This window comes from Brucella sp. NBRC 14130 (assembly GCF_040371715.1).
Lineage (GTDB): Bacteria > Pseudomonadota > Alphaproteobacteria > Rhizobiales > Rhizobiaceae > Brucella > Brucella intermedia.
Map to the genome: position 1 here is coordinate 563,813 of NZ_BAABTE010000001.1, position 115,343 is coordinate 679,155.

A 115,343-nucleotide genomic window follows, 5' to 3' on the forward strand; every position below is an offset into this window, starting at 1 on the left:
TGGCTGCATCCGCACGATCACCACAAGCCTCGATGCCTTGCGCGAGGAAGGCGTCATCATCGATATCGACGCGGAAGCCGCCGCACGGCTGATCAACGCGGCAAGCAGCAGCGCGGCGCAGTGGATCGCCAATTCCGACGATCCCGAAGCCACGTCAAAGCGCGCGGTGAAGGCGTTCCGGACATTCCTGGAAGGTCTGTTGAAGCGGGAAGGTTGAGCTAGCCCGAGACGATCGAGGTGAAATCAGCCATGCCCGCGAAACGGGCGGCACGGACCTTGCCATATTTGCTCTTGTCGACGACAAGATGTTTCTCGACGGCGCGTTGCATGGCCATCTGCTTGATCGGCACTTCGTGGAAGTGCGAGCACGTGACCCCGTGCTGTTCATCGACCCCGCCGGCGGACAGAAAAGCCTTGTTGATGTTGACGCGCTTCAGCACATCGATCCCCTCATCGCCCGAAAACGATGCCGCCTCCGGGTGGTAAAGCCCGCCCAGAACGATGAGGCGCACATCGCCGCGCTGCGACAGGATTTCGGCGATGTTGAGCGCATAGCAGACGACGGTGATGTGCTGGTTCTGCGGAATGCGGTGAGCAAGATGCGGCATCGTCGTGCCGCAATCGATGAAAACCGTATCATAGGGTTCGATCAAAGCAGCGGCTGCGGCGCAAGCCTGCGCTTTCGCGCCGGCATGGCTGTCCTTTTCAAAATCGAAGACATAATCGCCGTTGGCACCGTCTTGTGTGGGGATAATGTAACCACCCAAACAATTGAGCGCTGCGCCGTCGCTGCCTATATCGCGGCGGATCGTCATTTCCGAAACGCCGAGGCGCGCTGCCGCATCGCGCAGACGAAGCACGCCGACTTCATCGACCAATGCCGCCAGTTCAGCGATGCGCTCTTCTTTTCGGCTGATTCTGCTCACACTGTCCCCAATTCTTGCAGTCTGCTCATCCGTTTATACGTCCCTCACATTTCACGCAATTACGATCCTTCGATCTTGACAGGCCGAACATAAATGTGAAACGATCCAAACATAATGATCGGATTATAACATTATAATTCGCATTGTCGGGAGGATATGACAACAGGGTTTTGCGCGCGCCGGACAGAATTCGGTTCGCAGCGTCAAACAGGCGGGAAAACAGATTGATTTTCGCCCGGCCGGGAAGCCGGGCATGGAGGAGAACGCCGGTGCACCCACCGTTCCGGGTGCACCGGCGCAGCAACAGTTGAGCCTGTCGGAGCCACCGAGGCAGACGGCCAAGGAATTCCCAGGGAGGAAAAACCGGTGAAAAAATTTCTAGCATCCGTGGCGATTGCCATGTCCGTTGCCGTTCCGCACGCTTTCGCGGAAGGCGTCGTTGATACGTCGAAGATCAACAAGGAACTCATCACCACGGCCAATGACAAGAAGTACACCATCGCGACGGTCGTGAAGGTGGACGGCATTGCATGGTTCGACCGCATGCGCGATGGCGTGGACCAGTTCAAGGCCGATACCGGCAATGACGTCTGGATGGTCGGCCCGAGCCAGGCGGACGCCGCGGCACAGGTGCAGATTGTCGAAAACCTGATCGCGCAGGGCGTTGACGCTATTGCCATCGTGCCGTTCTCGGTCGAAGCAGTGGAGCCGGTTCTGAAGAAGGCGCGCGAGCGCGGCATCGTGGTCATCAGCCATGAAGCATCCAACATCCAGAACGTCGACTACGACATCGAAGCCTTCGACAACAAGGCCTATGGCGCCAACCTCATGAAGGAACTGGGCAAGTCGATGGGCGGCAAGGGCAAGTATGTCACGACCGTAGGCAGCCTGACCTCCAAGTCGCAGATGGAATGGATCGACGGTGCCGTCGAATACCAGAAGGCGAATTTCCCGGAAATGGCAGAGGCAACCGGCCGCCTCGAAACCTATGACGACGCCAACACCGACTATAACAAGCTCAAGGAAGCGATGACCGCCTATCCGGACATCAAGGGCATTCTCGGCGCGCCGATGCCGACCTCTGCCGGAGCCGGACGCCTGATCGCCGAAGGCGGTCTCAAGGGCAAGGTCTTCTTCGCAGGCACGGGCCTCGTTTCGGTGGCTGGCGAATATCTGAAGAATGACGACATTCAGTACATCCAGTTCTGGGACCCTGCCGTTGCAGGCTATGCCATGAACATGCTGGCCGTCGCAGCGCTTGAAAAGAAGAACGACCAGATCAAGGCCGGTCTCAATCTGGGTCTGCCGGGCTATGAAAGCCTGCTGGCGCCGGATGCCGCCAAGCCGAACCTGCTCTATGGCGCAGGCTGGGTCGGTGTGACCAAGGAAAACATGGATAAGTACGACTTCTGATATCCATGGATGTTTAGAGCGCATCCCGAAAAGTGTGAAACGGTTTTCGGAATAGATGCGCGTCTAAACAAACATATGGAGCGCCGATCTGATTCAATCATATCGAAACGCGCTTGACGGGAGGAGCTTCATGCCCCTCCCACCCTGCCAATCGCATTCCAGCCTTGCACGAGGCCCCTCATGAGTGAAAACCTGATCGAACTGCGCCATATCGGGAAACGTTTCGGTGGCGTCAGGGCGCTGGACGACGTTTCCTTTGCCATCAAGCCCGGCGAAATCCACTGTCTGGCAGGCGAGAACGGCTCCGGCAAATCTACCATCATCAAGGTCATGTCGGGCGTCTACACGCCGGAAGACGGCGAGATACTGATCGACGGCAAACCTGTCGGCAAGCTCGATCCCGTCAAGTCGGTTCATCATGGCATCCAGGTGATCTATCAGGATTTCTCGCTGTTCGGGAACCTGACCGTTGCCGAAAATCTGGCCATCAATACTTTTCTGATCGAAGGCCGCAAGGGCGTCGACTGGAAGCGGGTGCGCGAACTGGCGCAGAAGGCACTGGACCGGCTTGGCGTCAGCATCGACCTCGATGCGGATGTGGACAGCCTGCCCACTTCCGGCAAGCAGATCGTGGCGATTGCGCGCGCCGTCATGGCCGACGCCCGGCTCATCATCATGGACGAACCGACAACCGCACTGACGCGGCATGAGGTGGACGCGCTGTTCAGGATCGTGCGCGATATTCAGACGCAGGGCATCGCGGTGCTCTTCGTCAGCCACAAGATGCGCGAGATGCTGGAAATAAGCGAAAGGCTGACCGTCTTCCGCAACGGCAGGAAAGTTGCCGAAGGCCCGATTTCCGATTTCGACGAGCCGTCGATCACACGCGCCATGACCGGCCAGGAACTCACATCGGACCATTATCACTGGACCCCGCGTGAAGGCGCTTCGGCCAATCCGACGCTGGAAATCGCCAATCTCTCCGTTCCCGGTTCCGTGGACAATGCCAGCCTCACCCTCCATGCAGGCGAGATCGTCGGCATATCCGGGCTGATCGGTTCGGGCCGCACGGAGCTCGCGCTGGCTCTCTTCGGCATGAAGCCGGATTTCACCGGCACCGTGCGTATCGACGGCAGGCAGGTCCACCCGAAAACCGTGCAGGAAGGGATCGCCTGCGGCGTCGCCTATGTGCCGGAAGACCGCCTGACGGAAGGCCTGTTCCTGACGCAATCGATCGAGCGCAACATCATCGTGACCTCGATCGAGAAATTCGTGCGCGGCCTTTTCATAGACCGCGCGAAGGCGGACACCACGACCCGCGACATGTTTTCGGCAATGCACATCGTGGCCCCCGGCCCGCATACGCCAGTCAACCACCTGTCGGGCGGCAATGCGCAGCGCGTGGTGCTGGCGCGCTGGCTTTTGACCGGCGCCAAGGTGCTGATCCTCAATGGGCCGACCGTGGGTGTCGATGTCGGCTCCAAGGCGCAGATCCACAACATCATCCGCAAGCTCGCGCGCGATGAAGGGCTCGCCGTCCTGATGATTTCCGATGACGTGCCCGAGTTGGTGCAGAACTGCAATCGTGTGCTGGTGATGCATCGCGGGCGTTTCGTCGATGAGCTTTCCGGTGAAACCATGACCGAAGATGCCGTCAACGACCGGCTCAAGACGCTGAATTGAGGAGCCGGCAAATGAAATTCTTCCGCAGTACCGAATTCATCATTGCCTGCGTCCTGTTCGCGGCGATGGTCATTATCGGCCTCATCAATCCGGCATTCTGGTCGCTGGACAATATCTTCGGCCTCCTGCGTTCCAATGTCGTGATCGGCATCATGGCGCTCGGTGTGTTGCTTGTGATGATTTCCGGCGGCATCGATGTTTCCTTCACCGCCTTTGCCATCGCGGCCATGTATCTGACAGTCCGCGCCATGGTCTATCTCGGCTATGACGGCGTGTTCATTCCCTTCGTCGCGGCAACGCTGATCGGCCTGCTGCTCGGCGCTTTCAACGGCCTGATCATCCATCGCTTCAAGATGATCCCGCTGATCGTCACGCTCGGCACAGGCTCCATCGTGCGCGGACTGGTGCTGGGCCTTGTCGGCACCAGCATCGTCAACATCAACAAGATGCCGAAGGAACTGATCGCATTCGGCAAGACCGATGTGATCTCGCTGACATCGGCCTCCGGCACGGCTTTCGGCCTGACCGCGATGTTCCTCGTCTATCTGGCGCTGGCGCTGCTGATCCACCTGATCCTCAACTATACGATGATCGGGCGCAGCGTCTATGCCTATGGCGGATCGCCGGAAGCGGCAAAGCGCGTCGGCTTCAATACCCGCCGCACCATCTTCTTCGTCTATTGCGTGGCCGGGGCGCTCGCAGGCTTCGCGGGCCTTCTGCATTCCTCGATGATCTGGCTTGCCAATCCGCGTGATTTCGTCGGGCTTGAGCTGGACGTGATCGCAGCCGTGGTTCTGGGCGGCGCGTCGATCTTCGGCGGACGCGGCACCGTTCTCGGCACGCTGATGGGTGTCTTCATGCTCGTCATGGTCAAGAACTCGCTCATCATCATGAAGGTCGACACCACATTGCAGCGCGTCGTGGTGGGTCTCATCATCATCGTTGCCACCGCCATCACCGCATGGCGTGACCGCAAAAGCATCGCCTGAGGAGACAAGCGACATGAAACAGTCTTCCGACATGCGCCGCATCCTTGGCGGAGACAGCAATATCATCCAGCTCATCGTCATCACCGTGCTGGTCTTTGCGTTGATGACCTGGATGAATCCGGACAAGTTCCTGCGCTATTACAACTTTGAATCCATCAGCTACATCATGCCGGAGCTGGGCATCCTCTCCGTCGCCATGATGATTGCCATGCTGACGGGCGGCATCGATCTTTCGGTGGTCGGCATCGCCAATCTGGCGGGCATCGTGGCCGGGGTTTATTTTCACTCCTCCATGGTGCAGGCGGCACAGGCCTCCGGCTCGGGGATGCTGTTCTACACCATCATCGGCATATTGCTCGCACTGCTGGTCGGGCTTGTGTCGGGGCTGGTCAACGGCCTCCTCATAGCCAGGCTGCGCATCACGCCGATCCTCGCCACGCTCGGCACCGGACAGGTGCTGATGGGGCTTGCCCTGGTTCTGACCGGCGGGCCTGCCATCGTCGGCTTCCCCGATGCGTGGAACTGGGTCGGTAACGGCAATCTGTTCGGCATCGCCACGCCTTTCCTTCTGTTCATCGCGGTGTGCATCGTCGTGGCAATTCTCCTGACGCGCACGACGCTCGGCATCAATCTCATGCTGATCGGCACCAATCCCCGGGCTGCCGTCTTTGCCGGCATCCGCAAGGAGCGCATGATCCTTTACTCCTACATGCTCACCGGCGTTCTGGCTTCCATAGCCGGGATCATCCTCTCGGGCCGCACCAACGCCGCCAAGTCGGACTATGGCGCGTCCTACCTGCTGCAAGCCGTGCTGATCGCCGTTCTCGGGGGCACCAATCCGGCAGGCGGCAAGGGGCGGGTGCTGGGCATCGCCATCGCGCTCGTGGCGCTGATGCTGCTTTCCTCCGGCTTCCAGATGATGCGGTTCTCCAACCATCTCATCGATTTCATCTGGGGCGCTTTCCTCATTCTCGTCATCGCGATCAACGCATCGCGCAATCAGGGCAGGTGATCCCTATGCAAAATATCGGGCCGGACATCGAATTTCATCTTCGCCGCCAGGATTTTGTCGAGCAGCCGCATGTGATCGCCAACACCTATGGCCTCAGCGTCACCGCCTTTCGCTATCCAAGCGGCATAGAGGCCCTGCTGGTCGAGAACGAGCGCGGCAACATCATCGTGCTGCCCTTCATGGGCCAGATGATCTGGGGGGCTGAATTCGACGGCGTGGACCTCACCATGGGCAACAGCTTCTCCATGCCGCGCCCGGCAACCACCATCGTGGAAACCTATGGCTGCTTTGCGTTCCACAGCGGCATCCTGCGCAATGGCTGTCCTTCGCCTCAGGACAATCATCTTCTGCATGGCGAAATGGCCTGCGCAAAGATGGACAAGGCGGGCCTTCTCTTTGGTCATGACGCGCGCGGCGTCTTTGTCGAGATCACCGGCGAATACGAATATGTAATGGGCTTCGGCGCGCATTATCTGGCACGGCCAAGCGTGCGGCTTCATGCCGATGAAACGCTGTTCGACATCACCATGGACGTGGAGAACCTTTCATCCGCTCCTATGGAGCTGATGTATATGTGCCACGTCAATTTCGCCTATGCGGAAGGCGCGCGGATCGTGCAGCCGGTGCCCTATACGCCGGATCACGTGCAGGTGCGCACCGCCGTTCCCGGCCACGTTACGCCCAACGACGATTACCTGTCGCTGATCGACGAACTGGCCTCCGACCCGGCCGCGATGGAAGTGCTGGATGAACCGGAGCGCTACGATCCCGAGCAGGTCTTCTATATTCGCGGCTTGCCGAAAGATGCCGATGGCAACACACATCTGATGATGCAGCTTCCCGAGGGCGACGGATTTGGCATTTCCTACCCGACCGAAATCTTCCCAAAAACCGTGCGCTGGATTCTCGTGAACGGAGACGCGCAGGTTGCAGCCTTTGCCCTGCCCTCGACCTGCGAGCCGGAAGGCTATCTGGCCGAAAAAGCCAAGAACAATGTGCAGGTGCTGGCACCGGGTAAGCGCGCCGTCTTTCCCGTGCGCGTCGGCTATCTCGATACGACAGCCGCCGAACAGTTTGAAGCCACGATCAAGGCACTCTGAAATTTCAAAGGAACGTCTCATGACCAGAAAGATCGGAGTGGTCGGCTCCAACATGGTGGACCTCATCACCTATGTGAACCGTATGCCCGGCCCCGGCGAAACGCTGGAAGCCCCGACATTTGAAATCGGCTGCGGCGGCAAGGGCGCCAATCAGGCCGTCGCCGCCGCGCGCCTTGGCGCGGATGTGATGATGGTCACGCGGGTGGGCGACGATATTTTCGCCGACAGCACCATCCGCAACCTGAATGAGTTCGGCGTCGATACGCGCCATGTGCGCAAGGTCCCCGGCAAATCGAGCGGCGTAGCCCCAATCTTCGTCGAACCCTCGGGTGAAAACTCGATCCTCATCGTCAAGGGCGCCAATGCCGATCTTCTGCCCGCCGAAGTCGACAAGGCTGCCAACGATCTGAAAGCTTGCGGCCTTATTCTCATGCAGATGGAAGTTCCGGTCGAGACCGTCTATCACACCATCGCCTTTGCTGCAGAAAATGGCATTGAAACCATCCTGAACCCGGCCCCTGCCGCCGCCGATCTCGATCCCGAATTGATCCGGCAGGTGACCTTTCTCGTGCCGAACGAGAGCGAGTTGGCAATCCTCTCCGGCCTGCCGACCGGGACGGACGATGAAATCGTCAGCGCAGCGCGTTCGCTCATCGCGCGTGGCATCCGCACCGTCATCGTTACGCTCGGCGGACGCGGAGCGCGGATGATTACGGCAAGCGAAATCGTCAATATTCCGCCAGTCAAGGTCACGCCGAAGGACACGACTGGCGCAGGCGATGCCTTTATCGGCTCCTTCGCCCGGTTTTACGCCGGGACCGGCGATGTGGAGGCCTCGCTTCGCAAGGCCGCCCTGTATGCGGCCCATTCCATCACCCGGTCCGGCACGCAGAAAGCCTATGCCAGCCAGGAAGAATTCGAAACGTTCTGCCGCGATCACGCCCCCTCGACCGAACGCGCCTGATCGTAACTGAACCCATGAACGGACAATGAAATGACCGAAGCCCTCCCCCGCAATAACGGGACACCGCTCAAGCCGGACTGGTTTGAGGACGTGTCCGTCAATCGCAGCGCCTCCGAGCGCCGCGCCGCCACCATCAGCGCCCGCCGTTCGGTGAAGAAGGAATATCAGGCGGCGTGGCTCATCCGCGCCATCCAGTGCATCGACCTGACGACGCTCGCCGGCGACGATACGGCGGGCCGCGTGCGCAGGCTCTGCGCCAAGGCGCGCCGTCCGGTACGCGAGGATATTCTGGAAGCGCTGGGCCTCGCGGATGCAGGCATCACCACCGGGGCGGTCTGCGTTTATCCGACCATGGTTCCGCACGCCGTGAAAGCGCTTGAAGGTTCCGGCATTCCGGTCGCCTCGGTGGCGACGGGCTTTCCTGCCGGTCTGACCCCCTTGCCGCTGCGCCTTGCCGAAATCACCTATGCGGTGGAACAGGGCGCGCATGAAATCGACATCGTGATTACCCGCGAGCACGTGCTGACGCAGAACTGGTCAGCCCTTTACGACGAGATTGCCGCCATGCGGGAAGCCTGCGGCGATGCGCATATGAAGGCGATCCTCGCCACCGGCGATCTCAACACGCTCACAAATGTCTATCGCGCCTCGATGGTGGCGATGCAGGCGGGTTCGGATTTCATCAAGACCTCGACCGGCAAGGAAGATGTCAACGCCACCTTGCCGGTGAGCCTGACCATGGTGCGGGCGCTGCGCGATTATGGCGCGCTTTCCGGCCAGAGCGTCGGCTTCAAGCCTGCGGGCGGCCTCAAGAGCGCCAAGGATGCGCTCGCCTGGCTCACCCTGATGAAGGAAGAACTCGGCAATCGCTGGCTGGAACCCGATCTGTTCCGCATCGGCGCATCATCGATGCTTGGAGATATCGAACGGCAATTGGAGCACTTCGTGACCGGGCGCTACTCCGCCGCCAACCGTCACGCTGCTGCATAAAGTTTATCGCATTTCTGCGACGCCAAAAGCTCCATTTGGCTGCAAATGCTTAGAGGATTTTCAGAATGCGACCCATCAAGGACATTCTCAAGACCATGGAATACGGACCTTCACCCGAAGCAAACGGCGATGTAAACCTGTGGCTGGAACAGCATGGCCGTTCTTTCGGCCACTATATCAACGGAGCCTTTGTCAAGCCGGAAGGCCGCAAGGCGATCGCCGTCGCCAATCCGGCCAATGGCGACAAGCTCGCAGAAATCACCTGCGGCAACGCGGATGATGTCGATCAGGCGGTAAAGGCCGCCCGCGCCGCTTTCGGCAAATGGTCCAAGCTGTCGGGCTACGAGCGTGCGAAATATCTCTATGCCATCGCGCGCCATATCCAGAAGCGCGAGCGCTTTCTGGCCGTGCTGGAAACCATGGACAATGGCAAGCCGATCCGCGAAACCCGCGATATCGACATTCCGCTCGCCGCCCGCCATTTCTACCATCATGCGGGCTGGACCGAGATGGTGGAGGATGAGTTCAAGGGCTTTTCGCCGGTCGGCGTCTGCGGTCAGGTCATTCCGTGGAATTTCCCGCTTCTCATGCTTGCCTGGAAGATCGCACCCGCTTTGGCCGCCGGTAACACGGTGGTTCTGAAACCTGCCGATCTGACGCCGCTTTCGGCCATTGCCTTTGCTGAGATCTGCCACGAAGTAGGCTTGCCCGCAGGTGTCGTCAACATCGTGCAGGGCGACGGCACCACCGGCGCTGCCATCTGCGGCCACGACGGGGTGGACAAGGTTGCCTTCACCGGCTCGACGCAGGTTGGCCGTGTCATTCGCGAGCAGATCGCAGGTTCGGGCAAAAAACTGTCGCTGGAACTGGGCGGCAAGTCGCCCTTCATCGTTTTTGAAGATGCCGATCTCGATGCCGCGGTCGAGGGCGTCGTTGATGCCATCTGGTTCAATCAGGGCGAAGTGTGCTGCGCCGGATCACGGCTGCTGGTGCAGGAAGGCATTGCCGATCGTTTCTATGCCAAGCTGAAAAAGCGTCTGGAAACGTTGCGGGTCGGCGATCCGCTCGACAAATCGACCGATGTCGGGGCCATCGTCTCGCCCGGTCAGGTGAAGCGTATTTCCGATCTTATCCAGAAGGGCATCGAGGAAGGCGGCGAATTGTGGCAGACGCCGAACCCGCTGCCAGCCAAGGGCAATTACATCGCCCCCGGTTTCTTCACCGAAGTCGATCAGGCCTCGACCGTGTGTCAGGTGGAAATCTTCGGACCGATTGCGGCAGCGACGACCTTCCGCACTCCGGACGAAGCCGTGTCGCTCGCCAACAATACGCGCTACGGGCTGGCCGCCTCGATCTGGTCTGAAAACATCAATGTCGCACTCGATCTTGCGGCGCGGGTAAAGGCCGGTGTCGTCTGGATCAACTGCACCAACATGCTGGATGCCGGAGCCGGTTTCGGCGGCTACCGCGAAAGCGGGTTCGGTCGCGAAGGCGCACGCGAGGGCATGTACGAATATCTTGTCTCCGATTGGGAAAAGGCGCTCTCCCCGGCCAAGGTTGCGGAAGCCTTCGTGCCATCGGCCTCGCCTGCCAGTAACGACAAGGCCGCTATCGACGGTATTAATCGCACGATGAAGAACTATATCGGCGGCAAGCAGGCGCGCCCGGATGGCGGCTACAGCTATTCGGTCATCGGCAAGGGTGGCGCGGTCATAGGTCAGGCCGGGATCGGCAATCGCAAGGACATTCGCAACGCGGTGGAAGCGGCGACAAAGGCCGGAAGCTGGGGCGCAGCAACAGCCCATAACCGGGCGCAGGTGCTCTATTATCTCGGCGAAAACCTTGATGCGCGCCGTGCGGATTTCGTGGCGCGACTGATGGAAAGCACCGGCGTCAACGAGAAAAAGGCGGAAGAGGAATTTGAAACCGCGCTGCGCCGCATCTTCTATTATGCCGCGCAGGCCGACAAGTTCGACGGGGCGGTGCACTCCACCAAGTCGCGCCATGTAACGCTGGCGATGAACGAACCGTGGGGCGTGATGGGCATCGTCTGCCCGGACGAAGCGCCGCTTCTGTCGCTCGTTTCCCTCGTGCTGCCCGCCATCGCCATGGGCAACCGGACCGTCGTCGTGCCTTCCAGCCGCCAGCCGCTGATCGCAGGCGACTTCTATCAGGTGCTCGACACGTCAGATATGCCGGGCGGCGTGGTCAATATCGTCACCGGAGAACGCGACCTTCTGACGAAGACGCTGGCCGAACACGACGATGTTGCGGCTGTCTGGTACTTCGGCTCCCGCGAGGGCAGCGCCATGGTCGAAAAGGCTTCAGCCGGAAACCTCAAGGCCACTTGGGTCATCAACGGTCGCCTGCCCAACTGGCTTAACAAGGCCGAAGGACAGGGTCGTGATTATCTGCGCCGGGCTGTGCAGGTGAAAAATATCTGGGTGCCTTACGGGGCATAGGCCAAGAATAAAAGGCCCGCTTCGGCGGGCCTTTTGCTGGGCATTTACTGCGGCACCCACAAAATGGCGTCGGGATTGATCCCGAGAAGCAACGCCTGCGCGACCGCACGCGCCTTCAACTCTTCGCTTGGCTCCGGCTCGCGCGACAGCACCCAGAAGTAACTGCGCGTAGAGCCGACAATGATCGACCACTGATAGCCGCCTTCATCGATATCCACGATGTTGTAGCCGCCGTAGAACGGCCCGAAGAAGGAAACTTTCAACGCGCCTTCGTCGGAAGACCGAACAAAGCGCGCGGTTCCGGTGGCCTGTGTCCAGCGACCCTTCCACGGATCGAAGCCGCGATTGACCACTTTCACCGTTTGATCGGGATTCAACGAATATTCCGCGGTCGTGCGCGTCAGACCACGCTCGAAACGGTTTTCAAGTCGTCCCACTTCGTACCACTTGCCAAGATAGCGCGTGAGATCGAAGGGTTTAACCGGGACTATTCCCTGTGGAATTTGCGGCGAGCTTGCCCGGGTCAGCGCGTATCCCACGGCCAATCCCGTCAGGCCCAGGGCGAGTTTTCCAAATCTCATCGTCTTCCCTTCCTTTTTCGCATGAAGAGAAAAACCGATGCGGGGACGATTGGTTCCCCACAGGAGGCAGGACGCCCTTTCGCAACGTCATCCAACTGTCACGCAATCCGAATAGAAGCTCCCAAGTCATTTGGATTGCGGGAAAATGTTACAGTCCTCTAATATAAAAGCGGATATTGCCGTTCGGGCTGAGGGGCTGAATCTTGCCTACGGCCCGACCACGATATTGAAAAATATCGATCTTTCACTGCCGCGAGGACAGACGCTCGCGCTGCTCGGGCCGTCCGGTTGCGGCAAGACCACGCTGCTTCGCCTCGTCGCCGGACTGCTCGCCCCCACGAAGGGATCGATCACGATCAACGGCATCACTGTCGCGGATGCCCGGAAGGGCACTTTCGTCCCGCCTGAAAAGCGGCATCTCGGCATGGTATTTCAGGATTATGCGCTGTGGCCGCATATGACCGTTTTCGGCAATGTGTCCTTTCCGCTCGAAATGCGCGGGCTTGGCCGCGCGGAGCGGGAAAAGCGCGTTGCCTCCGCACTCGACCGCGTCGGTCTGGCCGGATTTGGAGAGCGTGCGATCAGCGATATGTCGGGCGGCCAGCAGCAGCGCGTCGCCATTGCCCGCGCCATCGTTGCCGAACCGGGACTGGTATTGTTCGACGAGCCGCTTTCCAACCTCGACCGGGAACTGCGCGAAAACATGGTCACCGAGATCGGGCAGCTTGTCGCCAATCTGGGCCTGACCGCGATCTACGTCACCCACGACCAGAGCGAAGCCTTTTCGCTGGCCGATCAGGTGGCTGTCATGCGCGCCGGTGTGATCGAGCAGCTGGCTTCGCCTGAAGCGCTTGTCGCTGAGCCGACTACACCCGCGGTCGCCGATTTCCTGCGGCTCGGCTGTGTCGTGCCGGTCGAACAGCGCGACAATGCCTACAAGATCGCGCGCACTGAAATCCACATCGCCCAAGGTTCCGCCGCCGGACAGGCAACCCATGTGCTGTTGCCGTCGCGCTCCGTGCGCAGCGTTCCCGTCCATGAAGCCGCAATTCCCGCAACCGTGCTGCGCTCGCAGTTTCGCGGCGACGGCCACCTGACCACGGTGCGCATCGGTTCGCAACAGGACGGTCACGAACTGACTTATCTCGACCATATCCGCCTTTCTCCCGGCGTTCCGGTCGGCATTTCGGTCGATGCCAGCCAGCTGCGCTGGTTTTCGAAATAGGACCATTCCATCAGGCAACATCTCAGGAGAGACAGATGAAAAAATCCATTCTCGGCGCAGGGCTGGCGCTTGTCACCGCCTTGCTGGCCAGCACGGCGGCCCATGCAGACATCACCGTCTATTCGGCTGGTCCCGGCAGCCTGATCGAAAAGCTTGCGGCAGGCTTCACCGCCAAGACCGGCGCGAAGGTCAACGTCTTTCAGGCGACCACCGGCAAGGTCATGGCGCGCATCGAAGCGGAAGCCGCCAATCCGGTTGTCGACGTTCTGATTTCGGCGTCCTGGGACACGGCAACCGACTTCGCCAAGCGCGACTGGCTGGTGGCCTATACCAGCCCGAATGCGGAGAAAGTGCCGGACTTCCTCAAGAATGAAACCGCTGTCGCGGAAGGCGTCTCCGCCCTCGGTATCGCGTGGAACCCGGCGAGCAAGACGCCGAAGCCTGCCGAATGGGCCGATCTCGCCAAGCCCGAATACAAGGATCTGGTCAACCTGCCGGACCCGGCGCAGTCGGGCGCGACTTTCGAGCTCGTTGCCGCCCTTCAGGCCCAGCAGGGCTGGGACCTGTTCAAGAACCTGCATGAAAACGGCGCGGCTGTGGCCGGTGCCAATGCAGAGGCTCTGAACCCCGTCCTTCAGGGCGCCAAGGCCGCCGTGTTCGGTGCCGTCGACTATATCTCGCTTGCCGGCAAGGCGAAGGGCGAATCCATCGACGTCATTTTCCCGGCATCCGGCACAGTGATCGCGCCGCGCCCCGCCATGATCCTCAAATGGTCGAAGAACCAGGATGAGGCCAAGCAGTTCGTCGACTACATGCTTTCCGACGAAGGCCAGAAAATGGTTGCTGACACCTATCTGATGCCTTCGCGCACCGATGTTCCGGCCAACCGCCCGCTGATCGGCGACCTCAAAATCCTGCCGATCGACGCCAAGGAAGTCTACGGCAAGCGCGACGAGACGTTGAAGGAATTCGGCGCCGCCTTCGCAGCCAGCAACTGATATTTGAGGGGCAGACAGACATGAAGACAGGCAGTGCGGCGGCTCGCAATCCGCTCGGTTTCGTTGCGGTTGCCGGGCTCGCTTTCATCGTCGCGGTGCCGTTTGTCTTCATCGTTCTTCAGGCTGTCTTTCCGCAATTGGGGAGAGGCTCGCTGGCCGAGCCTTTCCTGCATCTCCCGGCCCTGTTTGAAGACCCGAAGCTTTTGCGCATGAGCGGCAACACAGTGCTGCTGGGGCTTTCGGTAGTCGTGCTTTCCGCGTTCATCGCCGTTCCGCTCGCCGTTTTCCGCGCGCTCTACAAGGTGCCTTTTGCCGTCCTGTGGGACGTGCTGATGCTCGTGCCTTTCATGATCCCGCCCTATATCGCCACGCTTGGCTGGATCATGACGCTGCAACCGCGCGGCTATCTCGAGCAACTCACCGGTTTCAATCTGGCGCCCTTTCTGTTTTCGGTCGCAGGCATGAGCTTCGTCATGGCGCTGAACACGTTTCCGCTTGTCTATTTTGCGGTATCGCGCACGATCGAAGCGGTCGGCGCACGTTATTCCGATGTCGGTCGCGTGTTCGGCGCCTCGCCGTGGCGCTCCTTCTTCCGCATCACCCTGCCACTGGCGACACCGGGCCTTGCGGCAAGCCTTTTGCTCGTTTTCGCCGCGGCCATCGAGGAATATGGCACCCCGGCAGCCCTTGGACGCCGTTCCGGCTTTGAAGTGCTGGTGACGGAGATCGATCTTCGCATTTCCGACTGGCCCATCGACCTTGCGGGTGCTGCCGTCTTTTCGCTGGCGCTCGTCTGCCTGTCGCTGGCGGCTTTTCTGGTCCAGCGCTGGATATTGACCCGCCGGTCCTATGTGACGACCGGCGGCAAGCCGCAGGCAAAGGACAAGCGTCCACTCGGAGCACTCACCATTCCCGTGGTCGCTCTCTTCGCCCTCGTTGCCTTTGCTGCAACGGGCGTTCCCCTGCTGGCCATTCTGGCGACGGCTCTTTCCAAAACCGTGTCCGGCGGGCTGGTGCCGTCGAACCTCGGCTTCGACAATTTCGCCGCCATTGCCGAAAACAGCGCGGGCGGCATGCGCGCGCTCGTCAACAGCCTGTCGCTCGGCGTCGCAAGCGCCCTCCTGACCGGGCTTCTCGGCGCGGTTGCAGCCTATGCCGTCGTGAAGATGCGTTTTCGCGGGCGCTTCTGGCTCGACATACTGACTGTCCTGCCCAATGCCTTGCCCGGCGTCGTCGTCGCGGTCGGTCTCATTCTGGCCTGGAACCAGCCCGCCCTGCCCGTCTCGCCCTACAACACACCGCTGATCCTGCTGCTTGCCTATTGCTGCATTCTTCTGCCGCAGCCGATCCGCTATGCATCCGCTGCCTTCCACCAGATCGGCGACAATCTGGAAGCTGCGGCGCGTGTGTGCGGTGCAAACAGCTTCACGGCTTTCCGGCGCATCATGCTGCCGCTGATCGCGCCAAGCCTCATAACGGCCATGCTGCTCGTCTTTGCCGTTGCCACGCGAGAACTGGTTGCGTCGATACTGGTCGCTCCGGTCGGCATGCAGACAATCTCGATCTTCATCTGGCGTCAGTTCGAGCAGGGCTCTGTCGGCCTCGGCATGGCCATGGCATTCATCGCCATCCTTATCACCACACTTCTGCCGCTTGTCCTGATGGGCTTGTTGAAGCGCTCCGGCCTCGTTAGAATCTGACCTTCCTTCCCTACGGGACATGCTGCAACAGCAGGGTCGAAATTCCAGCGCCTCGAAAAGCCGGGAGAACCATTTTGACGAAACAAGCCGTTGTCTTGAAAAGAGAAGACTGGGCGAGGCGCGACGATGCGTGGTCCGGCCGCGTCGAAGGCAAGAGATTTGGTACCGATGCGTCGATCATATTCTTCTCGACCGATGTTGTCGGGCATGGTCCCAAACTGCACCGGCACCCTTATGACGAGATTTTCATCGTTCGTCAGGGAAATGCGCTGTTCATGGTCGGCGACGAAAAGATGGAGGTATCAGAAGGCCAGGTTGTATTCGGTCCGGCAAACATACCGCACAAATTCGTCAATCTCGGCCCCGGACGTCTGGAAACAACGGATATTCACGTGAGCCAGCATTTCGAACAGGAAGACCTGGAGTGAAATGAGGGACAACGCCTCACAGCATTTTCGGTAGAATTGGCTTGCCATAGCCGCAAAAGATGATAATTTTAGTCATGTTAACGCGTGATATGTTGGCACATATCCACGAAACACTTCCGGCAGACGAGCCGGAATTTCAACGAAACGCTGCGCACACGGATCGGAACGTTTTGGGCTTCTGGCATTCGATGATCTGGCAAGCCGAAGGCATCCGGGTGGTTGCGCCGGTTCAATGGCGCGTGCTGGATGGGCTGGTGAGCGTCTATTGGGAGGCTGAAAGTCAGACGGGAGCCAACGGCTATTTCCTGTCGCCCGATCCCCGCATCATGATTTTCTTCCAGGATGTTTCGTCCAACATTCGCATATCGAACGACAGCGGTGTCTTTACCCAGCATCACCGCTCCCAGCACCATCGCCCGATGACGCGGGCGATCTACATCCCCGCAGGCGTCCCGATGTGGACGAATACCGTTTCGCTCCACCGCTTTTCACATCTGAACCTGCATTTCCACAAGGACCGGCTGCTCAAGTATCTGAGCCCGACGCTTGGTGCATCCATGGCGATGGCCGCCATGCGCAGCCCGGTGGAAATTCAGGACCTCGGCGCCATAGAAACGCTTGCCCGCCTGATCGTCGACGAGACAGCCAATCCGACGAAACACGGGCTTTATGCTGAAAACCTCATTGGCAGCATTCTGACCGGCCTTCTCGATATACCAGGCGAAGACAACAGGCAGGGTTATGGACGCCTCACCATGGCGCAGATGAACAAGCTCAATGCACGTTTCGACAGTTGCAGCGACCGCCGGTTGAGTGTTGCCGAAATGGCCGCAGCGGTGGGCCTGTCGGAAAGCTGGTTCGCCAATGTCTTCAAGCAGACGACCGGCAAGACACCATTGCAATGGCAGATGGCGAAGCGCATCGATCGGGCGCAGCAATTGCTGTCGGAAAGCGACATGACTGTCGCCGGCATCGCGGCCCAGCTCGGTTTTACCGATCAGGCCCATCTGACCAAGGCTTTCCGGCAGGTCGTTGGTGAAACGCCTGCCGCCTGGCGGCGTTTCCAATCGAAACGGTAGCTGTTCCCGGTTGAGGCTCCGCTGCCTTTACTGGTGGAGCCGCTCACTCACCACGTACGGCGCAGCGTCGCGGTGATCTCCCGGCCCGGATTGTAGAAATCCGCTCCGAAGCCGCCATAGGCGACATATTTCTTGTCGAACAGGTTGCTGACATTGACCTGCAACGCCGAGTTATCGAGAAACTCATAGGTAAACGCGGCGTCGAACACCACATTACCGCTCGTGCCCGACGTATTGTCCGGCGTAAAGTAATAGGCGCCGATATAGCGGCCGCCGACGCCGAACGTCATGTCGCCGCGCCGACCACTGCCCTCAACCTTGTAGTTCGCCCAAAGTGAGGCCAGGTGTTTGGAAACAAACTGCGGACGGTTGCCCTCGTTGCCGCCGGTGCCGTTCTCGACGATCTCCGGGTCCATATAGGAATAGGCCGCGATCAGGCTGAGATTATTGGTCAGTTCCGCCTTGGCCTCCAGATCGATGCCGCGCACGCGGACCTCACCAATGGTCGATGGCTGGAGCGTGATTGGATCGTTGACCGAGATATTGTTCTTGGTCAGGTCGTAAACCGAGGCCGTAAACAGTGCGGGAAATGCGGTCGGCTGATACTTCACGCCGACTTCGATCTGCTCGCCGCGTTCAGGATCGACGCCGATGGCCGGAGGTGCGACCGATTCAGCATAGCTTGTATAGACCGCCAATTCGTCCGTTACCCGGTAGGTAAGGCCGAAACGGCTGGTAAATTCGCTCAGATCGCCATCCGTCGATGTATTGCTGAGACGGTTGGTCTCCGACAGGTCGAGCCAGTCATTGCGCAGGCCCACGCTGGCGATCAGCTTTTCTGCGAATGTCAAATCCTCCTGGAAATAGATTGCCTTGGTCTTCTGCCGGGTCGAAGTATTGCCGATGAGCGGTAGATCGACCGGGGCACCGGTAAAGACCGGGTTGGTCCAGTCTATGCCGGGTGCTGGACCCCAGAGTGTCTTGTTGGTCGCCGAATAGTTATTGTACTCGATGCCCGCCATCGTCCGGCTTTCAAACCGGTCGAAGCTCGTCTCATATTTGAGATTCACATCGCCCACGAAATTCTCGGTTGAGGATTCGTTCCCGAAGAAATCACGCCGGGCAATCGTTGAGCCATCGGTCGGCGTCGCAGAAATATAGGCATAGCCGAAATCGGTATCCTGATTGCTGTAACGTCCGTTTGCGCCCAACGTCAGGCCATTGCCGAAGTCATGATCGAACATGGCGCTGACGGTATTCCGGTCGGTGCCGCGATAGTTGAAGTCAGGCTCTCCAAAAAAGCGGCTTCTGCTGAAATTGGTGCCGACCGGATGGCCCCCGCTTCCGGGCACGCCATTACGGTGAAGATGATCGAAAATCACCGTCAGATTGGTCGCATCGCTCGGACGCCAGGTCAGACCGCCCATGATGAACTTTTCATCATCGCGCGAATAATCATATTCGGCATCGGCATCCTTGAACTTGCCGGTAAGGCGATAGGAAAGCCCTTCATCGCCGGTCAAATTATCGCCGAAATCGAAGCCGACCTCCTTATGATTGAAGGACCCGCCCGTAACATAGGCTTCGCCGAAGCGCTCCGTTTTCGGCCGCTTGGTCACATAGTTGACCATGCCGCCGGGATCGGAAACACCGAAGGCCGTGGAACTGGCGCCTTTCAGCACTTCGATACGTTCGAATGCATAGGGCTCCTCCCGCACACCGCCAAAGGGGCGGCCAAGCGTAAGCCCGTCGCGATAGGTGTTAGCGTCGAAGCCGCGTATCTGGAAGAAGTCGAACCGATCATCCGATCCGTAGAAATTGGTGGACACGCCTGCCGTATATTGCAGAACCTGCTCGACAGTCTGGGCGTTACGTTCCTGCATTTCCTTGGCAGTGATCACCGATACGGAAGCTGCCGTGTCCATGATATCCGCCGCCATCTTGCCGCCGCCGGTTGTGCGCGTTGCGACGATTGATTTGGAATCGTCGTCGCTTCCGCCGGAGCCATTGACCGTGATGGTCTTGAGCACCGTGGTCGTTTCCGCCTTTGCCGCCTGCTGCGCCGAAGCCAGCCCCGGCATGGATACGACCAGCGCCATACACCCCAGAAGAATCGCCCTGCGGTAGCGGACGCGGGTGATCTTCTTCGTCTCAGCAGTCATTTCAGTGTCCATGGTCAGGTCCGATATGCAGTTTGCGGCGATCGCCTTCGGCGACGGTTTTCAAATCGTGGGGATGTTGGCCAGCCTTGCGATCCCAGCCTTTCAAAGACCGGGCGCGCCCGGTCATCGAGACTGTCGGTAAACTGAAGTTGTCCCCGGATCGCCACTAACTTGATAAGCATTGTCCAGTATTGTAGAAAACTGCTTTTTTGTAGGAAGTCACGGTTAATTCGCAACAGCCTTATCGAGGCGCATGCTTCGGCCTTGACGTGATGGTCTTAACTTGACAGTGAAAGGCCACTTTACATGCAAGGAGAATGCGCCGGATGACGTGGTCCATTCGCTCTCTATTTTTCGCTGCCCTGGCCTCATTTGCGATCACTGCGCCGCAAAGCGCACAGGCCAGCGCAAAAGCGACTTATCCGATTGTTATCAAACATGCCTTTGGCACGACGACAATCGAGAAAAAGCCGGAGCGGATCGTGACTGTCGCGTGGGCAAATCATGAGGTTCCTCTTGCGCTCGGCGTGGTGCCGGTCGGTTTTGCGCGCGCCAATTTCGGTGATGACGACAATGACGGACTGTTGCCCTGGGTGGCGGCAAAGTTGAAGGAACTTAGCGCGGATACACCGGTTCTCTTCGACGAAGGCGACGGGATCGATTTCGAGGCCGTGGCGGAAACGCGGCCCGATGTCATCCTTGCATCCTATTCCGGCCTCAGCCAGTCGGACTACGATACGCTCAGCCAGATCGCTCCGGTTGTCGCCTATCCGGAAGCGCCATGGTCCACCGACTGGCGCGACATGATCCGCCTCAACAGCGCTGGCATGGGCATGGCGGAAGAAGGCGAAGCGCTGATCGCAAGGATCGAAGCGGAAATTGCCGATACAGTCAGCCAGTATCCGCGCCTCAAGGGCAAGTCGGCCATGTTCGTCACCCATCTCGACACGACGGACCTGAGCACGGTCAATTTCTACACTACCAACGATACGCGTGTCAGATTCTTCAACGACCTCGGCCTGACTTCGCCCAAAAGCGTGGTCGACGCCTCCAAACCGGGTCAGTTCTCCGGCTCCATCAGCGCCGAGCGTGTCGACATGTTCGATGACGTCGACATCGTCGTGACCTATGGCAGCCACGAATTGCTGGACGCGATGAAGCGCAATCCGCTTCTCGCCAGAATGCCGGTCGTGGAAAACAACGCGGTGGTGATGCTGGGCAGAAACCCGCTTGGAACAGCGGCCAATCCCACACCGCTTTCCATCTCCTGGGTTCTGAAGGACTATGTCGCCCTTCTCGCCGGTGCGATTGATAAAGCAAAATGACCGTCGCCCGCATCCGGCGTTCAAGTCAGCCAACCACCATATATCGGTCCAATAGAGCGAGGACCGGCTGGCTCGGCGCGGTCGTCTTTCTTCTCGTGATCCTTTGCGTTCTATCCGTGTCGCTCGGCACGCGCGAAGTACCGTGGTCAGACATTGTTGCCGCGTTGCGGGGTCATATGGACACCGTCGGACAGGCCGCTGTCGCCATGCGCATTCCGCGCACCCTGCTGGCGCTTCTCGCGGGTGCCGCGCTCGGGCTGGCAGGCGCAATCATGCAGGGCATCACCCGTAATCCGCTGGCGGACCCCGGTATTCTGGGCGTCAATATGGGCGCGTCGCTCGCCGTCGTGATCGGCGTCGCCTGGTTCAACATCGTCTCGGCATCTGCCTATATCTGGGCTGCCATATTCGGCGCCGGTTGCGCCTCCGTCTTCGTCTATGCGGTTGGATCGCTTGGGCGCGGCGGCGCGACACCGCTCAAGCTCGCGCTGGCCGGCGCAGCCACGTCGGTCGCTTTTTCCTCGCTGGTCATCGCCGTGGTTCTGCCGCGCAACGATATCGCTGGCGGCATCCGCGCCTGGCAAATCGGCGGCGTCGGCGGAGCAACCTTCGACCGGCTTTCATATGTGCTTCCCTTTCTCGCTGTCGGCTTCATCGTCAGCCTTCTATCGGCACGCAAGCTGAACTCGCTGGCACTTGGCGATGAACTAGCCGCCGGGCTGGGTGAAAATGTCGTCCTTGCACGCGCCATTGCGGCGCTCGGCGCAATCCTCCTCTGCGGCGCGACGACCGCCATCTGCGGTCCCATCGGATTCGTGGGGCTGGTCGTACCGCATCTCTGTCGCTTGCTGGTCGGGGTCGATCACCGCTGGCTGTTGCCATTCTCGGCCCTCAGTGGAGCATGTCTCCTGCTCGCCGCCGATATTGTCGGGCGGCTGATTGCCCGCCCTGCCGAACTCGATGTCGGGATCGTCACCGCGCTCATCGGTGCGCCATTCTTCATCTGGATCGTCAGGCGCCAACGGGTTCGCGAGCTGTGAGCATGCTGCATTCCACCGCCGATCTCATCGCCAGAAACCGCCGCAGCCGGAGCCGCAAGCGCAATCTGGTCATCGGCCTTCTGCTCGTCATTCTCCTGGCCTTGTTCCTCCTGACTTTGATGCTTGGGCAATCCTTCACGCCGCCGAAGGATATTGTCCGCGTGCTGCTGGGCGAAGACGTTCCGGGCGCAAGCTTCACGGTTGGCAAGCTGCGCCTGCCGCGCGCCGTCCTTTCCGTGCTGGCGGGGTTGAGTTTCGGGCTCGGCGGCGTCGCATTCCAGCTCATGCTGCGCAATTCGCTCGCGAGTCCTGACATTATCGGCATAAGCTCAGGTGCGAGCGCTGCCGCCGTCTTTGCGATCGTCGTGCTTTCCATGAGTGGCCCGGTGGTTTCCGTCTTCGCCGTTGCCGCCGGGCTTGCCGTGGCGCTTGCGGTTTACGGACTTTCCTTCAGGAACGGGGTTGCCGGAACCCGGCTTATCCTTGTCGGCATCGGTGTTGCGGCGATGATCGAAAGCTTCATCGCCTACATTCTTTCAACCGCGCCCGCCTGGAGCCTGCAGGAAGCCATGCGCTGGCTGACCGGCAGCGTCAACGGTGCACGGCTGGACCAGATGTTGCCGCTTCTGGTCGGGCTGGTTGTCTTCGGCGGATTGCTTTTAAGCCGGTTGCGCGATCTCGAAGCCTTGCGTCTGGGCGACGACAGCGCCGCCGCGCTGGGAACCCATGTCGGGCGAACCCGGATCGCCATCATCATCGGCGCTGTTGGCCTGATAGCCTTTGCCACCGCTGTCGCGGGGCCTATCGCTTTCGTCGCCTTTCTGTCCGGCCCGATTGCATCGCGCATCATCGGCAACAACGGTTCACTCCTTGTCCCGTCGGCGCTGATCGGGGCTATACTTGTGCTCGCTGGCGATTATTGCGGGCAGTTCCTGCTGCCGGGGCGCTTTCCGGTCGGCGTCGTCACCGGAGCCCTGGGCGCTCCCTATCTCATCTACCTCATCATTCGCGCCAACCGCAGCGGGGCTTCCCTATGAGCGATCACACGCTCATCGTTCAGGAGTTGACCACCGGCTATGGCGACCGGCTGGTGTTGGATGGTCTCGACCTGGAGATACCATCCGACAAGGTGACGGCAATCGTTGGGGCAAACGCCTGCGGAAAATCCACGCTTTTGCGGACGATGTCCCGGCTTCTGGCCCCTCGGCGCGGGCAGGTGCTGCTGGACGGCAGGTCGATCCACACACTTCCCTCCCGTCGGCTTGCGCAGACGCTCGGTCTTCTGCCGCAATCGCCCATAGCACCGGAAGGCATACTGGTTGCCGATCTAGTAAGCCGGGGCCGAAACCCTTATCACGGCGTTTTCTCGCAATGGACACGCGCAGATGACGAAGCAATTGCGGCAGCACTTGAGGCAACCCGGACAACGGAACTGGCCGACAGACCAGTGGATGAACTTTCAGGCGGTCAGCGCCAGCGCGTTTGGATCGCCATGGCGCTGGCCCAGCAGACCGATATTCTGCTGCTCGACGAGCCCACGACCTTTCTGGACATCAGCCATCAGGTCGAAGTCCTGGATCTCCTCACCGACCTTAACCGGGAGCGCGGAACCACCATCGTGATGGTTCTGCACGATCTAAATCTTGCCGCGCGCTATGCGGATTTTCTTGTCGCAATGGCCGACGGGCGGCTGCATGTAAGCGGCGCGCCCGACACAGTGCTGACGGAACAGAATATCCGCGAGGTCTTTCATCTGGAGAGCCGCATCATGACCGACCCGACTTCCGGTCGCCCGATCATGCTGCCATTGGGACGGCATCGTCTCAACGAAAAGCGCCTTGAAAGCAGGCTGGAACCTTTCGAGGGCTGAAAGCGCGCGCTGCAAGGCTGTCATATTTCCCCATTCAACGGCCGCGATCCAGTGATCGCGGCTTCGGCGTTTCCGGGGCATGTTCCTTTGCGACACCCTTTTTTATCTATAAAATTTTGACTTGGCGTGGTTCATACTTACGTTTAATCTATAGTCTATAGATTCTTTCCATTTTTATAGATAAAAGGGAAAAGCATGCTTCACGTAGTTCCATCCGGCCCGGAAGATGAAGAGAAGACAGAACCCAACTCTGATGCATGGACGCTCGCAAGCGCGCGTCTGCTCTATGATCTTCCGTTCAACGACCTCCTTTTCGAGGCACAGAGTGTTCATCGTGCGAACTTCGACCCGAACCGGGTCCAGCTCAGCAAATTGCTCAATATCAAGACGGGCGGCTGCCCCGAAGATTGTGGCTATTGCAGCCAGTCGGCGCATCATGCCTCCGGTCTGAAAGCCTCCAAACTGGTCAGCCTTGATACGGTGCTTGAAGAAGCGCGAAAAGCAAAAGCTAGCGGTGCGACGCGCTATTGCATGGGGGCTGCCTGGCGCATGCCGAAGCCGCGTGACGAACCCGCCATCGTGGAAATGGTGGGGCAGGTGAAGGCGCTCGGGCTGGAAACCTGCATGACGCTCGGCATGCTAACTCCCGGTCAGGCGCAGACCTTCGCAGAAGCGGGCCTCGATTATTACAACCACAATATCGATACGTCGGAACGGTTTTATCCCCAGGTCATCACGACGCACAGTTTCGATGACCGGCTGCAAACGCTAACCTATGTGCGCGAGGCTGGCATCAAGGTTTGCTGCGGCGGCATTCTCGGCCTGGGAGAAACCGAGGACGACCGGGTCGACATGCTGGTGACGCTCGCAAACCTGCCCACGCCGCCGGAAAGCGTGCCGATCAACATGCTGATCCCCATGCCCGGTTCTCGGCTGGAGAAAGCCTCGCCTGTAGATCCCATCGCCTTTGTCCGTATCATCGCGCTTGCCCGTCTGATGATGCCGCAATCGTATGTGCGACTGACAGCCGGACGCAATTCGATGAGCGATGAGATGCAGGCGCTCTGCTTTTTCGCGGGCGCAAATTCGATCTTTATCGGCGACACACTCTTGACCGGCGCCAATCCGGGCGAAGACCGCGACACGAGCCTCATGGGGCGACTTGGCCTGACCACGGACGCACTGAGCGAGCATGTATGAACACCGATCCATTGGTACGCTATACCGCGAAGTTGAAGAACCTTGAGCGGCGTGGCCATCTGCGCTCGCTTTCAGATCATCGCGGCGCGGATTTTACCTCCAACGATTATCTGGGACTTGCCGCCTCGCCGTCGATCCGAAGGGCATTGATAGCGGAACTGAAAGAGGGGCTCGCCAGCGGGGCTGGCGGCTCAAGGCTACTGCGTGGCAATCACCCGGAACACGAGTTTCTGGAAGCTGAAGCCGCTGCCTTTTTTCGTGCGCCGTCGATGCTCTATTTCAGCAACGGATATGCGGCAAATTTTGCTGTTCTCTCAACCCTACCGCAACGCGGCGACATGATTGCCTACGACGCCCTGATCCATGCGAGCGCGCATGAAGGCATGAGGGCGGGAAAAGCCGACATCATTTCCATCCCGCATAATAATGCGGAGGCATTCGAAACGGCGATCCGCACGTGGCGCGAAAAAGGCGGAAGTGGCACCCCTTGGATTGTGGTGGAGAGCCTCTATTCGATGGATGGCGACTGCGCGCCTCTATCCGACCTCATGGAAATTGCCAACCGTCACGAGGCTTTTCTCTTCATCGATGAAGCTCACGCGACAGGCGTTCACGGACGGGGCGGACGCGTTTTGCGGAGGGGCTGGAAAGCAGACCGAATGTGATTGTGCTTCACACCTGCGGCAAGGCCATGGGAAGCATGGGCGGGCTAGTCGCAGCAGATCCAATCCTGCGCGATTTTCTCGTTAACCGTGCAAGACCGTTTATCTATTCGACCGCGCCCTCCCCCTTGCAGGTATCAGCAACACGGCTGGCGCTGAAAACAATGGTAGCAGATGAACAGCGGCGGCAGGAATTGCACCGGCTTATCGCTTTCGCCAATGTGCGTTTCGCCGATCTTTTCGGCAGTCCCGGCAGCGGAACGCAGATATTACCGCTCATCATCGGCGACGCCGACCGCACCTTGCGCATTGCATACCGGATGCAGGCCAAAGGTTTCGACATACGCGCCATCCGCCCACCCACGGTGCCGGTCGGCACAGCGCGCCTGCGCATCGCCATCACACTCAATGTCGATGAACCCACGATAACGCGCATGTTCGAGCGCCTTGCCGAAATCATTGCAGAGGAAATGTTATGAAACAGACTTTCGTCGTTACCGGCACCGATACGGGCATCGGCAAGACGGTCATTTCCGCGGCCCTCACGGATGCGCTCAATGCCTGTTACTGGAAGCCGGTTCAGTCCGGACTGGACCAGGCGACCGACAGCGAAACTGTAGCAAGACTCGCAGGTATTTCGCAGCGGCGGATCATTCCGGAAACCTGGCTGCTTAAAACACCGGCTTCGCCACATCTTGCGGCACGGATCGACGGGATTGATATCAATACGGAAACGCTGGAAGTACCGACAGTCGATGCTCCACTGGTGATCGAAGGTGCTGGAGGATTGCATGTGCCCCTGACGCGCCGCACAACATTTATCGATGTTTTTGCGCGCTGGCAGAAGCCGGTCATCCTCTGTTCGAGAACCGGCCTCGGCACCATCAATCATACATTGCTTTCGCTCGAGGCCTTGGACCGGCGCAATATACCCGTGCTTGGCATCGCCTTTATCGGTGACCGACAACCCGACACCGAAGAAATTATCCTTGAGCTTAGCGGCACGCGCAGACTGGCCGCTTGCCACACCTTGCAAAGCTCGATCCGGACACGCTTCGTCTCGCCTTTCGCGCACATTTCGACATGAACGTTTTTAACGAGGCCTCCAAATGACCGGGCATCCGTTCCCCGTCTGGCATCCATTTACGCAACACGCCACAGAACCGGCTTTCCGCAAGATCATCAAAACCGACGGCGCCTATCTGCTTGATGAAACCGGCCGTTCCGTGCTGGACGCCATATCGTCATGGTGGGTGATTACCCACGGGCACCGACATCCGAAAATCATGGCGGCGATCCGGCATGCATCGGAACAGTTCGACCAGATCATCTTTGCCGAGTTCACCCATGAACCGGCAGAAAGGCTGGCGAAAGAACTGGTCAAGCTCGCACCGCCTAACCTTGCGCATGTGTTCTATTCCGACAGTGGTTCCACTGCGGTCGAGGTGGCGATCAAGATGGCGCTTGGCAATTATTATAACAGAAACGAGCCGCGCTCGCGCATCGTGGTGATGGAGTATAGCTATCACGGCGATACGATCGGCACCATGTCCACCGGCGCGCGCGGGGTGTTCAACGCGGCTTATGAGCCCCTCCTGTTCCAGGTCGATACCATCCCGTTTCCATCGGGCCGAGAACAGGAAACACTCGATGCGCTGGAGCGATACTGTAGCAACGGCGATGTTGCTGCCCTGTTGATAGAGCCGCTGGTGCTGGGGGCGGGAGGAATGAAAATCTATCCCGCGCATCTCCTGTCCGAGTTCCGGCGGATCACCCGCCGCTATGGAACGTTGCTGATCGCCGATGAAGTGATGACCGGATGGGGGCGCACCGGGACCCTTTTCGCATGCGAACAGGCGTCCATCACACCGGATATCCTGTGTCTTTCCAAAGGCATTACCGGAGGCGCGCTTCCGCTGGCAGCGACGCTCAGCACGTCTGAAATCTTCGACGCGCATTTTTCGACGGATCGAAGCCGCACCTTCTTTCATTCGAGTTCGTACACGGCCAATCCGATAGCCTGCGCCGCCGCATGCGCCAATATCGAAATCTGGCAGACTGAACCGGTCGCGGGGCGTATCGAGACACTGGCGGGGTGGCACTCGGAAAGGCTTGCTCGCTTCCGCGACGATCCCCGTTTCATCAATCTGCGCCAGCAGGGCACGATTGCCGCCCTCGACCTCGCCGTCGAGCAGACCGGCTACCTTTCCGATGCGGGACCAAAAATCAAAGCCTTCTTCCGAGAACGGGGTGTGCTTCTGCGTCCGCTCGGCAATGTGATATATCTGATGCCTCCTTATTGCATAACACCCGCCGATCTGGATATCGCCTACGATGCGATTGACGCCGTAGCTGATATGATTGCGACCGCGGCGCGATGAATATTTCGAGCCGAATGGCTGGCTTCGGTCATTATGTGCCCGATCGCCGGGTAGAAAACTTCGTACTGGAGCGGCGGCTTAGGCTGGAACCCGGCTGGATCGAACGGCGCACCGGCATTCGGGAGCGACGGTGGGCCGCACCGGATGAAACCCTGACGGACATGGCAATGATGGCCGGTAAAATGGCGCTCGATGACGCCGGTCTGGCGCGCAGCGAGGTCGGGCTTGTCATTCTGGCCACATCCACGCCCGACCAACTTCTACCGCCTTCAGCACCCCTTCTCGCGCACAAGCTTGGTCTCGATTGCGGCGGGATCGATCTGGCAGGTGCCTGTTCGGGTTTCCTGTATGCGCTCGTGCTGGCCGACGGTTTTGTAAAAAATACCCGTAAGCCAGTTCTGGTGGTTGCCGCAAATATATTGAGCCGCCGTATCAATATGGAGGAACGAAACACGGCAATCCTCTTTGCCGATGCCGCAGGAGCGGTCCTACTCGCGCCGTCCGGCAACCCGCATGAAGGGCTGCGTGGATCTGCACTTATGTCCGATGGTGGAAATTACGGCCTGATCTCCGTTCCAGCCGGAGAAAACAAGATGACCATGCGTGACGGAAAAGCCGTCTTCACGCAAGCCGTTCGCCTGATGACGCATTGTGCCAGGGATGCGCTGGAACAAGCGCATCTCGGACCCGCCGATGTGGACAGATTCTTTCCTCATCAAGCCAATACGCGGATCACTGATGCCGTCTGCGAGCAACTCCATCTGCCTGTTTCCATCGCCGTCAGAACGATTGGCGTGTTCGGCAACTCGTCGGCGGCGACGATCCCACTTTCCTTATCGCTTGCATCGGAAGCGCGACCTTTCGAGCCCGGTGAACGATTGCTCCTGTCTGCAGCCGGTTCGGGAATGCTGGCTGGCGCTGCGGTCTGGAAAATCGACGACGGCTGAAATCCGTATCATGCTTCGACCAACCCGCCTTTCGGATTCAATCAGATAGCCATCATTGGAGTGTCCTCGTCGAATATTTCCGAAAGACTTCGCAGCGAAGCGCCCTTCGAACGTTTGCGCATCTCCAGCAGATTGTGCAGCCCTTTCGCAATCCGCTCGCATAGCCAAGGTCGTTAAGAAGCGAACTAAGCTGCATACCGGCGATCTTGCCCTCACGGTTGAGAGCGAACAGCCGAGCGCCAGTCTCTGCGATTGCCGCCGAGCGCGTGAAGAAGCATCTTTTTCTCCTAGTACCGTCTTCACAGTTCGCCTGTCTTCTGCATCCGGCCTGATCGCCCTCATGCGATCGGGATTGACTTTCCACCATCATCGCCAGAATTAGTTTAGCAACCGGTTGATGGAAGGGCAGCCTCGCACATTCGTGTGACAGGTTCAGCATAAACAGAACTGTCTGGGGACCAATCTAACGCGTTGGAGCCAAGCGGATCTTCCGCGCGGTCGCCTGCAGCAGCGTGAAAGCCTCGAAACGTCTGTCGTGCCATCTGGCGCGCTCGGCGTCCGGCCTGTTCATCGCACCGAGTTCCGACATGGCATGCATGGCGGCGGCGAGATCAGGATAAGCCCCTGATGCCACAGCCCCCAGCATGGCCGAACCGAGCAGGACCGGTTCCGGCGACGTAGACGCGGCGATGACGAGGCCTGTCGTATCGGCAAGCACCTGTCGCACCAGATGCGAACGCGCTGCTCCACCTGAAACCACGATAGTATCGGTTTCAATACCCTTTGCCTTCTGGGCCTCGACGATCTGTCGCGCACCATAGCCGAGGCCGCAAAGACCCGCGAGATATAGCGCTGTCAGACTGTCGAGCCCGGCATCAAGATCAAGCCCGGCGATGATCGCGCGCGCATCGGGGTCGGCGAAAGGTGCACGATTGCCGAGGAATTCCGGCACGACATGAATATCACCAATGATCGCAGCCGCCTTTTCAGCGCCGCCTCTTGCTTCGACTTCTTCTGCAAGGCTGTCGGCAAGCCCCTTGCCCTGGGCTGCCGCCTGTTTTTCGGCTTCCACGGCAAATGGATGCATATGGATCAGGTGATCGATAGCGGCGCCCGCTGCCGACTGGCCCCCCTCATTGAGCCACAGGCCCGGCACCATGGCCGAATAATAGGGACCCCAGACACCATCCACGAAAACCGGCTGTTCGGTGGTGGTCATGGTACAGGCCGATGTGCCGAATACATAGGCCATACGCGACAATATCCGGCCTTCCGAACCGCGCGCGCCGACTGTGCCGATACCGCCCGCATGGGCGTCGATAAGACCGGCGGCAATCGCGGTGCCCGGCACAAGACCAAGTTCAGCCGCTGCCTGTTCGCTCAGGCCGCCGAGCTTTTCGCCACCCGCACGAACGTCGGTACCGATGCGGACGAAATTTTCATCGGCCAGTTCACCAAGACCAACCTCGCGGAAATAGCTTTCATCCCAACGCTTCTCGTGGCTGAGATAGGTCCATTTACAGGTCACGGTGCAGGCCGAACGAGCCAGACTGCCGCATGATTTCCATGTCAGAAAATCGGTCAGATCGAAGAACTGCCAGGCGGCGGCAAAGGTTTCCGGCTTGTTTTCCTTCAGCCACAACAGTTTTGGCGTTTCCATCTCAGGTGAAATGGTGCCGCCGACATAATCGAGAACTCTGGCCCTGGTCGCATTGATCCGCTCGGCCTGACCGACTGCGCGGTGATCCATCCATACGATGATGTCACGTGCAGGATCGTCGGACGGCCCCACGGCAAGCGGTTTGCCGCCCTCGCCCAGCACGACCAGCGAGCATGTCGCATCGTAGCCGATACCGGCAATGTCAGCCGGATCGACACCCGCAAGCTTTACCGCTTCGCGCACACTTTCGCACACCGCCTGCCAGATATCGGCACTCGATTGCTCGACGATGCTGCCCGCCTCGCGCCAGATAGTGATATCCCGTTTGGCCGAAGCAAGCATGGTACCGCTGGCGTCGAAAAGGCCGGCGCGGGCGCTGCCCGTGCCGACATCGACGCCGAGATAATAGCTGGTCATGGTCGCTCCCATTTACAGATCGAGGCTCTGCGGAAGAATGACCAGATCGCGAATGGTGATGTTGCGCGGGCGGGTCAGCATGAACATCACCGATTCCGCGACTTCTTTCGGTTCCATCAAACTGCCATTGGCCAGCGCTTCATCGAGCTTGGCCTTCGGCCAATCGCTGATGAGGGCGGTGACGACCGGCCCCGGAAGAACGCCGCCAACGCGGATACCATGCGGGGCGACCTGACGACGAACCGTATGCACGAAAGCCTGAACGGCGTGCTTGGAGGCGGTATAGATCGGCTCCCATATCACGGGCACGACACCGGCGACCGAACTCGTAACGATGATATCGCCAGTCTTGCGTTCCATCATGTGCGGCAGAACCGCATGAATGGTGCGGAAGGCGGCGTTGATGTTGAGGTTCAGCATGCGGTCCCATGCATCCGGGTCGCCCTCCCAAAGAGGACCGCCAATATAGGCGCCGGCATTGGCGTGGAACACGTCGAGCTGGCCCGCCTGTTCGAGTATCTGCGGCATCATGGTGGCGACCGACGCCGGATTGAGCAGATCGATGACCAGCGGCCTAGCCTTGTCGCCGAGTTCGGCGCATTTTTCCTTCAGCGCCTTCTCGTCACGATCGACGAGAAAAACCGTCATGCCCGCTTCGATCATATGCTTTGCGCATTCGAAGCCGATTCCAGAGGCAGCACCGGTAACGGCGCCGACTTTTCCATTGAGATCCTGAGCCATTTTTTCAGTCCTTAGAGGTTTAGGCGCGACCGTGCGACTGGCGCGAGCGGCGGGCAAGGGAGTCGACGATCACAGCAATGGCGAGCACTGCACCCGTGATCATGTAGCGAAGCGAAGACGACAGATCGAGCAGCGTCAAACCGCTGGCGATCGACTGGATGACGATAATGCCAAGCAATGCTGACCACGCGCTGCCGCGTCCGCCGAAGAGGCTGGTGCCGCCGATGACCGCTGCCGCGATGGCGTTGAGGTTGACGTCACCCGTACCGGCCTGCTGGCTGGAGGAGGCAAGGCGCGACGCTGCGAGAATGCCACCTGCGGCGGCGAGAACCGAACAGGTCATGAAGGCCGACATGTAGATGAATTTCACATTGATGCCAGCGCGACGGGCAGCTTCACGATTGCCGCCGACTGCCTGCATGGCGCGGCCCCATTTGGTGCGGGTGAGTGCGTAGTTCATTGCGATCACCAGCGCCACGAACAGGCCGAACATCCATGGCACGCCGCGCGACTGGTTGAGATAGAATACTGCGCCACCGACAATGGCCGTGATGACAATGGCCTTGAGCGCAATCCCGGCCGACGAGGGTGCCGACAGACCGGCTTCGCGGCGGCGCTGCGCGGAACGGAACCCGGTGAAAAAGATTGCAAGCCCCGCAATCAGCACCAGCGCATAGGAAAGTGGGCGCGGCATCACCAGAAGCTGGCCGAAGCTCACGAGCCAGGAGCCGTAAGGCAGATTGATCGAACCGGTATTGCCCAGGAGATAAAGCTGCAGGCCCAGCGCTGCCAGCAGGCCAGCCAGCGTGGAAACGAAGCTTGGCATGCTGAAGCGATTATAGAGGAATGCATAAAGCAGGCCGATCAGCGCGCCGGTGCAGAGCGCTGCCAGCATTGCGATCCCGACCGGCCAGCCATGATTGACCCAGAGCACGCCGACAATTGCCGAAGCAAGACCGCTGACCGAGCCGACTGAAAGGTCGATTTCGCCCAGCATCAGGATGCAGACGATACCGAGCGAAATCACGCCGATGGTCGAGCAGTCGAACAGCAGGTTGACGAGATTGTTGCTCGACAGGAAAACCGGGTTCAATGTCTGGAAGACGGTCCAGATGATGACGAGGCCGACGATGACCGGCAGTGATCCAAGATCGCCCGAGCGAACACGGTCGAAGAAATTGCGCAGCGCGCCTGAAACGCCTTCGTCATGGCGCACGCGTGTATCCTGCCGGTCGAGAGGGGTATTTCCGGTAGCCTGGTTCATTATGCTTCTCCCCGGTCGAGGGCCTGACCGGCTTCATGCTGCGCCTGACGCCGTTCGGCACGGCGGGAAACGGAATTGCTGCTCGCTCCGGTAATGGCGGCGACCAGTTCCTCATTCGAGGAATCCGGGTAGAAAACGCCATTGTTCCGGCCAAGCCGCAGCACGACGATGCGGTCAGCAACCGCGCGCACGTCTTCCATGTTATGGCTGATCATCAAAACCCCGAGGCCGCGGTCACGGACGCGTTCAATCAGATCGAGCACCTCAGCGGTCTGCGCAACACCAAGTGCTGCCGTCGGTTCATCGAGCATGATGAGCTTCGGATCGAGCAGCAGCGAACGCGAGATCGCAACCGTCTGGCGCTGGCCACCAGAGAGCGAGGCCACCGGTTCGCGCACGCTTGGAATACGCGCGGAAAGCTCGTTCAGAAGCTTCCATGCCTTGATTTCCATCGACACCTCATCGAGGCGATAGGGGCTCATTTCGCGGCCAAGGAAGATATTGGCGACGACGTCAAGGTTCTCGCACAGCGCCAGGTCCTGAAAGACCGTCGCAATGCCGAGATCGAGCGCAACGCCCGGCGAGGAAAGCACAACCTTCTCGCCATTGAATTCGATTGTGCCGGACGTGGGCTGATGCACACCCGCCAGCGTCTTGATAAGCGTGGACTTCCCCGCGCCGTTGTCGCCGACAAGAGCGACAACCTCGCCCGGAAAGACTTCCAGATCGATATCGGTCAGCGCTGAAACGGCGCCGAAATTCTTGGATATACCGCTGAGACGCAGCACAGGCTGCCGCGACGACGCGGTTGGCTTGTTTTCCTGGGACATAGTTCGCTTTCCCCGGCATATCATGCGATATGCCATTATCCATGAAATCGCCCGACCGGGATACCGGCCGGGCGTATCGTTGCCTACTTCGTGATGCCGAGCTTCTTGCAGCCTTCGGCATAGCGGTCGACGCACAGGGTTTCAGCCGAAACGATGTTCTTGTCGATGATCTCAGCCTTGAGATTGTCAGCCGTCACGACCACCGGAACGAAAAGCTTCGACGGCGTGTTGTAGAGCGTGGCCTCTGCCTTCGGGGTTTCGTCATTCAGAAGCTGGCCCGCGACGCGTGCGGCTTCCGCAGCAACAATTTCCGACGGCTTGTTGATCGTATTGTACTGATCGCCCGAAATGATGAGCTGAAGCGCTGCAATCGTCGCATCATTGCCGGTGACTGGAGGAAGCGGATCGATACCAGCTGCCTTCATGGCTGCAATCGCGCCGCCAGCGGTGCCATCATTGGCAGCCACCACGCCGACGATCTGGTCGTTGAAACGGGTGATCTGGCCGCTGGCCCACTGCTGTGCCTTGCTCGGTGCCCATTCAGGCGTATCGTATTCGGCAAGCGTCTTGTAGCCGCTGTCCTTCAGACCGGCATGAATACCATTCTTGATGAGACCGGCAGCGGCATCGGTTGGCGAACCGTTGATCTGCAGAACGCCGCCCTTGTCGCCCGGTACACCCTTGTCCTTCAGGTGCTTGACCAACGATTCCGCAATCGACTTGCCGATGGCTTCATTGTCGAACGACACGTAAAAATCGGAGGTCGCATCCGGGATCGGACGGTCATAGGCGATGACCTTGATACCTTGGGATTGGGCCAGCTTGACCAGCGAGGCTGCCGCCGCCGTGTCAACCGCATCAAGCACGATCACCTTCGCGCCCTGCGAAATGACCGAGTTGAACTGCTGCTGCTGCTTGCTCGCATCGCCATCGGCATTGAGATAAAGCACCTTGCAGCTTTCGCAGATCTTCTTCATCTCGGCGGCAAAGCCCGGATAATCACGCTCCTCATAACGTGTGGAAGCCTGATCCGGCATCAAGAAGCCGACCACTGCGTCCTTCACTTCTGCCTGAGCACCGCTCGCAAAAGAGGACAGCATCACCGCAGCAAAAGCTGCCTTACCAAACATATTTTTCATGTCTCACTCCCATTGGGTTTTCAATTTTGTATTTTACACAATCTTGCAGACAAACTTTATATCGCTACTCCACCCCATATGTTCTCCCTATAGCGACCTCCAGTTCCCTGGAGTTCCGGCATTTTGGCGCCGCATTGCTTTGCGGCGCACCAATCAAATCGAGCAATGCTGACGGGGCTTGTGACGCATGATGGGAAGCCGTTCCTGGCTTCGGCATGTGTGCACCGCTCCTCTCGGCATACAATCATGTTGCACCATCGATAGTGCAACATAACCATCGCTCAACATCCTGCATCTGGTCAAGAGGAAAATGACAGAGGAATAGATTGGATTACGCCTTCCCCTACTTGCAGCAAACGCTATCGCACCGCTAAGATCGGGACCCGACCCAGACGCAAAGCAGGCCTGATGAGCATCTCCCGGAAAGTAACCATTTACGATATATCGGAGCGCGCTGGTGTATCCGCGTCGACCGTTGCTTCGGTTATGAATGGTTCATGGGAAAATCGAAGAATTACCAAAGCAACAGCCGACAGAATTCGAGTAATAGCGAGCGAACTCGGTTATACCACCAACCTTCAGGCACGCGGGTTGCGCATATCCAATTCCGGCATGATCGGCATGATCTTGCCTATGCTGGACAACCGATACTTCAGCTCCATGGCCGCATCGTTTGAGACGGTGGCGCGCTCACGGAATCTTATCCCCGTTGTAGCCAGCACATTACGCGACCCGCAGCAGGAACGCAGCACCGTGGAAACATTGATTGCCCACAATGTCGACGCCTTGTTGATCGCGGGCGCAACCGATCCGGACAGTGTCGCCGAACTCTGCGAAAAGGCTCATCTGAAACATATAAACGTGGATCTTCCCGGAAAGCATGGCGCATCCGTAATCAGTGACAACTATAACGGTGCCCGCGTACTGACGCATCAGATTGCCAGCCGCAGGTCTCATCGAACGGAAAACAGCTTCTACTTCATCGGTGGCGTGGATAGTGACCACAACACCCGCGCACGTGTGCGCGGGTATAAAGATGAACTGGCTGCGCTGAACTTCCCCGTTCACTCCGACGCCATAATCACGAATGGTTATGGTCCCGATGCCGCCGCGAGAACCATCCGCGATATTTATAAAAAATTGAATGGATTGCCAGAGGCACTGTTCGTCAACTCGACGAGCCCTTTTGAGGGCGTCGTCAGTTTTCTCAAGACGCTGCCGGTTGACGAGGTCCGGGAGTGCTCCATCGGATGTTTCGACTGGGACCCCTTCATCGAAGTTCTCCACTTCCCGGTTGTGATGGTCCGGCAAAATGTTCAGGCAATGATCGAACGCGCCTTTGAACTTCTGGACGAGTCCGTTCAAACGAACAACCCACCCGAAATGATACCGACAGAGCTCATTATTCCGCGTGGTCTTTGAACCTCATTCCGTGGATAGGAGAAACATGCCATCCACGCGATCACCGATTGTTTTGTTTTTTCAGATAGATAAGCTGAGCTGTCAGTCCTGTGATGAGGATGATCAAAAGACTGCCCTGCGCGCCCAGCAACAACGGGGATTTGAGATCGGTCACAAATGGATGACCATCTGGTACGCGCCGCAATACCTCGCTTACCGCCGGCACCATTAGCAGGAAGGCAGTCAAGTTTAGAAAGACTGTTTCCAGATAGCGGGTCGCACGACCGAAGACTGAACTGTAACCGATTGCATAGCCGGCAATCAGCAGAACCATCGTCGCAGCACCGATAACATAGCTGACCTGCTGGCGTGCAACGAGAAATGTTGTGCCAGCACCTATAAGCATCGAGACAAAATAAAGGCCGCCGGATTTTGACCGGGGCAAAATGCGCCCGTAGCGGACGAACATGTAGATGGCCAGGGGAATGGCAGGCAAACTGCCGATCGTGTGCACCCAGCCGAGCGGGGAAATTCCAAACATAACCAAAGCTCCTGTAAAGATAACAACCTACTAGTAGATAGGTTTGAGGGTAAAACCCGTTCATTGATGAGGACGGTCGATTAACCATTCCAGCAATACTGATTGCATCCATCCACATTCACCACTGTCATCCTTCCCAAAATTCGCTCGGCGTTCCGACAACTGGCCGACGAGAAGCACCGTCGTGACAGCCACATTCCAGAAACAGGCACGCAACATTTCGATATTCATTCCAGGCATTGCCTGCGCCCGGCATGTTTCGAAATATCAATGCGATGATGGCTGCAAGGCGGATAACGGGGTCGCCGCATTCACCTCCCTGCCAATTGATAGCCTGACTACCGAGCATGATCAGGCTTTGATCGAAATCACTGTGCCGCAGCCAGTCTGCGAAGCATTGGTTCAACTATAAGCGAAAACATCTTCGGATCGCTGTGGGCTCTCGCTGACAACATCCCTCCGTGAACGGTAGCAGCAAAGGCTTTTGCCTCGATGTCAGGGGAGTCGATCAAGCGAATGCGGCCCTGTCTTGCGCCGCGTGTGAGGACTGATGTCAACCATCTCGATAACGATCTGAAATAGTTTTGAATCTCAGAAGCAAGTTCCTGTGGCAATACAGGAATTTCGCTTGCCAGAAGCGCCCCTACACAGAATGGCGCACTCCCGTCTGTGATACACGCACTCCAGTATTGAGTATAAGCCTGCAGTTGCTCCAGCGGATCATCGACTTTGCTCTCGAGATTGGCAAAACCTGCTTCTGTATCTTCACGATGCCGCACGATTAGTGCCTTTACCAGATCGACCTTGCTCGGGAAGTGATGATGGATACTGGCCTTGCGAATGCCTACGACGCTGGCGATATCCGCGTAGCTGAATCCATTATACCCACCCGACATGATCAAGGTTTTGGCGCAAGCGAGAATATCATCGGAAGTAGTGGACAAATTGCTCATACTCAGTACCTACCTTCCAGTAGGTTGAATGTCAAGATAGATCAAAGTGAAGAGATTTGTCACACGGTCGAATTTTACCTCATGCAGAACCCGATCCCGTCGACACAGTTCATATGTTGCAACAGTCCGGGGCAAACGGCACGAAATGGATCGGCTCTGGACTTCGCAAACAGGTTAGTGCCGGATGTCTTGACCGCGGTCGAGTTTCTGGCTCTGACGTATCGCTGCAATTTCCTGGGCCCGGGCGGTCGAAACTGTTTGCTGCAAAATCTTCAACTTGTCCTGAAGCCCCTCGAAGACGGAATGTTGTGCCGGAGGCACGCGACTGATGGTTTCACTGTCGCCGCGCAGGATTGCGTTGCGCCCGAATCTAAGATCAAGGGCGCGGCTGACGCTTGTAAACTCCTGACGAATATGCGGCTCGAGCGAACCGACGAGGACGTCAAGCCGCGCGGTCTTCTTTTGCATCGCAGTTGTGATGCGACGGAGTTCTTCGCCGGCTTCTTCTGACAACCCGGGAATTGCGGTTGCCATCTGCTGACGCTCTGCGGCGATTGCTGTTGTTGCAGCCTTCAGGGCTGAGGCCCAGCCCGATCCCAGCGAGCGGACACTTGCCTGCACATCCGGCACGGCTTCCAATGCTGTCTTTCGCTCGCGGCCAACGGCCAGAAGCCTGTCCCTCAGTCGACCAGAGCCGCGCAGGGCACCATAGGCCGCAGGATCATTGGCAATGGCTGCCGCAATCCGATCACCGGCAATGCCTTTCCGGATCAGTGTCTCGATCGTTTCAACAGCATTGGCAGGTTCACGCCAGATCCGCATTGCTGTTTCAGCAAGCAGCGAGCGGTTGTGAACATGGAGAGCGGCTTTTGAAGCTCTTTCGCGCGCCTCAACCTCGACCGGGGCCGTAAACTCTGTCACGGCGGCAAGCATCGGCGGTATGCAGCGGGCTTCCCGGTCCTGACCGATATTGCCAGTCGGCCGGGTCCGGGACGAACTCCGGGTATTTCGATCCACGGACATCCGGGCTGTCGGATTCTGCATGGGGAATCTTCCGGATTGCCTCTCATGATAAGAAACCTTGCGTTCCCGATCGATTGCCAAACCGAGCGCCGCACCTGCCCGCTCCCAGAGATTTGCCACCTGCTGGCGCTTTTGCGCCAGCCACGCCATCTGGCGTCTTGCTCCTGTCCCTGTGCCAGCGGCAATCCCGGTAAGTAGTTCAATGCCACGCCTGCGGGCAAAGTCCTGGACATGTGCCTGGTAGCCAGCCTCGCCAGCAAAATCCAGCGTCGTGGTTTTGGCGCCCGAGCGCCCGAGGCGTTTGGACAGTTGCCGGAACAATTCCGATGTATGGCTTTCCCCTTCAATGCTTTTGCGGCGGACATCTGTGGCTTCATGCAGCTTCGCCGTCCAGACATTGCGTTCGACCGTGCGCTCCTCAAAGCGCCTTTCACCGCCTTTCGCATCAGGAACTGCAATTTTTACCTTCACGGTCTCCACGCCATCCTTGCGAAGCGTGACCATATCACCTCTGGAAGCTCCCGCAGCCGACAGGACTGCCGGCAAACCGACACCCCGGAAGCGATGGATCTTCCCGCCCTCAACCTTCAGATCAGCATAGGGCGTATCATTCGTACCCTCATCCCCAGGCCGGAATGTTGTCACCCCGGTTTCGACCAGTTCGCCGGTAATACCCTTCGCATGGTCAACAGGGGCCTTGTCCTCCCGTTCGGGCCTGAAGTCCTCGCGTGCAGCATAAAGATCAGCCCTGTGACGATGACGGGTCATGGACACATAGGTCAGGTGCCTGTCCATCATGCCGCTGGCAAGCACAAGGGTCCGGTCGACAGTCGCGCCCTGCGACTTGTGGATGGTCACGGCATAGCCGTGATCGATGTTGCGATAACTGTCCTCACTGAGAACAATCTCGCCGCCGCTGTCGAGCCGGACAGAAAGAAGGGGCGCGCGGAGCGCGTTGCCGGTGGAGACCACCGTGCCGAACATGCCGTTCCTGACATATTGCGGACTGTTTCCTCTTGCACGCGGTTCGAGGAAACGGGCGTTCTCGAGAAAGATAATCCGGTCGCCTGCCGCAAACTCCCGCATGCCACGCTCTGTCCGGAAGCGGCGCGCGCCATCGAGCGCTCCCTCTTCCCTCATCACCTTGCGCAAGGCTTCATTCAGCCTGTGGACATCCCTGTTGGTGTGCGCCAGCACCAGCAACGCATCACCCCGCAACTGGCCACCACCATTTGATGCTGCAATCCCCGTCCCGGGCCACACGCCTCGTCCCGGCTGTGATGGCGTGATCAGTTTCCGCCGTGCATCCGTCCAGTCCCTGACCAGACGCCCGATCAGTGCATCCCGGGTTTCCGCCTCGACCAGATGCCCGCGTCTGGCGTAAATCTCCAGCCCCGCCGCGGTGTCGCCGCGAGCAAAGAGTTTTGAGGCATCGCGTGCCCATTCATCCTGTTGCCGGCGCACACCGGCAAGTTCGGCGGAACCGATCCGCTCCGATATTGCCCGGAAAGCCGCACCGGCCCCGATCGGCTGAAGCTGCATGGCATCGCCGACCAGAACAACCTTTGCGCCAGCCTTTTCTACGGCATCCAGCACACGTGCCATTTGCAACGAGGAGACCATGCCTGCCTCGTCAATGACGAGGATGTCACCGCGCATCAGCTGATCGCGCCCGTTATTCCAGGCATGCTCCCACGCAGCAAGCGTTCGTGATCTGATAGCGGAACTCTCCTCCAGCCCCTCGGCAGCCTTGCCGGAAAGTGCCGCGCCCAGGACGCGATGATGTCCGCTCTCCCAGGCAAGGCGCGCAGCTGCAAGCAATGTCGACTTGCCCGTACCGGCAAGACCGACGACAGCAGCGATACCGCTGTCCCCCGCTACATGCTGAATGGCTTCAATCTGCCCGGGATCCAGCCTGAACGGCTTCAGTGGATTGTCCGCTTCGACGAAACGCACTGCGGCTGCGCGCCCAGCGTCCGAAATCCCGAAACCCTTCCTCCCAGACAGGATATCGGCTGAACGCATCATGTCATGTTCGGTGCGCAGGATCTTTCGGGTGGTGAAGATGGCCGGTTCCGTTGCCTCGCCATTCACACGACCCTTGATCGGGCCGGCCTGCTGTGGTTTCAGGAGCACCAGTTCAGGAGAGGCCATCAGTCGTGCACGGATATTGGCAAAGTCTGCCGGATCATCGACGTAGCGGTGGATGACCCTTGCGATATCCATCGCGTCAAAGGTGGAGCGCTCATTGCCAAGCTGTCTGAGGAGAGGCTCTGGATCGGCAAGCAGCCGGGCGGTCATTTTGCGCCGGCGCGCCAGATCGGCAGGTGCAAAATACATCTCGACGCCCTTGCGCATCATCGCCGACTTTCCGGGTCCCAGATGCCTCTGGGCAATCCCGTCAAGTCCCTGTTCGGCATGGGAACGACCGTCAAGGCGGATGTCACGGCCAGCAAGTGCCAGATACCGGCTGGCCGTTTGTGCCCAGGCGATCTTCCACGCCTTCATTGTCTCCCTGTTGCCCGCCCAGACTGTGTAGACGATCCTGCCCTTCGGCTGGTCCCCTGCCGCCACACGCAGTGGCTTTCCGTCATCGCCGGGGACAGGCATGACCTTGAGGCCGAACCCTTGCGCTGTCAGGGGCCTGAGCGTTGTCAGAACATGTACATGCGGATTACCGTCCCTGTCGTGATAAACCCAGTCGGCGATCATGCCCCTTGCGGTCAGCTGGTCTCTCACGAACTCACGGACCAGGGCCATGTTTTCCTTAAGCGTCAGTTCCTCCGGCAGAGCAATAATCAGTTCACGGGCAAACTGTGCGTTCACACGCGTCTCAAATGCGTCAACCGCATTCCACAGTGTCTCGCTTGCCGCAGCCACCGTTTTCCCCTCGATAGCGGTCTGCAGCCACGCTGGAATATCTTCCGGCAACGCCAGTTCTTCATGGACCAAATCATCGTCGCCGCCGCGATAGTTAAACAAGGTTCCGGTCTGTTCGTCTCTCATCCGAGTGCGATGGCGATAGGCGGCAGCCGAGATGATGTTGCGTCCCGCTCCCCTGCCGATCATCTGTGCTCGCATGAACATGATTGCCACAATGTTCTCCTGGCCGTCAGTCAATACGTGTGAAAGCCCATGATTACCCGGGCAGCTGACTCGGCACTTCTCCGTCCCCCTTCACGAGTTGCACCGTTTCACCCAGGGGGCTTGAATATGAAAACATATTAAACTATCTTTTTTAAATCAGTCAAATTTACAATCTCTACCGCTTCGAACAGAGAGATCCACAAATGCGCATTGATTTTCCTGACAGAATGATAGACGCGAAATTGAAGAATGTCGCATGAACATAAAAAACTATGAACATTAAAACTAGCTCACCGTATGAAACGGCCCGCACGACGACTGGCCAGGTGATCCCGTTGTCCAGACGGAAAGGATGTTTGAACGAACGGCGCGTCTCCTTGCAAGACCCACAAGAGCAACGCCTTACAGCAAGGCTTTTTATCCTCTGAAGAGCCAGAATGGCGACACTGGAGCAACGGCATATGTCCAGCAAGACAATTGATCGGAATACAGAAGCGCGGAGCAAACGCCTGCTGGGGGCAATTGTCGTGCGGGCCGGCTTGTCGATGGTCGACCGGGCATTCCTGTTAGGAGGACTGCTGGAACTGGCCAAACTTTCACCCAGAACACCCGAATACTGCCGTTTGCGCAAAATTGGCGAAATTGCCTTCAGGTCTGAGGTGCCAGAAGAAAATCCAGGCTCAAACCAGGGAGACCGCATTTGATGGTTAGAGCAATACCGCTCGCGGGTCTGCTTTTCGCTCTGGTGCCAGTCGTTCTTTCTGGCTTTACCTTTTATGTCGCGCATTGGTTTTGGACCGAACTGGCCGCAGGCTTGTCAGGAAAGCCCCAGTACTGGTTTATGCGTGCTGCGCCTGCACTCGTGCTTCTATCGGGGCCACTTGGGGCACTGCTGACGGTTTGCTTGCTTCCGCTGCACCGGCGCCGACCGGTCGCCATGGTCAGCCTGTTTTGCTTTCTGCTTATTGTGGGTTTCTACGCGCTGCGCGAGATCACCCGCATCTCCCCTTTCGTAGAAAGCGGAGTCCTGCAATGGGATCAGGCTCTATCATTCCTCGATATGGTTACCCTGGTTAGCGTCTCAATTGGTTTTGTTGTTTCAGCGGTATCCGTGCGCATCTCAAGCGTTGTGCCCGAAACGGTGAAGCGCGCACGTCGCGGAATCTTTGGAGATGCAGACTGGTTACCGATGTCGGCGGCGGCACGGCTCTTTCCTGCAGACGGCGAAATCGTTGTTGGCGAGCGCTATCGTGTCGACAAGGAACTCATCCATGAACTGCCTTTCGATCCAGTCGATCCGTCTACCTGGGGGCGCGGCGGACAAGCTCCACTCCTGACTTACAATCAGAATTTCGATTCAACCCATATGCTGTTTTTTGCGGGATCAGGTGGATTTAAAACGACAAGTAATGTCGTGCCTACAGCACTTGTCTATAGTGGTCCGATCGTTTGCCTGGATCCGTCATCCGAGGTTGCATCGATGGTAATCGAACATCGCCGCAAAAGGCTCGGGCGAGACGTCGTGGTGCTCGACCCCGCCAACCCGGTTAACGGTTTCAATGTTCTTGACGGGATCGAAACGTCGATAAAAAAAGAAGAAGACATCGTCAGCATCGCACATATGCTGCTGTCGGAAAGCGCTCGCCTTGAAAGTTCAACGGGGTCTTTTTTCCAGAGTCAGGCACACAATTTGCTAACAGGACTCCTGGCGCATGTAATGCTATCGCCAGAATTTTCCGGGCGGCGCAATCTGCACAGCCTGCGTCAAATTGTTTCCGAACCGGAGACGTCGGTTCTTGCGATGCTGCGTGACGTTCAGGAAAATTCCGTCTCGACATTTATTCGCGAGACGCTCGGCGTTTTCGTCAACATGACTGAGCAGACATTTTCAGGCGTTTACTCTACGGCATCGAAGGACACCCAGTGGCTATCCCTCGCAAATTACGCATCCCTTGTCTGCGCAAACAGCTTTAAACCAGCACAAATAGCCCAGGGCGAAAAAGACGTATTTCTCAATATCCCTGCATCAATCCTTCGCTCCTACCCGGCAATCGGGCGAGTAATCATCGGCTCGTTAATCAATGCAATGATCGAGGCGGATGGCGCATTCCGGCGACGGGTTTTGTTCATGCTCGATGAGGTCGATCTGCTTGGCTATATGCGCATACTGGAAGAGGCACGTGATCGCGGGCGCAAATACGGAATCAGCTTGATGCTGATGTACCAGTCCGTTGGCCAACTGGAACGCCATTTTGGCAAAGATGGTGCAGTTTCATGGATCGATGGATGCGCATTCGCAAGCTACGCTGCGATCAAGGCGCTCGATACCGCGCGTAATGTGTCGGCGCAATGCGGGGAGATGACGGTAGAAGTGAAGAACAGTTCACGCAACACAGGATGGGATAAGAGCCATCTTTCCCGAAAATCTGAAAGCATCAATTTCCAGCGTCGACCGCTTATAATGCCGCATGAGGTTACCCAGTCGATGCGCAAGGATGAACAGATCATTATAGTACAGGGGCATCGCCCCATCCGCTGCGGTCGCGCCATTTATTTTCGACGCAAGGAAATGGACAAAGCCGCCGCAGTCAACCGGTTCGTTAAGTCCAGAAAATGAGAAATAAAAAAAGTATTCGCGAAGCTGCCGTTAGCCCCCGGCTTTTTACCGTCTATGTAAAAGACGCTTTCGCCGCATAGCAGTGCGTCAAAGCCTTTCCAACAGAACAAGGGGCGTCAGCTTTGTGAATTCAAGACCGGTTGATTTGAAGGGATGGGGCGCCGTCTCCAGCAGAAGAGAAGAAGGGGCACGAACCCGGGTGGAATTCGCGTCTAACGTAATTGCGGAGGTTTCACGCTTTAACGCAAGGATGTATCTGACCTCGGCCAGACCTGAAACCGCCACCGCACACTTTCGAGCATCAAACCCGGCGAGCCTGGTGATCATGGTGGTTCGGCCCATCCACTCGCCGCTGCTGCCGACTTTATCCAGCGAACTACAGAACCGATTTTCAATCGGCGAAGGTAAAGCCCTTCCCGCGAATTGCATGCAAAGGGAGCACGATCCCGACTTTTTTGGCCCGCCGTCTCAGGCGACTCACAATGGTATCCAGGTGAGCATAGTTGAACTCATAAATATCTTCTCCGAGCGCGACGACCAGATCATGCCGCTCAACTATTGCGCCGCGCTCAACCAGCAAACGGCTCAAAATCCGTTGTTCGGACGTCGTGAGCCGCAGACGGTGCCCCCGGCCATCGGTAATGACCCAGCCGCTTTCCACCAGTGCCCATTCCGGAGATGGACACCGCGAAACAGTTACGGGCCTTTCCAGACGATTATAGACCGCCATTACAGTAGCAGCGAGTTCCCGAACATCCACCGGTTTGACGAGATAGGCATCGGCGCCAGATTCGAGACCAGTAATACGATCATCAATAGAACCGCGAGCTGTCACCATAATAATTCCGACTGATTGCGATGTTCTCAAATGCGCGGCCGCGGATAGCCCGTTTTCCCCCTTCAGTCCGACGTCAAGAATAACAATGTCTGACGGCTTGGCAGCATATGCTCGATAAAGAGCTGCAGCGGATTCGAACCCATGAGTGTTCAAGCCCAGACTGGCTAAACCAAAGACCATTTCCTCGCGGAAGTCGTCATCATCATCGACCACATATACGAGAGGGATACTGGCGGCGGCGTCTTTTCCAAGTCTCTCGTCGAAATTGGGGCGATTTCGTAAGATATCTGACATTGTCAATCTCAAGTATTCATGACGTTACCGGTATCGGCTAATTTCCGGCATACAGGTCCGCACGGGCAAGCAGAAGAGCGGCTAATTTTGCTCGCTGATCCCGAATTCTTCCGGCCACCCCTCTTATAGCAATGACGCCTTCGGTACATTATCCAGACGTCTCACTTTTATAGCCCGGTGGTCTCATTCGGTTTGTTTTTTCAACGCCACTTCCAAATCTCAACAAATGTGCTCGAAGGTCCGGAACAAGCGGCTCAGACAACCGCTCGCGCCGCGCTTCACCAGGCATCAAACCAAAACGTGTACGGAAACTACGCGAGAAATGGCTAGTGCTCGAAAATCCGTGTTCAAATGCGATTTTGGCAATCGATCGCGGAATCATGTCTGTTTGCGTGATCTCAAGAAAAGCTGCGTCGAGTCGGCGGTCTCTGATCACGCCCGCAATGCCACCGTCTTCCGCAAACGCACGATAGAGATGCGCACGTGAGACATTGAAACGACGAATAATCAAGTCCAGGCTAAGTTCTGGATTATTGAGATTCCGATCAACAAAATCCAGAACCCGCTGACGTAAGGCAATGCTTAAGGGGCGAAGTTCTTCAATCCCGGTTGCGCGCAAACCTTGCAAGGCGGCGGCCAGAATCGTAACCAACGATTCCTGCACTGCGACAATTTCGTCATTCGATAGATGTTCGCTCAGGCCATTCAACCCCTCGAGGTAAGCAGTGATCAACTGCGTCATCGGAAGATGTGCTTGCAGTACTACACCATGCAGATTTGCATGCCCCGTCGCCTTCGCCAGAATTCCGCGCGGTATAAGAGTAGACAGAGTGCCGCCCGCGGTCACGTCGCTCTGAAGAACTTGTGTTAGATCAAGGATACAGATATCTCCCGATCGTGCCGTCAGGCTGTTGTTCGCGGCATCGCCCAGGATTTCCCCTCCCTTTACAACCGCAACGAGGAATTGATCCAGACCACTCCATGCTATTATACGTCGGTCGCGATTATATCGCTGAGAGTTAAATGTAACGGAAGCCAGAGTAAACCCGGCTATCTCGCGAGATCTTATGGCACCCTCCAGTCGACCACTTTTGCTTCCAGGAATCGGTGTCGTTTCATAAAAGGGTCGGGAAGCCTCCCGCCAGAAATCATTCCTCAGGCGTTCCTCGACGAAATCAGTTGAAATAATAACGTCCTGACCGGATTTAGCCTCACAGCCATTTTTCTTCATCGACATTTGCCGCCCTGTCCTTCGATCCAACTGCGAGTCGAGGTATTTACCTGCGAGAAGTTATAACACGCGTTTTGTTCTGCATAATGCCTCGTCCCCAAACTCAATCCTGGATCGCCTCAGGCACAGGTCTCGTGCCGATTGAGGCCGCCGATTGCTTTTTTTTGTACTATCCCCACGGTTCAAAATGGTCCGAAAAAGAACCAATTCACCATTCTGTTTGTTTAATAGCACTGGAGACAGTCAGTGCCGGTTTATATCAGTAATAGCTAACAGTGCTTGCATTAATATTAATTTTCATCAATTTACAAAACAGTCTATTGATAGGATATCAGTATATCAATTAGTGTGTTCTTCTAATGGAATGAATAGCCGGGAGCCTGTTGCTCAGAAATTTCCCCGTATCCGGAGGTTGATGATGTCTAGATGGACAATAGCTGCAATGGTTTTGGCTGGTGGGACGTTCATACCGCCCGTCGTCTTCGAAGCTGGGGCACAAACGACAGTAGAGTGCCGATCCAGAGACTATAAATATGATGAATGCTATGCTGGCCCCCTGTCCAGGCCACAGCTCATTCATCAGACATCGAGTGCCTCTTGCATATTAAACCGCACATGGGGATACAACCCGAAAAGCCGCTATATATGGGTGGCTCAAGGGTGTTCGGGTGTGTTTGCGGATGTGGGTGGCTATCATCACGGTCGTGGCGACGGGTTTGATCCAGGAGCACGCCAGTACGATCACCGAGGCCATGATGTTGGCGGGGTAGTAGCGGGCGCGGTACTGGGAGCGATTGTTGAAGGAATGTTGACGGATCATCCGAAGAAGCACCATCACACGACGAGCAACCACCGTGATACGGACGACTATAATGGCTGTCACGGCATTGGATGTAATGTTGACCGACCGAATAACTCCGGTGAGATCGATACGACGCCCCAGTTCGACAGAAACGGGGAACCAAACTACGATACCCACGGCAACTACATCGGCTGCCATGGAGTTGGCTGCTTGGTGATAGTCAAGATTAGTAAAAACCGTGCAGCCCGCCCTCCTTCAAATATTACAAGACCCACGACGAATGTTCATATTCGTGGATAGACTTCATGTCACTATCACTTCTTAATATTTCCAGAACCTGACACTCCGGCATGAAAAACATTCGAATGCGTTGAATCAATTTATACCTTTATCACGTTCCAATGGGAGAATTGAATGACAGGCCTGAAACCCAGACATTTACTGCTTGCGTTTCTACCCTTGGCGGTTGCCGGATGCGTTACCGCAGATGATGTATACCGGGACAACTGTACCTCCTTCGGTTTCAGGCCCGGCACTGATGCATTCGCAAACTGTATGATGGAACAGAGCGCACGCCACGATGAGGATGAACAACGCGCACAAGATCGCATTTATGCTCAAGAACAGCGCGACCGTGAGCGCAAAAGGGAGCGTCGCCGCCGCGAGGAACAACAGATCGATACCAGGCCTCAGTTCGATAAGGACGGCAATCCAAACTTTGATACACAAGGGAATTACGTTGGTTGCCATGGAGCCGGATGTGGGGTCGACAATCCCGATAATCCGGCTGATAGTAACAACTAAAAATCTGAACGGTATCAAAAATCTGAACGGTATCGCCGCTTATGTCTAAAAGCTGTTTGACCCGGGCAAAGGTCAAGATCGGGCCGCCGCTGCGTCAGATTCTATCGCCTTTGACATTGGGCGTATCCGTAGCATGGCTGGCTATAGTGGCGTGCCTTGGCTGGTGGATTTCCCACCTTGCAGTATCAGCTGAGACCAGGAGATTGGCTGCAAGCGCCGAGTATGAGGCACAGACAACGGCGCGCGTTGTTGATCGGCTGTTCACGGAGATGAACAGCGTCGCCAACATGGTTGCTAAGCAGAACCGGGTAATCGAACTTGCGTCTCGCTATCGGGTTGATCCCCCGGGCTTCTCGGAACTAACGCGTGAAGAGCGGGCAGCTATACTTACAAGTGATCCCCTCGTTCGTCTGGTCGGCGATTTCATGACCCGGCTATCGGACGACCTTCACTATGCCCGTATTTATATGAACAATTTGTCACACGATACCGTAACATCCAGTCAGTGGGCTGATCGCTTTAACATAGTGGGACAGATTTATACCGGCCGGGCATATCTAATTGATGCATTGCGCGATGGTAGCGGGCAACTGTTTGGTATCGCTCGCTTGAACCAGATGCCATCGTATTTTGTTACCAGTCGGATTGAGGGCACTGACGACGAGGCGCTGGGGTCGGTTACGGTGCGGTTTGACGCACCGGTAATGGCACGCTACCTGACAGGTCAACACGTCGCATTGATCGTGAATCGCCAGGGACGAGTAACGACGGCATCTTCTGCGACATTCATGCTACGCAACGTTGCGGCGGTTTTGCCGCCCGAAACCCTGCAGCCTTCAAACAGCGACGAGAGTCCAGGAGAGGCGATGGCCGTGCAGCAAATTGCGGACGTGGAAGGGGGCGACCAGTGGTTGATCGACGGCCACTCCTATCTGATACGGCATCAGCCGCTGGGTAACGCGCAGTACCAGTTACTTACCTTGGCGCCGCTCGATTATTTGGGCGCTCTACAACGGCAATATCTTGTCGCCGCCGGGGGCGTTGCAGCCTTGGGCCTTGCGCTGATTGTACTTGCTGGTCGTTTGGTTGACCAACGTACCGAACGCCGTCAGCGAGCAGAGCAGGATCGCATTCTGGCCATCTCGCAGGCAGCCGAGCGCGAGTTGACCATCAAAGTACAGGAGAGAACGGCAGAACTAGCGGAGAGTAATGCGTCACTTGAAGCCGAGGTGGAGCGCCGCCGGCTGCTTGAGATAAAGCTCCAGCAGTCTCTCGACTCGGTTAACGATGCTCTTGCACAGCAACGGGACTTTGTAGCCGTGGTGTCCCACGAGTTCCGGGGCCCGCTGGCAGTGATTGCAGCTGCTGCTGACAACCTGCTCATTTCATTGGCTGATGGCACAGACAGCATAAAGTTACGCGTCAGCAAAATAAGCCGCACTGTTAAACGTATGGCGTTGCTAATCGAAAACGTGCTGGCTGGCGACCGGATAGATGCGGGACAATCACAATCCGGGCAAGCGGATGTATTTGATCTCAACGAGATTATACACACGGCACGGATGGGATTTGATGAGGCTGCCGCTGATCGCATTACTTTCGTGAATGGTGGCAGAACGCCGGTTAAATGTGACCGCGCCCTTATAGAGATTGTTCTACACAACCTGATACAAAATGCGCTGAAGTACTCTCCTGTGAATTCTCCAGTAAATATCCAATTGTCGACTGATCACAATATGGCTCTTATTACGGTTACTGACCAAGGCAAAGGCATCACTCCAGATGAGCGTGAACTGATATTTATGAAATACTTTAGATCGCCTGGCCATACTACAACAGGGTTTGGCCTGGGACTTTACATATCACGCGAGATTGCCCGACAGAATGGGGGCGATATCACACTGATGGCCAGCGATACCACGGGATCAACTTTTTGCTTCTCGCTTCCCATTGAGGCAGAATTTGGGGCAAGTACCGTATCCAAAGCGGAATAACGACCGTTGTTGGACCGATCATCCGAACCTCATTTATCGGAACTGCCACGCCGCCGCTCCGGATGCACGTTCAAGACCCGGAATTGCCCGGCTCCGGAACCGGCCATGACGCGGATGCTCATATCAGAACAAGAAATGGCGCCGCAATGACAGGAAGTGACAGTTTGTGCCAGTTTCTGCAATTGCCTTATGAGTACATGCTGTTAGACATACCGATTACAAATATCCCATGGGCGATGGTGATTTTGCATTGAGCAATACAAGTATTCTCTATCTTGTTCAAGATACGGGCGCGGCAATTTCGAAAATTTTAAGAACAGTATCCGGGTTTGGAAATGGTTTATTTATAGATTTCCAGAAATCGACGGCCATCAACGCCGGATATTATTATGTCGGCGCAAATTGCCTGCGTCAGGAAGCAAATTAGATGTGGAAGGGGACATCGTTGAAACCAGGGCGACAAAAAAGCGGAAATAATGATCAGCAAGAAGCGACCTGGCTTCGTGGAGGTCGTGTCGGCAAGTATAAGGGAATCGCTGGTGGCATAGCGCCTACTGAAACAGGATTTATTCAGTCACTTACCGGCGTTTCGGTGCTGTCCGCCGCAGCATTTGCATCAATGTTCGGCTGGTCATCGCCATCATTGGCAGGTGACTGCGTTTCATCGGGTACTGATACCTGGAGCTGCTCTGGCACTGCCTCGAGCACTGGTGGTGATGCTCCGGTGAGTATTTCTTCCCCTACGCAGGTAACAGTTATCACACAGCCAGGTTTCGGTGTATCAACTGCTGGAGAAGCTATCAGGGTCGACGCAATCGGCGGGATAACCCTGACTGATGGAAATGCTTCATCCATCACGTCCTCTGGTGGGCAGGGCATTTTAGCAATCAACGATGGAACCGGCTCGGTTGCCATCACCTCGAATGGCCGCATAACCGGAACAGAGGGCATTTACGTCACCAATTACGGTACCGGCTCAACTACAGTCATATCATCAGGCACGGTGACGGGGACATCCGGTGACGCTATCTACGCAAGCAACGACGTTAACGCGACAGATTTGATTGTCAGTCAGACTGGCGGGACGATCACTGGTGCGGACAACGGAATTCACACGACCCATGGAGGAACCGGGGCGACAGTAATCGGTGCAGCCGGTGAAGTGAACGGAGCACGTGACAATGGTATTTGGGCGCTAAACTCGGCCAGCGCAACGGATATTACCATTACACAGGATGCGGATAGCACCATAACCGGTTATACGCATGGCATTCGCGCCGACAACTGGGGCACCGGCGCTGTGACGATCACGACAGCCGGAATTGTAAACCAGACCCAGACCGGCGCGACCAATAACGACACCTACGGTGTTTACGCCTACAATGATGTTTCAGCGACGGATATTAGTCTTATCCAGACGGGGGGATCGGTCTCCGGCAACTGGTTTGGCATGTACGCCAATAATCAGGGTACCGGAACAACGACGATCGTCAGTTCCGGAGACGTCACGGCAACCGTACGCGCCGGCCTCTATGCTTTTAACGCCAGCACAGCGAAGGACATGGTCGTCCAGCAGACGTCCGGATCGGTCAAAGGTGGTACCTATGGTGTTTTCGCAGACAATGCGGGAACGGGTTCAACCACAGTTACGTTGTCCGGCGACGTGACCGCTTCCGGTGACTACGGGGTCTATGCACGGAACGGCAGCAGCGCCACCGATCTGACTGTAAAACAGACGGTGGGTTCTATTGCTGGCAACACTGCTGTTCTGGCTCGGAACCAGGGCACGGGTGCGACGTTGGTTAGCGCCGTTGGTACAGTGACCGGTGGTTCGGGCGCGGGCATTCAAACGATAGCGGCAAACGGCTCGACCATCGATATTGCGGCTTCAGCAACACTCAAAGCAACCTCGGGGATTGCCATTCGCGATGGCGGTGTTGCGGGTAATCCGACCGCGTCGGACTCAGTCGGCGGCAATGTCACCGTCAACAGCGCTGGCACTGTAACCGGCGATGCGATCCTGGGCCTCGGCGATGATACCTTTAATCTGACCGGCGGGACCTATACCGGAACTATTTACGGCGATGACAGGGACGACGCCCAGAGCGATGACGGCGTTGCCAATCATGAGGGCAATGACACTTTCAACTGGACGGACGGCAAGCTGGCTGGTGGTTTCTACGGTCAGGACGGCTCCGATACGGCAACGGTAAGTGCATCGGCCTACGATGGCTCGCAGGTCCTTGATGGCGGCGATGACACCTCTGTTGCCGATGGCATGATTGATACGCTGAAACTCAAAGGTGTTACGGCGACCAGCAATGGTGGCAAGATCATCAATTGGGAAGTCGTCACACTCGATCAAGCCAATCTGTCGATTGGTGGCGGTGCATGGCACGTCGGCGAGCCGGATGAGGGAACAACCGGCGTTAGTCTCACGAACGGATCGACGCTCGATGGCATGGCATCCCTCGACTTCAACGGTAATATGACGATCGATCCCACATCGACGTTCGTTGGAACTGGCGACGGTAGCGGCGTTTATTCGTTCAGCGGGGACGTGACCAATGCCGGAACCATCACGACGGTCGATGATGCTGTCGGCGATGTCGTGATCATCGGCGGAAATTATAACGGCAATGGCGGACAAATGCTGTTCGATGTTGTCCTTGGCGACGACAGTTCAAAGACCGATATGGTTGTCATTAATGGCGACACATCCGGCAAAACAAATGTTGGCGTCAACAATGTCGGCGGAGCAGGTGCGCAAACCAATGAAGGTATCCGTATCATTGAGGTGAATGGAGCTTCCAACGGTTCGTTCACACTTATCAGCGATTACCTTGTGGATGGAAAGCCTGCGACCGTTGCAGGCGCTTACGCCTATCAGCTTTACCAGGGCGGTACTTCAACACCGTCTGACGGAGACTGGTATCTACGTTCACAGCTCAAGCCGACTGAACCTGAAACGCCGCTGTATCAAGCCGGCGTTTCCTCCTACGAGGCTTATCCGCAGGCAATGCTCGGTCTCAATGGCGTACCGACCCTGCAGCAGCGTGTTGGCAATCGTTTCTGGGCGGGTAATGGCAATAAGGTTGTCGCGGAAGGGGCTGATCCGATCGGCACACCTTATGCCGCTCTGGAAGAAGCTGGCGTTGCGATTGAAGGCAACGGGGTCTGGGGCCGTATCGAAGGCGCACATAACAGCATCGAACCGCGTTTCTCGACCTCGGCTACCGATTACGACCAGAATGTCTTCAAACTCCAGGCCGGTATTGATGGACTGCTGACTGAAACCGAAAACGGCAAGCTCATTGGTGGAGTAACAATCCATTACGCCCATGGCAAAACCGACATAAACTCCGTTTACGGCGATGGCGAGATCCGTACGGACGGTTACGGTTTTGGCGGTACACTGACGTGGTATGGCGAAAACGGCTTCTATCTCGACGGTCAGGGACAGGTGACGTGGTACACGAGCGATCTGAATTCCCTTCTTGCCAACACAAACCTGACGGATGGCAATGACGGCTTCGGCTATACCCTCTCGCTGGAAGGTGGCAAGCGGATTGCCATTGACCCGGCATGGTCCCTCACCCCACAAGCACAGCTGGTCTATTCGAACGTCGATTTTGACGCATTTACCGATGTTTTCGGTTCACGTGTCAGCATTGATCGCGGCGAGAGCCTGCAGGGCCGTCTCGGCCTTACACTTGATCATGAAAACTCATGGCAAAATGACAAGGGCTTGCTTGACCGGACCCACGTCTACGGCATCGCCAATCTCTACTATGAGTTCCTTGAAGGAACTAAGGTCGATGTTCAGGGAGTGAGCTTTGCCAGCCGCAATGACCGCGTTTGGGGCGGTCTTGGGATTGGCGGTACCTATAACTGGGATGATGACAAGTATTCGATCTATGGCGAGGGCCTTGTCAACACCAGTCTCAACAACTTCGGCGACAGCTATTCTGTCAAGGGAACAGTCGGCTTTCGTATGAAATGGTAAAATAGTCAGCGGTCGCTGATGTTGACGCCCGAACGTATCCAACATCAGCAATCGTGGACCGCTGTCAGTCCGCCCTCTTTTAACTGACAGCGGTCTCCCGATTTATTCAAGACAACGTAGCCGGAAACAGCCCCCCGGGTTGCCTGTAGATAAAAATTGAAGGAGTCGCGTTAATGGTTAATCATTCCATCAAAGGTAAAACCGTTCTTATAGCTGGCGGCGCGAAAAATCTTGGCGGACTCATCGCGCGGGATCTCGCCAAACACGGCGCCAGGGCAATTGCGATTCACTACAACAGCGCGACGAGTAAGGCCGATGCCGACGCTACGGTAGCCGCAGTGAAGGCATTGGGTGCACAAGCAGTCGCCTTTCAGGCAAACCTCGTCACAGCAGGTGCAACGGAGAAATTGTTTGCCGACACTATTGCGGCAATTGGCAAGCCGGATATCGCTATTAATACTGTCGGCAAGGTTTTGAAGAAGCCAATGGCCGAGATTTCGGAAGCCGAATACGACGAAATGTCTGCGGTGAACGCCAAAGCCGCTTTTTTCTTCATCAAGGAAGCCGGCACACAAATCAATGACAATGGCAAGATCTGTACGCTCGTTACCTCCTTGCTCGGCGCCTACACGCCCTTCTACTCCAGCTATGCCGGCACAAAAGCTCCGGTCGAACATTTCACGCGGGCAGCTTCAAAGGAATTCGGAGAACGCGGCATTTCAGTGACCGCTATCGGACCTGGCCCGATGGATACGCCGTTTTTCTACCCTGCTGAAGGCGAGGACGCGGTTGCCTATCACAAGACAGCTGCTGCATTGTCGAATTTCTCGAAAACAGGACTAACAGATATTGAGGACATAGTTCCCTGGGTACGCCTTCTGGTCTCTGAAGGCTAGTGGATGACCGGTCAGACCATTCTGGTCAATGGGGGCTACACGACCAAGTAGTTGTGGCAACGGACATTGGTACCATCTGGGCCGAAGGATGTATGACAACAAAAGGTTGGGACAGGAACATGAAACGATTAACCACAGCAGGTTTCCTTATCCTCACAATAATGCATTCGTCGGCAGCATACGCCGACCTGAAATCGGCAGACCGCAGATTGAATGATCTCTATAGCCAGGTAGTCAACTCTCTGCCTCCCTCAAATCAAATGCAGCTCAAGGCGAGCCAGCGCAACTGGATCAAGTATCGCGACGCTGAGTGCCGATACCAGCAAGTAAACTATGCGATCATGGTTTCAGAAGCAGATTGCAAGGAAGTTCTAACACGTCAAAGGGCTGACCTCCTTAACCAACAGCTAGGCTGGCTGAAACAAATGGCCGACGAGGCTGACACCGATTCCTCGACAGAATGCAGGCAGGAGATCGGTGCGAAGGCTGCAAACGTTCTTGTTAATCAATGCAAGGAGATCTCACCTGCAACACACCCGCCGTGTAATGCAAGCAATTCGTGCGACATGATCAGGGATGAAATCAAGCGTGGTTGCAGCATGGTCGGTGACAAGAAGCCACCTTACTGCCAGTAGAAAAGGCCTTTCAATCCGTCTGCGAGAGCTCTTCCGCTCCCGGCGTATTGGGAAAGCGGAAGCTTTCCCTGCTCTTCAGCAAAGGGCAAAGTTTTAGATAGTACTTCACAAATAACTGATCCAGTTAAGCTGGCAGATCAACTGATGATGCGTAACAATGCATGGTGCTTGACCATATGTTCCTTATTCGGCGCCAATACCACCTGATTGCATTCTAAGAAGGCCACATTAAATGATCAATTCCTCGTTGGAATGGTCCGTTCCATTATTGATCCTTTTTTGCGGTACTGGTCTGATTGTTGCGGGCCGGTTTGGCGTTCAGACCACCCGTTGGGGTGTCGGACTTTGCCTGCTTGGAACCGGCTATGGCTTCATGCTTATCCGTACCGAAACATTCTCGGCAATTAAACCGATATGGGAAGACGCGCTGATCCTGACTGGCGTCCTCATTTGCTGTCGAGCACTTACAAAACGCTTCAAACCTGGTGACGTTCAAGCTCTGGATTGGCTCGTTGCAGGCTTGTTCCTCTGCACAGCCGCTCTATCACTGATACTTTACCAAAGCGTACGGCTGGAGACTTTATCGATACTTGCAGGCACAGCATCACTGATAATAATTTCTCTTTGGCGCGTAAAGTCTCTGAAGAAGACGGCTTCTGACAAGATATTTATAGCAGCATTTATTATCATTGCTTCTTCAATTATATTCCAATGTATATTCTACTTATCGTCGAACGATATTGAAGGCCCCGCTGGCTCGTGGAGCAACTCATTCCCAGGGGTCATGGTTCAGTATACAGGTCTTTTTGGCGGCGTCTTGACGACCTTTGCGATTGTCATCGCAGCTGGCGTGGATGCAATTCATCATTATCGTGAATTGGCTCACACCGACCCTCTGACCCAGGTGCGTAACCGAAGAGGTATGCAGGCATTTATAAGTTCGGTTCACCTTGACCAAGGAGCGCGCGAACCAGTGACAATTGTCCTGGCGGATATTGATCACTTCAAGATGGTGAATGATCGATTTGGCCATCACGCCGGCGATCTGATTATAGCTGATTTCGCCCAGCTGTTACAAAAATGGGCAGGGCGTGGAAGCTGCGTGGCCCGTTTGGGTGGTGAAGAATTTGCAGTTTTGTTACCTGGAACCTCCATGCACATTGGAGTCACGCTAATTGAGGCATTGCGGCTGGAGTTCGCATCACGAAAATGGCCCCATATTTCTGCGCATCTCCATCTGACCGCAAGTTTTGGCTTAACAACGCTGGAACACGGTGAACCGTTCAACTCTGCAATCGCGCGTGCAGATACGAATCTTTATAAAGCCAAGCAGCGGGGAAGAGACCGTCTTGTACAGGATAAAGCAGCATAATTATTGGTGTCGGTCGCGTACTCCTGTTTCACCCGTTTTGGGACGGAAAAAACATTATGTTTCCGACGATAGCGGCATGGCGCCACCTGATAGAAACTGTAATCAGCTCCTCCAGAGCTGATTACTAGAGTCGCACCGGCCAGAGATTCCGCGTATATGCCCAACGGCTCCCTGACGGTTGCCAGGGAGCTCTGGTTCACACGATTATTGGCAGTACAGATGAACGCCCGGCGACTTGCTACTGGATAAACAAACCCACGCCCGGTGCGATCGGCAGACCGAGCTCCATCCAGAGGATAAGGAACAACAACCACGAGACAAGAAAACCGAGTGCGACCGGGATTGTCATCGACGCAAGTGTTCCGATACCCGCATCCTTTTGATACCGCTGCAAGAATGCGAGACAGACCGCGAAATAGGGGCTCATCGGCGTCACGATATTGGTGGAGGAGTCAGCGATACGGAAAGCTGCCTGGATCAGTGCCGGTTCGAAACCAACCAGCATCATCATCGGCACGAAAATTGGTGCCATCAAAGACCATTGTGCAGACCCCGACGTGATAAACAGGTTCATGACGGTAGCCAGTACGACAAACGATACCAGAAGCGGAATACCGCCAAATCCGCTGGCATCAAGCATGTGAGAACCGCCTACGGCGATCCACTCCCCCAGGTTTGTCCACTTGAACCAGGCAAGGAACTGCGAAATGGCAAAGAACAGAACCAATGTCGGTGCAAGCTCCTTCACTGCTTCTGCCATGAAGTTTATGCCATCTTGCGAAGTTTTGATTTTGCCGACAGTCCGGCCATAGATCCAGCCGAGGAAGAGGAAGAATATGGCAAAAATCGCCACTGCGCTTTCCAGGAATGGTGAAGGTACCAGCCCGCCGTTTTCATTGCGAAGCGGAGATCCGGCAGGCACTACGGCTGCGACTATAATGGCTATGAGTGCCAGCGTTGCCCAACCAACGCGCTTCAACCCTTTCAGCTCCAGTTCACTGACAGGATGAACATCGAGCACCACACTACCACGATATGTACCAGCCATAGGTTCAACAATTCGCTCGATGATGAATGCGCCAACAATTGAAAGTATGATCGCTGAGGACGCAATGAAATAGTAGTTGTCGATAGGCGATACGTATGCGTTTGCATCGACAGTGTGTGCAGCACTTGTTGTAATGCCTGAAAGTATAACGTCTGCTGGCGTGATCAGCAGGCTCGCATCATAGCCAGCTCCGACAGCTACATATCCTGTCACTGCACCCACCAGAGGATTCCGGCCCATTGCCTGGAAAATCATCGCTGAAAGCGGGATGAGGATAATATAGGCCGCATCAGACGCAACGTGGCTGCACATGCCAACCAGAAAAATGACGAATGTAGTCAGATAGCGGGGGGCTTTCATCACGCTGACCTGCATCAGTGCAGCAATAAGACCTGTCTTGTCCGCAACTCCGATGGCAAGCATAATAACGAGCACCACACCGAGTGGTGGAAACATCACAAAATTCTTGGCCACGGTGGTCAGAGCAAATACCAGTCCTTCGCCAGACACGAGGCTTTTGACGGTGACGCTTGCGCCGGTTTTCGGATTTACTCCTGATACGCCGTAGATTGCCAGAACCCATGATAAAAGCGCGACGACAACACAAAGAGATGCGAAAAGGATGACGGGATGCGGCAGTTTATTGCCCGCCCGTTCGAGCGCATTGAAAAAACGTTGCATATTAATTCTTCCCTTCCAGGCCCTGTACTGTCCGATCCGCACCTTGTAATGCGGTTCCTCCCGACGGCGCAGGGTCGGCATCATGATGAATAGCTTCAAGCAGAGGGGTTAAACCGCGACCTGAAGCCGGCTTTTCAAGGATTTGTTTTGAGGCGCTGTTCAGCAATTGCGACGAACATGCCCGCTGCCACCGGCAATATCTCGTCGCGATAGTTGTAATGCGGATGGTGGAGGTAGGCGCTATCTTCACCATTACCGACAAAGAAGAAGCAACCGGGAATCTTTTCCAGATAGAATGCAAAATCTTCCGCACCCATCGTGGGCAATTGATACATGAAACCGGCGTTTTCAGCGCCGAAGCTCTCGACAGCAACCTTTATTGTAAAGTCCGTTTCATCGCTGTCATTGACAACAGGCGGAATCCGCATTGTCTGTTCCAGTCTGAAGCTTGCACCATAGGCCTCGCATGTCTGCGCAACGACCCGGCGAAGTTCCCTGTCGATTGTCGCTGCAGCCTCAGGCGAGCCATCGCGCGTGTTGATCATCATTGTTGCCTGGCCTGGAATGACGTTGTGACTGTTGCCGCCATGGAATTGGGTAACCGTGACGACACCTGAGTCCAGCGGTGACAAGCGTCGAGCAATGACACTTTGCAACGATTGAATAACTCCTGCTCCGATAAATACCGGATCGATGGCCAGGTCGGGGCGGGAAGCATGACCACCCTTACCCGTTATGGTGACCTCATAAAGCGAACTTCCACCCATCGCAGGTCCGGCCTTGGCAAAGACCCGCCCTAATGGGTAACTGGGCCGGTTATGATAACCATAAATGGTCTCGACCCGGTCCAGCGCACCTTCTTCGATCATGCGTGCGGCCCCAAGGCCGCCTTCTTCTGCTGGCTGGAACAACAGCGTAATCCGACCAGAAAGATGCTCGTGATGCCGCGCAAGTCTGTCCGCCGCCAACAACAGCGAAGCGGTATGCCCGTCGTGGCCGCACGCATGCATTTTGCCGGGTGTCTTCGAAGCGTAAGTCAAGCCTGTTTCTTCCTGGATAGGCAATGCGTCCATATCGGCACGAATGCCGATTGAGGAGCCGGGGCGCCCTGTATCAAGGATGGCAAGTACACCCGTCTGGGCGAGACCGGTTTTGACCTCATAGCCGCGCTGTTTTAGGAATTCAGCGACCAGATCGCTCGTTGCATGTTCCTCATACTTGAGCTCGGGATTGCTGTGCAATTGTTGGCGAATAGCCGTTGCATCGGCAATCGCCTCACTGGTGAAAACAGACATTAAAACCTCCCTGAAAGCGAAATATCGGGACGTTAAGGCCCCTCGATCCTCAGTTCAGGCTTGATATCAAGCGGATAGACATGCCACAATTTCATAAATTAGTTCATATCGTTGCGTTTTTGGCAAAGCAGAAAGGCCGTTATGCAGCACATTGCCTTGCGCTATTTTCTGGAAGTAGCCCGAACAGGCTCGATAACCGAGGCCTCCGCACAGTTGAACGTCTCGGGCTCAGCGATCAGCCGCCAGATATCACGACTGGAAACCGAACTCGCTGTGGAACTGTTCGAACGCCGACCGCGCGGTATGGTTTTAAGCCCGGCAGGCGAACTGCTGGTCAAGCATATCAGGCGTATCGCATTGGATACCGAACGCGCTTTGGCTGACGTGCGGGAAATGCGCGGTCCGCAGCGCGGGCTAGTGCGTGTCGCAACTTACGAGGGCTTCGCGGTCGATCGCCTGGGGCGCATCATTGCTGATTTTCGTGCGCAGTTTCCGGGCGTTCTTTTTCATGTGTGGGTGGGAAACTCGTCAGAAATTTGCGAACGCGTCAATGAAGGCAATGCTGATATCGGCATTACCTACAGTTATTCCGCACCTGCCGGGGTGAAGATCGAGCGTATCGCCAGAAGGCCGATGTACGCCTTGATTCCACGTTCCCATCCGCTGTCCTGTCGGAACCAGGTTACACTTGCCGATTTGTCAAAAGAACCGATGGCCATGCCCGACAAGGGCCGAACCCAGCGTCAGCTCATCGACGCCGCTCTGGCCACCAAGGGACTGGCAATGGATCCCGTTTTCTCCACCAACTCGATGGCAACCCTGAAGGTATTCGCCTTCGCTGCGGAAACGATTATGTTTTCCAGCTCAGCCGGTAGTAAGGACAATACCCTTCCGGAAAACATTGTTGCCATTCCTGTAGTTGACGAGACCATGAAAGCCAGTGTGCTGCAAATCGTAACCATGCAGGGACGAAACCTTCCGCGAAGCATTGCCGCATTTCTGGACTTCCTCGGTCAATCGGTGATTGAGCGCTGATCGTGGCTGGAGCAAGAAGGACGACACCCATTAATTTCCGGCTTAGCTTTCCAACTCGTCGCGAAAGTAAATCTCCGTAGCCCTGAAAGAACCGTCAATTCGCCTGCACTGAACCACGATATCAATGGCAATCTTAAGTGACGAAAGCACTTCAACGCGCTCAAGAGCACGTCCCGCCTCCGATTCTTTGACGAGGGTGGCGAGTTGCTCGAATGCGAGTTGTGTCGATCCGGCATGAACGGTGGTGATCGAACCGGGATGTCCCGAGTTCACGTTTCGGATATAATAAAATGCAGTGCCATCCCTCAATTCCTGCAGAAGAATACGGTCCGGTCGCATGCGAAGACAGGATTCCAGAAGTTCGCGGGGACCGACCCCGGACAGCCCCTGCCCGCCCTTCGAATAGAACAGACGCACATGATTGGGCTGAGGAATAACCAGCTCTGGTGTGTCCTCGATCGAAATCACTCGTTCGTGCTGGGGGATGTGTTTGATCAGAGCCTTTGCAAGGGTTGTTTTGGCAGAACCCGTAGCGCCAGAAATTACGACATTCTTACGGGCAATGACGGCGTGCTGCAGAAACAACTTATATTCGCCGTTGCGGTATAACTCCGCCAGTTTGGTTTCCGATCTTGAACAGGCGGCGCCTGTGCTTCGCGCTTCGGAAAAGAAGCCATTAGCTTCCAGGTCCTCAAGCGCGAGGTCCACCGATGAAGGTTTGCGGATCGTGATGCTGACCGTAGCGTTCGTGGTAGCAGGCGGTATGACGATTTGAATGCGTTCATCGTCTGGAAGCGTCGCCGAAAGAATTGGCCGCTTTTCATCGATAGACTGGTTCGAGAATGTAGCAACTGCCCTTGCAAGACGCATAAGCCTTTCGAAGGTCAGACCCGGCGCATCATGGGAGCACCATCCATCGGGTCCTTCTGTCAGTACCTGCCCAGGCTTATTGATGATCACTTCATAAAGCGACCTGTCCTGGAGAAAGATCGCGATTGGTGACAACAGTTCGCGAACGACTGCCGCATTCGTGCTGTCCATACTTTACTACCTTTTACTTCGTCACCACTTTCGATTCTGGCTTGAAATCACCCAACACAGCCCGATCGAAGATGCGGTTCTTCGGTTCGGTAACGCGAAGGCGATAAACATCCGAAAAATCGAGATCACGAGCCACGAAGATGGAGACGATCTCGCCCTGGTGCTTGTTTAGCGTTGGGGGAATATCGATCGACTTCTCGACTGCGATTGCCGCTGCTTGCTGACCGGCACTCATGGTGTCTTGCGCTTCGACACCGCTATTCTGCAAACGACTGCTGGCATAGCTGGTTGCGTCGCCCACAATCGACAAAAGCAACGCGCTTCCAAAGCGTTCCCACCAATGCCTATCGATGTGGCCATCGAAGCCAGAGCGTCCAAGCGCGTCGGTCGCGGGAGATGCCAGCGTGATGATCACTCCTTCGGGCGTCTTCGCTCTATTCCATAAAACGAGCAATCGTTTCTGGCCACGCTGAAGCCCTCCGCGGTACTCTCCAACGACCTGCGTCCCTTTCTTCATCAATACCACCCTGCCATTGTCGGAAAGTACGTCTCTATCAATGACGCAACTCGTGAAACCTGGTTGATCGGAAGCGAGTGCGGTCTCGAGCACGCAAGGAATGGAGTTTCCCATCGCGACGATGAAATTACGATTGCCAAGCGTTCCTGCGCGGGCACCTTCAAGACGTGTCGGTCGCAATAGATTATCCAACCGTTGCTCATCGTTGCTCACCTGGCCCTGGCTCATCGCGTTGCTATCGAGCGGCAAGAAGTTGCCATCTATCGATTGTGCCGGATTGTCATCGGCTTGCCGTACCGGTGACTTACCCTGTTCCCGGCTATAGGCCAGAACGGGTGCCCGACGTGCGGAATCGAGCAGCTTGTCTTCTATTTCCGGAACAGGTTCCAATGTGGGTGTTGGAAGCACCGTCTTTGGCGCAGGCACAGGCGCAACCTTCTCCTTTGCTGGCTCAAAAGCGTTGGTTTGGCGAATGATCACACGCTCAGGGTCGGTACGTTGATCCTTGTTGTCATTTCCGGAAGTAGACCAGATGGCAAAGCCGATAAACGCCACTACTGCGAGTGCAATCGCGCCGCGTTTGACAACCGGATTGCTGTCGATGCGCTGATCGGTGATCGTCTCGGTGCGCTCACCGGGGATACGGGCTTCTTCTTCGTCTGCCATGTTTTCCCCCTTTATTGTTCCGCGGGATCGGATCTCATGACACGTTCTACGGAGGGTGACGTGGTGTTGGTATCCGGATTGATGCCGACGCGGCTGTAGGCTTCGTTGAAAACACACAAAACGTCCTTGCCGCGGCGCAGGATGAACTTACTGCTGATCGCGTGAACCAAGACTAGGTTGCCGTCGACAGATTTCGACACCAGGCTTTCTGAGCCATCCGGGTTTTCGATATAGATTGCCGGCATTTCCTGATTGCCCACGAAAGCGAAAGTCGTGATCTTGCCGTTATCGTAGACGGTTTGCGGTTCGAGCGACTGGGGCCCCTGCGCCGAATAGCGCCAGTTGCGAGGCCCATAGGCTTCATGGAGGGCCAGCACATCGTCAGCTTCCCTGGCCTTGGCAGCGCGTGCACGTGCCGCAGCTTGCTGTCGTCGCGCGTCTGCTTCATCTGCAGGATACCGGAATTTCACATAGAAGTAGGTATTCTGGCCTACCTCAACGGTTCCGTCTCGCGCGGTCAATTCCATCTGGTAGCTGCGCGTGGAACCGTCACGTCTGGTAGTTACTACGGAAATATTGGTGACCGGCTGTTTTTCGCGCGGCTTTAGAAACAGAATATTGCCGGCTGGTGCAACTTCCCAGGCAACGCTGTTGCCAAGCGCGACATGGGCGATCTCTTCTTCTGCAGCAAACTCAACCTGGACAGAAGATCTTAACGAACCAACGATCCTGGTGATGTTGAAGGGCTGATAATTGGCGAAGCGGACGCGGCTATCCTGCGAGGCACTGTGCGGAATTTCGAGGGCATGCCCCGGAAAGGCGGCACCTGAACACAGTGCAGATAAAAGGAGTGTCTGTCTTATCAATTGATCGCCTCCGGATCCGAACGATATTCGCTAACCGCAAAGCCAAGCGGGTTCACAAGACGATCCGTGGAGGACATGGGTGCATTGGCGTAGGCATAGGTCAGGCTTGCGATCCAGTGTGTCGTCCGGACTTCATCACCTCGAGTGACGGTGCGCATATAACGCACGGACGCTACGTTCTGATTTATAAGCGAGATTGAAGCGATCCTGATTTTGGTCGTCGCCGCACGCCCATAGATGACTTGCGGCGAACCCGGATTGCTACCGCGATAGTGGCTCGCAAAGCGATCCTGCTCCGCTTGCGTAGAGAGGAGCGCGACCGTCCTGAAATTTGTCTGTGCCTCACTCCAGACATAACCTTCGCGGGCACGAACATATCTCGCTGCAAAATATTTTGTCACCGCTTCATCGTAAGTCCCGGCAGTTGACGTCAGCGCCGAAACCACATCGACGATACCGGTCGAATTATCGACACGGACAACAAAGGGCTCCACCGTCTTCAATGGTGTCAACGCAGCAACTGCAAGGATCGAGACGACCGCCACCAGACTTGCTGCCAACGCGATAGACCACGCCAATCGGTTCGATCGCTCTATCTGGATCATCCGCTCCTGGTCAAAACGGCGCGCTTTTTCGAAGTAGGATTTGAGGCTTTCAGTCGTAACCATCTCCTCACCCCGCGCAAGAACGATGCGACAAAACCACGTTCAGTTGGGAAAACCCCGCGGGTTCGTTGCTCTGCTCAACGTAAGGCAATGCTGACATCAGTGATCTTGTATCGGGTCGGTGGGATTTCAGATTTCGGTTCTCGTCCCATTGCCACATCGCGCGATTGAGCGGACGACGGGCCTGGCCATCGCACTTCGGCAAGGGATTGTTCAACGATGCGCAGCCGCCAAGCAATGTGGCCAGCGCAACGGACCAGAAAAATCTGTTCATCGGGAAAAACCTCTTCTTTTCGATAACGTCATGTGTTCGCGCCTCTGGGGCCAACCGTTCGCCCCACGAGACGAACAGTGCGTTTAAGGGCGCGCCCGGTGCTTCTGGTGCTTCGCGCAAGCACACCCTCATGAGCATCACGCGCTGTGCTGTAACCATAGGCAAGCGATGCGCCTCCGGCAGCGAGGGCCGAAGCAATATGTGGGAGTTGATAAAAAACGTAGAGTGCGGCGATCCCGATTGCGCAAAGGGCAATCGGACGCATGAGGACGTCGGAATAGGCATCGATGGCAGTAAAGGTGGAATCGATACACGAGATCAGCAACGATCCCACCGCAACGACGAGGACTTGCAGAATGACGAAATTGACGAGTTGTCCGATCCAGGCCTCGGTGAAACGCCTTGTGGACTGAAACAGAGCCAGTGCAACGAAGATGGGCCCGACCGCCAGTATGATTGCCAATGCCAGACGCGCATAAAGCGAGACGACATAGCCAATGCCGGCAACCAGAAAGCTCACCGCGATCACCAGAATTCCTGCAACGCCTGTAACAATATCGATGGGCCAGGAAGCGCGCGACCAGATGTCGGTAGCGGACGCCTGTCCCTTGTCCAGAAGACTGTCAAAAGTGCTGGCACCTGGAGCCGGACCAGAGTTGAGTGCCCCGGCAATTTCATGCGGGAGCACATTGAAGAAAACGTTCGTGACGTAGGTCTGGTAATCGCCGGCGTTCTTGACCAGCGTTACGATAATCGCGAGCTTGATCGCCCGGAACACGAATTCGAGGATCGGCTCGCTAACCGAGCCGCGCAGTACCAGATAACCATAAAGCACGATGTATAGGGTGACCGCAGCGGTCAACGGGCCTGTTATCCATTGTGCGATGTTCAACGTTCCATCCGAAACAAACGTTTCCAGTGGTTGTTTGAACTGCCCATCGATGAAGTCGAACACCTGATACATCGCATCAATTCCCCAACGTTTCGCGCATCTTGCGCAGCCTTCGTTTTCCGTCCGCCGCTTCAGCGTTCACACACCCTGGCGTACCGCGCAGATGGCCCGGATCATTACGGCATTCGGCAAGGATGCGGTTGAGCAGCGTCTCGTCCGCCATCAGCACCTCAACGGGAAGGGTTGGGTTCTTTTCTTCAGAGCAGCCAGTCACACAGACAAGGACAGCAATCGAAACAAGCCGTTTCATTGCAATACCGCTTTCATCGAATCCATGCGTTTGCGCCAGTCTTCGGCCTTGCGTTGTTCGTCGACCCGGGTTTGTGTGCGCTGAAGCATTTGCAAGCCCTCCATTCGCAAGACATCTGTCTGGAGGAATGCCTGTTCTGCCTGTAGCCTGGCCTGGAGGTCAGCGATCTCCTTGGCATCGCTGGCGGAAGATATTTTCTCTCGCAACTCATCGATCCCGTCGATGCGTTTGGTAGCTACATCGTAGATCTGCTGGCCGATGCTCATCTGTCCGGCATTATTATTCTGGGCACGCGATAACTCCTTTGCGTAGTAATCGTCGGCGTCGGTCCGATAGCGGGAATTGCCTTCGAGAAATTTTGAAGCAGATTGTCCGATCGAGCCTGATCCATCGCCCTTGAACAAGCTTTCAATGGCCGCGAAATCCGGAGGCAGCGCCTTGCGAATGGCCGGATCGTTCAGAACGCTGGCAACATCGGCCATGTCGGTCAGTTTGTTGAGCGAACCATAAAGTTGCTGCGCCTGCTCGATCTGCTGATGAAGCGCATCGAGCTGCGATTTCAACTGGGCGATGCTCTCCATGTGCTTGAGGATTGATGTCCTGTCGATGACAGGAATTCCTTCACCACTCGCAGTCCGGGCTGAGAAGATCAGTGCCGCAACAATGGCCACACACCGAATTTTATCCGCATTCATCAGCTTGCACTCCTTCGTTCCTGGAAAAGGGGTATCCAGTTTTCAAGCCCGTCGCCGACTTCACTTCGAATTGCATCTGCAAGTTCGACATTGGCAGTCCGACCGGAAAGAATGGCGAGTTCATCGTCAAAGCCGTTGAGGTTCAATTCGGCGACGACGCTGTTATGACCTTGCTTGAGAACGAAGCGGCGGCTTTCGACGCTGAGTTCGCGTGCGATCAGCTCGTATTCACGTTCTGTCAGTTTGAAACCGTCGACATAGTCGGAATGGCTTCCGCGTGCGTTCGGAAGAAAAATTTGCGTTGGGCACTGCTCTATGATGGTGTGGGCGATCAATGAGTTGATCGCGTCCCGAGGACTTTGCGTCGCAAACAGCATGAGACCATTTTGCTTGCGGATCGTCTTGAGCTTGTTCTGTGCAAGGTCGAGGAATGCGTCATCCTGTAAAGCCTTCCAGAACTCGTCAATGACGATGACAATGCGCCTACCGTCGATGAGTTGCTCCACGCGGTAGAAAAGATAAGCCATCAAGGGCGAGCGGATTTCCTCATTATCGAGGAAGTCGGTCATATCGTACCCAACCAACTTTCCACCTGAGCCGAATTTTCCGAAACCGATTTCCTCATTGGCATTGTCGAAGACCCAGCCAAGCGGCCCTCCGCTCTCCCATCGGCGCAATCGGGCGGCGATGCCTTCGGGGTTAGTATTGTCGAGGAAAGTCCGGAGCGCACCGATCGTACGTTGTTCCACCGGAAGATCCGCAAGCCCATCGATGGCGGTGGCAATGTCGCGCTGTTCGGTGACAGACAATTGCCCCGACAACGACCCCACCAGCTTTCCAATCCAGTCTGCGAGGAAGATCTTGTTTTCTGGCGTCAGGTCGAGTGCCTTAAGTGGCGCACAACCGGTAGGCTTGCCGTTTTTAAGCGGATGATAGGTGCCACCAGCAGCTCGGATGTAGAGATCGGCGCCGCGGTCCTTGTCGAAAAAGATCACGTGCGGATCGTGCTTTTCAAGCTGGGACAGCATGAAATTGAGCAACACGGTCTTGCCCGCGCCCGATGGCCCGCAAATGAAAGCGTTGCCAAGATCACCGTAATGGAAATTGAAATAGTATGGCGAACCGGATGCAGTTTTGAGGAGCGCGACGGCAGCGCCCCATTCGTTGTCGTCCTTCTGACCGCCTGGATAGGAATGGAACGGCGACAATGCTGCGAAATTCCGCGAGCTGATTGCACCGGAGCGCGCGCGATATCTGAAATTGCCGGGGAGTTGAGCCCACCATGCAGCTTCAAGGCCAAGGTCTTCGCGCGCAACAACAGCACCGCCATTGGTGAGGCTCGCGCGCGCTTTTGCGAGGTGGTCGCTCAGTTCTTTTACTGAAGAGGCAAACGCTGCCAGAGTCAGATGATGCTCGCCGAGAACAAAACGGTTGGATTCCAGATCGTCCATGGCGTCGTCGAGCTCTTCGATCTGTGAAGCAGCCTTGTCGCCGCTGCTGAGCATCTGGTTTTGCTTGCGCCCCATAATTGTACGGGCGTCGGCCTTGGAGACGAAGGAAAAGGATTGCGACAAAATCAGTTCGAAGGGGCTAATCAGGACAGCATCCAACATGCCCGGCTTCGTGGTAGCGGGATATTCCTTGAAGCTCAGCATCCCGGTAAAACGGCTTTCAGCCTCGTGCCGGATTTCGATTGTCTCCCGACCGAAAATAACACGATCAGAATAGATCGCCGAGGCAATGCGTCCCTCTGTGAGCGGGACCGGCTCACTTCGCCCGCCGACGAGTTGATGCAAGACCTCGCACGGTTCGGAAAAAAGCAGGCCGTCGGCATCGTACAGCGATAACACTCGTGGCTCGAAGCGTTTCAATCCTGCTGTTATGTCGACCACCTTGTCGCGGAGTTGTTTCAGTGCCTCGTGGTCGAATTCGATATCGCCGTTGCGCGCACGGACTAGACGCGAAAGCAGGTTTGCTGCTTTTTCGGCAGGATCGCGCAGCGGTGACCAGACGATCGTCAGATATAGATCGTTTCGAAAAAGATCTTCGCTCACCATGCGCTGGCGATAATTTTCGTTGAGTTGAGCGGAGAATTTCGCTTTAAACCTTCCGTCGGGATAGGTCTTGTCACGCCGACGGATCAAATGGGTCCATAGTGCGAGTCGCTCGTCGGCGATGTTCCTGTACAGCGTGTTGATATCGCGGTGCAGAGCGTTGATATCCAGAACATCCGCGGTTTCGAACGAAACGCCTTCAAGTGCAATCATCATCATGAGCGAACGCGAGTTCAAGGCGATTGTCGTTTCATCAACGTGACGCACGTAAGGAATGAAAGTTTCGGGACCGGGCTCCCGGGATTTGAAGATTGCGATATCAGGCAAGACCAAGATCCCTTTCGTCAAACCGGCGGTAGAGACTGAGCGGAGTGATCGAGCTGCCACCCCACAGGGAGGTGTTTCGCGACCGGCCACGCGTCTCGACCCAGGCTACGGCGATACGAAACATGTTGTAATCGTGCCTGACGAGCGCGCGGAAGATGCAATGAAAAACCACACCTACGAGCGCATAGGCGACGGAACCGGCTGCGAGATAGAAAATCGTGGTTGCGATGACATTCATGCCCATGGCTTCCATGGTGACACCTGCGAACATGGCCGGTCGGGTGCAGGCAATGAACAGGGTGTCTTCCTCAAGCGCTGCCCCTGAGATCGACATTGCCTCAACTCCCGACAATCGTGCTGACAAGCTCGGAAGAACCGGCAATCACGCCGATTCCGATGATCCAGTAGCCAGCCCGACGGAGGTCCATGTAACCGAACATCCAGGCGACTGCGATCAGTATGACCGCAATGGTCGCGATCAACTTGAAGATATTGCCTGTGAGGAGATCGACGATGTTCTGAAGGATGGACTCGATGCCTGCGGCCTGGGCGAAGGCCGGTTCGACCAGAGCTGCGAAAATTGCGGTCGTCATAATGGCGGACGTTGCAATCGAGCGCATACGGTAACCATAGGTCATTTTATTCTCCTCCACGCTGGTTCTGGAAAACGAGGACCGACGACTGACGCCTGGACTTGAAGACATCCCAGGAAGGCGCGGTGGCGTCGGAGGTGGCCTTCCGGCCGGAATTCTTGGCGACAACATCTACGATGGCATCGGAAGTGGCAGCGGACCCTTTTGCATGCTGTCCATCTTGGTGACCGTGGACAGTCAAAGTCGCGTTCGTCGATTTCAACCGTTCGATCTCGCGTTGAATCTGATTGTCATACTCGGCAGATGAACCAGCAGTGATATCTCCGCCCCCGTAGAATGACTGAAGCATGATCTTCCCAGCCTCGGTTTCATCGGCACCGGCCCGGATCGCGCGACGATAGGTGCTGTCAAGCAGTGTCGCGGTCGCTTTCAGATTGAGACACGGATCGAAAGCTTCGGCGATCGTGAGGTTGAGCCTACTGAGGTCATCAAGACCTAATCCCGCGAGACCAAGCTGAATGTCCTGGTGCCCGGCGACCAGGGCAGCGGCGACTTCTATCGCCTCGGCTTTTGAGGCCGGCTGCTGCTTTAAAGGGGGGCCGCTATTGATGCGGATGTTAAATGGTTCGAAACGGCTTTCGAGGCTGACAATACCGGCAAGCGTTTCGGTAGCAACGGACGGCGCGCAATTGTGGGCAAGATCGACAAACCATACGGGCATGACTAGAACCACACCCTCTGCTTGCCGACACCGTCGATCGTAACATCAATGTAGTTAGGTTTTTCGTGAACAAGAGGTCGAGCAGTTTTATGGCCCATACACTGACGGTAGCCTTTTTCGTACTGCCATTTGGCATCAACGAACAGGCTATCGTCATTGCGAAGCTGTTCGCTGCGATGTTTGCACAGGCTGCTGTTTACAGCCTGTGCCGAAGTGGAGACGCAAGACACTACGCGTCTGCGATCAGCGTAAGAAACGGTAAGGCGATAACCGTCATTACAATAATACGGTTCGTAGCGAGGACGTGAGCTCTCAAACCCTGCGCTGCTGCAGGTTGGAAACGACTTGCCTCTGGCAAGCCACCACCATAGCTTTTGCACCGGTGGACGGCATTGTGCATATTGCGTGGCCCCACCGGGATTGGATAAGCACAAGATAACGTTACAACCCCAGTCATCGGCACGAGCGTTTTGACTGGAACCGAGATATAATGCACCGAGTCCGAAAACTGCGATGGCACCACGAAAGAGAAAGTTGCTCATGCCTCCTATCCTCCGATTGTTGTTGGGCAAGTTGTCAGAACACGTTTCGCCTCAACTCCATTACTACGAAAATAATCGATAGTTAAAAAAATGGCAAGCAATTTAAGCGAACGATGGCAAAACCAGGCGCTGGCTCTTTTTGGCCTTCGGGAAATTCTGGAAAAACCGATTGAAGATGAATCGCCGCAATCGCGTATCAAACAAATCGGGATGCTGAATGTACTGTACATGATGCATCAGGCTCATGAGCCACTAACCCTTTCATCTATAATGAAAATTACCGGATTGACGCGCGGCGGCGTTATCGAAACGGTCGAACAACTGGTGCAACGTGGCATCCTCACCGAGACGCTTGGGCGCAATTCGATGGGTCGGGGAACGGCGAGACAGTTTGAATTCGCACGCAACGTATTCGAGCATATCCGCTCCACCGGCGCAGATTGATTTAACTTATAATCATATTATAAGTTAAATGAATTTTGGTCCCGACTATCCATTTGAAGGGCCTATCTTTGATTACTCCTGTCGAAGCAAGAGGGAACGGATTTCTCGATGAAGCTCTCAACGCAGGGCAATAGGGGATCGCCAATCGGAACGCTGACAAATCGGAAGGGCTTCCTTTATGTGACCGATGAGCGACAGCCGCTCACAGTGCGTCGATCATCTCACTTGAACGCGCTTCCTTCTCAAAAATCCAGTCAAACCCCACCTGTGGTCCCCTTTTGCTGAGAGTGAGGCCGATAGTGAGGAGAGATCGTATTCCAACGAAAGTAACAAAGTCCGCCGCCTCCACCCGAAGGTGAAGGCCATTTGTGAAGGGTCGCAGAAACGCGTAACCGTCGCCAAAACCGATGACGCTCTCACGACCAATAATGTCGATCGACACAAATTGTGCACTGAATTCGGTGTGTAGAAATTTGCCTGCCTCATCGGGGTTCGAAACGAGGACGAACGCTTCAGCACGGTGTTTATACGTAAGATTTTTCATCATAGGGCCTGAGTTTTTCACGTTCCGACGCACAGAGCACCTTTCTCCATTACGGTCGCTAAACTGCTTGCACCTCTGCAGTCGCCCTCACTAAACCAACATATCGATCAGTTACTGATCGTCATGCAAGTGAGACGTCGCGGAGCGAACGAGACTTGATAACGCAATGGCTATCGAAACCCTTCTGTGCGGAACCGAGGCAGTTGGGGCTAGCCGTTGTCGACCAGGAGCTCTTTGACTGCGCTACAAAAACTCTCGATCTCATCCGCCTGATGGCTGGCGGTGAGAGAGACACGCAATCCTGCTTCTCCCCTGGCTACCGTTGGGAAGAAAATTGCTGAAGCGTAGAATTTATGTTTCAGAAGTTCCTGAGCACACCCAATTGATGTCATTTCATCGCCGATACGGATAATGCGGATCGGCAGCGTGGATCCCGATTGGGCTGTGGGCATCAGTCTGTCAAAAAGTGCGATATTGTCCTGCAACGCGGCTTGTCGTTGCCCAAGCTCTGGAGATCGATGGATTTCAGCTGAAGCCAACGCTGCACCAATAGCTGCTGTATTGAGTGATGCCGAGAATGCGTGTGCAATTGCATAACGGCGAAACAAACTTTCCTGATGGGCGGTTCCCAGCATCAGCAACCCGCCAGATGCTCCAAATCCTTTGCCCAACGATGTGACGATTATGGTTCGGTCTCCCAGGTTATCGAATTGGGATCTCGCATAACCCTGCCCTTCCTTACCGACAATGGATACTCCATGTGCATCGTCAATGTACAAGAACAAGTCGTATTTTTCTTGCAGCTGTTTCAATTCATCGATGCGCGCGCCGCCTCCCATAGAGTACACGCCATCGCAAATGTATGCGACGTTTCGGTTCTTTTTGCAGATGTCCTCGAGTGCTTCATAGTCGTTGTGCGGTATCGTTTGAACGGCGGTTTCATCGGCCATTGTTTTCTTGTGGTAGGCAAGGGTCGCGTGAGCAAACCGATCGAAAACCATCGTTGGCTTTATACCGCCAGTCAGATGACCAGAAGCAACCAATGGAAGTGCGCTCATGTTAGCGGCCAGAACGGTCGTATAGGTAATTGAACGGGCTTCGAAGAGCTGCGAAAGCGCCTCTTCGAGTTCGCCAAGCTGTGCGAAGTTCAGCCTTGTCCGCGCGCAGGACCAATGTAGGCTACCGTTTTGTCGAACTGCTTCAATGGCTCCCCCGACGATACGTGGGTGATTGTCCAGCCCGAGATAGGAACACCGGACGAAATCAATGACATTGTCGTTGCGACCGAGTAACTGGACCTGGCGCCTTTCTCTCGGGACTGCGTAAAGCGCCATAACACCTTGAAGGTGAGCCGCTTCGAAATGAGAGCCTGCAATATCGATCAACTTCGCAGTATTGCGAGTACCCGTTCCAGATAGACGTTGAGATGAATCAAACGGAATTCTTGGCATCACATCCTCCATTGTGGTGCCAGTATGAAAGCTGGAAGAAATATTATTCGCAACAAAGCAGTTAAGAAGAATTATAGTTTATATTAATTACAATATTTACATTATTATCATTCATAAGTTTATTGTGAAAATTCGAACGCATATCCTGTCGTATGTACTGTTCGGATAAGGTTCTTTCCGGTCAATTTCCATAGCTGACGCCTCAGATTGCCGACATGTACGTCCACCGTTCGCAGTTGGACATAGTGATGCGCGGGCCAACCGATCTTGATGATTTGCTCCCGCTTCATTACCTGTCCTGGTGCGGCAATGAACCCTCGCAGAATTCGAAACTCGGTGGGCGTTAACCTTATTTCCAGACTCCCAAGTCTCAGGATTCTTTCGTCTGGCAGGATATTTAGATCGCCGATATGGACACGTTCACGACGATCAGACGTCAGTGTCTTGCGTTCCAGTGGCATGGATTCCCGGTCGTGTAAAAAGGACAGAACCCGCTCGGGCACGAATGGATGAGGGAAAATTTCGTCAAATCCAGCCTGTAAAAAATCAAGAAAATTCATCGAATTACAGGGTTTAGTCAGCGCTACGAGAATTATATCTCTGGTGGCGGGGTTTTGTTTGATGGTAGCACAGACATCAAAAATGGGCTCCGTGTTCTCGCTTGTATCAAACAATATCGCATATGGAATTGCTTCCGTTGCGAAGTTCGATGAAGCTTGCAGGTCCATGAGGCTTGGCACGTAACCGCCGACACTGAGAATGTGACTTAGTATGAGGTAGCTCTGTGGGTTCTCTGTGCAGATCGGTACGTTGAGATTCACGATCAATTTTCTCCGATGAGATAAATGTTGCGACAAAGTTTTTACAAGTGCGATAAATTTTAATAAAAATTGCACATTGGTCAACCAAAATAAGTTTGAAAGTCTATTATCGAGAGTTATTATCATATTTTTGTTACATCAAAATTCGGATCGAGTATATTGCACGGCATGCGTCCTTGGCTACGAGTCCGCCGACTACCGGGTCATCTAACCTTTAAGGTTACGCTCCACAGGTGCTTGTAACTCGGGAGATGTTTCCAGCACCGCTGGAGCTTCACGTTTGCGGTCAGTTCAGCACGTTTCGGCGAAATTACGACGCCGGAACTACACGGTCCGGGGTCTGTTTGCATACTTTCGCGATGTTCAACCTCGGACCCATATGTTCCATCTTTGCAGTAACACCCTGGCATTCTCGTTGATCCATTTGGCATCTGGAACCACGACGGTGTCTCGAACTTGTATTGCTGTCGGCATGAAACTCCTGGTTTCATCGGACATCATTGCAATCGCTTCCGTACTCGGAGGTGTACAGGCCAAGACATCGCAAGCCTTTGCCTGGGCGATCGGATTCTCGAGCCAGAAAGCTATGAGTTTGAGTGCATTTTCCCGATTTGGCGCTCCCTTCACTAGCGCAATGCGATCGCCAACCAAGAACGATGCTTCATAGGACCAACCGATTGGGCGCCCCTCAGCTTGCAGAGCACGTGCACGGGTAAGCCAGATTTGGCCGAGCGCATATTCGTTGTTGCGAAACCCCTGGACACTTTGATCTCCGCTCTTCCACCATAACGAGACGGCTGGACGGATTTCGTCCAGTTTCTTGAATGCTCGATCAACATCGAGTGGGAAAAGTTCATCGCGTTTCACACCGTCAGCAAGTAGTGCGGCGGCCAGCACGCGCCAGGGATCGTCAAAATTCGGGAATGCCCTGCCTCCTGGAAACTCGGATACATTCCACATATCAGCCCAAGTCCGCGGCTCCCGTCGACCTTCCTTTTCTTTCCGGTAGACGAGCAACGTTGCGGTCGACTGGAGCAAAGCACCGCCCGGCGCACACGCATTCTCGGGCAAATCAGGCCGGTCAGCGAATGCTTTACAAAACTCGCTCAGGTCTTCGGTTACAAGTCGATGAGCCTCGGATTCCGACTGGATTTCTCCATCAAGATAAAGATCCCAGGAAACGTTTCCGGCCTTCACCATTGCTGAGGCTTTCGCCCGCATTTCCGAATTGGTTGCTGATACGATTCTTACGCGAATGCCCGTCTGCTCAGTAAAAGGATCGAACCAGGCTTCTTTTAGGGCGCGATCGTAAGCACCTCCAGTCGATGCGATAACGACCTCATTGGCCGATGTCGCACCGGCCTGCGCACTTATCGCAAGGGTTATCGCCGTGACAGTCATGGATCTGCAGACGAATTCGGTCACTTTATGAATTATCATGATTGCTTCCCCGTTTTTCAGTTTTGTTTGCAGCGTGTAAGCGCGAACGACAATGCGATGAGGCACATCGACACCAGGACGACCACAGTGGAGGCGGCTGCAATGGTCGGTGTCAGATTAAAGTCAATGTCTTCAAACATCTTTCTACCGATCGTCTTGCCGTTGATATCCGAAATGAAGAACGCCACGGTGGCCTCATCGAAAGAGGCCAGAAAGGCGAAGACAAATCCGGCGCCGATACCTGGGGCGATCATCGGCAACGTGATGTGGAAGAACGCTCTGCCACGCCCTGCTCCGCAATTCAGGGCCGCAAGCTCCAATGCTGGGTCGAAGCGCTGTAGAGCCGCTACTACGGTAATCATCACGAATGGAACCGACAGGACTGTGTGACTGACCAGAAATCCCGAGAAGGTTCCGGTCAATTGATGCGGTGCAAAAACCAGATAGAGGGCGACACCCAGAACAATATGCGGAACAATCATCGGGCCGATCGTCAGTACCTGGAAAACCCCTTTGAAGGGTAGCTCGCCTCTAACGAATGCGAGAGACGCCATGGTTCCCACAACGGTAGAAGTCAGGGCTGTCGCCAAGGCGATTTTCAGACTGAACCATGTTGAAGCCATCCAGTCAGGGTCGCCGAAATATGCAGCGTACCATCTTAACGACAGACCTTGCGGCGGGAATTGCAGGTAATCCGTCTGGCTGAACGACATCGGGACGATGATCAGTGTGGGTAGGATGAGAAACAACAAGATGATACTCACGAAGAAGGCCGTGAACAGTTTCCAGGCGATATTACCCATGCGCCATCCTTTCAGTGACATTCTTGAAGCCCCGGTCTCCGGTCTCGAACCGATTGTAGAGAACTGATTAATGGACACTTCCGAACCCCTTATTGAGCGCTAGTACTCGTCGAAAGCACGCGACAAAGATAATTGTCATGCCAAGCAACACAGTTGAAAGAGCAGCAGCGAAGGGCCAATCCAGCGTCACAGTAGTTTCCTGACCGATTAGCGTTGCCATCAACATGGAATCCGGCCCTCCAACCAGAGCGGGCGTTATGTAAAAGCCGAGCGCCAAAACAAAGCATAGGGTAGCTCCGGCAAAGATCCCGGGAAGACACAAAGGAAATGTGACGACGAAGAAAGCCTTCCAGGGATTTGCGCCTAGGTTCAGAGCAGCTCGATCAAGGTCCTTGGGTATAGCTTTGAGCGCAGCATAGATGGGCAGTACAACGAAAGGCATGAGTACATGTGCCATCGCCAATGTCACCGCTCCTTGCGTGTAAAGAAGCTTGAAGGGTTGTTCAGTTAAACCGACGGCGCTGAGAAACCCGTTCACGATCCCATTCCGCTGCAATAGGACAATCCAGGCATAGGAGCGAACAAGAACCGAAGTCCAGAGCGGAATGAAGACGCAAATCGCCGCTATAATCCCTGCAAGTTTTCCTGCTCTTGCCATGGTCAGAGCGACAGGAAAGCCCAGCACGCATCCAATGGCAGTCACAGCGACCGCAACGCCAACCGTGGAAGCCAGGACATCAAGATAAAGACTTCCCTCAACGATGCGTCCATAGCTTATCGCATCGTCCGAAAAACTAAGAAAGATGAGTCGGCCGATCGGATACATAAAGCCGACGACCAGTAGAATTAATAATGGTAGTACCAGAAACCACGATATTACCGGCGGGTATTGGCGTGCGGATCTTCCTCTAAGGAATGTGTCGAAACCGGAAAACGACGAACTCATGCGGCCAACCTCGTTTCAAGGTCGAAAGTCAGGAGTGAGAGGGTGTCCAAGTTTACACCGACGCGGCTATTCTTTCGCATCACCGGTGACGATGTTGTTGCAGGCAATTGGACACGCAGGTCGATATCTGGAAAAGCGTCTAGCCTTACCAGGACAACTGTGCTCGAACCGATGAAGACGGAAGCCTCAACAGTTCCGGACAGCTGCCCTTTTTTCGGGTCGGAAAAGATGCCGACATGTTCCGGTCTCACGGCTAGCCTGATTTCGGAACCGATAGATTTGTGAACCAGTTTGGGATGAAGCAGCGCATCAAGTTCCACAGCAACACGTTCGGAGATATCCAGAATGCACTTGCCGTTTTTGTTGCCGCGATAAGTCGCCGGAATAAAATTGATAGAGCCGATGAAGTCGGCAACGAAGGTTCTATTGGGTTCGTTATAGAGTTCGGATGGAGTACCAACCTGCTGGACGCAGCCATCGTGCATTACCACAATCCGGTCGGACATGGTCAACGCCTCTTCCTGGTCGTGGGTGACGTAGATTACTGTTGCTCCCAGATTCTCCTGAATGCGTTTGATCTCAAACTGCATTGCCTCTCGCAATTTCTTGTCGAGGGCACCGAGCGGTTCGTCCATCAAGATGACGGGCGGAGAAAAAACCAGCGCGCGGGCGACGGCCACACGCTGCTGTTGTCCACCTGACAACTGGTTTGGATAGCGGTCTGCGAAGTCATTGAGTCTGATCAGCTCAAGCATCTCATCGACGCGAGACCGGATGTCTTTCTTCGAACCCAGTCGTCGCATTTTCAACGGGAACGCAATATTCTGCCGAACCGTCAGATGGGGGAACAGCGCATATTTCTGGAACACCATGCCGACGTTACGCCGGTTGGGCGGCAGGGTGGTTATATCTACGTCTCCCACAATAATCCTTCCGTTCGTCGGTTGTTCGAAGCCGGCGATCATGGTGAGCAAAGTCGTTTTGCCTGATCCGGACGGTCCGATTATTGAAACGAATTCGCCTGCCCGGATGTCGAGCGTGGTTTCATGGACAGCCCAGGTTTCGCCAAATCTTTTTTGAACGCCAGCAAGCATTAATTTCTGACCGATCAATCTTTCCTCCTCCGGAAACCACTTTGGTATCTGTGCCTTTGCGTTCGGTCCTCGATGCGAAATGCATCATTGACGTTCCAGACGCATAGACGTGCTCATTCAGCTACCGCGTGACTCTATGAGTACGCGCTGCTAAAACCTAAAATGACGCGACAAAAACTTTGCAAAAACTTTATATGGTCATTTTGTTGCATCATAATTCTGGTGTGTCAACAGGGATTGAGGCTTAGATGAGCGCGATAAAATTGTCGGACCAGGCCAATGAAGGGCAGGCATCGGGTCTTGGCGACGTCGCATACCGCGAAATGAAGGAGCGCCTGATACGAGGCGAATATAAGCCCGGCAAGAAACTTACGGTCCGAGCCGTAGCGGAAGATCTCGGATTTAGTTCCACCCCTGCGCGGGACGCTATCAACCGGCTCACCGGCGAAGGCGCACTGGTCTATTCGGGACCAAAAACTGTAATCGTACCGGTTTTAAATGAAGACAGTTTGCGCGAGATCACACTAATTCGGCTCGCCCTGGAGGGGCTGGCGGCACAGCTGGCAGTCAACTCGGTTACCAATGAACATATTGAAAAACTTAAAGATATTCAAAGTTATATAAACGATGCACTGGATCGTCGCGCTTACGAGACGGTTTTGCGGCATAACAAGGATTTCCATTTTCATGTGTATGGAATGGCCGGAATGCCTCGGCTTTTATCCATGATCGAAGGGGCCTGGCTTAGGGTTGGCCCGTCACTTTACGATCTCTATCCAGAGTTTGCTGAAGAAAAATACGGCGTTCGAAACCACCAGCTAGCCATTGAATCGCTAGAGGACAAGGATGGCGCATCCCTGCGCGCCGCATTCGAGAACGACATTCGGGATGGCTATCGGCGCTTGCGCCAGGCGGCACGAGCGCGCTCCTCCGCGAGATAGTTTTTTGTTGTATGGGCTTGACCTTTCGCATTTTTGTTGCAACAAAATTGCGAAGCTAACGCAAAAGCATTAGCTGATGTGCGTTTTAAAGGCCCAATCAATGATACCTAGTCCGAGAATAAACCGTGGCGATCCGGTGGAGAGAACGGAATCGTCACGTCTTTACGCCCGCAGCCTGCAGGTTTTGCCGCAGGGAGTGTCACGCGTCACGATCGATATCGATCCAACACCGATTTACATTCAACGTGGTGAGGGCGCCTATCTAGTTGATGTGGACGATAACCGTCTTCTGGACCTCAACAACAACTTCACCACGCTTATACACGGGCACGGATTCGAACCGGTTGCGGAAGTGGTCGCGAAGCTTTTGCGTAACGGGACCTGTTTTTCCAACCCGACGGAACACGAGGTCGCACTGGCTGAATTGCTGATCTCGCGGATCCCGGCAATGGAAAAGATTCGCTTTGTCAACAGCGGGACCGAAGCGGTCATGTTTGCAATCAAGGCAGCTCGAGCGTTCACAGGTCGCTCTGCGATCGTTCGCTTTGAGGGAGCTTATCACGGGGGTTACGATTGGGCTGAAACGGGGCAAACCGGCACCTATCCCACCAACGGGTCCGGTCGAAACGTTGCACGACCAGGATACCATGGTGCGCCGTCCAGCCTTGGCGACGATGTGATCGTGATCCAGTTCAATGACAAGGAGGAGATTGTTTCGAAACTCGAAGGCCACGCGCATCGGATAGCCGGTATTTTGATTGATCCGATGCCTAGCCGCGCCGGGCTATTTGCGCCAAGCCAGGGATTTATCGAGGCACTGACAACCTTCACGCAAGAGCATGGCATTCTACTGATCGCCGACGAGGTGTTGAATATCCGGCAAGGTTATAGGGGGGCTTCGGACCGTTACGGTCTTAATCCCGATCTGATAGCAACCGGCAAGATCATCGGTGGTGGCTTTCCAATTGGAGCCATCGGCGGGCGCGCAGAAGTCATGTCGGTCTTCGAAAAGCGGGACGGTAAGCTACCAGTTCCGCAAGGTGGGACATTCTCCGCTAACCCCGTCTCCATGGCTGCAGGTCTTGCTGCTATGAATGCATTGCCACCCGATGCCTTCGCGCGGCTTGAAGAACTAGGAGATGCCTTGCGTTCGCGTCTCTCGCAGATCGCTCAGTCGCGGCAGGCTCCCTATTCGATCACGGGTGCCGCTTCCCTCTTCCGCATTCATTCCAAACGTGAAGCGCCGACTGATTATCGCGCTTCAATCATGTCGCCTGATCAGAACTTGCGCATGCGAGAGCTCACACGGTATTTCGCCCGGAATGGTGTTCTGTTGCCCTTTGGAGCCGCGGCCAGCCTATCCACCCCGATGGGCGAAAAAGAAATCGACCTCATTGCCGCGCTTTTTGATGATTTCCTTGCACAAAACCCCGTACGGGAGGACCATCCATGAAACATGCCGCAATTACAGACAGCGTTGCCGATCGTATCGCACAAGCACTTGTCCGCCATGGTGTGGAGGTGATCTCCGCACAAAGTTTGCCCTCCGCTGTGATTCTTGCAGCCGAAGCCCACGGCATCCGCCAGATCGCCTATCGTCAGGAGAATATGGGCGGAGCGATGGCGGACGGATATGCCCGGGTTTCTGGCAAGGTGAGTGTAGTCGCGGCGCAGAACGGTCCCGCAGCGACGCTGCTTGTTCCGCCACTAGCCGAAGCTTTAAAGGCGAGTATTCCAGTGGTCGCGCTTGTACAGGATGTCGAGCGAAACCAAACGGACAAGAACGCCTTTCAGGATATTGACCAAATCACCCTCTTCCAATCCTGTACAAAATGGGTCCGTCGACTAAATGTAGCCGAGCGCGTCGATGACTACATTGATGCAGCTTTTACCGCCGCGGCAAGTGGGCGAGCGGGACCAGTTGCGCTTTTGTTGCCAGCGGATTTGCTGCGTTGCCCGGCTCCGAAGAGCGATAAGCCGAGAACTGCTTGTCTTGGCTACTGGCCGCTTGACCGGTTTCGTCCATCCGACGACCTCATTCAGACCGCAGCGGATACTATTGCTGAAGCCCGAACCCCGGTTGTGCTGGCTGGCGGCGGTATTCATGCCGGTGGTGCAGCGGCAGCGTTGGCTCGTCTTCAGGAAATAGCCTCCCTTCCTGTATTCACGACGAATATGGGCAAAGGGGTGGTTGACGAATTCCATCCTCTGTCTGCTGGCGTTCTAGGGTCTCTGACTGGCCCTCGTTCGCTAGGCTTCTACAGTCGTCACCTCATGAATGAAGCAGATCTGGTTATCCTTGCCGGAACACGCACCAATCAGAACGGAACTGACAATTGGCAGCAGATTCCTTCTTCGGCTAAAGTCATTCACATTGACATCGATGCCGGAGAGATCGGACGCAATTACGAGGCATTGCGTTTGCACGGCGATGCACGCGAAACGCTCGCGGCCTTGTGCGAAACATTGTCTAAACGAGACTTCCTTCGGCGCAGTATGCCTCGCCTCAATTACGAAGAAAGAATTGCCGGTTTCTGGGCGGAATATGATGAAGCTCGCCGACCAGTTCTTGATGACCGATCAGGCGCCATGCGGCCTGAGCGCGTTATGCAGGAATTGCAGCCCTGGCTCGACCACGACGTGACAGTCGTGGCGGATGCGAGCTATTCGTCCATGTGGGTTGTCGGTCAGTTGCGCTGTCGCAAGGTCGGCACGAGATTCATTACACCGCGCGGGCTCGCTGGCCTTGGATGGGGTCTACCACTAGCGATGGGGGCAAAGGCCGCTCATCCTGACAAGCCGGTGGTTGCCATTGTGGGAGACGGTGGATTTGCGCATAGCTGGGCGGAACTGGAAACGATGATGCGTATGCAGTTACCCGTAACTGTCGTCCTCTTGAATAATGGCGTGCTAGGCTTCCAGAAAGATGCGGAAACCGTAAAATTCGGCCGCTATACAACGGCGTGCCATTTTGCACCAGTCGATCACGCGGGGGTCGCTTCAGCGTGCGGATGTCGATCTGCCACCGTCGATAATGCTGCTGACTTATCGGAGCAGCTACGTCTGAGTATTGAAAGCGGTAACCCCTCGCTCATCGAAGTTATTACCGATCACGACGCTCATCCTCCGCTTTCTCTTTTTGCGGCAATGGATCAGGCAGCATGACGGCTGGAGCGCGGGAGCGTATAGCAGTCGTAACCGGGGGCAGCTCAGGCATTGGGCTGTCAACGGTTAGACGATTGGCTAGCGAAGGCTACAAAGTAGCGTTTTTCGGGCAGACACCTCAGCGAGTCTCTGCGGCTGGCGAAATGCTCATTTCGCAGTTCGGGGAAGATGCCATCTTTTATCGAAGTGTAGACATAAATGAGGCGACAGCAATTGTCGGCTTTTTCGATGAGGTGCGAAGCTATTGGGGTCCGCCAGATACGCTGATCTGTAATGCGGGCGTATCGCCCAAAGCCAAGGACGGCAAAGCTGCAGCGTTTGTCGAAACGTCGATCGAGGAATGGAACGCAGTCCTTTCAACCAATTTGATCGGAGCTGTCCTTTGTTGCCAACGCGTTTTACCGGATTTGATCAAACGGCGTTTCGGGAGAATTGTTTTAGTTGGCTCTATTGCTGGCAGGACGTTACCCAGGCTCGCTGGCAGCGCTTATACCGCATCAAAAACTGCGCTATCGGGTTGTCTTCGTTCTCTCGTGTCTACGCTTGGCGGGACCGGAGTTACAGCCAATATTGTTGCGCCGGGACATATCGTGACCGAAATGACTGGCCCGATTGATTCCGATTCAAATCGTGATGCCCTTTCGCGTATTCCGGTCGGTCGGTTGGGAAACCCTGACGACGTAGCAACAGTGATCGCATTCCTGGCGTCGGAAAACGCCGGCTTCATCAATGGCGCAACGATCGATGTAAACGGGGGAGAATACGTTTCACCCTAATAGCACTTCAGCAGGACGATGAATGTTATGTCGAAGGTTCTTATAAAGACATCTGACGCGCAATTGTTTTTGATGCTTCGTCATCTGCTCTCAGTTGAAGGGTTTGATGCTGATCTCTTATCAGAGCTAAAAGCATTGACGACTTCCGAGATAGGTGCCGAACAGAGCCCAAGCGCGTTGATATTGGATAGTGGCGATGCTGGCCTTTGCGAGTTCGCTCACCTCAGGAGGAAGCTTCCAGGTCTCGCGTTGGTTCTGCTGGCAAAGGATGATATCGATACTGGACTACAGATCAATGAACAATTGGATCTGGTCATGAAACCTCCGTTCGATCCACTTGTTTTGCTGGGATTTCTCCAAAGGTACCGAGGCAATTTCGCTACTACGGATGCCACGAAGGTTGTTTTGACCTATAGCGATCTATTGCTGAACCCTATGCAGTTCAGGGTGTTTCGCAGCGGCCTTCGCGTCGATCTCACACCGTTGCAGTTCCGTTTACTTGAAGCACTCATGCAAAAGCCTGAAATTGTATGGAGCAGGCAAGAGCTTATCGACGCTGTATGGGGTCAAGGAGCTATCGTCGAGCCCCGTACGGTCGACATTCATATCGGACATATCCGCCGCGCATTGGCGCGGTATGGTCCAAACCTGGTCAGAACTGTGCAGGGTTGGGGCTACGCCCTCGATCGGTCGGCAGCCCCGTTACAGTGAGTTTCAATTCATGAGGCGCTGAAAAATCCGCGTCCAGAACTGAAAATTACGCTGATCGTCTTCGAACCAGGCGTCGAGCGCAAAAAGCGCGGCAGCTGTGGGGGCCGTGTCTGCATAGATTCGCCTCGTGGCATCCACAATCAGACTGTCTTCCGCGCCATAACGGATAGCATCCTGCTGCAAAAGTTCCCGGGCGGCTCTCACATTCGAAATTTGCAACACAAGCATTCCTCCTGCGCCCGGCGGAGGGTTCAATGAATAGAGCCGGACGTTGTGGAGACCGCATGACGGCTTTTTTTAACAGCAATCGCTGTATCGTCGTCCCTGGCATGTGTTGCATTGAGAATGCACCCTTTTGTAACAGAATCAAATAGTTGTGGCAACAGTCGGATATAAGGTTTAGATAGAATTCTAGATATTTCGAGGAGTGCATCAACAAAGGAAAATAAGCGCTGTAGGATCGATGGAGAGACCTCCTATCTCGTCGGCAGAACCGCATAGGAATAAAATCTCGCAAACTTTGCAAAGGCTTTCTTGATCGACGTCGTTGAATTTTGCAATTTAAGCCAACACTCGAAATAGTTCGCCCTTACTTTTGACCGACAGGTGCGCCCGTGCTGATGAAAGACCGTATTGATCACTTGCCTCACGTAAAGCAGCGTGAGTTGCAGCGCGTGCTGGAAGTTATCTTCGAGGAATTCGAGGATGCGCTCAAGGAAGGCTCGGCTGAGTTCAAGAAGCGCGGTCGTATCGTCAAGGCCATTTTGTTCGGATCGTATGCGCGCGGCACACAGGTGGATGAACCGCATACCGGCAAAGGCTATCGTTCTGATTTTGACCTGCTGATTATCGTCAACAATCGTAAGCTGGCGGACTTTGAGTTCTGGCGAAAAACCGAAGACCGGCTTATGCGCCTGCGTGATGTGCAGACTCCGGTAAACTTCATTGTCCATTCTTTGCGTGAGGTGAACACGCGGATCAAGGAAGGGCGATATTTCTTCACTGACATCCGCAAAGAAGGTATTGTACTTTACGAACTTGATCCTGAGCCGCTCGCCCAACCCGGTATTCTCAATCCGGAAGACGCCCATCGTATTGCTAAGGAATATTTCGACGACCGGCTGCCGCATGCTAGTAAATTCGCTAAGGGAGCCGCGTTTTATTGTCAGGAGGGAGATTTCAAAGAGGCTGCCTTCTTGCTCCATCAAGCGATAGAACAGGCATATTCCACCTTTCTATTGGTAACAACAAATTACTCGCCGTCTTCGCACAACCTGAAATTCCTGCGTCGGCTCTCTGAAGGGCAACGCAGTGAACTGGCCAAGGCATGGCCGCAAGATCAACAGCGTTACAAAGCGTGGTTCAATATCGTCAATGAAGCTTACGTGAAGGCGCGGTATTCTCCGCATTTTGATATCACCGAGGAAGCACTGCGATGGCTTCTGAAGCAAGCGAACGCGCTCATCGACGAAATCGAGAAGATATGTGCCGTTCAATTGAAGAAAATGAGCGAAGCGCGATAAAAGCACAACCTAATCGCCTCAAAGGGAAATGAACCGCCAACCTGCTCCTCTCCATCGCCGAATTGGGGCCAGAAGCGGGCGATCTGGTTCAGCCAAAGAACGTTGACAAGCGGCCATCATTAGCACAACCGCCTCATTGCCAGTCAGAATCCGCCAAATGGCCGGCCGCTGATAATGCAACTGCCCGGCCAACGGATGCGAAGGCATTATTAAGCACTATAAGTATATAAAGCGCCGGATAAGTGCACCCGGCGCCGGCCATCAAAGCAGGCCTTATTTCGCGTCCACGATTTCTTTTGGAAGCGGTGTACCATGATACTTTTGGTAGATCTCAATCGCAGCGCCTGCGCCGGATATCTACCGTAAACTGAAAGGGTTTGCGTCGTCGGAAGTGCCACTGTCTGGCACCCTAATGAACTCAAGTAAATGCGGGAACGGCTTCGTGTTCCATCCTATTTGAGACCGTCGATTAATGTCGGGATCAGTTCCGAAACAGTTGGATGTACGGGCACAGCCCATTTTAAGTCTCTATAGGAAACGCGTGCGTTCATGGCGTCGATGATACCATGAATAGCTTCGTCACCCTCGATACCTAGAATTGAAGCGCCAAGTATCTGGCCTGTCGCGGCATCAGCAACAAGTTTCATGAAACCTTGCGTTTCAGCACGTTCTATTGCCCGACTGACCCGGCTCATTGGCCGTACGGAAACCAGAATGTTTTTGCCGGATGCGCGTGCATCTCGCTCGGTCATACCAACCCGGCCGAGCGGTGGGTCAATATAGAGCGCATAGGCGGGAATGCGGTCGCTCACCTTTCTGTCCGCCCCATCCAACAGGTTTGCCGCCACGATTTCGAAATCATTATAGGAAGTGTGTGTGAATGCTCCCCGTCCGTTGCAGTCACCCAGTGCCCAGATACCATCGACGTTGGTCGACAGCGTATCATCCGTAACGATGAAGCCGCGTTTGTCCATTTGCACGTCTGTGGTGTCCAGGCCAAGATCGTCGGTATTGGGCTTTCGTCCAGTCGCGATCATTACGTCACTGCCGAGAACCACGTCATGATCCGTGGTCACTTCAATATCCGACCCTTTGTTGGCAAATGAAACGATGTTGGTATTCGTGCACACAGTAATGCCCTCGTTTTCGAGAACATTTGCGATAGCGTCCGACACGTCATCATCCTCGCGTGGGGCAAGGCGGGGGCCGCGCTCGATAATGGTGACTTGGGCGCCAAATCGGCGATACATCTGCGCAAATTCAAGCCCAATATAACTACCGCCAATGACCACGAGATGATGTGGTAGCCTATCGAGCTTGATGATCGACGTACTAGTGAGATAGGGCACTTTATCAATGCCCGGAAAATCGGGGATGACGGGGCGCGCTCCGACATTGAGGAATATCTCGGGCGCTGTCATCCTCTCGCCATTGACGCATACCGTAGTTGCGTTTTCGAACCGTGCCTGTCCTTGTATGACAGTCAACGTATCGAGTCCGTCGAACCACGTTTTGAGATTGTTGCGCGCGTTCAATATGACTTTCTCGGCTCTTGCCTGAACGGTTTTCATATCAATGCCGACGGGCCCGACGATTGTCACACCGAATTCCGCTGCTCGGCTGGCGACATGCGCGGCTCTAGCGCTTGCGACCAGCGTCTTGGTCGGCATGCATCCGGCATTGACGCAAGTGCCACCGAGGTATTTTCGTTCAATAAGCGCGACCTTGCGACCCTGAGCTGCCATGCGAGCAGCAAGAAAAGGCCCCGCTTGGCCTGCGCCGATGAATATGGCGTCGAATGTCTTCATAACACAGCTCCACGATCAGGAACACGATGGTATCTAAGAGCGCAGCAAGTCGGTCCAGCCCGCAGGCTTTTGTAGCAAACCATGCAAATTGAGTGTGATGTTTCTATGGCCTGTGCCAAGTCTCATGACATTCAATCCACAATTAGGCGCGTTGTGAGAGGTTCAGCCGTCACTCTTACATCCTTGCCGCGATCGTAGGCAGGCAATCTGCCAGCGTCGACATCCATGTCTCCCGCAAGCTTGCGACAGGTTTCCGGATTGGCGCAGACCTTGATGACTGGCGAGATGGCAGAGCCCGTTGCATCTTCAATCGGGATTGCCGATCTTTAAATTGAAGGCTTAGTCAACATCAGCCATATGATGGCCAATACTGCCGCAAATGCCGGAAAACCAAAAGCAAACCACCAGCGATAGAGACGATGATAGGCCGCCGGCAGTGCTTTTCCCTCGCGGGCAGCCAAACGCGCCATATTCCGCAACCGGATCTGCATCCAGACAACCGGCAGCCAGAATGCACCAACAATGATGTAGAGCGCCAACGAAAGCCCGACCCAACCGGACAGGACAGGCCATCCTGCTTCACGTGCAAGCAAATAGCCGGTGACTGGCTGGAAAAGGGCAGCAGTTGCAGTGAAAACCGTATCAGCCAACACGACGATGCCACCGACATGGGCAATCAACCGCGGATCTCCTGAGCGATTGGAGATGACCATGAAAAACGCGATACACGCGCCGGTGCCAAGCAGGACCGTTGCACCGATCACATGCAGAAAGCGCAAAATATCATAGGTCATCGCGCCTCCAGCATCATCGCAACGATAGCTGCCAAAACAATAGCTGGAACCACTTTGACCATCGGTCCAAGAGGATCAAGCCACAGATCTGGCGCAACCACCAGACCACCGAAGAGATAGCAAGCCGAAAGCACTATCATTCCGACTCCGTGGATGATTTGCGCCGCTTCCAGATATGGCAGCAAAGCGAGGACGCCCTGGTGCCGACGATGAACAGTGTAGTATCGGCGCTGAGATTCTTCTTCAATACCACGATTGATCGCCCTGATCTTGCCCGCCGCCTCGTGCGGCTGGCGCACCCGCGCAATCTCAGTTTGTTCTGCCAAATTCAACGCATGCACGCTGTTGCAAGGATACAAGCCTCCCCCGCGCTGATACAGCGGCCACGCGCGCCCCTCATTCATCGGCCAACAACGTCTCATGATAGGCCCAGAACTCATCTATAAAACGTTCAGCCAGGCTGTTGTCAGGGCCGTTGCTCCGGCGGATGACCAGAAAGCCAGCATCGACAAAGGTCGTAAAAGGTCGGATCGCCACTCCACGTCCGCGAAAATCCGTTGCTGAGGACGGATCAATGATTGTTATGCCGACACCTTCAGCGACGAGTGTCAGCGCTGTGTGCGAAAGGCGGGTCTCAATGGTGGCCGACCGCGGAATGCGTGCAAGCGCAACCTCTACACGCATGGCAAACAGCGAACCCGGCTCCAGCGTGATCATGCGTTCATTGGCGAGATCCTCCGGGGAAACTTCCGAATAATCTGCAAGACGGTGTCCCAATGGAACCGCAACGACGGCCGGTATCGCTCTCGTTTCGATATCGAAACCGGGTCTGTCGAGCGGACCATCAGCAAAGCCGAGATCGACCTGACCAGATGCGACGGCTTCCACCACCAATGCAGAGGGAATGCCATTGAGAGAGGCATGGATATTGGGCCGTTCCTTGAGAAAACGAGCGAGAAAGCGCGGCATGATCCCGTTTGCAAGCGCAGGCATGGCAGCGATCCGCAACATGCCCGCATTCTGACGGCTGATCTCGTCGGCGAAACTCCGGATGCGATTGAGCCCGACATAGGCCCGCTCGACTTCCTGCAACAGTGTCATCGCCGCCTGTGTAGGGATCAGCTGGTTTCCCCGCCGGTTGAAGAGCTTGAGTTTCGTGTCGATCTCAAAATCGCGGATCAGGCGGCTCACCGCTGGCTGAGTGATCGACATTAGTTCCGCTGCAGCCGTCATTTTTCCGGTCAGCATGACAGTTCGGAACGCTTCGACCTGACGCAGGTTCATGTTTCACCATAATATTTGGTTATGCTCTGGGCTTCATTTCTAATTTGACTGTATTGAGCCCCGCTGTCAAACCACACCCATAAACGTATCGGCGCGACGAAAGCACCGGACATAAAAAAGGGAACTAGGCAGTTGGGTGGGGTCAGCGCATATCTGGACTTAATGGGTTTTGCCGAGGACGGCTGGGGCTATGATATGCTCCGGGCCACCGGCATAACACTCGCGGTAGCCTTTTGCGGTTTTGCGGCGGGCGCAGTGTTCGGCATGATTGCCGCTGCCGCGTCATTTTCGTCACAGCGCATTCTCAGAATTGCGGCTGACGGCTATTCGACAGTGCTTCGCGGCATCCCCGATCTTCTGGTCATCTACCTGTTCTATTTCGGCAGCAGTGCGGTGTTGGGCCAGATTGGCGCCTTGTTCGGCGCGCAAGGCTTCGTCAGCGCGCCAATCTTCATCACCGGTGCACTGGCCATCGGTGTAGTTTCGGGCGCTTATCAGGCCGAAGTCTATCGCGGTGCAGTGCTTGCGCTCCCCAAAGGTGAAATCGAAGCTGCCAAAGCCTATGGCATGCCACCACGTCTGCTGTTTCGCCGCATCATGGTTCCGCAGGCGGCACGCTTCGCCATTCCGGGCATCGGTAATGTCTGGCAGCTCGTTTTGAAAGAATCCGCACTGATTTCAGTCGTTGGACTGGTTGAACTGATGCGTCAGGCGCAAATCGGCGCTGGATCGACCCGCAAGCCGTTCACCTTCTTTCTGACCGCGGGGCTACTTTATCTCCTCATCACATTCATATCGGGCTTGCTGTTCAAGGACGCCGAAAAGCGCGCCATGCGCGGCATCCGGAGGGCAGTATGAACTTTCTCGACCTGCCGTTCATGTTCGACAGTTTCTTTCAACTTTGTCGCGGTATTCCGCTGACGCTGCAACTGATGGCGCTATCAGTTATCAGCGGAGCCGTGCTGGCCACCATACTGGCTACGATGCGTCTGTCGGGCAACCTGATACTGGACCTCATTGCACGAGGTTATATCTTCGTGCTGCGCGGCACCCCGCTGCTCGTGCAACTCTACATTATCTATTACGGCCTCAGCCAGTTTCCAGAACTGCGCAGGAGCTTTCTCTGGCTGTTTCTGCGAGAGCCCTATTGGTGCGCGGTGCTGGCTCTTGCACTCAATACGGCTGCCTATAGCGCCGAAATCATTCGTGGCGGCGTTCTGTCGGTTGCGACCGGGCAGATCGAAGCGGCGCGCGCTTATGGCATGAGCGGCTTCACCCTCGTACGTCGCATTCTGGCCCCGCAAGCGTTGCGACAGATGCTGCCCGCCTATTCGAACGAAGTCATCTTGATGGTGAAGTCCACGGCGCTGGCATCAACCATCACCATGATGGAGGTAACGGGGCTGGCGGCCAAGCTGATTTCCGCCACCTATCGCCCTGTCGAAATCTTCATCTGTGCAGGCGCGATTTATCTCATCTTGAACTTCGTGGTCACCAGAATCTTCAAACTGCTGGAATACCGCCTGTCGGCGGCCCAGCGTCAGCCTGTCATCGTGCATGCCGCCGGAGGAAACTCATAATGCAACGTTTCGAAACGCCTGCGGTCGAGATCAAGAACCTCGAGAAATGTTACGGCGCGCACAAGGTTCTGCATTCAGTTTCCTTGCAGGCCCACCACGGTGAAGTCATCTCCATTCTGGGCGCGTCAGGTTCAGGCAAATCCACTCTGCTGCGCTGCATCAATATGCTGGAAGTGCCGGATGCAGGCAGCGTGGCTATTCACGGCGAGGCATACAAGCTCGACCAACAGTCCGGACGCGCGCCTCGTCCAGCCGATGCGAAACAGTTTCAGCGGCTGCGCGGCCAGGCGACGATGGTGTTTCAGTCGTTCAACCTTTGGTCCCATCTGACTATCCTGGAAAATCTGATCGAAGCGCCTGTGTATGTACAGAAGCGAAACCGGTCAGAGTGCATTGCCGAAGCCGAAGCACTGCTGGAGCGGGTTGGCATAGCCGATAAGCGCAATTTCTATCCAGCGCATCTTTCCGGCGGCCAGCAGCAACGCGCGGCGATTGCCCGCGCGCTAGCGATGCGTCCGAAGATCATGCTGTTCGACGAACCGACCTCCGCGCTCGACCCCGAACTGGTGGCCGAGGTGCTGAAGGTCATGCGCGATCTGGCGGCAGAGGGGCGCACCATGCTGGTCGTGACCCATGAGATGGGCTTCGCCCGCGATGTTTCCAGCCGCGTCGTGTTTCTGCGTCAGGGCGTGATTGAAGAAGAAGGCACGCCCGACGAGGTTTTTGGCAACCCCAAAAGCGAACGGTTCCGGCAATTCATTTCCAAACAAAACGCATGAACCGATCAATCGGTTTTCTAACAGAGGTGAACATATGAAACTGAAAATCGTCCTTTCCGTCCTCGGCGTTCTCGCCGTCGCACCGACCGCGCAGGCCGAAGATGTTGTGCGCATCGCGACCGAAGGTGCTTATGCGCCGTGGAATTTCTCCGGCCCGAACGGTGTGCTGGAAGGCTTCGAGATCGATCTCGCCAAAGACCTTTGCGAGCGCCTGAAAGCGAAATGCGAAATCACCGCTCAGAACTGGGACGGCATCATTCCATCGCTGACCGCTGGCAAGTATGATGCCATCATGGCGGGCATGAGCATCACGCCGAAGCGTGAGGAAGTGATCGCGTTTTCGTCGCCTTATGCGGCAGCGATCAACTCCTTCGCAGTCATGGATGACAGCGACCTCGCCGATTTGCCGGAAAGCGGCAAGCCGCTGAATGTCGATTCCGATGCGGCCAAGCCGGTGCTCGAGGAAATCGCCGCGAAAATCAACGGCAAGACCGTCGGCGTTCAGGGTTCCACAACCGCTTCCGCCTTCATGGAGCAGTACTTCAAGGATGGCGCGGACGTACGCGAGTATAAAACCGCTGAGGAACACAATTTCGACCTGACCAGCGGTCGTGTGGATGCGGTCGTCGCCAATGCCACGGTTCTCGCTGCTGCGCTGGAAAAGGACGACATGAAGGGCGCGAAGCTGGCTGGCCCACTGTTTTCGGGCAAGGTCTTCGGCATGATCGGCGTCGGTCTGCGCAAGGAAGATACCACCCTGAAGGGTCGCTTCGATACAGCCATTCAGGCCGCGATTGCCGACGGCACGGTGAAGAAGCTTTCCCAGAAGTGGTTCAAGGTGGACGTTAGCCCGCAAAACTGAGCCAACACAATCGAGCCAGGCCCTCATCTGGCCACCCCTGACAACGCTGTGACAACAGATTGAACTTACGAATGCGCAGATTGCCGGATCAGAACATAGTCATTATCGGAGCGGGACTGGTTGGCTCTGCCATCGCCTGGGGTCTCGCCCGATCCGGTCTGCGTCCAATGCTTCTCGATGGAGAAGACCTATCTCTGCGCGCATCCCGTGCCAACTTCGCGCTCATCTGGGTACAGGGCAAAGGCGTAGGCGCACCGCACTATGCCCGTTGGACAATGCAATCTGCACGCCTGTGGCCCGCTTTTGCAGATGAATTGCGGGATATCACCGGACTTGATGTGGCGTTGAAGCAGACGGGTGCCTTTACCTTCTGCCTCGACGAGCGCGAGCTTCAAATGTTTGCCGAAGACGTCGCGACAGTGGCGCGGGAACTTGGCGATGACGCCCCCGAACATGTCGTGCTCGATCATCAGGAAACGGCCAAAATAGTTCCCTCCATCGGTCGGGATGTGATCGGCTCGATCTATTCGCCGATGGATGGCGACGTGAATTCGCTACGCCTGTTTCGCGCATTGCATACGGGCATGATCAAACTCGGCGCTGCCTACGAACCGCATTGCGAAGTCTCGTCCATCACCCCGCAAAACGGCGGCTTTCTCCTAAGTGGCGCATGGGGTGAGGTCTTCACCGAGCGCGTCATTCTTGCTGCGGGCAACGGCAATGCAGAGCTTGCCAAGAGTGTCGGTCTTGATACGCCGGTTGTGCGCAGCAAAGGCCAAATTCTTGTAACGGAGAAATGCGCGCCCTTCTTCCCCTATACAGCGGCCACGCTGCGGCAAGCGGATGAAGGCGGCGTCATGATCGGCGACAGTCAGGAAACCCACACGGACCGGATCGCCACCAATCAGGACATCAGCGCGGTTCTGGCCAACAGAGCAGTGCGGACATTCCCACATCTGGCCGAGGTCAATGTTATTCGCAGTTGGGCCGGGTTTCGGGTCAAGACACCGGACGGCCTGCCGATCTACGAACAATCCGAAAGCCACCCGGGCGCTTACGCTGTCATGTGCCATTCCGGCGTCACGCTTGCAGCCAACCATGCCCTGATCGTGGCGCAGGAAATAGCAGCCGATGCCAAACAACTTGCTGGTGAGGCGTTCTCAGGCCGGAGGTTTCATGTCTCCTAAAATGTTCCTTAAAACTGAGACACCAGAGGAAACCGTGACGATCACATTCGATGCGCGTACCTTGACGGTACCTGCCAATGTAACTGTCGCCGCAGCGCTACTTGGAGAGGGTATCAACCGGCTCAGAAACAGCGTCGTTGGTGATCAACCGCGAGCGCCCTATTGCCTGATGGGCATCTGCTTTGAATGTCTGGTCACCATTGATGGTGTTCAGAACCGCCAGGCTTGCATGACGCTTGTGGCCAATGGAATGATCATTTCTTCCCAGACCGGTGTGCGTCGGGTGGAACCATGACGACAATGCTCAAGAGAGTTTCCAGCATTCATGCGCTCAACGCGTTTTACGACCTCGCCATTATCGGCGCGGGACCAGCAGGCATGTCGGCAGCCGCAGAGGCAAGCGCCGCTGGCGCTAATGTGGTTCTGTTCGATGAGAACCCTGCCGCCGGCGGCCAGATTTACCGTGGCATCGAACACAATACGACTGCCCGCAGGCCGTTTCTCGGCACCGACTACTGGCGGGGCAAAGAAGTCCTGAAAGCGTTTATCGCCAGCAATACCACCTATGTGCCGCAGGCCCTCGTCTGGAGTGTGGAACCACAGGATGGCGACAACAACGGCGTTGATCTGCGCGTATCGGTAAGCGGCAAGAGCGGGATTGTTTCAGCGCGCCGCGTGATCTTCGCGACCGGTGCGATGGAGCGCCCGATGCCTGTCAGGGGCTGGACATTGCCGGGTGTTATGACCATCGGCGCAGCACAGATTGCGTTGAAGGCTTCCGGCCTCCTGCCCAACGGAAGTGTGGTTCTGGCGGGAACAGGCCCACTGCTCTACATGTTCGCCGCGCAGCTGTTGCAGGCGGGCGGCAAGGTTACCGCACTGCTCGATACGACGCCCGGCGCAAATTACGCGAAAGCTGTGCCGAACCTGCTCTCATTCCTTTTCTCCACCTATGCCTTGAAGGGGCTTTCCCTGCTTTTGAAGGTGCGCAAGTCGGTACCGGTTTATTCCGGTGTCACCGATATCGCCATTGAGGGAAAAGACGAAGCTGAAGCGATCTGCTTTTCGGCCAAAGGCAAAACGCACAAGCTTGCTGTCGATAGCGTCTTCCTGCATCAGGGTGTGATCCCCAACAACAATCTCGCCAATGCTTCGGGCTGCGCTCTGATTTGGAACGATGGTCAGAAATGCTTTCAGCCGCAACTCGACGGCAACGGGCGTTCGTCCATACCGGCCATCTATATTGCTGGTGACGGCAGCGGCATTGGCGGTGCATTGGTTGCCGAGCGGAGCGGGCGTATCGCTGCGCTCGCGGCTTGTCAGGATATCTTTCCAGCGCTGGCAACATCGTTGGCGTCAAAAATCGTAAAACTGCAGGCGCAAGCGCGACGCGTCGAACGCGGGCGATCCTTTATCGACGCGCTTTATCTGCCAGCACAAGCATTTCGCGCACCTTTGAATCGGGACACGATTGTCTGTCGTTGCGAAGAAGTGACTACAGGCGCAATCCGCGATGCAGCCGCCTGCGGTATTGCTGGTCCGAACCAGCTTAAAACCATGTTGCGCTGCGGTATGGGTCCCTGTCAGGGTCGCATGTGCAGTTCCACCGTCACGGAAATTCTGGCCGAGGTGCAAAACCGTGCGCCTCAAACAGTCGGTTTCTATCGCCTGCGCGCTCCGGTGAAACCGGTGCCGCTCTGCGAAATCGCAGCACTGCCTCACCCCCCCGATGCTATTTTCGCCGTTACCGGCGAGCAACCGGATAACTCCCCAACCATCTGAAAGGATTGAACTATGGCTGAGCGTTTCATTCAGACGCCGATCATGCATCGCGTCGTCGAGCACAACGGCATCGTCTATGTCGGTGGAACCACCTGTGATGACGAAAGCCTGGATATGGCCGGTCAGACCCGAGAAATCCTCGCCAAGCTTGACAGCTATCTGGCGCAGGCAGGCACAGACAAGACCAAGCTTCTGACAGCCACCATCTTCGTAACAGATCTAAACAAGAAGCCCGAAATGGATAGGATCTGGAAGGAATGGATTGATCCTTCGCTGCTGCCAACCCGTGCAACTGTTGGCGTTGCCGATCTGGGTGGTGATACGCTGATAGAGATTGTGGTTTCCGCTTACAAGTAATCAATACCAAACATCTGCAAAATCCGACAACCCCCTGAATAACAACAGGGGATTGTCGTGCAGCACATCCCACTTCGGTAGCAACCTGCCATCGGAAATAACTTCCGCTCTAACCTTTAATTCAAATCTGACGCTGTTTCAGTGGCTTCTTCACGCCAACCTTTCGGCCAGCGTTCCAAGCTGGCCTACCCAGTGTGGTAGGATCATATTGTGCGATACCCATTTGACTTCTCCTTTGGCCACTATTGGCCTTCAGGAAAACGCATCAGCAAGAGGATTCGCGGGGCCGAAAGCGGCCGGACTGCTTCTGTGTGACGGGGCGGAGAAAGTGGCAATTCAGTTGACTCCCTGCTACGATTGAAGTACGCGCCCATACCGTTCATAGAAGCGTAGTGACGAAGCACGCTCATAGACCTAAGATTTGAAAGCGTGCCCCTGAAAATGCGCGCGAAGTCACTCAGCGAGAATCGCCGGATCAAGTGCTCTCTCCATGCTTGCGACGAGGCATTTGGTCATTGCAGTGTATGGGGCTTTCGGGCTGGCTTCACGTTGGATCAGATCTTGATAAAGAGCCCGCCTTACGGGCAGTGGAAGAGTAACATCCAGAATCTGAGCGTAGATCGCCATCACCTTTTCCAACTGGTCGTTGCGCTTCCTGACGATCAGCACGTTTGCTTTCTTCAAGGGTTGAAATCCGGCGAAGTCCCCAAAAGGAGAGCCGTGCCTGAACCCTTGGCCAGCGCCGAGCGTCCGAAAAAATCAGGCAGGGAGGTCCCGCGCGCTTCACAGTAAGACCGGGTGGCTGTGAGCCGCCGCCGCATGATCTGTCACGGATCGCCACCCGCATGGGCGGAAACCGCACCGCGGGTTCGGTGGTCGCGAGGCTAAAGAGCCGAACGGCGAAGCCGGGTCAGCCTGACGCTCATGCGAACGGTATGGCCAGAAGACCTCATAGCCGGCTTCAGGCACCTCATCGCGGGCGATGGTTTTCCCGAACCCACCGGTCTCCTTCATTACGACCAGAATGGCTGGAAAGCCGACAGCCTGAGGGAACGCGGCGACCTCTGCTGCGACGACCTGCCGGCACCACCCAACCGGACAATGTTGGAAAAGGGTTTGAGGCTGGCTTGCAGGGCAACATTGGCAACTTCCTGTATGTTTGGCTGCGTACCTAACGCGGCGATCTGGCATGGACCCAAAACGCCGCCGAGGTTTCTCGTATCAAACTCAAGCCACCGGATCGCCGGCGAGCCATCGGTTTCCAGACCGGCTACGAGGTAGCGCATTGAGGCCGGACCAGCCGCCGCTTTCCGCCGATAGATCGGTTCTGCGAGACGCCGGATTTCGTCAACGACGGCGGAGGGGATCGCCTGCGCGGAAGGCAGCTGTTCGAGCTGTTCCCAAACCCCTTGGGTTCCGTTGAAATGAACCGGCCTGCGCGATAGCAACCCTTTGTCCAATGGTGAGAATCTTGGAAGCGTTCATCACCGGCTGCATCGAGTCCGGATTATGCAGCAACGTGTCGGCTGCAATGGCAGCGCCACCGGGGAATGTGCAGGCGAATATGACCGTCATCTTGAGCCTCTTTGGGTGTGGTGGGCGTTGGCGATGGCCCTGTCGTGCATCGCTATCCGAACATGCCGAAACAGCCAAGCGGGTTGGTAGCGCGACCATATAACTCGGCTGGCGATGCTTTTGCAGGTTCAAACAACCGCAGCGGCTTTCGAGCACGAAAGGTCTAGGACAAAGACGTCGATAAATCCATGCAACTCGCGTGGCATCTGTTTGAGAATCGCAGCATGCAATGCATCCGGCGTGTTGATCGTCCGGTCGTTGCGGCCTGCGACTTTTTCCTGACCGCCAAACCAGAGCACAAGGTAGATACCTTGGCGTGCTGCGTCCGGATGGATCGCATAACGCAGATCGAGCTGAGCGGATGCGGCTGAAAAAAGTTCAGAATGCCACTGGCCCTTTACCTCTGTTACGACAAGATGCCGCTTGCCGCCGATCACAAGCGCAGCGGTAATATCGCAGCGGTTCCCGGCGGCCATCTGGTGCTCAATGACAAGACCGGCATTATGAGGCAGAAGCCTTTCGCGCAGCCAGTCCACAACACGGTTGCGCGCAGTGTTTTCGTCCACGCGCTTTCCGCCGGGGTATAGTGTCGCAAGCGGATCGGTATCGGCACCTTTGAGCCAGATTTGAACGTTGCCAAGCTCTTCCAGCATTAGTGCGCGAAGATCCTCCACCGTGGCGATACGGTTTCCATCAAGCAGACCGACAACACTTTGGGGTTTCGGCGGCTCATAGTTTTGCAATGCGCGTTTTCGTTCGGCAGCAACTTTCAGGCTCAGGATATCATGGTGAAAACGGGCAAGCCTGGCCATCAAATGTGCGGGTTGCCGCCAGGCTTCCCCAAAAGCGCCGCGAGGTCGAAGCGGGCTACCTCACTCCGAAACGCATCGAAATTCTCGCTGGGTAATTCCGCGTCGAATAGTTGCCTTTGTTCGTGCTCATCGAAAAGGATCGAGGCGAACAATTTGGGGTTCAAGACCGCAGCAGTCCTCAAAGTAGCGCGTTTGCGCCTCATCCCATTCACTTGACCGACTCGCCAGTATCACCGTGGCAACGTCGCCTGCGCATGCCTTTTCGATGATGGCGTTGGTGGCGCCTCGATCCAGCTTGGCGACTTCATCCAGGGCGTCGATGACTAGAGCGGCACCCTGAGGGACATCCGAGATATGCCGGAAACGGGTTGCACGACAAGGCGCAACGCCGAGTTGGCCTGCCAGACTTCCGAGCAGTTCGGTCTTGCCGGCTCCCGGCTCGGCAAGCACGACGACGGCACCGCCGGACTGAACCAGTTCGTTTTCGGTTATAGTTCGGTCGCCTACCCTCAAACGTCGGGATATGTATAGTTTGTTCATAAGTCAATATACCGCTCGGACAGGTTTCTCTCCATCCTTTCGTCTCTCATATCCCGCACAATCAAGAGGGTGGGCGAGAAGGTTCCCACTATTCGGCGATGGCCAGTTGGGATGCCCGCGCCTCGTAAAATGCCTTTTCCAGTTCAGTGACTTCGATGATCCATCGCAGGACGGTCATGCCGCGATAGAGTTTTGTGACATGGCGGTCATGGATGCGAAGCAGCCCCAGCCCGGCGCGCCGGCACAGTTCGTTTTTGATCCGGTCGCGTTCCGCCTGCCGTGGATCGGCATGGAACAGACCGTCATACTCTACGACCATGAGCGGCCGCCCATCGGCAACCGTCAGCGTGAAATCAAAATGGCTGCGGGTGAAAAAGTCGAACTCCCGTGTCGTCAGGATCGTGCTGTCCTTCTGAACCACGTCGGAGAATCGAAGCTTTGGAAAGACGCGCATGCCATTGTCAGACGCGATGCTCGACAGTTCGCGGACCGTCCGTTCCTCGGACCGGTTCATAATGGTGCCAACGACCTTCACAGCGTCCCTCGATTGGGTTCATTCTGGACGCAATAGGCGCATGTTATTCTGGAAGACCTGTAGAGGGTTTTCCCGTTCAGCGGATCGCGCAGTTCGGGCGGATGCGAACGACCGACAACGCACGATGCGGGAATGGCGGAGCGAAGTAGGAACGAGAAATCGATTGGCGCTGACCAGTCCGACGCATTGCAGGTAAAGCGCGTCCACTCATCAAGCATTTTGACGGCAAGCTCAGTTCGTGTCCGGAAACTGCTCATCGAAAGCGGCAGGTCGATTTCCAGAAGGGTTGGGGTACCGATTGTCCTCAGCACCCTGTGTCCTGAATGACCCAGAACCGCCGTAATCCATTCGCTGCCGTATATAAGATAGTGCGCGGCATGTTTCAGAAGCGCCATGTCGTCGGCGACGACAAACAACCGTCCTTCATCAAGCGTATTGTTGACTTCCCGGATTGTCTCTTCGACGCGATCTCCCATCCAGTGAAGTTCGGCATTCTCTGCAACGATCGAACGAAGCCTGTCGGTCATTTCGCGCCGGTCATGGAGACGAAGCCCTTCGCGGAAGTAGACCCCGGCATCCGCCGTTCGGCAACCATGAAACGTGCGCATGACGGCAAGCTCCAACGAGTCCGCGAGTTCTTCCGCATGGTCGTCAAAATCGCCGCGTAACGACCTGCAGAGAATGTCGGACCATTCCGGGTCGTCCCATGAAATGTCCCGATACACACCGGGTCGCAGGCGGCGCATGCCGTCCTTGCGAAGCCGTGGTGCCAGCCAAGACGCCAGAAGCGGCATCCAGCTTTCCGGCTTCTTCCAGATGAAATGGTAGTCGCGCCAGAAAGGGTCTATTTTGCGGACCACAACCGATCCGCTCACGGCTGCTTTGACCTTACGATGATTTTGAGGATGCGATTGTCAGAGGCAAAGCGCTGCGCGCGCGTCATTGCTTCGTCCAGAAGAAAATCGAATGGCCCACTGCCGCCGAAGTCTCGTTTCTCGCTATCGTAAAAGTATGCTTTCCCTTTTACCCGGCCGTTCAATATCTCCTGATGAACGACAACCACAACATGCCGTTCTGCGGGCGCAGGTTCTTCATGGGATTGATAAATGACTTCGACCAAAGACGCCTCCTGACGCTTTGTGTCAGTATGCCCGATTCGGCGCAGCATTACGCCAGTTGTTTGTAGGTAGCTGAGGCACGCGGATCGATTCCGGTGCGTTCCGTCACGAGGTTGATGAATGCAAGCGCGGTTCCGTAGAATCTCTTCGCATTCTCGGGGTCGGCTATCCTCAAATATTCAAGGCGCCGCTTTCTCTGGTGCAGCTTGCCGGGAGCCCCTGTTGTGTTTTCGATTTCTGTCGGCTCGATCTCGTAGGGCGATGCGTGGGTCACCAAATTGCGCCACTCCTGCATCTGCCCCATATGCTGGAACATACCGTTGCTTCTATCGATCTCAATACCGGCCGCCGCCATCAGCATATTCATCTTGTCCCAGAACCTGCGCGCAGTGCGGTAGCGCTGGAAGTCGAAGCCGGCGAAGCGTTCATGCGAGGGCATCAAAAACGCGACCGATGCCGAGAAGCTTTCGATGGCGGCAAATGAGAGAACCATGCCGCCAGTGAAGAACGAAAAGCCCATCGACATATTGCCGGTCCTGGGCCGCTTATCCATGGCCAAACCCGCCTTGATCAGTTCGGCGGCTGCATAGAGCGTCATATCCCAATCATGGTTCTGCGCTGAGTATTCATAGTTCAAAGTTCCCCCTCTTTCCCGTCCCGCAGACGGCGGATTGCTGGCGCTCACGCCTGCTCCGAAGCAAGCACCTCGCGCAGCTTGGTTAGATTGGCGTTGTAGTTGGAGCGGTATTCATCGAAAGGATGGAAATTGCCGCTTTGCCTGAGCCAATCGGCATGGCTCCATCCTGCCCGGAGAAATTCAGGAACGATGTAGCAGAATTCCAGCGTGCGGATCAGAAACACGAACAAGTTGAATTCTTGGCCGTAGTCGAATTCCGCCTTTCCACCATGGACATAGAAATTCCTGCATTTAACTGCGCGGTCTATGACGAATTCCAGACCTTCGTATTGATCCCCGTGCTGTTTGATTAGTTCCGCCGCCCAGTGTTTGACCTTTGAGCGAAGGCGCGGCGTTACGAGATTCGAGAGTTCCCTCAACATTGACTCCCGCTCGTGGGAATCCGGCAGCGGCTTGAATAGTGCCTTGGCCTTTTCGGCTGCATCGAGAATGTCTGCCGGCAACGAGATTTTCTTCGGATAGTGCGACGCCGGAATGGTATCAAAAAGATTGGCGGCAGCGATGATCCGGTCGGCGTCGTAGAAGTTCTGCTTCTTGAACGAATCCCAGAACCGGCCTCTGGGTGTAGCCATGTCGGCTTCGGTAGCGAACCAGTGCGTGAGCACCTCTGCAAATTCAGCCGGGCGTCCCATGCCGTCGAGAAGTACATCTGCGGGGCCGGGATCGAAACGGCCCTCAGGAGGGTCGTATCGGACCGGCATGCTCGGACACACACGAAGCGGCGGTTGATCCTCCCCGCCGCCAGCTTCCTGATCGATAGTGAGGCGGCCGAGAACGGCCATGGGGATTCGCGGTGCCCCACTCATGACCATTGCTCGTGTTCGAATCTCTTCGCCGTGACCCGAGTTTCGATCTTAATCTTGACGAGATCACAGTCACTTAGCTTGCTGTCGATCGGGCGATCAAACAACGCTCGGTCTCGCATGCGCGCCTCTCTATCAAGGAAGAAGCGAACTGCCAAAGTTGCCGCTGTTTGAGCGGTTCTTTACGTCAACCTTCCTGCCAGCGTTCCATACGAAGCGCCGAGTGCAGCAGAAGCATATTGTGCGATGCCCATTTGAGTTCTCCCGGCCACCCTGGGCCACCGGAAGAACGAGTCAGTTCGAGATTCGTGGCCGGGGACCGTTGACGAAATGACCAGTTTTACCGAAAAGAATTGGAAAGCAGACATAATGTCCGTCGATCTGATTGAGTGCCAGTCCAAAAGCAGGGGCCTGATTGTAAATTACCAGAGCTTCTACTGCCGGTTAGTTTGCCGATTTGTCAGAACAATCTGCTAACTTCGAAGACCAATACGCCATTCGATCCTTTCTGCTTTCTCAACAGACTTCGAACTCTGGAGATCCGCCAAGACGACATCTCGCACGTCTATGGGCAGATCTGCTGCCCGTGGATGCTTCCCTTCTCGACTTACGTGCATCAAGAGTTGCTCGCAGAGTGCCAACATCTCCCTATCCGCATTGTACAATCTCATGAATAGATGCAAACGTTTGTGATCGGCATCGATCAAGGCCAGCTCTACCTGTAATATTTCACCGGCATGACATTCTCTCAAATACGCGATACGACTATCGAGCGTGTAGAGTGTGGCATTGTTGGTCGCACGATAAACAGCGTCGATGCCAATTCGATCCATATAGGCGGTCGCCGCGTCGGAAAAGACGATTCCATAGGCATAGTCCCCCATATGGCCGTTGTAGTCTATCCAGTTTGGCGAAACGCTTGTGCTATAAATCGTTAATGCTTCGCTCATGCTCATTTCCTCCGCTCTAACCACCCGTAGAACTCGCCTACGATTCCCTTCCGGAAGAGGAGGACGCATGCCATGAAGATGACGCCTGTTACGATCGTGACGGGGAAGTCGGATGTTGCGAGATAGTTCTGGAGGGCGACGACGAAGGCGGCGCCGACGATGGGGCCGATAAGCGTGCCAATGCCGCCCAGAAGCGTCATCAGGATCACTTCGCCCGACATCTGCCAGCCGACATCGGTCAGCGTTGCAAACTGGAAGACAAGCGCCTTCAGGCCGCCGGCAAGGCCGGCAAGCGCTGCCGACATGACGAAGGCTGCAAGCTTGTAGCGGTTGACGGAATAGCCGAGCGAGATGGCGCGGTTTTCGTTTTCGCGCACCGATTTCAGGATCATGCCGAAGGGCGAGTTGATGATGCGCCAGATGACGAACACGCCCAGCACGAACACCGCCAGCACAAAATAATACATGGTCATCGGCTGGTTGAGGTCGATGATGCCGAAGAGATAGCCGCGCGGCACGCCCTGCAAACCGTCCTCGCCATGGGTGAAGGCGGCTTGCAGGCAGAAGAAGAAGAACATCTGCGCCAGCGCCAGCGTGATCATCGTCGAATAGATGCCCTGACGGCGGATGGCGAGATAGCCGATGACGAGGCCAAGGGCGGCGGCGGCAAGGACGCCGAGCACGAGGCCAAGCTCCGGCGTGACGCCCCAGACCTTGACCGTATGGGCGGTGATATAGGCCGCCCCGCCGAAGAAGGCGGCATGGCCGAAGGACAGGATGCCGGTATAGCCCAGAAGAAGATTGAAGGCGGAGGCGAACAGCGCGAAGCACAGCATCTTCATCAGGAAGATCGGATACACCATGAAGGGTGCGGCCAGCAGCCCGACAAGGGCAATGCCGAGGATGACGGCCGAGAGGCTGTTGACGGCAGGCGCCTTGCTGTCGCGCGAGGCCGTATTTGCCTTGAGAGCGGTATCAGCCATGTCAGGCCTCCTTCCCGAACAGTCCGGCGGGGCGCACCAGAAGAACGATAGCCATGATGACGAAGATGACGATGCTGGAAGCTTCGGGATAGAAGACCTTGGTGAGACCTTCCGCCAGCCCCAGCACATAGCCGGTGATGATGGCGCCGAGGATCGATCCCATGCCGCCGACCACCACCACGGCAAAGACCACGATGATGATGTTGGAGCCCATCAGCGGGCTGACCTGATAGATCGGCGCGGCCATGATGCCTGCAAGTCCGGCAAGGGCGGCACCGAGCGCATAGGTGAAAGTCAGAAGCAGCGGAACATTGATGCCGAAGGCCTTCACCAGCGTCGGGTTTTCCGTCGCGGCGCGCAGATAGGCGCCGAGCTTGGTCTTTTCGATCAGGAGCCATGTGCCAAGGCAGACGATGAGCGAGGCGACGACCACCCAGGCGCGATAGTTCGGCAGGAACATGAAGCCCAGATTATGTCCGCCCGCAAGCGACGGCGGCACCGCATAGGGCTGACCCGCCGCGCCATAATAATAGCGGAACGTGCCTTCAATCACGAGCGCCAGGCCGAAGGTGAAGAGCAGGCCATAGAGCGGGTCGAGATTATAAAGCCGCGACAGCGCCACGCGCTCCACGATCGCGCCGCCCAGCCCGACGATGAGCGGGGCGAGGATCAGCGCCGGCCAGTAGCCGATGCCGAGCCAGCTCAACAGCAGATAGCCGACAAAGGCCCCCAGCATATATTGCGCGCCATGGGCGAAGTTGATGATGCGCAGGAGGCCAAAGATGATGGCAAGGCCGAGGCTCAGCATCGCATAGAAGGAGCCATTGATGAGGCCGACCAGCAACTGCCCGAGAAGTGCCTGCAAGGGTATTCCAAAAATCATTGTCATTCAGACCCCCAATGCATGCGTGAGTTCTGCCATGCGGGCGGGCAGTTCGGCGGTGGGGAAGTTGTCCGTCACCACGCCATGATCCATGAGGTAGAAGCGGTCGGCGACCTTGGCGGCAAAGCGGAAGTTCTGCTCGACCAGAAGCACGGTCATGCCGCGTTTCTTCAGTTCCACCAGCACATCGCCGATGCGCTGCACGATGACGGGCGCAAGCCCCTCGGTCGGCTCGTCGAGGAGCAGCACCTTGACGCCGGTGCGCAGGATGCGCGCAATCGCCAGCATCTGCTGCTCACCGCCCGACAGCTTGGTGCCGGGGCTGTTGCGGCGTTCATGCAGGTTGGGAAAGAGTTCGTAGATCTCGTCGAGCGACATGGCGCTCTGGCCGTCCCTGGCGACGACCGGCGGCAGAAGCAGGTTTTCGTGCACGTTCAAGGTGGCGAAGATGCCGCGTTCTTCCGGAACAAAGCCCAGACCCGCATAGGCGATGCGGTGCAACGGCACGCGCATGATGTCCTTGCCGTCGAGCGTGATGGTGCCGGTGCGCTTGCGGATGATGCCCATGATGGCGCGCAGCGTCGTCGTCTTGCCGACGCCGTTGCGGCCCAGAAGCGTGATCGTCTCGCCGGGCCAGATGTCGAGGTCGACGCCGTGCAGGGCATGGCTTTCGCCATACCAGGCATTGAGCCCGCGCACGGACAATAGCGGTTGGCCTCTATTCATGTTCGGTTCCCATATAGGCGGTGCGCACGCGCTCGTCCTTCGAGACGGCGGCGTAATTGCCGGAGGCAAGTATTTCGCCGCGTTGCAGCACCGTGACGTGGTGGGCAATGTCGGCCACCACCTTGAGATTGTGTTCGACCATCAGCACCGCGCGGTCCTTCGCCACATCGGCGATGAGGGCGGCGATGGTGTGGACGTCCTCATGGCCCATGCCGGCCATCGGCTCATCGAGCAGCAGCACCTTGGGATCGAGCGCCAGCGTGGTGGCGATCTCCAGCGCGCGCTTGCGGCCATAGGACAGGTCGGCGGCCAGCGCATGGCGGGCATCGGCAAGGCCGACGCGCTCCAGAAGCGCAATCGCCTGCGCGTCGAGCCGGTCGAGCGCCGACAGCGGACGCCAGAACTGCGTGGCAAGCCCGTTGGGGCGCTGCAGCGCGACCTTGACGTTTTCCAGCACCGTCAGATGCGGAAAGGTTGCCGAAATCTGGAACGAACGCACCAGCCCCATGCGCGCCACCCGGGCCGGATCGGCTCTGGTGATGGTTTCGCCCAAAAGCGTGATCTCGCCGCTCGATGGCTGCAGGAATTTGGTCAGGAGGTTGAAAACGGTCGTCTTGCCCGCGCCATTCGGCCCGATCAGCGCGTGGACGCGGGCATGTTCCACATCGAGATCGACGTTCCTGACCGCGTGAAAGCCGCCAAAGGACTTGCCCAGTCCGCGCGCCGACAGAACCGTTCGGCCGGATGCGCCGCCATCGTCCGGCCCTGCTTCATGCAGGGCCGTCATATTGCCAGTTGCTGCGTTCATTCAACCAGCCTCTTTTACTGCTTCACAAGCGGGCAGCCGCTTTTATCGAGCGGACGGAACGCTTCATCACCCGGGATGGTGCGCAGAACTTTGTAATAGTCCCACGGGCCGTTGGATTCTTCCGGCGACTTAACCTGAACGAGATACATATCGTGGACCATGCGACCATCTTCGCGCAGTTTGGCGTTTCGGGCGAAGAAATCGTTAATGTCCATGGTGCGCATCTTGTCGAGCACAGCCTTGCCGCTGGTGGATTTTGCAGCTTCGGAAGCTTTGAGGTAATTCATGACAGACGAATAAACGCCAGCATGAACCATGGTCGGCATCTTGCCGTTCATTCGTTCCCCGAAGCGCTTCGACCAAGCACGGGTCTGGTCATCATAATCCCAGTAAAAGCCGGTAGTCAGTGTCAGGCCCTTTGCAGTTTCGAGACCGACGCTGTGCACGTCGGAGAGAAACAGCAGCATTCCTGCAATTTTCTGGCCACCTTGCGCTATCCCATATTCATTCGCCTGCTTAAGGGCGGTCATTGTATCGCCCGACGAGTTAGCAAGAGCAATAACGTCAGCGCCCGATGCTTGCGCCTGCAACAGGAACGAAGAGAAATCGGTGGTTTCGCGCGGATGACGCACAGAGCCCACAACTTCACCGCCGCTAGCCTTGACGGCTTCCGCAGTATCGCGCTCAAGCGCATGACCGAAGGTGTAGTCAACAGTAATGAAGTACCATTTCTTGCCCCCCTCCTGTGTCATGGCGCGTCCCGTTCCGTTGGCAAGCGCATAGGTGTCCCAGGTCCATTGCGCGGTCGTGGGTGAACAAGCTTTCCCCGTCAAATCCGAAGAGCCGGCGGTGGACGCCAGAAACGCCACATCCTTGTTGCGGGTGATTTCCTGCACGGCCATTGCGACCGAGGACGTGGGGACGTCGATAATTGCCTTGACATTCTTCTCATCGATCCAGCTACGTGCCAGAGTGGACCCGATGTCAGGCTTATTCTGATGATCTCCAACGATGACTTCGATAGGCTCGCCATTCAACTTACCCCCGAAATCCTCCACAGCCATCTTAGCCGCGACGACCGACCCGTCGCCTGCAAGATCGAAATTCATGCCGGACATATCCGTCAACACGCCCAGTCTAACCGGTTCTGCCAAGGTCGGGCTTGCGAGCACCATGGTGGCAAAAGCACCCGAAAGCATCATTGATTTCATTTTCATGTTTTCCTCCTCCCAAATTATAAATGTGTCAGCCCGATTGGCTGCTGCTTTCCGCAATCAGTCTCGCCAGATAAAACTGGTCGGCTTCGTAAGATGCGGCCCAGTTGGCGCGGTGTTCCTGATCAATGGCTCTTTTCGTCATCCGCAAGCCCATGGGCGGGCATTCAGCGATGGTCTGCGCGAAGCGCTTGGCGGTTTCGACCGCGCCACCGGCCGGTGAAATCTTGTCGCAAAGCCCCATATGAAGCGCGTCCTGCCCGCCAATTCGTTCATTGGCGAAAAGCGCACGCTTGGCGCGTGTCGGACCGATCAGCGATGAAAGTAACGGCAGTCCGCCCCAGCCCAGCGTCATGCCCAGACGAACTTCAGGAAACTGAAAGAAGGCCCCCTCAGCCATCACGCGGAAATCGGTTGCCAAAGCCAGAATGCCGCCGCCACCAATCGCCGGGCCTTCAACCGCCGCTATAGTGATCTGTGGCAGCAACCGCCACCGATCACACATGACGCCGCCAAGCGACATGGACGTATGGCGTGTGACAGCGCCCGCGTTGACGCGCCACAGATTCTCGTCCGTCAGGTCCACTCCACCGGAGAAACGACTTTCGGTTCCTGTTAGGATAACAACCTGGACACTGTCATCCGCTGATAATTCGTCCGCCGCCTGTATGAGCGCAGTTATCGATTCTTCATTGAGAGCATTGGCCTTACCGCCACGGTCATAGCGCGCCACCGCAATCGGTCCTTCACGCCTTATATCGACTATGGCCATTTCCACATTCCTCAGGTTTTCACTTTGACATACTACCGAGTATGTTGCATATTCCGAATAGGTTTGCAACAGGCCTGTTTTGACGGTTTAGTTGCGGCCGAGTAGGAGGAATTCAGAACATGACGCCAGACCAGCGCGCGCTCGACCGCAGCCATTCCGTGTTGCGATATCTTCTCGATCGACATGCAGCGGAGCGCCCCGCAGCACCATTCGTGCATTTTTGGCCTTCGACCGAATGGGATTACAAAACGACCAGAGACCGCGTCCGTCAGCGGGCGGCGACGCTTCAATCACACGGCGTGAAACGCGGCGATCATGTGCTTTGTTTTATGGGTAACGGCCCGGATTTGCTCACTACCTGGTTCGCAATCAACTATATCGGGGCGGTCTATGTCCCCATAAACACTGCAGCGCTCGGGCGCTCCCTGGAACATATCCTGGACGATGCGGATGCCGCGCTGATGGTTGCCCATGCCGATCTGGTGGAGCGATTGCTGGACGTTGCCCCCGGCAAGCTGCGCAAAGTCCTGGTGGTCGAAGGCTCTGCAAGCTGCGCCATTGCTGGGGTAAAAATCCTGCCTTTGACTGACGTGGAAACCGTTAGCGAGAGCGAACTTGCCCTCGACACGCCGATTGAGCCGTGGGACACGCTTGCCATCATGTATACGTCGGGCACGACCGGCAATGCCAAGGGCGTCGTGACCTCTTATGTGCAACTTTACACGATGGGTCCCGACGCCTTCGAGTGCGTGGATGAAACGGACCGTTGTATGATTTGTGGTCCGATCTTCCATTGCGGCTCCACGCTCTATGTCTATGCGATGCTGGCGCGCGGGCTGTCGATTGGCATGATGCGCGAGTTCAAAACGCAGCATTTCTGGCAGGCGGTGCGGGAAACGAACTCGACCTATTGCCTGTTGCTAGGCGTCATGGCGAGTTTCCTTCTGAAACAGCCGGTTTCACCGGATGATCGCAACCACCCGCTGCGACGCGCCTTCATTACCCCATTTGGCGAGGATGGCCCCTTATTTGCGGCAAGATTTGGCGTCGAGGCCTGGACTATCTACAACATGACCGAAATCGCTAGCCCACTCGTTGCCGGACCCGGGATTTCGCAAAAGGGAATCGCGGGAACACCGCGCCCCTGGTATCAGCTGCGCATCGTTGACGAGAACGATATCGAGCTGCCCGATGGCACAGCCGGTGAGTTGGTCATTCGTTCCGACCGCCCCTGGGCCTTGATGAAAGGTTATTACAACAATCCGAAAGCTACCGTCGAAGCCATGCGCAACGGCTGGTTTCACACAGGCGATAGCTTTCGCAAGGACGAAAATGGCGTCTATTTCTTCGTTGATCGTCTGAAAGACATCATCCGACGGCGGGGCGAAAATATCTCTTCCTTCGCTTTGGAAGCCGAAGTGCTTTTCCACGACAGCGTCAAAGAGTGCGCGGCTATCGCGGTGCCAAGCGAATTGAGCGAGGATGAAGTTCTTATCGCCGTAACCCCTGTCGAAGGCCACCAAATCAATGCTGGAGAACTGCTGGAGTTTCTAACAGGCCGCCTGCCCCGCTTTATGGTGCCTCGCTATGTACGAATTCTGGATTCTTTGCCGAAGACGTCAAGCGGTAAAATCCAGAAACATATCCTACGCAGCCAAGGCATTACCGGAGATACAATCGATCGCGATTTCAACGCCAAGCGCGCAAGCTGATCTCTCAAAATCGACAGACCTGAAACAAACTTCGTCATCAACACCACGCCATCTATCGTGCAACAAACCGGCGGGCTGGCGAAAATGGTTGATATTACAGAGCGTTTGCTGGGCAAGAGCGTCGTTATCGTCACCGACAAGGGAGCGCAAGCTCGGATCACTGAGCCGGCCAGAGGCGGATGCCCTGTCGATTTATAAAGCCGCATATTGATTGCAACGCAGGCAATCTTATAAAAAAAGGCCGGTTTTCACCGGCCTTTTTCGTTTCCATCAACAAATTTCAAACAGGCCCGCAGCACCCATGCCACCGCCGACGCACATGGTTACCACCACATAGCGTCCATTGCGCCGTTTGCCTTCGATGAGGGCGTGCCCGGTCATTCGCGCGCCCGACATTCCATAGGGATGGCCAATCGAAATAGCGCCGCCACTCACGTTCAGCTTTTCATTATCGATGCCAAGCTTGTCGCGGCAATAAAGCACCTGCGCCGCAAAGGCTTCGTTCAATTCCCACAGATCGATATCATCGACCGTCAGGCCATGCTGTTTGAGCAGTTTCGGCACGGCATAAACAGGGCCGATACCCATCTCGTCCGGTTCACATCCGGCTACAGCCATTCCGCGATAGATACCGAGCGGCGAAAGCCCCCGTTTTTCAGCCTCCTTCGCTTCCATCAGCACCGATGCCGAGGCGCCGTCCGATAATTGCGAGGCGTTGCCAGCAGTGATAAAGCGGCCCTGTGCTATCGTCTGACCATCGGAAAAGACAGGCTTCAATCCGCGCAAGCCTTCCAGAGTCGTTTCGGAACGATTGCCTTCGTCCATAGCCAGCTCAACGTTTTTCGCGGAGACTTCTCCGGTGGTCTTGTCCTTGACCAGCATGGTGGAGCGGATCGGGACGATCTCGGCGTTAAGGCGACCTGCGACCTGCGCGGCGGCAGTGCGCTGCTGCGATTGCAACGCATATTCGTCCTGCGCCTCACGCGATATGTCATAACGCGCCGAAACGATCTCCGCTGTTTCGATCATGCTCATATAGGTGGCGGGCAGATGCTCCGACAGCCACGGATCGCGCCAGCGATAGACGTTCATATGCTCGTTTTGCACCAGCGATATCTGCTCCACGCCACCGCCAATGGCAATCGTCATACCATCGGCGGTAATCTGCTTGGCCGCTGTGGCAATAGCCATCAGGCCGGACGCGCATTGGCGATCCATAGACTGGCCCGGAACGGAAACCGGAAGGCCGGCCCGCAACAAGGAAGTGCGGGCGATATTCATATGGGTCGAGCCTTGCTGAAGTGCTGCACCAATGACGACATCTTCCACTTCCGCACCATCAATACCGGCGCGCTCCACTGCAGCGGCAATCGCGTGGCCCGCCAGGGTTGGCGCGGTCGTATCGTTGAAGGCTCCGCGATAGGCTTTGCCAATCGGCGTGCGTGCAGTTGATACGATTACAGCTTCTCTCATCAGATCTCCTCCGCTGACGCGGGCACGTAAAGCCTTTCGGCCAATTGTCTCAGCTCCCGGGTCAGCGCAACCGGGCGTCGCGTGTCTCGGTTGACATAGACATGCACATATTCGCTTTTAGCTGCGGCCAGCTCTTCGCCATCCTTGAAAATGCCAAATCCCCACAGCAGACTGGTATTGCCGATATGCTCGACACGAACCCCGACAGCGACATTGTCCGGGTAGGAAATCTCGGCGAAATAATTCGTCGAATTGCGCGCAACGATACCAATGGGCGTGGAGCCAAGCAGATCCAGTGCACCCGCCGCAATAAGCGATCGGTTCAGTGCGGCATCGCAATACTGCATATAGACGACGTTGTTGACATGGCCATAAATGTCCATGTCGCTCCAACGCGTCTGCATCTGATAAAACTCCCGATAGGCTGACCGTGGTTCAGCCTTGGGGCGGGGCTTTGAGGCCGTCATTCGATGACCTCATGTGCGCGGGAGGTCGCGATAATGCGATCAACATGCGCCAAACCGGCATCGGTCTCGATAAAGTTGGATATGTCGCCGATCTTTTTGAAAGCAGCAGCAACGGCTTCTGGCGTCCGCTCACTTTTCGGCAGATAAACGCCTTCACTTTCCACAATCGCCATACGGGCTACAGTGCCCGCGCCTGCCAGAAGCACGGTGCGGCTTGGCGCCTGATCGCTGACAAGGAAGAGAGCCGCAGGAACCACATTTTCGGGTGCGAGACGTACCAGCATTTCCTCGTCCAGCACATCGCCGGTCATACGGGTTGCCGCTGTCGGGGCAATCGCATTGACATGAATGTCATATCTATCACCCTCAAAATGCAACACATTCATCAGACCAACGAGCCCCGCCTTGGCCGCACCATAATTGGACTGGCCGAAATTGCCATAGACGCCCGACGTGGACGTCGTCATCAGGATGCGGCCAAAGTTCTGGCCTTTCATAATGTCCCAGACGGCACGGCTGGCGTTGACCGAGCCAATAAGATGCACATCCACCACCGCGCGAAAATCAGCCATTTCCATTTTCGCGAAGCTCTTGTCACGCAAGATCCCGGCATTGTTGATGAGAATATCGATGCGACCGAATTCTTCGACTGTGCGCTTTGCCAGCGCCTGCATATCTTCCAACTTCGTGACATTGCCCGCATCAGCAATGGCGACGCCGCCCCTGGCGCGTATCTCCGCAACGACCTTTTCTGCCGCTTCAGAGGCGCCGCCGGTGCCATCACGGCTGCCGCCAAAATCGTTCACGACGACTTTTGCGCCGCGCCCTGCAAGCTCAACGGCATAAGCACGCCCAAGTCCACCGCCGGCACCCGTCACGATTGCAACACGATTCTCGAAAGAAATAGCCATATGGTCCTCAACTTACTGTCAGTATGAGCCAGTCAGCGGCGAGTGCTGGCTTGGTTTCGTCTTTGATTTCAATAGTCGCTGCAAGGGACTGGAGCTGACCATTACCCTTTGGTTGAACCGATTTGGAGCTGAACACACCTCGAATGGAAGCTCCCACCTTTACCGGTGAAAGGAAGCGAACCTTGTCGAAACCATAGTTGACTTCAATCGTGCCACTTGCAACCTCCGGCAATACCTGGCGACTGAGCTTGGTCAATAGACCAAGCAGGAGAAAACCGTGGGCGATAGTTCCGCCGAAAATACTTTCCGCCGCTGCGCGTGCCGGGTCGGTATGAATGAATTGATGATCGTCAATCACATCTGCAAACCGATCCACAAGCTGCTGATCGATCTTGATCCAGTCCGAATAAAGGGGCTGGCTTTGTGCGTCTGCTGGGCGTGCACACGCAACAGAATTAGGGCTAGTTTCCAAATTACATCCTCCAAGCGTCGAGAAATGGACAGCAGCCCATTACTTAACAACATACTGAGTAGTATGCACTTGAACGTAGCTCTGTCTAGTGGCATTCTGACATCGAAATTTGCTAAGCTGCCGCTTACCTATGCATAAATCGGAGAAGCAGATGGCTGAAAGCCGCCGTAATAACCGAACGGACAGTACCGGGAATGTCGTAATCCTGGAAACCGCCGCTCAGTGCTTCATGGAGCAAGGCTTCGCCACAACAAGCATTGATGATGTGGCGCGCAGGATGGGTTCGACCAAAGGGCGCATTTATCACTACTACTCGTCGAAGACGGATTTGTTTTTCGACGTGCATCGCGAAGGTATGGATCGGCTGTTCAAGGCTGTCGAACCGGTCATGACGATGAACAGCTCGGGCCTGCACCGACTTGAGGAAATGCTCATGGCGCATGCGCTCGCCATGATGACCAACGTCGCTTTCGAAGCCGTCGTGGTGCAAGGCGTCCATATGCACAAGCTAGCAGCAACCACGCCAGATCAGCGCCGCACACTGAACGAACTTATTTCCATCCGGCGCCGTTTCGAAGGTTTATTCAAGCAGGCTATTCGCGATGGAATAGAGGACGGCAGCATTCGGCAAGTTGATATATCAATAGCTGCCAAGGCGGTGCTCGGCGCGATCAACTGGTTGTCCATTTGGTATCAACCGAGAAGCGCAGAAACCGAAAACGACAAAATCACCTTAGCTAAGGAGATCGTGGGAATTCAGATAAATGGGCTTCGTTTATCCAACTAAGCATACGCTAGCAAACAATTGTAACATCCGAGATTGTACCTTGCCGTGTCCGAAACCATTGTCGGCAAAGCGAGGCCGAAGTGTATGCATTTATCGCGTTGATTAGTCG

113 protein-coding genes and 2 pseudogenes (1 of these 115 cut by a window edge) are annotated in these 115,343 nt (G+C 56.0%); 52 read left to right on the forward strand and 63 right to left on the reverse strand.

Annotated features, from left to right (window positions below; genetic code table 11):
* Window positions 1-217: the 3' end of a TetR/AcrR family transcriptional regulator gene (locus ABWW28_RS02745; protein ID WP_006468306.1), read on the forward strand. It extends 377 nt beyond the left edge of the window; the window shows 217 of its 594 coding nt (coding positions 378-594); its start codon lies beyond the left edge, outside the window; its stop codon occupies window positions 215-217.
* A gap of 1 nt (window position 218) precedes the next feature.
* Here ABWW28_RS02745 and ABWW28_RS02750 read toward each other — a convergent pair whose 3' ends face one another.
* Complete coding sequence (locus ABWW28_RS02750) at window positions 219-926, reverse strand: DeoR/GlpR family DNA-binding transcription regulator (protein ID WP_006468305.1); 708 nt, start codon at window positions 924-926, stop codon at window positions 219-221.
* Window positions 927-1,292: 366 nt separating this feature from the next.
* Between ABWW28_RS02750 and ABWW28_RS02755 the strand changes: the two genes are divergently transcribed.
* The 8 genes from ABWW28_RS02755 to ABWW28_RS02790 all read left to right on the forward strand — a co-directional run bounded on the left by ABWW28_RS02755 (window position 1,293) and on the right by ABWW28_RS02790 (window position 11,539).
* Window positions 1,293-2,339: an autoinducer 2 ABC transporter substrate-binding protein gene (locus tag ABWW28_RS02755; RefSeq protein ID WP_006468304.1), complete on the forward strand. Its 1,047-nt coding sequence runs from the start codon at window positions 1,293-1,295 to the stop codon at window positions 2,337-2,339.
* Window positions 2,340-2,519: 180 nt separating this feature from the next.
* Window positions 2,520-4,022: a sugar ABC transporter ATP-binding protein gene (locus tag ABWW28_RS02760; RefSeq protein WP_006468303.1), complete on the forward strand. Its 1,503-nt coding sequence runs from the start codon at window positions 2,520-2,522 to the stop codon at window positions 4,020-4,022.
* Between the two features lie 11 nt (window positions 4,023-4,033).
* Complete coding sequence (locus ABWW28_RS02765; RefSeq protein ID WP_176588000.1) at window positions 4,034-5,011, forward strand: ABC transporter permease; 978 nt, start codon at window positions 4,034-4,036, stop codon at window positions 5,009-5,011.
* Window positions 5,012-5,024: 13 nt separating this feature from the next.
* A complete protein-coding gene (locus ABWW28_RS02770) occupies window positions 5,025-6,023 on the forward strand; it encodes an ABC transporter permease (RefSeq protein ID WP_006472055.1) in 999 nt (332 codons plus the stop codon).
* Window positions 6,024-6,028: 5 nt separating this feature from the next.
* Window positions 6,029-7,123 carry an aldose 1-epimerase family protein gene (locus ABWW28_RS02775; RefSeq protein WP_006472054.1) on the forward strand — a complete coding sequence of 365 codons (1,095 nt, stop codon included), beginning with the start codon at window positions 6,029-6,031 and terminating at the stop codon, window positions 7,121-7,123.
* Window positions 7,124-7,142: 19 nt separating this feature from the next.
* Window positions 7,143-8,087 (forward strand): ribokinase, encoded by a 945-nt coding sequence (gene rbsK / locus ABWW28_RS02780; RefSeq protein ID WP_025092120.1) that lies wholly within the window; start codon window positions 7,143-7,145, stop codon window positions 8,085-8,087.
* 30 nt (window positions 8,088-8,117) lie between these two features.
* Window positions 8,118-9,077 (forward strand): deoxyribose-phosphate aldolase, encoded by a 960-nt coding sequence (gene deoC / locus ABWW28_RS02785; RefSeq protein WP_006468299.1) that lies wholly within the window; start codon window positions 8,118-8,120, stop codon window positions 9,075-9,077.
* Window positions 9,078-9,142: 65 nt separating this feature from the next.
* A complete protein-coding gene (locus tag ABWW28_RS02790) occupies window positions 9,143-11,539 on the forward strand; it encodes an aldehyde dehydrogenase family protein (protein ID WP_025092121.1) in 2,397 nt (798 codons plus the stop codon).
* A gap of 44 nt (window positions 11,540-11,583) precedes the next feature.
* Here ABWW28_RS02790 and ABWW28_RS02795 read toward each other — a convergent pair whose 3' ends face one another.
* Window positions 11,584-12,120: a lipocalin family protein gene (locus ABWW28_RS02795; RefSeq protein WP_025092122.1), complete on the reverse strand. Its 537-nt coding sequence runs from the start codon at window positions 12,118-12,120 to the stop codon at window positions 11,584-11,586.
* 145 nt (window positions 12,121-12,265) lie between these two features.
* On the opposite strand from ABWW28_RS02795, the gene ABWW28_RS02800 reads away from it, so the two are divergent.
* The 5 genes from ABWW28_RS02800 to ABWW28_RS02820 all read left to right on the forward strand — a co-directional run bounded on the left by ABWW28_RS02800 (window position 12,266) and on the right by ABWW28_RS02820 (window position 17,550).
* Complete coding sequence (locus ABWW28_RS02800) at window positions 12,266-13,345, forward strand: ABC transporter ATP-binding protein (protein WP_025092123.1); 1,080 nt, start codon at window positions 12,266-12,268, stop codon at window positions 13,343-13,345.
* A gap of 35 nt (window positions 13,346-13,380) precedes the next feature.
* Window positions 13,381-14,343, forward strand: a complete 963-nt coding sequence (locus ABWW28_RS02805) for an ABC transporter substrate-binding protein (protein ID WP_025092124.1) — start codon at window positions 13,381-13,383, stop codon at window positions 14,341-14,343.
* Between the two features lie 20 nt (window positions 14,344-14,363).
* Window positions 14,364-16,043: an ABC transporter permease gene (locus tag ABWW28_RS02810; protein ID WP_025092125.1), complete on the forward strand. Its 1,680-nt coding sequence runs from the start codon at window positions 14,364-14,366 to the stop codon at window positions 16,041-16,043.
* 74 nt (window positions 16,044-16,117) lie between these two features.
* On the forward strand, window positions 16,118-16,471 hold the full coding sequence (locus ABWW28_RS02815) for a cupin domain-containing protein (RefSeq protein ID WP_021585440.1): 354 nt from the start codon (window positions 16,118-16,120) through the stop codon (window positions 16,469-16,471).
* A gap of 170 nt (window positions 16,472-16,641) precedes the next feature.
* A complete protein-coding gene (locus ABWW28_RS02820; protein WP_198518222.1) occupies window positions 16,642-17,550 on the forward strand; it encodes a helix-turn-helix domain-containing protein in 909 nt (302 codons plus the stop codon).
* Between the two features lie 47 nt (window positions 17,551-17,597).
* On the opposite strand, the gene ABWW28_RS02825 is transcribed toward ABWW28_RS02820, so the two are convergent.
* Window positions 17,598-19,724 carry a TonB-dependent siderophore receptor gene (locus ABWW28_RS02825; protein WP_025092127.1) on the reverse strand — a complete coding sequence of 709 codons (2,127 nt, stop codon included), beginning with the start codon at window positions 19,722-19,724 and terminating at the stop codon, window positions 17,598-17,600.
* A gap of 314 nt (window positions 19,725-20,038) precedes the next feature.
* Here ABWW28_RS02825 and ABWW28_RS02830 point away from each other — a divergent pair, with 314 nt between their 5' ends.
* From ABWW28_RS02830 to ABWW28_RS02870, 9 genes and pseudogenes are all read left to right on the forward strand, one after another.
* A complete protein-coding gene (locus tag ABWW28_RS02830; RefSeq protein WP_025092128.1) occupies window positions 20,039-21,037 on the forward strand; it encodes an iron-siderophore ABC transporter substrate-binding protein in 999 nt (332 codons plus the stop codon).
* Window positions 21,034-22,077 carry a FecCD family ABC transporter permease gene (locus tag ABWW28_RS02835; RefSeq protein ID WP_025092129.1) on the forward strand — a complete coding sequence of 348 codons (1,044 nt, stop codon included), beginning with the start codon at window positions 21,034-21,036 and terminating at the stop codon, window positions 22,075-22,077. The genes ABWW28_RS02830 and ABWW28_RS02835 overlap by 4 nt, the downstream gene beginning before the upstream one ends.
* Window positions 22,078-22,079: 2 nt before the next feature.
* Window positions 22,080-23,114: a FecCD family ABC transporter permease gene (locus ABWW28_RS02840; RefSeq protein ID WP_025092130.1), complete on the forward strand. Its 1,035-nt coding sequence runs from the start codon at window positions 22,080-22,082 to the stop codon at window positions 23,112-23,114.
* Window positions 23,111-23,947 carry an ABC transporter ATP-binding protein gene (locus ABWW28_RS02845; protein WP_176588002.1) on the forward strand — a complete coding sequence of 279 codons (837 nt, stop codon included), beginning with the start codon at window positions 23,111-23,113 and terminating at the stop codon, window positions 23,945-23,947. The genes ABWW28_RS02840 and ABWW28_RS02845 overlap by 4 nt, the downstream gene beginning before the upstream one ends.
* A 195-nt stretch (window positions 23,948-24,142) precedes the next feature.
* The gene (bioB, locus tag ABWW28_RS02850) at window positions 24,143-25,147 is read left to right on the forward strand and encodes a biotin synthase BioB (protein WP_025092132.1); all 1,005 of its coding nucleotides are present in this window, start codon (window positions 24,143-24,145) and stop codon (window positions 25,145-25,147) included.
* Window positions 25,144-26,288 (forward strand): annotated as a pseudogene (locus ABWW28_RS02855) (8-amino-7-oxononanoate synthase). Before bioB ends, ABWW28_RS02855 begins: the two are co-directional and overlap by 4 nt.
* A pseudogene (bioD, locus tag ABWW28_RS02860) lies at window positions 26,285-26,922 on the forward strand (dethiobiotin synthase). The pseudogenes ABWW28_RS02855 and bioD overlap by 4 nt, the downstream one beginning before the upstream one ends.
* Window positions 26,919-28,190 carry an adenosylmethionine--8-amino-7-oxononanoate transaminase gene (locus ABWW28_RS02865; RefSeq protein WP_025092133.1) on the forward strand — a complete coding sequence of 424 codons (1,272 nt, stop codon included), beginning with the start codon at window positions 26,919-26,921 and terminating at the stop codon, window positions 28,188-28,190. Before bioD ends, ABWW28_RS02865 begins: the two are co-directional and overlap by 4 nt.
* Window positions 28,191-28,204: 14 nt before the next feature.
* Window positions 28,205-29,137: a beta-ketoacyl-ACP synthase III gene (locus ABWW28_RS02870; protein WP_043716939.1), complete on the forward strand. Its 933-nt coding sequence runs from the start codon at window positions 28,205-28,207 to the stop codon at window positions 29,135-29,137.
* A 463-nt stretch (window positions 29,138-29,600) separates the two neighbouring features.
* On the opposite strand, the gene ABWW28_RS02875 is transcribed toward ABWW28_RS02870, so the two are convergent.
* The 5 genes from ABWW28_RS02875 to ABWW28_RS02895 all read right to left on the reverse strand — a co-directional run bounded on the left by ABWW28_RS02875 (window position 29,601) and on the right by ABWW28_RS02895 (window position 35,188).
* On the reverse strand, window positions 29,601-31,214 hold the full coding sequence (locus tag ABWW28_RS02875) for an FGGY-family carbohydrate kinase (protein ID WP_025092135.1): 1,614 nt from the start codon (window positions 31,212-31,214) through the stop codon (window positions 29,601-29,603).
* Window positions 31,215-31,226: 12 nt separating this feature from the next.
* Entirely contained in the window at window positions 31,227-31,955 is a 729-nt protein-coding gene (locus tag ABWW28_RS02880; RefSeq protein ID WP_025092136.1) for an SDR family oxidoreductase, read from the reverse strand.
* Window positions 31,956-31,974: 19 nt separating this feature from the next.
* Window positions 31,975-33,219, reverse strand: coding sequence for a sugar ABC transporter permease (locus ABWW28_RS02885; protein WP_025092137.1), 1,245 nt, complete (start codon window positions 33,217-33,219; stop codon window positions 31,975-31,977).
* A complete protein-coding gene (locus ABWW28_RS02890) occupies window positions 33,219-34,049 on the reverse strand; it encodes an ATP-binding cassette domain-containing protein (protein ID WP_025092138.1) in 831 nt (276 codons plus the stop codon). The genes ABWW28_RS02885 and ABWW28_RS02890 overlap by 1 nt, the downstream gene beginning before the upstream one ends.
* Window positions 34,050-34,132: 83 nt before the next feature.
* Window positions 34,133-35,188: an ABC transporter substrate-binding protein gene (locus ABWW28_RS02895; RefSeq protein WP_025092139.1), complete on the reverse strand. Its 1,056-nt coding sequence runs from the start codon at window positions 35,186-35,188 to the stop codon at window positions 34,133-34,135.
* A gap of 408 nt (window positions 35,189-35,596) precedes the next feature.
* On the opposite strand from ABWW28_RS02895, the gene ABWW28_RS02900 reads away from it, so the two are divergent.
* Window positions 35,597-36,610: a LacI family DNA-binding transcriptional regulator gene (locus ABWW28_RS02900; protein ID WP_025092140.1), complete on the forward strand. Its 1,014-nt coding sequence runs from the start codon at window positions 35,597-35,599 to the stop codon at window positions 36,608-36,610.
* Between the two features lie 40 nt (window positions 36,611-36,650).
* Here the strand turns inward: ABWW28_RS02900 and ABWW28_RS02905 are convergent, their stop codons facing one another.
* From ABWW28_RS02905 to traA, 4 genes are all read right to left on the reverse strand, one after another.
* Complete coding sequence (locus tag ABWW28_RS02905; RefSeq protein WP_025092141.1) at window positions 36,651-37,130, reverse strand: hypothetical protein; 480 nt, start codon at window positions 37,128-37,130, stop codon at window positions 36,651-36,653.
* A gap of 60 nt (window positions 37,131-37,190) precedes the next feature.
* Window positions 37,191-37,361 (reverse strand): hypothetical protein, encoded by a 171-nt coding sequence (locus tag ABWW28_RS02910; protein WP_155268957.1) that lies wholly within the window; start codon window positions 37,359-37,361, stop codon window positions 37,191-37,193.
* A gap of 137 nt (window positions 37,362-37,498) precedes the next feature.
* The gene (locus ABWW28_RS02915) at window positions 37,499-38,083 is read right to left on the reverse strand and encodes a TetR/AcrR family transcriptional regulator (RefSeq protein ID WP_025092142.1); all 585 of its coding nucleotides are present in this window, start codon (window positions 38,081-38,083) and stop codon (window positions 37,499-37,501) included.
* Window positions 38,084-38,257: 174 nt separating this feature from the next.
* A complete protein-coding gene (gene traA, locus ABWW28_RS02920; RefSeq protein WP_196107341.1) occupies window positions 38,258-42,202 on the reverse strand; it encodes a Ti-type conjugative transfer relaxase TraA in 3,945 nt (1,314 codons plus the stop codon).
* 452 nt (window positions 42,203-42,654) lie between these two features.
* Between traA and ABWW28_RS02925 the strand changes: the two genes are divergently transcribed.
* Together ABWW28_RS02925 and traG are read left to right on the forward strand one after the other, a co-directional pair.
* Window positions 42,655-42,897, forward strand: coding sequence for a conjugal transfer protein TraD (locus ABWW28_RS02925; protein ID WP_025091579.1), 243 nt, complete (start codon window positions 42,655-42,657; stop codon window positions 42,895-42,897).
* A complete protein-coding gene (gene traG / locus ABWW28_RS02930) occupies window positions 42,897-44,810 on the forward strand; it encodes a Ti-type conjugative transfer system protein TraG (protein WP_353390264.1) in 1,914 nt (637 codons plus the stop codon). Before ABWW28_RS02925 ends, traG begins: the two co-directional genes overlap by 1 nt.
* Window positions 44,811-44,897: 87 nt before the next feature.
* Here traG and ABWW28_RS02935 read toward each other — a convergent pair whose 3' ends face one another.
* From ABWW28_RS02935 to ABWW28_RS02945, 3 genes are all read right to left on the reverse strand, one after another.
* Window positions 44,898-45,137 (reverse strand): hypothetical protein, encoded by a 240-nt coding sequence (locus ABWW28_RS02935; RefSeq protein WP_207301219.1) that lies wholly within the window; start codon window positions 45,135-45,137, stop codon window positions 44,898-44,900.
* Window positions 45,138-45,201: 64 nt separating this feature from the next.
* Window positions 45,202-45,942 carry a response regulator transcription factor gene (locus ABWW28_RS02940; protein WP_025091582.1) on the reverse strand — a complete coding sequence of 247 codons (741 nt, stop codon included), beginning with the start codon at window positions 45,940-45,942 and terminating at the stop codon, window positions 45,202-45,204.
* A 148-nt stretch (window positions 45,943-46,090) separates the two neighbouring features.
* On the reverse strand, window positions 46,091-47,179 hold the full coding sequence (locus tag ABWW28_RS02945) for a helix-turn-helix domain-containing protein (protein WP_025091583.1): 1,089 nt from the start codon (window positions 47,177-47,179) through the stop codon (window positions 46,091-46,093).
* A 436-nt stretch (window positions 47,180-47,615) separates the two neighbouring features.
* Between ABWW28_RS02945 and ABWW28_RS02950 the strand changes: the two genes are divergently transcribed.
* The 8 genes from ABWW28_RS02950 (at window position 47,616) to ABWW28_RS02985 (ending at window position 57,682) form a co-directional block, all read left to right on the forward strand.
* On the forward strand, window positions 47,616-48,275 hold the full coding sequence (locus tag ABWW28_RS02950; RefSeq protein WP_247886703.1) for a DUF3011 domain-containing protein: 660 nt from the start codon (window positions 47,616-47,618) through the stop codon (window positions 48,273-48,275).
* A 114-nt stretch (window positions 48,276-48,389) separates the two neighbouring features.
* Complete coding sequence (locus tag ABWW28_RS02955; protein WP_006472040.1) at window positions 48,390-48,779, forward strand: hypothetical protein; 390 nt, start codon at window positions 48,390-48,392, stop codon at window positions 48,777-48,779.
* A 203-nt stretch (window positions 48,780-48,982) separates the two neighbouring features.
* Entirely contained in the window at window positions 48,983-50,773 is a 1,791-nt protein-coding gene (locus ABWW28_RS02960; protein ID WP_025091584.1) for a sensor histidine kinase, read from the forward strand.
* 229 nt (window positions 50,774-51,002) lie between these two features.
* The gene (locus ABWW28_RS02965; RefSeq protein ID WP_025091585.1) at window positions 51,003-51,200 is read left to right on the forward strand and encodes a hypothetical protein; all 198 of its coding nucleotides are present in this window, start codon (window positions 51,003-51,005) and stop codon (window positions 51,198-51,200) included.
* A complete protein-coding gene (locus tag ABWW28_RS02970) occupies window positions 51,201-54,779 on the forward strand; it encodes an autotransporter outer membrane beta-barrel domain-containing protein (RefSeq protein ID WP_235694422.1) in 3,579 nt (1,192 codons plus the stop codon).
* A 173-nt stretch (window positions 54,780-54,952) separates the two neighbouring features.
* Complete coding sequence (locus ABWW28_RS02975; protein ID WP_051556959.1) at window positions 54,953-55,675, forward strand: SDR family oxidoreductase; 723 nt, start codon at window positions 54,953-54,955, stop codon at window positions 55,673-55,675.
* A 119-nt stretch (window positions 55,676-55,794) separates the two neighbouring features.
* Window positions 55,795-56,310, forward strand: a complete 516-nt coding sequence (locus ABWW28_RS02980) for a lysozyme inhibitor LprI family protein (protein WP_235694424.1) — start codon at window positions 55,795-55,797, stop codon at window positions 56,308-56,310.
* A 232-nt stretch (window positions 56,311-56,542) separates the two neighbouring features.
* Window positions 56,543-57,682, forward strand: a complete 1,140-nt coding sequence (locus ABWW28_RS02985) for a GGDEF domain-containing protein (protein WP_025091587.1) — start codon at window positions 56,543-56,545, stop codon at window positions 57,680-57,682.
* Window positions 57,683-57,920: 238 nt separating this feature from the next.
* Here ABWW28_RS02985 and ABWW28_RS02990 read toward each other — a convergent pair whose 3' ends face one another.
* Window positions 57,921-59,495 carry an AbgT family transporter gene (locus ABWW28_RS02990; protein ID WP_235694425.1) on the reverse strand — a complete coding sequence of 525 codons (1,575 nt, stop codon included), beginning with the start codon at window positions 59,493-59,495 and terminating at the stop codon, window positions 57,921-57,923.
* Window positions 59,496-59,545: 50 nt separating this feature from the next.
* Window positions 59,546-60,706 (reverse strand): M20 metallopeptidase family protein, encoded by a 1,161-nt coding sequence (locus tag ABWW28_RS02995; RefSeq protein ID WP_025091589.1) that lies wholly within the window; start codon window positions 60,704-60,706, stop codon window positions 59,546-59,548.
* Between the two features lie 141 nt (window positions 60,707-60,847).
* On the opposite strand from ABWW28_RS02995, the gene ABWW28_RS03000 reads away from it, so the two are divergent.
* On the forward strand, window positions 60,848-61,741 hold the full coding sequence (locus ABWW28_RS03000) for a LysR family transcriptional regulator (protein WP_025091590.1): 894 nt from the start codon (window positions 60,848-60,850) through the stop codon (window positions 61,739-61,741).
* A 42-nt stretch (window positions 61,742-61,783) separates the two neighbouring features.
* On the opposite strand, the gene virB11 is transcribed toward ABWW28_RS03000, so the two are convergent.
* From virB11 to ABWW28_RS03065, 13 genes are read right to left on the reverse strand one after another with little or no spacing between them, the layout of a single operon-like run.
* Entirely contained in the window at window positions 61,784-62,782 is a 999-nt protein-coding gene (virB11, locus tag ABWW28_RS03005) for a P-type DNA transfer ATPase VirB11 (protein WP_025091591.1), read from the reverse strand.
* A 13-nt stretch (window positions 62,783-62,795) separates the two neighbouring features.
* Entirely contained in the window at window positions 62,796-63,965 is a 1,170-nt protein-coding gene (virB10, locus tag ABWW28_RS03010) for a type IV secretion system protein VirB10 (RefSeq protein WP_176026681.1), read from the reverse strand.
* An 11-nt stretch (window positions 63,966-63,976) separates the two neighbouring features.
* Window positions 63,977-64,831: a P-type conjugative transfer protein VirB9 gene (gene virB9, locus ABWW28_RS03015; RefSeq protein ID WP_043716576.1), complete on the reverse strand. Its 855-nt coding sequence runs from the start codon at window positions 64,829-64,831 to the stop codon at window positions 63,977-63,979.
* Window positions 64,828-65,499, reverse strand: coding sequence for a VirB8 family type IV secretion system protein (locus ABWW28_RS03020; RefSeq protein ID WP_025091594.1), 672 nt, complete (start codon window positions 65,497-65,499; stop codon window positions 64,828-64,830). The genes virB9 and ABWW28_RS03020 overlap by 4 nt, the downstream gene beginning before the upstream one ends.
* A 4-nt stretch (window positions 65,500-65,503) precedes the next feature.
* Window positions 65,504-65,770 carry a hypothetical protein gene (locus tag ABWW28_RS03025; protein ID WP_080697350.1) on the reverse strand — a complete coding sequence of 89 codons (267 nt, stop codon included), beginning with the start codon at window positions 65,768-65,770 and terminating at the stop codon, window positions 65,504-65,506.
* A gap of 28 nt (window positions 65,771-65,798) precedes the next feature.
* Complete coding sequence (locus ABWW28_RS03030; RefSeq protein ID WP_025091595.1) at window positions 65,799-66,734, reverse strand: TrbL/VirB6 family protein; 936 nt, start codon at window positions 66,732-66,734, stop codon at window positions 65,799-65,801.
* A gap of 4 nt (window positions 66,735-66,738) precedes the next feature.
* Window positions 66,739-66,972 (reverse strand): EexN family lipoprotein, encoded by a 234-nt coding sequence (locus ABWW28_RS03035; RefSeq protein ID WP_025091596.1) that lies wholly within the window; start codon window positions 66,970-66,972, stop codon window positions 66,739-66,741.
* A complete protein-coding gene (gene virB5, locus ABWW28_RS03040; RefSeq protein WP_025091597.1) occupies window positions 66,969-67,667 on the reverse strand; it encodes a P-type DNA transfer protein VirB5 in 699 nt (232 codons plus the stop codon). The genes ABWW28_RS03035 and virB5 overlap by 4 nt, the downstream gene beginning before the upstream one ends.
* The gene (locus ABWW28_RS03045; RefSeq protein ID WP_112672338.1) at window positions 67,667-70,048 is read right to left on the reverse strand and encodes a VirB4 family type IV secretion/conjugal transfer ATPase; all 2,382 of its coding nucleotides are present in this window, start codon (window positions 70,046-70,048) and stop codon (window positions 67,667-67,669) included. Before ABWW28_RS03045 ends, virB5 begins: the two co-directional genes overlap by 1 nt.
* Complete coding sequence (locus ABWW28_RS03050; protein WP_025091599.1) at window positions 70,041-70,382, reverse strand: VirB3 family type IV secretion system protein; 342 nt, start codon at window positions 70,380-70,382, stop codon at window positions 70,041-70,043. The genes ABWW28_RS03045 and ABWW28_RS03050 overlap by 8 nt, the downstream gene beginning before the upstream one ends.
* A gap of 4 nt (window positions 70,383-70,386) precedes the next feature.
* Window positions 70,387-70,686, reverse strand: a complete 300-nt coding sequence (locus ABWW28_RS03055; RefSeq protein ID WP_025091600.1) for a TrbC/VirB2 family protein — start codon at window positions 70,684-70,686, stop codon at window positions 70,387-70,389.
* A 1-nt stretch (window position 70,687) separates the two neighbouring features.
* On the reverse strand, window positions 70,688-71,362 hold the full coding sequence (locus tag ABWW28_RS03060) for a lytic transglycosylase domain-containing protein (protein ID WP_025091601.1): 675 nt from the start codon (window positions 71,360-71,362) through the stop codon (window positions 70,688-70,690).
* A 2-nt stretch (window positions 71,363-71,364) separates the two neighbouring features.
* A complete protein-coding gene (locus tag ABWW28_RS03065) occupies window positions 71,365-71,904 on the reverse strand; it encodes a hypothetical protein (protein ID WP_353390278.1) in 540 nt (179 codons plus the stop codon).
* Window positions 71,905-71,994: 90 nt separating this feature from the next.
* Here ABWW28_RS03065 and ABWW28_RS03070 point away from each other — a divergent pair, with 90 nt between their 5' ends.
* Window positions 71,995-72,348, forward strand: a complete 354-nt coding sequence (locus tag ABWW28_RS03070; protein WP_021585413.1) for a hypothetical protein — start codon at window positions 71,995-71,997, stop codon at window positions 72,346-72,348.
* Window positions 72,349-72,550: 202 nt separating this feature from the next.
* Here ABWW28_RS03070 and ABWW28_RS03075 read toward each other — a convergent pair whose 3' ends face one another.
* The 7 genes from ABWW28_RS03075 to ABWW28_RS03105 form a co-directional block, all read right to left on the reverse strand.
* Window positions 72,551-72,895, reverse strand: coding sequence for a hypothetical protein (locus tag ABWW28_RS03075; protein WP_006472031.1), 345 nt, complete (start codon window positions 72,893-72,895; stop codon window positions 72,551-72,553).
* 206 nt (window positions 72,896-73,101) lie between these two features.
* Window positions 73,102-74,343 (reverse strand): 8-amino-7-oxononanoate synthase family protein, encoded by a 1,242-nt coding sequence (locus ABWW28_RS03080; protein ID WP_006472030.1) that lies wholly within the window; start codon window positions 74,341-74,343, stop codon window positions 73,102-73,104.
* A 119-nt stretch (window positions 74,344-74,462) separates the two neighbouring features.
* Window positions 74,463-75,164, reverse strand: a complete 702-nt coding sequence (locus ABWW28_RS03085) for a winged helix-turn-helix domain-containing protein (protein WP_235694427.1) — start codon at window positions 75,162-75,164, stop codon at window positions 74,463-74,465.
* A gap of 363 nt (window positions 75,165-75,527) precedes the next feature.
* Window positions 75,528-76,565, reverse strand: a complete 1,038-nt coding sequence (locus ABWW28_RS03090; protein WP_051556961.1) for an ABC transporter substrate-binding protein — start codon at window positions 76,563-76,565, stop codon at window positions 75,528-75,530.
* 56 nt (window positions 76,566-76,621) lie between these two features.
* Complete coding sequence (locus ABWW28_RS03095; protein WP_176588763.1) at window positions 76,622-77,407, reverse strand: ABC transporter permease; 786 nt, start codon at window positions 77,405-77,407, stop codon at window positions 76,622-76,624.
* 67 nt (window positions 77,408-77,474) lie between these two features.
* Entirely contained in the window at window positions 77,475-78,353 is an 879-nt protein-coding gene (locus ABWW28_RS03100; RefSeq protein WP_006468238.1) for an ABC transporter permease, read from the reverse strand.
* Window positions 78,350-79,465, reverse strand: coding sequence for an ABC transporter ATP-binding protein (locus ABWW28_RS03105; RefSeq protein WP_176588762.1), 1,116 nt, complete (start codon window positions 79,463-79,465; stop codon window positions 78,350-78,352). The genes ABWW28_RS03100 and ABWW28_RS03105 overlap by 4 nt, the downstream gene beginning before the upstream one ends.
* A gap of 230 nt (window positions 79,466-79,695) precedes the next feature.
* Here ABWW28_RS03105 and ABWW28_RS03110 point away from each other — a divergent pair, with 230 nt between their 5' ends.
* The 5 genes from ABWW28_RS03110 to ABWW28_RS03130 all read left to right on the forward strand — a co-directional run bounded on the left by ABWW28_RS03110 (window position 79,696) and on the right by ABWW28_RS03130 (window position 85,040).
* Window positions 79,696-80,388, forward strand: coding sequence for a GntR family transcriptional regulator (locus tag ABWW28_RS03110; RefSeq protein WP_176588761.1), 693 nt, complete (start codon window positions 79,696-79,698; stop codon window positions 80,386-80,388).
* Window positions 80,389-80,488: 100 nt separating this feature from the next.
* Complete coding sequence (locus ABWW28_RS03115) at window positions 80,489-81,841, forward strand: aspartate aminotransferase family protein (RefSeq protein ID WP_050791020.1); 1,353 nt, start codon at window positions 80,489-80,491, stop codon at window positions 81,839-81,841.
* On the forward strand, window positions 81,838-83,553 hold the full coding sequence (locus ABWW28_RS03120; RefSeq protein WP_353390285.1) for an acetolactate synthase catalytic subunit: 1,716 nt from the start codon (window positions 81,838-81,840) through the stop codon (window positions 83,551-83,553). Before ABWW28_RS03115 ends, ABWW28_RS03120 begins: the two co-directional genes overlap by 4 nt.
* Window positions 83,550-84,329 carry a 3-oxoacyl-ACP reductase FabG gene (fabG, locus tag ABWW28_RS03125; RefSeq protein WP_006468233.1) on the forward strand — a complete coding sequence of 260 codons (780 nt, stop codon included), beginning with the start codon at window positions 83,550-83,552 and terminating at the stop codon, window positions 84,327-84,329. Before ABWW28_RS03120 ends, fabG begins: the two co-directional genes overlap by 4 nt.
* Window positions 84,330-84,356: 27 nt before the next feature.
* Window positions 84,357-85,040 carry a winged helix-turn-helix transcriptional regulator gene (locus ABWW28_RS03130; RefSeq protein WP_235694430.1) on the forward strand — a complete coding sequence of 228 codons (684 nt, stop codon included), beginning with the start codon at window positions 84,357-84,359 and terminating at the stop codon, window positions 85,038-85,040.
* 3 nt (window positions 85,041-85,043) lie between these two features.
* Here the strand turns inward: ABWW28_RS03130 and ABWW28_RS03135 are convergent, their stop codons facing one another.
* A complete protein-coding gene (locus ABWW28_RS03135; RefSeq protein ID WP_006472023.1) occupies window positions 85,044-85,268 on the reverse strand; it encodes a Y4oE-related protein in 225 nt (74 codons plus the stop codon).
* A gap of 392 nt (window positions 85,269-85,660) precedes the next feature.
* Here ABWW28_RS03135 and ABWW28_RS03140 point away from each other — a divergent pair, with 392 nt between their 5' ends.
* The gene (locus ABWW28_RS03140) at window positions 85,661-86,563 is read left to right on the forward strand and encodes a nucleotidyltransferase and HEPN domain-containing protein (RefSeq protein ID WP_025091608.1); all 903 of its coding nucleotides are present in this window, start codon (window positions 85,661-85,663) and stop codon (window positions 86,561-86,563) included.
* A gap of 452 nt (window positions 86,564-87,015) precedes the next feature.
* Here ABWW28_RS03140 and ABWW28_RS03145 read toward each other — a convergent pair whose 3' ends face one another.
* The 5 genes from ABWW28_RS03145 to ABWW28_RS03165 form a co-directional block, all read right to left on the reverse strand.
* Window positions 87,016-88,371: an FAD-containing oxidoreductase gene (locus tag ABWW28_RS03145; RefSeq protein ID WP_025091609.1), complete on the reverse strand. Its 1,356-nt coding sequence runs from the start codon at window positions 88,369-88,371 to the stop codon at window positions 87,016-87,018.
* Between the two features lie 131 nt (window positions 88,372-88,502).
* Window positions 88,503-88,688, reverse strand: coding sequence for a UxaA family hydrolase (locus ABWW28_RS03150; RefSeq protein ID WP_198427178.1), 186 nt, complete (start codon window positions 88,686-88,688; stop codon window positions 88,503-88,505).
* A 9-nt stretch (window positions 88,689-88,697) separates the two neighbouring features.
* The gene (locus ABWW28_RS03155) at window positions 88,698-89,165 is read right to left on the reverse strand and encodes a DUF2269 family protein (RefSeq protein WP_025091610.1); all 468 of its coding nucleotides are present in this window, start codon (window positions 89,163-89,165) and stop codon (window positions 88,698-88,700) included.
* Entirely contained in the window at window positions 89,162-89,569 is a 408-nt protein-coding gene (locus ABWW28_RS03160) for a DoxX-like family protein (protein ID WP_247886298.1), read from the reverse strand. Before ABWW28_RS03160 ends, ABWW28_RS03155 begins: the two co-directional genes overlap by 4 nt.
* Window positions 89,562-90,449, reverse strand: coding sequence for a LysR substrate-binding domain-containing protein (locus ABWW28_RS03165; RefSeq protein WP_010660300.1), 888 nt, complete (start codon window positions 90,447-90,449; stop codon window positions 89,562-89,564). Before ABWW28_RS03165 ends, ABWW28_RS03160 begins: the two co-directional genes overlap by 8 nt.
* Window positions 90,450-90,611: 162 nt before the next feature.
* Between ABWW28_RS03165 and ABWW28_RS03170 the strand changes: the two genes are divergently transcribed.
* The 8 genes from ABWW28_RS03170 to ABWW28_RS03205 all read left to right on the forward strand — a co-directional run bounded on the left by ABWW28_RS03170 (window position 90,612) and on the right by ABWW28_RS03205 (window position 96,996).
* Complete coding sequence (locus tag ABWW28_RS03170) at window positions 90,612-91,307, forward strand: ABC transporter permease (RefSeq protein WP_176588766.1); 696 nt, start codon at window positions 90,612-90,614, stop codon at window positions 91,305-91,307.
* Window positions 91,304-92,029 (forward strand): ABC transporter permease, encoded by a 726-nt coding sequence (locus ABWW28_RS03175; RefSeq protein WP_025091612.1) that lies wholly within the window; start codon window positions 91,304-91,306, stop codon window positions 92,027-92,029. Before ABWW28_RS03170 ends, ABWW28_RS03175 begins: the two co-directional genes overlap by 4 nt.
* Window positions 92,029-92,808, forward strand: a complete 780-nt coding sequence (locus ABWW28_RS03180) for an ABC transporter ATP-binding protein (RefSeq protein ID WP_025091613.1) — start codon at window positions 92,029-92,031, stop codon at window positions 92,806-92,808. Before ABWW28_RS03175 ends, ABWW28_RS03180 begins: the two co-directional genes overlap by 1 nt.
* A 34-nt stretch (window positions 92,809-92,842) precedes the next feature.
* Window positions 92,843-93,670, forward strand: coding sequence for a lysine/arginine/ornithine ABC transporter substrate-binding protein (locus tag ABWW28_RS03185; RefSeq protein WP_025091614.1), 828 nt, complete (start codon window positions 92,843-92,845; stop codon window positions 93,668-93,670).
* Between the two features lie 71 nt (window positions 93,671-93,741).
* Window positions 93,742-94,857, forward strand: a complete 1,116-nt coding sequence (locus ABWW28_RS03190; protein WP_025091615.1) for an NAD(P)/FAD-dependent oxidoreductase — start codon at window positions 93,742-93,744, stop codon at window positions 94,855-94,857.
* A gap of 1 nt (window position 94,858) precedes the next feature.
* On the forward strand, window positions 94,859-95,152 hold the full coding sequence (locus ABWW28_RS03195; RefSeq protein WP_043716587.1) for a (2Fe-2S)-binding protein: 294 nt from the start codon (window positions 94,859-94,861) through the stop codon (window positions 95,150-95,152).
* Entirely contained in the window at window positions 95,149-96,639 is a 1,491-nt protein-coding gene (locus ABWW28_RS03200; RefSeq protein WP_025091617.1) for an FAD/NAD(P)-dependent oxidoreductase, read from the forward strand. Before ABWW28_RS03195 ends, ABWW28_RS03200 begins: the two co-directional genes overlap by 4 nt.
* 12 nt (window positions 96,640-96,651) lie before the next feature.
* The gene (locus tag ABWW28_RS03205) at window positions 96,652-96,996 is read left to right on the forward strand and encodes a RidA family protein (protein ID WP_025091618.1); all 345 of its coding nucleotides are present in this window, start codon (window positions 96,652-96,654) and stop codon (window positions 96,994-96,996) included.
* Window positions 96,997-97,449: 453 nt separating this feature from the next.
* On the opposite strand, the gene ABWW28_RS03210 is transcribed toward ABWW28_RS03205, so the two are convergent.
* From ABWW28_RS03210 to ABWW28_RS03285, 16 genes are all read right to left on the reverse strand, one after another.
* Window positions 97,450-97,680: a hypothetical protein gene (locus ABWW28_RS03210; protein WP_155268941.1), complete on the reverse strand. Its 231-nt coding sequence runs from the start codon at window positions 97,678-97,680 to the stop codon at window positions 97,450-97,452.
* Window positions 97,681-98,009: 329 nt separating this feature from the next.
* Complete coding sequence (locus ABWW28_RS03215) at window positions 98,010-98,456, reverse strand: hypothetical protein (RefSeq protein WP_025091620.1); 447 nt, start codon at window positions 98,454-98,456, stop codon at window positions 98,010-98,012.
* Between the two features lie 243 nt (window positions 98,457-98,699).
* Window positions 98,700-99,383, reverse strand: a complete 684-nt coding sequence (locus tag ABWW28_RS03220) for a hypothetical protein (protein WP_025091621.1) — start codon at window positions 99,381-99,383, stop codon at window positions 98,700-98,702.
* Between the two features lie 126 nt (window positions 99,384-99,509).
* A complete protein-coding gene (locus tag ABWW28_RS03225) occupies window positions 99,510-99,923 on the reverse strand; it encodes a P-loop NTPase family protein (protein WP_151598891.1) in 414 nt (137 codons plus the stop codon).
* An 88-nt stretch (window positions 99,924-100,011) separates the two neighbouring features.
* Window positions 100,012-100,437, reverse strand: a complete 426-nt coding sequence (locus ABWW28_RS03230; protein WP_151598889.1) for a DUF2726 domain-containing protein — start codon at window positions 100,435-100,437, stop codon at window positions 100,012-100,014.
* Between the two features lie 17 nt (window positions 100,438-100,454).
* Window positions 100,455-101,333: a hypothetical protein gene (locus ABWW28_RS03235; protein WP_025091624.1), complete on the reverse strand. Its 879-nt coding sequence runs from the start codon at window positions 101,331-101,333 to the stop codon at window positions 100,455-100,457.
* Entirely contained in the window at window positions 101,330-101,578 is a 249-nt protein-coding gene (locus tag ABWW28_RS03240; RefSeq protein WP_151598887.1) for a hypothetical protein, read from the reverse strand. Before ABWW28_RS03240 ends, ABWW28_RS03235 begins: the two co-directional genes overlap by 4 nt.
* A gap of 47 nt (window positions 101,579-101,625) precedes the next feature.
* A complete protein-coding gene (locus tag ABWW28_RS03245; RefSeq protein WP_151598885.1) occupies window positions 101,626-102,261 on the reverse strand; it encodes a hypothetical protein in 636 nt (211 codons plus the stop codon).
* Complete coding sequence (locus tag ABWW28_RS03250) at window positions 102,258-103,055, reverse strand: HEPN domain-containing protein (RefSeq protein ID WP_025091627.1); 798 nt, start codon at window positions 103,053-103,055, stop codon at window positions 102,258-102,260. Before ABWW28_RS03250 ends, ABWW28_RS03245 begins: the two co-directional genes overlap by 4 nt.
* Window positions 103,056-103,549: 494 nt before the next feature.
* Entirely contained in the window at window positions 103,550-104,026 is a 477-nt protein-coding gene (locus ABWW28_RS03255) for a thioesterase family protein (RefSeq protein ID WP_025091628.1), read from the reverse strand.
* Between the two features lie 2 nt (window positions 104,027-104,028).
* Window positions 104,029-105,009: a branched-chain amino acid ABC transporter permease gene (locus ABWW28_RS03260; RefSeq protein WP_176026684.1), complete on the reverse strand. Its 981-nt coding sequence runs from the start codon at window positions 105,007-105,009 to the stop codon at window positions 104,029-104,031.
* Between the two features lies 1 nt (window position 105,010).
* Complete coding sequence (locus ABWW28_RS03265) at window positions 105,011-105,898, reverse strand: branched-chain amino acid ABC transporter permease (RefSeq protein ID WP_006467529.1); 888 nt, start codon at window positions 105,896-105,898, stop codon at window positions 105,011-105,013.
* Complete coding sequence (locus tag ABWW28_RS03270; RefSeq protein ID WP_006467528.1) at window positions 105,899-106,618, reverse strand: ABC transporter ATP-binding protein; 720 nt, start codon at window positions 106,616-106,618, stop codon at window positions 105,899-105,901. It abuts the gene before it with no gap.
* On the reverse strand, window positions 106,611-107,426 hold the full coding sequence (locus ABWW28_RS03275; RefSeq protein ID WP_128006351.1) for an ABC transporter ATP-binding protein: 816 nt from the start codon (window positions 107,424-107,426) through the stop codon (window positions 106,611-106,613). The genes ABWW28_RS03270 and ABWW28_RS03275 overlap by 8 nt, the downstream gene beginning before the upstream one ends.
* Window positions 107,427-107,440: 14 nt before the next feature.
* Window positions 107,441-108,643, reverse strand: coding sequence for an ABC transporter substrate-binding protein (locus ABWW28_RS03280; protein WP_006473178.1), 1,203 nt, complete (start codon window positions 108,641-108,643; stop codon window positions 107,441-107,443).
* A gap of 28 nt (window positions 108,644-108,671) precedes the next feature.
* Entirely contained in the window at window positions 108,672-109,412 is a 741-nt protein-coding gene (locus tag ABWW28_RS03285; protein WP_025090620.1) for an enoyl-CoA hydratase/isomerase family protein, read from the reverse strand.
* A gap of 119 nt (window positions 109,413-109,531) precedes the next feature.
* Here ABWW28_RS03285 and ABWW28_RS03290 point away from each other — a divergent pair, with 119 nt between their 5' ends.
* Window positions 109,532-111,124 (forward strand): AMP-binding protein, encoded by a 1,593-nt coding sequence (locus ABWW28_RS03290; RefSeq protein ID WP_025090619.1) that lies wholly within the window; start codon window positions 109,532-109,534, stop codon window positions 111,122-111,124.
* 270 nt (window positions 111,125-111,394) lie between these two features.
* Here ABWW28_RS03290 and ABWW28_RS03295 read toward each other — a convergent pair whose 3' ends face one another.
* From ABWW28_RS03295 to ABWW28_RS03310, 4 genes are read right to left on the reverse strand one after another with little or no spacing between them, the layout of a single operon-like run.
* A complete protein-coding gene (locus ABWW28_RS03295) occupies window positions 111,395-112,597 on the reverse strand; it encodes an acetyl-CoA C-acyltransferase (RefSeq protein ID WP_025090618.1) in 1,203 nt (400 codons plus the stop codon).
* Entirely contained in the window at window positions 112,597-113,001 is a 405-nt protein-coding gene (locus ABWW28_RS03300; RefSeq protein ID WP_235694387.1) for an acyl-CoA thioesterase, read from the reverse strand. The genes ABWW28_RS03295 and ABWW28_RS03300 overlap by 1 nt, the downstream gene beginning before the upstream one ends.
* 59 nt (window positions 113,002-113,060) lie before the next feature.
* Entirely contained in the window at window positions 113,061-113,975 is a 915-nt protein-coding gene (locus ABWW28_RS03305) for an SDR family NAD(P)-dependent oxidoreductase (protein WP_025090616.1), read from the reverse strand.
* A 7-nt stretch (window positions 113,976-113,982) separates the two neighbouring features.
* Complete coding sequence (locus ABWW28_RS03310) at window positions 113,983-114,447, reverse strand: MaoC family dehydratase (RefSeq protein ID WP_025090615.1); 465 nt, start codon at window positions 114,445-114,447, stop codon at window positions 113,983-113,985.
* 151 nt (window positions 114,448-114,598) lie between these two features.
* Between ABWW28_RS03310 and ABWW28_RS03315 the strand changes: the two genes are divergently transcribed.
* Window positions 114,599-115,234 carry a TetR/AcrR family transcriptional regulator gene (locus tag ABWW28_RS03315; RefSeq protein WP_006473182.1) on the forward strand — a complete coding sequence of 212 codons (636 nt, stop codon included), beginning with the start codon at window positions 114,599-114,601 and terminating at the stop codon, window positions 115,232-115,234.
* Window positions 115,235-115,343: the final 109 nt, after the last annotated feature.

Coding starts and splice junctions, on each gene's coding strand:
- ABWW28_RS03175 (WP_025091612.1), top strand. CDS start 91,304: ATGAACTTTCTCGACCTGCCGTTCATGTTCGACAGTTTCTTTCAACTT.
- virB5 (WP_025091597.1), bottom strand. CDS start 67,667: ATGAATGCGGATAAAATTCGGTGTGTGGCCATTGTTGCGGCACTGATC.
- ABWW28_RS03155 (WP_025091610.1), bottom strand. CDS start 89,165: ATGACCTATGATATTTTGCGCTTTCTGCATGTGATCGGTGCAACGGTC.
- ABWW28_RS02900 (WP_025092140.1), top strand. CDS start 35,597: ATGAGCATCTCCCGGAAAGTAACCATTTACGATATATCGGAGCGCGCT.
- rbsK (WP_025092120.1), top strand. CDS start 7,143: ATGACCAGAAAGATCGGAGTGGTCGGCTCCAACATGGTGGACCTCATC.
- ABWW28_RS03080 (WP_006472030.1), bottom strand. CDS start 74,343: ATGCCAAGAATTCCGTTTGATTCATCTCAACGTCTATCTGGAACGGGT.
- ABWW28_RS03270 (WP_006467528.1), bottom strand. CDS start 106,618: ATGAATAGAGGCCAACCGCTATTGTCCGTGCGCGGGCTCAATGCCTGG.
- ABWW28_RS03160 (WP_247886298.1), bottom strand. CDS start 89,569: ATGAATGAGGGGCGCGCGTGGCCGCTGTATCAGCGCGGGGGAGGCTTG.
- ABWW28_RS03295 (WP_025090618.1), bottom strand. CDS start 112,597: ATGAGAGAAGCTGTAATCGTATCAACTGCACGCACGCCGATTGGCAAA.
- ABWW28_RS03100 (WP_006468238.1), bottom strand. CDS start 78,353: ATGAGTTCGTCGTTTTCCGGTTTCGACACATTCCTTAGAGGAAGATCC.
- ABWW28_RS02865 (WP_025092133.1), top strand. CDS start 26,919: ATGACCGGGCATCCGTTCCCCGTCTGGCATCCATTTACGCAACACGCC.
- deoC (WP_006468299.1), top strand. CDS start 8,118: ATGACCGAAGCCCTCCCCCGCAATAACGGGACACCGCTCAAGCCGGAC.
- ABWW28_RS03275 (WP_128006351.1), bottom strand. CDS start 107,426: ATGAACGCAGCAACTGGCAATATGACGGCCCTGCATGAAGCAGGGCCG.
- ABWW28_RS03265 (WP_006467529.1), bottom strand. CDS start 105,898: ATGACAATGATTTTTGGAATACCCTTGCAGGCACTTCTCGGGCAGTTG.
- ABWW28_RS02770 (WP_006472055.1), top strand. CDS start 5,025: ATGAAACAGTCTTCCGACATGCGCCGCATCCTTGGCGGAGACAGCAAT.
- ABWW28_RS03115 (WP_050791020.1), top strand. CDS start 80,489: ATGATACCTAGTCCGAGAATAAACCGTGGCGATCCGGTGGAGAGAACG.
- ABWW28_RS03095 (WP_176588763.1), bottom strand. CDS start 77,407: ATGGGTAATATCGCCTGGAAACTGTTCACGGCCTTCTTCGTGAGTATC.
- ABWW28_RS03230 (WP_151598889.1), bottom strand. CDS start 100,437: ATGAACCGGTCCGAGGAACGGACGGTCCGCGAACTGTCGAGCATCGCG.
- ABWW28_RS02940 (WP_025091582.1), bottom strand. CDS start 45,942: ATGTCAGATATCTTACGAAATCGCCCCAATTTCGACGAGAGACTTGGA.
- ABWW28_RS03145 (WP_025091609.1), bottom strand. CDS start 88,371: ATGAAGACATTCGACGCCATATTCATCGGCGCAGGCCAAGCGGGGCCT.
- ABWW28_RS02875 (WP_025092135.1), bottom strand. CDS start 31,214: ATGACCAGCTATTATCTCGGCGTCGATGTCGGCACGGGCAGCGCCCGC.
- ABWW28_RS02925 (WP_025091579.1), top strand. CDS start 42,655: ATGTCCAGCAAGACAATTGATCGGAATACAGAAGCGCGGAGCAAACGC.
- ABWW28_RS03165 (WP_010660300.1), bottom strand. CDS start 90,449: ATGAACCTGCGTCAGGTCGAAGCGTTCCGAACTGTCATGCTGACCGGA.
- ABWW28_RS02950 (WP_247886703.1), top strand. CDS start 47,616: ATGGTTTTGGCTGGTGGGACGTTCATACCGCCCGTCGTCTTCGAAGCT.
- ABWW28_RS03110 (WP_176588761.1), top strand. CDS start 79,696: ATGAGCGCGATAAAATTGTCGGACCAGGCCAATGAAGGGCAGGCATCG.
- ABWW28_RS02775 (WP_006472054.1), top strand. CDS start 6,029: ATGCAAAATATCGGGCCGGACATCGAATTTCATCTTCGCCGCCAGGAT.
- ABWW28_RS03180 (WP_025091613.1), top strand. CDS start 92,029: ATGCAACGTTTCGAAACGCCTGCGGTCGAGATCAAGAACCTCGAGAAA.
- ABWW28_RS03260 (WP_176026684.1), bottom strand. CDS start 105,009: ATGGCTGATACCGCTCTCAAGGCAAATACGGCCTCGCGCGACAGCAAG.
- ABWW28_RS02800 (WP_025092123.1), top strand. CDS start 12,266: ATGTTACAGTCCTCTAATATAAAAGCGGATATTGCCGTTCGGGCTGAG.
- ABWW28_RS03050 (WP_025091599.1), bottom strand. CDS start 70,382: ATGTCGATCTCAGGGGCAGCGCTTGAGGAAGACACCCTGTTCATTGCC.
- ABWW28_RS02830 (WP_025092128.1), top strand. CDS start 20,039: ATGACGTGGTCCATTCGCTCTCTATTTTTCGCTGCCCTGGCCTCATTT.
- ABWW28_RS03120 (WP_353390285.1), top strand. CDS start 81,838: ATGAAACATGCCGCAATTACAGACAGCGTTGCCGATCGTATCGCACAA.
- ABWW28_RS02970 (WP_235694422.1), top strand. CDS start 51,201: ATGTGGAAGGGGACATCGTTGAAACCAGGGCGACAAAAAAGCGGAAAT.
- ABWW28_RS02880 (WP_025092136.1), bottom strand. CDS start 31,955: ATGGCTCAGGATCTCAATGGAAAAGTCGGCGCCGTTACCGGTGCTGCC.
- ABWW28_RS02905 (WP_025092141.1), bottom strand. CDS start 37,130: ATGTTTGGAATTTCCCCGCTCGGCTGGGTGCACACGATCGGCAGTTTG.
- ABWW28_RS03225 (WP_151598891.1), bottom strand. CDS start 99,923: ATGAACAAACTATACATATCCCGACGTTTGAGGGTAGGCGACCGAACT.
- ABWW28_RS03250 (WP_025091627.1), bottom strand. CDS start 103,055: ATGGCCGTTCTCGGCCGCCTCACTATCGATCAGGAAGCTGGCGGCGGG.
- ABWW28_RS03200 (WP_025091617.1), top strand. CDS start 95,149: ATGACGACAATGCTCAAGAGAGTTTCCAGCATTCATGCGCTCAACGCG.
- ABWW28_RS03020 (WP_025091594.1), bottom strand. CDS start 65,499: ATGGTTACGACTGAAAGCCTCAAATCCTACTTCGAAAAAGCGCGCCGT.
- ABWW28_RS03255 (WP_025091628.1), bottom strand. CDS start 104,026: ATGAGCGAAGCATTAACGATTTATAGCACAAGCGTTTCGCCAAACTGG.
- traG (WP_353390264.1), top strand. CDS start 42,897: ATGGTTAGAGCAATACCGCTCGCGGGTCTGCTTTTCGCTCTGGTGCCA.
- ABWW28_RS03140 (WP_025091608.1), top strand. CDS start 85,661: ATGAAAGACCGTATTGATCACTTGCCTCACGTAAAGCAGCGTGAGTTG.
- ABWW28_RS03075 (WP_006472031.1), bottom strand. CDS start 72,895: ATGATGAAAAATCTTACGTATAAACACCGTGCTGAAGCGTTCGTCCTC.
- ABWW28_RS03195 (WP_043716587.1), top strand. CDS start 94,859: ATGTTCCTTAAAACTGAGACACCAGAGGAAACCGTGACGATCACATTC.
- ABWW28_RS03190 (WP_025091615.1), top strand. CDS start 93,742: ATGCGCAGATTGCCGGATCAGAACATAGTCATTATCGGAGCGGGACTG.
- ABWW28_RS03070 (WP_021585413.1), top strand. CDS start 71,995: ATGGCAAGCAATTTAAGCGAACGATGGCAAAACCAGGCGCTGGCTCTT.
- ABWW28_RS03055 (WP_025091600.1), bottom strand. CDS start 70,686: ATGACCTATGGTTACCGTATGCGCTCGATTGCAACGTCCGCCATTATG.
- ABWW28_RS03170 (WP_176588766.1), top strand. CDS start 90,612: ATGGGTTTTGCCGAGGACGGCTGGGGCTATGATATGCTCCGGGCCACC.
- ABWW28_RS02840 (WP_025092130.1), top strand. CDS start 22,080: ATGCTGCATTCCACCGCCGATCTCATCGCCAGAAACCGCCGCAGCCGG.
- ABWW28_RS02945 (WP_025091583.1), bottom strand. CDS start 47,179: ATGTCGATGAAGAAAAATGGCTGTGAGGCTAAATCCGGTCAGGACGTT.
- ABWW28_RS02895 (WP_025092139.1), bottom strand. CDS start 35,188: ATGAAAAATATGTTTGGTAAGGCAGCTTTTGCTGCGGTGATGCTGTCC.
- ABWW28_RS02805 (WP_025092124.1), top strand. CDS start 13,381: ATGAAAAAATCCATTCTCGGCGCAGGGCTGGCGCTTGTCACCGCCTTG.
- ABWW28_RS02790 (WP_025092121.1), top strand. CDS start 9,143: ATGCGACCCATCAAGGACATTCTCAAGACCATGGAATACGGACCTTCA.
- ABWW28_RS03285 (WP_025090620.1), bottom strand. CDS start 109,412: ATGGCCATAGTCGATATAAGGCGTGAAGGACCGATTGCGGTGGCGCGC.
- ABWW28_RS03290 (WP_025090619.1), top strand. CDS start 109,532: ATGACGCCAGACCAGCGCGCGCTCGACCGCAGCCATTCCGTGTTGCGA.
- ABWW28_RS02965 (WP_025091585.1), top strand. CDS start 51,003: ATGGGCGATGGTGATTTTGCATTGAGCAATACAAGTATTCTCTATCTT.
- ABWW28_RS02810 (WP_025092125.1), top strand. CDS start 14,364: ATGAAGACAGGCAGTGCGGCGGCTCGCAATCCGCTCGGTTTCGTTGCG.
- ABWW28_RS03185 (WP_025091614.1), top strand. CDS start 92,843: ATGAAACTGAAAATCGTCCTTTCCGTCCTCGGCGTTCTCGCCGTCGCA.
- ABWW28_RS03220 (WP_025091621.1), bottom strand. CDS start 99,383: ATGGCCAGGCTTGCCCGTTTTCACCATGATATCCTGAGCCTGAAAGTT.
- ABWW28_RS03060 (WP_025091601.1), bottom strand. CDS start 71,362: ATGCCCGTATGGTTTGTCGATCTTGCCCACAATTGCGCGCCGTCCGTT.
- ABWW28_RS03130 (WP_235694430.1), top strand. CDS start 84,357: ATGTCGAAGGTTCTTATAAAGACATCTGACGCGCAATTGTTTTTGATG.
- ABWW28_RS02915 (WP_025092142.1), bottom strand. CDS start 38,083: ATGAGCAATTTGTCCACTACTTCCGATGATATTCTCGCTTGCGCCAAA.
- ABWW28_RS02935 (WP_207301219.1), bottom strand. CDS start 45,137: ATGATCACCAGGCTCGCCGGGTTTGATGCTCGAAAGTGTGCGGTGGCG.
- ABWW28_RS02910 (WP_155268957.1), bottom strand. CDS start 37,361: ATGAATATCGAAATGTTGCGTGCCTGTTTCTGGAATGTGGCTGTCACG.
- ABWW28_RS03065 (WP_353390278.1), bottom strand. CDS start 71,904: ATGAGCAACTTTCTCTTTCGTGGTGCCATCGCAGTTTTCGGACTCGGT.
- ABWW28_RS03305 (WP_025090616.1), bottom strand. CDS start 113,975: ATGGCTATTTCTTTCGAGAATCGTGTTGCAATCGTGACGGGTGCCGGC.
- ABWW28_RS03300 (WP_235694387.1), bottom strand. CDS start 113,001: ATGCAGACGCGTTGGAGCGACATGGACATTTATGGCCATGTCAACAAC.
- ABWW28_RS02980 (WP_235694424.1), top strand. CDS start 55,795: ATGAAACGATTAACCACAGCAGGTTTCCTTATCCTCACAATAATGCAT.
- ABWW28_RS02990 (WP_235694425.1), bottom strand. CDS start 59,495: ATGATGCCGACCCTGCGCCGTCGGGAGGAACCGCATTACAAGGTGCGG.
- fabG (WP_006468233.1), top strand. CDS start 83,550: ATGACGGCTGGAGCGCGGGAGCGTATAGCAGTCGTAACCGGGGGCAGC.
- ABWW28_RS02845 (WP_176588002.1), top strand. CDS start 23,111: ATGAGCGATCACACGCTCATCGTTCAGGAGTTGACCACCGGCTATGGC.
- ABWW28_RS03090 (WP_051556961.1), bottom strand. CDS start 76,565: ATGACTGTCACGGCGATAACCCTTGCGATAAGTGCGCAGGCCGGTGCG.
- ABWW28_RS02760 (WP_006468303.1), top strand. CDS start 2,520: ATGAGTGAAAACCTGATCGAACTGCGCCATATCGGGAAACGTTTCGGT.
- virB10 (WP_176026681.1), bottom strand. CDS start 63,965: ATGGCAGACGAAGAAGAAGCCCGTATCCCCGGTGAGCGCACCGAGACG.
- ABWW28_RS02890 (WP_025092138.1), bottom strand. CDS start 34,049: ATGTCCCAGGAAAACAAGCCAACCGCGTCGTCGCGGCAGCCTGTGCTG.
- ABWW28_RS02765 (WP_176588000.1), top strand. CDS start 4,034: ATGAAATTCTTCCGCAGTACCGAATTCATCATTGCCTGCGTCCTGTTC.
- ABWW28_RS02835 (WP_025092129.1), top strand. CDS start 21,034: ATGACCGTCGCCCGCATCCGGCGTTCAAGTCAGCCAACCACCATATAT.
- ABWW28_RS02985 (WP_025091587.1), top strand. CDS start 56,543: ATGATCAATTCCTCGTTGGAATGGTCCGTTCCATTATTGATCCTTTTT.
- ABWW28_RS02885 (WP_025092137.1), bottom strand. CDS start 33,219: ATGAACCAGGCTACCGGAAATACCCCTCTCGACCGGCAGGATACACGC.
- virB11 (WP_025091591.1), bottom strand. CDS start 62,782: ATGGACAGCACGAATGCGGCAGTCGTTCGCGAACTGTTGTCACCAATC.
- ABWW28_RS02825 (WP_025092127.1), bottom strand. CDS start 19,724: ATGGACACTGAAATGACTGCTGAGACGAAGAAGATCACCCGCGTCCGC.
- ABWW28_RS03035 (WP_025091596.1), bottom strand. CDS start 66,972: ATGAAACGGCTTGTTTCGATTGCTGTCCTTGTCTGTGTGACTGGCTGC.
- ABWW28_RS03315 (WP_006473182.1), top strand. CDS start 114,599: ATGGCTGAAAGCCGCCGTAATAACCGAACGGACAGTACCGGGAATGTC.
- ABWW28_RS03205 (WP_025091618.1), top strand. CDS start 96,652: ATGGCTGAGCGTTTCATTCAGACGCCGATCATGCATCGCGTCGTCGAG.
- ABWW28_RS03000 (WP_025091590.1), top strand. CDS start 60,848: ATGCAGCACATTGCCTTGCGCTATTTTCTGGAAGTAGCCCGAACAGGC.
- ABWW28_RS03025 (WP_080697350.1), bottom strand. CDS start 65,770: ATGAACAGATTTTTCTGGTCCGTTGCGCTGGCCACATTGCTTGGCGGC.
- ABWW28_RS03135 (WP_006472023.1), bottom strand. CDS start 85,268: ATGCTTGTGTTGCAAATTTCGAATGTGAGAGCCGCCCGGGAACTTTTG.
- ABWW28_RS02870 (WP_043716939.1), top strand. CDS start 28,205: ATGGCTGGCTTCGGTCATTATGTGCCCGATCGCCGGGTAGAAAACTTC.
- ABWW28_RS02995 (WP_025091589.1), bottom strand. CDS start 60,706: ATGTCTGTTTTCACCAGTGAGGCGATTGCCGATGCAACGGCTATTCGC.
- bioB (WP_025092132.1), top strand. CDS start 24,143: ATGCTTCACGTAGTTCCATCCGGCCCGGAAGATGAAGAGAAGACAGAA.
- ABWW28_RS02975 (WP_051556959.1), top strand. CDS start 54,953: ATGGTTAATCATTCCATCAAAGGTAAAACCGTTCTTATAGCTGGCGGC.
- ABWW28_RS03280 (WP_006473178.1), bottom strand. CDS start 108,643: ATGAAAATGAAATCAATGATGCTTTCGGGTGCTTTTGCCACCATGGTG.
- ABWW28_RS02795 (WP_025092122.1), bottom strand. CDS start 12,120: ATGAGATTTGGAAAACTCGCCCTGGGCCTGACGGGATTGGCCGTGGGA.
- ABWW28_RS03030 (WP_025091595.1), bottom strand. CDS start 66,734: ATGTATCAGGTGTTCGACTTCATCGATGGGCAGTTCAAACAACCACTG.
- ABWW28_RS02955 (WP_006472040.1), top strand. CDS start 48,390: ATGACAGGCCTGAAACCCAGACATTTACTGCTTGCGTTTCTACCCTTG.